Source organism: Emticicia agri, assembly GCF_004168285.1.
Classification (GTDB): domain Bacteria; phylum Bacteroidota; class Bacteroidia; order Cytophagales; family Spirosomataceae; genus Emticicia; species Emticicia agri.
The window spans coordinates 57,672-167,251 of the sequence record NZ_SEWF01000012.1; the positions used below are offsets into that span (position 1 = coordinate 57,672).

A 109,580-nucleotide genomic window follows, 5' to 3' on the forward strand; every position below is an offset into this window, starting at 1 on the left:
TTTTCAATTCAGCCCAGATACCACCACGCAAGTCAGTCATTAAATCATCCAGATTATAGTTAGCAGGGTTAGTACCACCTGTTTCCATCAATCTCACCGCACGGTCGCCCGCTAAAAGGTTATTCAATGTAGCCTCTTGAATAGATTTCACAGCCTCAACACCTGTTTCGATGTTGATTTTATTCAATACATTCTGGTCAAGCAACCAGGTTGGTGTAGCAAATACCTGACGATTCAGGAAGGCAACAGCCTCTTTTTGTGTAGCTTTTGGTACTACTGTAAACACGCCACCTTCCATATCATAGGTTTTAGGGTCATCATAGATACCACCTACGTTTTTGGTAACGTGACCAATATATCGGCGGAATTGTCCGGCTACGTTTCCATATAATTCGGCTAATTCTTTGTAAAACTCACCGTCTTCCTTGCTCCATTCAGTCAGGTTAGGCAATATTTTCTGTAAGTTTTTGATACCATATTCAGAAGCCTTCATGGCATTATCGCTCAAATCTTCTGTCTGGTAACGAGGGTCGTAAGGGCTGATTTCAGTACCGAAACGCTTGCGTGGGTCTTTATAAGCCTCTTTTGTCCATTCGTTCAGTGTTTTCTTTTCTTCTTTGGCATCTTTTGCATCAGCAAAGTATGAGTAACCCCATTTGATAGCCCAGTTATCATAATCACCAATACGAGGGAAGAAATCGGTTACCCCGTCTTCCGGTTGTGCTACATAGTTGAAACGGGCGTAGTCCATGATAGAAGACGTATGTCCGTTTTGTGCCACCCAGTTTTTATCACGTAGTTTTTCTACCGGAGTAGCCGAACTTGCACCCATATTGTGGCGTAAACCTAAAGTATGACCTACCTCATGTGATGATACGAAACGGATTAACTCGCCCATTAATTCATCACTGAAGTTTTTGTTTCTTGAACGAGTGTCAGCAGCGGCAGTCTGAATCATGTACCAGTTGCGTAACAAACGCATAACATTATGGTACCAGCCAATATGACTTTCTAAAATCTCACCACTGCGAGGGTCGTGTACGTTAGGGCCATAAGCATTCTGAATATCGGCAGCAAAATAACGGATAGCCGAGAAACGGGCATCTTCCAGACTAAGGCTATCGCTTTCTTTCATATATTCGCCACGAATAGCATTTTTCCAACCTGCTTTTTCAAAAGCTGCCTGCCAGTCATCAACACCTAATTTAAGGTATTTCTGCCATTTCACAGGCGTTGCAGGGTCTATATAATAGATAATTGGTTTCTTAGGCTCAATAGCTTCACCACGTTTCTGACGTTCTGCATCTTCTTTGCTCTTAGGCTCTAATCTCCATCTTACAGCAAATACATCCTGGTCTGATTTCTGAGATTCTTCACCAAAAACCGAATACTGGTTAGCAAAGTATCCCACACGTTGGTCGAAGAAACGTTTACGCATAGGTACTTTTGGCAACAATATCATAGAAGTATTAAATTCCATGGTTACTACCCCGGCATCACGAGAAGCAGGTAAATACTGCCCGATTTGTGGAATGGGAGTTAAAGTAACCATTGGTGGGGTTACACTGAAGGTCTTTACTGTACGAATCTCGGTATTGATGGGATACGAACGGATGTGTTGAATATACGAACGATCAGCTTGTAAAGCAGCTATTTTCAGGAATTGTTTGTTCACAGGGTCAAGCGAGAAAACCTGATTGTCGCCTTTGAAGAAATCTGTTACTTCAATTACTGATACAGTATCTTTTTTCAAGGCTTTGATATCAAACGAACCAATGATTGGGTCAGCACTTGAATTTCTTACTGCCTGAAAAATAGGCTTGGTACTATCGGCAGAAGTCATGATAATTGAGATTGAACGCAGGAAAATTTTGTTATCCGGCCCTTTCTCCCATCTTATCATCTGACGATTTACTTCTTCACCACCAAAAATACCACCACCGGCAGCAGTTTTAGAATAACGTGTAACTGTCATAATATCACGCCCCAACAGGGTGTCGGCAATTTCGAAGAAATACTTCTCGTCAATTTTATGAACAGTAATTAATCCTTTGCTGGTTTTTGCTTTGTCTGTGATTACCTCTTTGTAAGGTTTCGGGCCTGTTTTGGGTGCTTCAGCAGGTTTGGCAGCGGTTGTAGGCGGAGGGGTAGTTTTTACTGGTTCTTCAGGTTTTTTTTTGTCGTCTTTCTTTTGAGCATATCCCGTAAGGGTCATTCCCAAAAGTACACAGGGAATTAGTGATAGGCGTAATAATTTCATAATTAAAATTTAATAGTTTGATGAAAAAACTTCGTAAAAGTAAGGTAAACAGTAGAATACTTGTTAGTTTATTGATGAATTAATTTGTAATTGAGACCAAACCACAAATTTCTACTTTTTATTGGCTGGGGACATCACCTAATTTGGGGGATATACACAAAATAGTAGTTCAAAAAACTTCTTCTCTTGTAACAATCTCCGTACGCAATCGTCTATGCTAATAGAACTACGAAATGGCGTCTAAAAATGGCTTTTAAAAAAATAAATACATTTTTTAAAATTATTTGTAACCTTTTGTTTTTCCTCAAGTAATCATTGTCAGAAACCTAAAACGAAAAAGCTTTTATATGACTGATGAGGCAGCTATGCAATTTGTAGCCGGTGGCGACCTGGACAAAGCTGCGATTTTGTACGAACGCTACAAACGCCCATTATACAATTTTTATTTAAGGTTTGGTGTAGAGCGAGACTCCAGTCAGGACTTAACGCAACAGGTTTTCTACCGTATCATTCATTACAGAAGCAGTTTCAGAGAAGGATACGAATTCAGAACGTGGATTTACCGGATAGCCCGAAATATTTACCACGATTACCTGAAAGACCATTCGCACAACCATAAAGATTTACACGAAAACATTGAATTAGCAGAAGAAGAAAATTATGATGATGAGCAATACCTTTTAATTCAGAAAGCCTTAAAAAAACTACCACAGGAGTATCAGGAAGTACTGACCATGAGTAGATATGATGAACTGAAATATGAAGAAATAGCCGACATACTTAATATTTCGGTGTCGTTAGTCAAAGTCAGAGTACATCGTGGGTTAAAACAGTTAAAAGAAGAATATTTAAAACTTAATTAGTAATCCGGAATGATATGGGGACGCCCAGTCTCCGGGATATTGAAGAGCGAAAGTTAAATAAGTAAAACTCAATTAATAAAACAGGAGGATTGTGGTTATGGAACAATTATTTGCCGATTATTTAGAAGATAAACTAAACGCCAGACAAAGAACAGAATTAGAAACTTTACTGGCTAATGACGAAGCATTGAGAGATGAATTTGAGGATTTGAAGGCTTTTTATGCCGATATGCAAAAACCCGCAGAACTTGACCCGACAGCGACCTTAGATTTAGGCTTCTATATGATGCTCGAAAAAGAAAAAGGGGCTGAACAGAAAAAGAAGGCAAAAGAGCAGAAGAGCCAAATGAGGGTAAGCTGGATTAACTCCCCTATTTTGAAATATGCGGCAGGAATAGTATTACTTTTAGGCATCTTCTGGATAGGTAGAAAAACATCAGATAAGGATTTAAATGATTTATCGGAAATCGCAAAGATTAAGAACGATGTTGAAGAAACCAAGCAGTTAGTCATGCTATCCATGCTTAAGCGAGAATCAGCTTCTGAAAGAATCCAGGCAGTAAATTATAGTTATGACATTAATAAGCCCGACGATGAAGTATTAAAAGCATTGATAAAAACAATGAATACTGATGAGAATATCAATGTAAGAACATCAGCGGCAGAGGCACTATCACATTTCGGAAATGAAAAAATAGCAAGAGATGCGCTGATTCAGACATTGCTGACACAAAAAGAACCAACCTTGCAGATTACCGTGATTGATATACTTGCAAATCTGGGCGATAAGAGAGCCGTAAAACCCATGCAGAAGCTATTACAGAATACAGACACAGAAGAAGTTGTTAAACGCAAAGCTATGGAGAGTGTAAAGGTCTTGAGTTTGTAATCCTAAGCCTGACTACAACCCTTTGATAACATCATTTGGAAACATTTTTCCATCGACTCATCACAAATGAGTTTCCACCAACGAGATTACCAATAGTTTTGAGGAGAGTTGCAAGCAGTTAGCCCAGTATCAAAAATATTTTTTTTACTAAAAACTGCAACGTTCGGGAACTGACCGGAGACTCTTTAAAAAGGCTATCACATTTTAAACTATAATTATGAAAAAGCTATTACTACTAACCTTACTCCTGGGAGTAAACGGAATCTTATTGGCTCAAAAAAGCAAAATTACCGGATTTGTACTTGATTCAACAGCTAACAAACCTGTTGAGTTTGCCACGGTCTCACTCCTGAAAGACAGTAAACCTGTAGAAGGTACTACTGCTGACGACAGAGGAAAATTTACCTTGACAAAGGCAAGTCAGGGCGTTTATCAAATCAAAATTACATTTGTTGGCTTCAAAGACAAACTCATTGATAATGTCAGCGTAACTGACGGAGACCTTGATTTAGGTGTCATTAAGATTTCGCAATCAGTACAACAATTGCAGGAGGTAACAGTAGTAGAGCAAAAAGCCTTATTTGAAGAAAGACCCGACAAGCTGGTGTATAATGCCGAAAAAGACATCACTATCAAGGGTGGGAATGCAGGCGATGTATTAAGAAAAATTCCTTCAATAGCAGTTGACCTCGACGGAAACGTAGAATTAAGAGGAAGTTCTAATATCAAGGTTCTGATTAATAACAAACCTTCAAACCTGATGGCTCGCAGCATTGCCGATGTATTGAAGCAGATTCCGGCCGATGATATTAAGCAGATAGAAGTGATTACCTCACCATCGGCTAAATACGATGCCGAAGGTACAGCAGGTATCATCAATATTATTACCAAGAAGAATAGCATACAGGGTGTTAACGGAAATGCTGATTTATCACTTGGTAGATGGAACGACCGATTGAATGGTTCTTTGAATTATCGTAGAAAATCTATCGGATTTTCGGCCAGAGGAGGCTTCAACCGCTGGCGCAACCAGGGTAGCAACGAAACCAATCGTATTACCAATGTTGAGGGTATTTCAAGTGCTTTGTTACAAACTACCTCTTTCAGAGGAAACGGAGAAAATGGCTATGGCACTATCACAGCCGATTGGGATATTGACTCATTAAACCGTATGAGTGCAAGCCTGAACCTCTACGATGGTAAAAACGGCATGTATTTCGATTATCTGAACGATTACTCCACACAAGGCATCACCAACCTTTTCTTTACCCGTAACCTGTATCGTATTTACGACTGGGACGGAAATACTTTAAACCTTGATTATACCAGAACTTTTAAAAAGCCAAGAAGAGAATTTAATGTACTGACCATGTTTTCGAAAGAAGGGGAAGACAGTTTTTACACGCTCGACCAGGCCAACGAAAGCAACGTAATTAATTACCGGGAGAAAAGCACTAATTACAGTGCCAATTATGAAGGAACTGTTCAGGTAGATTTTACCAACCCTTTAGACAGTGTAAGCATAATGGAAGTAGGTGTGAAATCGATTTTCCGCAATGTAAAAAGCGATTATCAGGTGGCCAATGCCGTTGATGGCTCTACCAATTTTGTCGATGTTCCGGCATTAGCCAATGTGTTTGAATATGCCCAACAGGTTGCCAGCACTTACCTGACTTATTCACGCACTTCAAAAAACAAATGGGGTATCAATGCCGGATTGAGATATGAACACACGTTTATTCAGGCTGAGTTTTTGGCAGGTACAGTTCCGTTCTCAAATAATTACGGCAACCTGATTCCGAATGTAAGTTTATCAAGAAATCTGCCTAAAAATCAGAAGTTGAAACTGAGTTATACGCAACGTATCCAACGCCCGATGTTATGGTTTCTGAATCCGTACGTCAATGCCAGTGAGCCTCTGATGACTTATTCAGGAAACCCTTATCTGAAACCGGAATTGACCCATAGTGCCGAAATCAATTATAATGTATATATCAAAGAGTCGTCAATTAATACCTCGCTTTTCATGCGTCAGACCAACAATGCCATTGAGCGTATCAGAACTTTTGATGCAGAAGGGGTAGCGTCTATAAATTTTCAGAACATTGCCCAGAACACGTCTTATGGTATGTCGATAAGCGGTAACACGAAAATTAAAAAGAAATTTACAGCCAACGGAGCCATTAATGTGTATTACAACATTCTGAATAGCCCTGCTTTACAGGCCAAAAACGAAAACTGGATGTACCGTATCAATATGAACTCAAGCTATGATTTTGGCAAAGGCTTTAAAGCACAGTTCTTTGGTTTCTTTAACTCACCACGTGTGATGTTGCAAGGAAAAATCAGTGGCTTTGCTTACTACAACATTGCTTTCCAGAAAGAAATCATGAAGAAAAAAGCAACCATAGGCTTAGGTTTCGACAATTTCCTTGCCCCATATTTTACACAGAAAATGGAGTTTTCGGGACCAACTTTTACACAAACAGGTAAATCAAGATATTATAACCAGGGCTGGAGAGTCAGTTTCTCTTATCAGTTCGGAAAAATGAGCAGTCAGCCACAACGTCAGAAGAAAAGCATTAGCAATGACGACAAAAAAGGCGGAGATAACTAAAAGGGTGATGTTTCTGCCCGATAGTATCTGCAACAGGCCTCATTTTTACTAATCAATCCCGTCAACCAGTAAGCACTTAATTTAAAATATAATACATAAACCAATAAAAAACATGAAAAAAGTAGTTGTAATTGTTTTAGCGTGCATGGCCTATGCAGCGTCTTTCGGGCAGACCAAGCCTTATAAAGTGGCATTCAGTGGACAAGGAAAAAAAGTACAGGTAGTTATTCAGCAGGCATCTATCAATATTCAGGGTGTTGATGGTAACGAAGTTACGATTGAACAAACCGGAGAAAACCGCAAAGAATTGCCTAAAGAAGCCGAAGGCCTAAGATTGGTTACAGGTGGCGTAGTGGATAACACGGGGGTTGGTGCCAGTGCCGAAGTAGAAGGGAATGTTCTGAAAATTATGATTCCGAAAAACCGCTACACAGGTGTATTAACTATTAAAATTCCTAAATCTCTTGATTTAACCGTAATTGAAAGCCAGAACTGGAACGAGCAAAAAATCATCATCAGCGATATTGCCGGAGAAATTGAATTGAAAACCAATAATTCAAGAGCTTATCTGAATGATATTACAGGCCCATTGGTAGCTAATACCGGACATGGAAAGATTTTTGTTACCTACTCAAAACTTTCACAAAGTTCACCAAGCTCTATCAGTGCGTCAGGGGCTATTGACATTACTTTACCGACTGATGCCAAAGCTAATCTGAAAGTTCGCAGCTATTATGGCGACTTGTTTACCGACTGGGACATTGCAGCTACCAAAAAAGAAAATAAAAGTGTAGCCAGTTCGGGCACCAAAACCATTACAGGACAAGGAGAATCAGCAGCAGAGCCGGGTATGGCCAAAGCAAAAGTTTATACCCGAAGCGATGATAATTCTGACGAAAGAGACATCTTTAAAAGAGACCAGTTTGTATATGTAGCTGCTACAGGTAAAGGTGGTGATGCCTTTGAAGGTACTATCAACGGCGGTGGCGTGGTAATTGACCTGAAATCGAGCAATGGTAATATCTATATAAGAAAGAAAAAATAAGGGATGTTTCACCTCATCCCAACCCTTCCGCGCGGCGTCCGCTCCTGGAGGAGAAGGGCTTGAAGTCTCCCTCTCCTTTTTCAGGAGAGGGAGATTTAGAGCGGTCGCCGCGCGGGGTGAGGAAAAATTATGAAACTTTTACACCACATCCTTACTTGATTATGAAAAAACTATTGACTTTACTACTCTTATGCGTTGGGTGGCAAATAACCTTCAGTCAAAACCAGATGAGGTTTGCTACCCCTCTCAAGAGTACCTCCCGACAGGCTATTGTCTTAATAGAGCGCAACAATATCAATATACAGGGCTACGAAGGTAATGAAATCAGAATTGAGATTAATGAGCCTATCAAACCTCCGAAACAAGCCGATGGGCTGACACGAGTAACCATTAAAGGTTTTGAAGACAATACGCAATTAGGTATCAATATTTCACAAGAAGATACCACCTTGCTTATACGTGATATATGTAATTGCTATAATGGCACCTATACCATTTACCTGCCTAATAAACTCAACCTGACACTCTATGAAAACTATCCGCAACACGGGCAGCGCTGGGCAGTAAAAGACATGACAGGTAGCTTTGAAGCCAGTAGTGAGTTCGGGCATATCTATTTACAGAATCTGACAGGGAATATTAAGGCCTATAGTCGTCATGGCTCTGTCAATGCTTATTTAATTCAGGCAAGCAGTATTTATCTGTCCTGCCTTTATGGGAAAGTGTTTTTAGAAGTACCTGCCACCGTAAAAGCTGACTTAAAAATAAAAGTTTCAGAGTGGAACGATGTATTTACAGATTTTCAGTTACCTGTGTATGAAAACAAACAGAATATTCTGACTGCGGCATTGAATGGCGGTGGTATGCCCATTGAATTGAAATCAGAACATGGGAATATTTATCTGCGGAAGAAGAAATAACTGTAAATTATTGGCATTTGATGCAACATACTTCATCTCATAAGTGTCTTTTATGTAGTAGTTTATCATATCAATTCTACCAATAATTAAAAAAAGAGATTTATAAGTACCTGTTTATAAACAGGATATTGATTAGGAGGCTAATGATAAAGTTTAATCTAATTTCAGGTAAACCAAGCATTGGTCTCGTACTGGTCGACCCCACTCAGGGCAAGTGTTTCGGTAATATGATGGGTAATGGGTGGGTTCGGCTTTTTGAAGAAGCTATTAACATGAAGAGTATGTAAGGTTAATGAAACGATTTTAATCATACAATTTAGTTTAGGGAGTATAAGGGCGAGACTTTGTCTTGCCCTCATCTTTTATGGCTATACCAGATTGGTTTTAATAAGTTTAATAGCAATTGCTAGTAATATCATCCCAAATACTTTTCTCAGAATATCTGCCCCAGTTTGCCCCAGTTTATTTTCAATCCATACCGAGCTTCGTAAAACCAGATAGACAATCAGGAGATTCAGCAAAATACCAACAATAATATTTTCCTGCTGATAAGCAGCTTTTAGAGAGATAATGGTGGTCATGGTACCCGCACCGGCAATAATCGGAAAAGCCAGCGGCACAATAGAGGTAGCCTTGCTCGAAGAGGTTTCATGTTTGAAGATATTTCTGCCCAGAATCATTTCCATGCCTATCAGAAAGATAATGATGGCACCTGCTACGGCAAACGACTTTACGTCCACGCCAAACAGGTTCAGAATACTGATACCTAAAAACAGATATACAATCATGAGCGAACCTGCCACCATAGTAGCTTGCTCGGCATGAATATCTCCGGCTTTTTTTCTTAAATCTATAATTACCGGAATAGACCCGAGAATATCAATGACAGAAAATAAAATAATGGTAACAGAAATAATTTCCTTAAAACTAAAGTTCATTCGAATAGTATATTTAGTGAATGAGTGAGTTAGCGATTGAGTGATTAATCTTGAATGAGGAATTAGAGGATGAAAGGTAATCTATAATTGGTTTATTCGCTAATTCGCGATTTTACAAATCACTCATTCACCGCGCGACGGCCGCTAAATTACTCAATGATTATACAAGACATGTCTTCAATGCCTCAAATTCCCAATCTTCAATAGCCGGGAAATTGGCTATACGAAAGGTGGTTTCTTTCCAGTTGCCGTAACCATTGCCCAATGTTATTCCGGCTTCTTTGGCTTTTTGTTTAATATCTTTAATGGCCTCACTTACTCCTTCAATGGCAATCACAGTATCAGACCTCACTGATTCATTGTCAATCAAGAGTTTCCAGATGGTTTTTTCTTCGATAAACCGACAAAAATCCAGATTTCTTGCTTTCAGTTTTGCACTGATTACATCAATATCAGCCACTTGTTCCATTACTCTTTTGAGCAGATAAATAGCCAATACGTTGGGTGTATAAGGTGTCTGAAATTTTTCAAAGTTTTCGTGAATAAACAAAAAACTGTTATAATGCTTCCTCTCTCCTACCGTACGGGCATGTTGCAAAGCTCTTGGTGAGCAAACCATTACACCTAATCCTGCCGGTAAACCCAAGCATTTCTGCACTGATGCCAGCCATATATCACCTTTTGTCCAGTTTAATTCAATACCTCCGATAGAAGAAGTAACATCAAAAGCAATTAAGGCATCTTCTGCCATTGGTATCTGATTTACATCTACCTGTGTGGCATTAGAGGTTTCGTTTTGGGTGATACACAATATATCATACTTGGATGTATCTGTTTCTAAAATGGGAATAGTATCTTCATAATCAAAGGAGATATCAAAGGCACTATCGCCTGCCATTTTCCGGTTATAATCAAACCATTTCTGCCCGAAAGCCCCGTTATAAATATGTAAACTCCCTTTAGCAGTAAAAGACTGTGCGACGATTTCCCAACACTCGGTAGCGGATGAGGTAAAATAAACCTGATAATCGGTTGGGATATTGAGTTTTTGTTTAAACAGGCTGATACACTCTTTGAGCATATCCATAAATGCCTGACTTCTATGATTCTGGCTAAGAATACCCTCCTTTACTGCATCTTGCAAATATTCGGCTACCTGAGGATAAATTTTTGACGGGCCGGGATAAAAGGTAATCATACGTTATCATTGAGTGAATGAGTGAATTGGTGATTTAGTGGCCGCCGCTGCGGTGATTTAGTGATTATACTGGAGATACTATTTCCTAATAATTAAAACTTCTAAAGAGTACCTAAAGTAAATAAATAAATCACTCAATCACTAAATTTTCTTTATTGGATTTCGTTCAGAAAATATCTTCTTAATTCTCTTTCTAACTCAACAGCCGTTAAGATTTTAATGTTCCCATCTATCGCTAATGAAATCTTACCATTCTCTTCCGAAATACAGATAGCCACGGCATCCGTAGCTTCTGAAATCCCTAATGCTGCCCTGTGACGGAAACCATAATTAGAAGGCAAATCGTCGCCACTCGCAATGGGTAAGATACAATGAGCCGCCTTGATACGCCCTTTATTAATAATGACTGCACCATCGTTCAACAGACTATACTGGCTAAAAATAGTAATGAGCATTTTTTTAGATAAAATGGCGTCAACTACATCGCCTGACTCAACAAATTTGCTTAAATCGTCTTCTTTTTGCAGCACTATAATTCCTCCGGTAAACTCGCTCGACATAGTTTTGGAAGCCTCTGCTACTATTTTTAACGGAGAAGTATTCTCGGTTTCTAACTGATTGCCAAATAATCTGGCTACAAATTTATTATTGGTCAGAGAAGTAGATTTGCCTATCAACAATAGAAACCGCCGGATTTCCTGCTGAAAGAGTACAATCAAAGCAATGGCGCCAACCCCCATAAAATATTCGAGTATGCGGGTGAGTAATTCTAAACCAATGGCTTTTACAATTAAGTAAAAAAGATAAATGAGCAAATACCCCATAAATACCCTGCTCGCAACACTTCCTCTGACCAAATTATAAATATAATACAACAGAAAGGCCACTAATACAACGTCTAATATATCTGTCCACTTAATTTCAAGGAAGCTGATCTGCATGGTTGGGATTTTTAATGTGTGATTTGCGAAAGTACAAAAAAAACGAAAAAGCCACACTTTTCGGTATGGCTTTTCATCAGAAATCTTTATTTATTAACAATTTATACTAACTGATAAATGAATCGATTAACGAGGTCGGCCACCGCCACCACCGGCTGGTGCTTGCGGTTGCCCTTGTCCACCACCTTCACTTTCGCCAGCTTTCACATCATCGTTATTCACTTTCTTTTTGTTGCGGAAAAGGCTACCACCACCATTGAAATCCATTTTACCAAATGAATAATTGATAGAGAAGCGTAAACCTCTGTTATACATATGGCGTACCGAATTAGACGTAAACGTAGGGTCTTTGGCAAAACTCTTGATAGTCATGAATTTTGTAAACGGATTATCTAAACCGAAGTTAAAGCTACCTTTTTTGTTTTTGAAATCTTTCTTTATACCAATATTATAATTTCTCCACGCTCCTTGGTACCCTTGTAACTGTATCTGACGACTTCCGAAAAACCCGAACGCCTGCGCACCCCAACCCTTGGTAAAGGTATAAGAAGCATTGAAGTTAAAGTTGGAATTCCAGCCTTTGTTTTCGATTCCTACTACTGTGTTTTTATAAGTATTATCGTTTTGTAATACCGGAATCACAATTGAGCCGTTCAGCATATTATAAGTAAAGTTGGCACCACCGCCTAATCTGAAACTCTTGGTTGGTTGAATATTGACAAACAGGTTAGCCCCATAGAAATTGGTTTTACCGATATTATCAAAAGTTGTGGTAATTACCCCGGCTTCGTCAATAGACCTTACAGAAGTAATATTGTTGTTGGTTAATCTTCTGAAAACCGATACGTTGATTGAGTTGGCTTTGAAGTAAGTATTATAATTCAATTCAAAATTATGGCTCAATTCTGGTCTTAACAACGGATTACCATACGAAATATTCAAGGGGTCTGCGTAGTTTACAAACGGATTCAGGAAGTCAAGATTAGGACGTTGAATACGTTGCCCATAGCTGAATCTGACTTTGTGGTTCTTTGGAAAATCTTTCGATATAGCCACTGTAGGCACAATGTTTTCGTAAGGGTCAATGGTAGTTGGTTTGTCTGAACTCTGGAATTTGGCAGTAATTTGTGTATTTTCATAACGAACTCCTGCTTTTAAGCCCCATTTTTTAGGTAATGCTAAGGTAAATGAAGCATAAGCTGAAGCTACATTCTGCTCATAATTAAAGTTATTGGTTCTGCCCGGAACAATCACATAATCGTTTGCCTGTTCGTTGAACTGGAAGAAATCATAACCACTGGTTACATCACGTATCACATATTTTGCTCCTGTCTCAAAAATGTGTTTTTTCAATGGCAGGTTATAATCGGCCTGAAAAGTAGTTTCAGCGTTTTTGCCATCATTGTTACTTTTGTTGAAAGGCAGGTTATTCTGGTCGGTTGTGAAGTCGGTATTACGCAGATTTCTACCATGCTGAATCAAAAACTGAAAATCGTGCCCCTGCTCTTTGAAGGTTCTGGTATAGTTGAAGTCAAAATCAATGCTGCGGTTACTACGCAATTGTTTCACATACCGAGAAAACTCTGTCAGAACCACATTATCAGCCCCGGTTAATAGCGAAGTCTGTGTGCCTCTGGTATTAAAATTACCAACACCCAGACGACCCGTCAGACTCAATGAGTTTTTAGAATTAATGTCATAATCTACACTCAACTGAGTATTTCCGAATAAACGTCTTACCCTGCTGGCATCTGTTTGGGCAAGTGTGGTACTTACCCCTCTTACAGAGCTCACACGTGTAGTTGAGCCATCACTTGGCGTATTATAACCCGAGTTACCTCCAAAGTTTAAAGAAGTTCCAACTTTCTTCTTGCGCAGATTCAAGTTACCAAAAGCATTGGCACCACGCACCCCGGCTCCCGCATTCACAAAACCTGTCAGCCCTTGTAAAGTATTCTTTTTTGTAATGATATTAATGATACCTGCGGTTCCTTCTGCATCGTATTTAGCCGATGGCGAAGTAATTACCTCTACCGACTTAATCATATCAGAAGGAATCTGCTTGATGGCATCTGCAATGTTCGAAGCCAAAATGCTTGAAGGCTTATTGTTTATCAATACCTTAATATTACTGCTTCCGCGCATCTGCACATTGCCGTCCATATCAACTGTCAGCATGGGTACTTTTCTCAATACGTCTTCTGCGGTACCTCCCCTACTGGTAATGTCTTTTTCAGCATTATATACCAGGCGGTCAACTTTGTCTTCAATCAAAGCGGCCTGACCTACCACTGTTACTTCATTTAAAATTTTAGTATCAGTAGCAATCATCAGGTTACCGATATTCACATCAGATTTATTGTTGGCAATGTCCACTTTGTTGACCGTTGCATTTTTGTAACCAATAAAAGAAGCCACTACTTTATAGCTGCCTTTGGCAAGGTTTTTAATAGTGAATGCACCGTTCATATCGGTCATTGAGCCCTCTACGACTTTATTGTTTTTGTCATATACGGCAATAGAGGCAAATTCTACCGGTTTGTTGGTAGTTGAGTCGATTAGTTTGCCACTGATTTTGGCTGAACCTCTCGGAATTTCGTCTTGTGGGATTTGTTGTTCCTGTTGTTGATTCGGTCTCTGAAAACCACCATTTGAGCGTCCACCCCCACCGAAGCCACCACCGCCGCCGCCACCTGGGAATTGGGCAAAAGTTGTGGTAAGTAAGCCCAGTGAAAGGACTGTAAGTAAAATTCTTTTTTTCATTTTCGTAAATAAATGTTAATCTATATCTGTGGTTGTAATAGCTAAATAATCTTGATTTTGTACAAAATTACCATCTAATCCTGCATTAAATACATCAATTCCCATTAAAAGATTTATAAAAAATATCAGTACCGCAAAATAGTAGATGAAAGGTAGATATAAGTAGATGAGAGAAAAACAAAAAACGGCCGATGCTGATAAACATCACCTATATACGTAGTAGATTAACACTTATAAATAGTATTTTCGTCTGATAGGATTTAAGTAGAATTTCTTGTGCATGGTAAAACTCTCGGGGTGCATCTGGTCGAATAACACCTTCCACTCTTTAAACATTTCCGGTTCGGCTTTGGCAAATTTTTCCTTGCTTATTTTCTTGCTGATTAAGTACTCTTCAAATGTCATGGGTTCACGTTTTTGTACAAATTTATTAAAAATTTCTAAATAGCTATCAAAAGAAATTTATTGCCCTGCAATACCCTTCTTCTTCGGTTCTCTTTGCACCCTGTAAGGAAGGTGGAAAAAGAACAAAATCCCAAATTTGTTATTAGCCGTAAATAGTGTAAATTGACATATATTCCATCTATTTATCTGTTCAGATGAAAGAAATTGAAAAAAAGCATCCGCTCGCTATCCGGTGGTTTCATTGGATAAATTTTCCTATACTGCTTATTATGATATGGAGTGGTATGCTTATTTATTGGGCTAACAGCGTGTATAAAATTCAGTTGGGCGATTGGGTACTATTCAAGTTTTTTCCGCCGGGCTTTTATAAAGCACTTAAAGTACCTTATCGGTTGGCAGAGGGTATGGCTACGCATTTTGTCTTTATGTGGATATTCTTTCTGAATGGTTTTCTGTATGTCTTGTATACCCTCATTTCGGGCGAGTGGCGGTATTTAATACCCAACAAACACTCTTTTAAAGAAGCCTGGCAGGTACTTCTGCACGATTTATATATCAGCAAATACCATCCTCCTGTAAAAAAATATAATGGTGCCCAACAGATAGCCTATACTGCAATCATTATCATGGGGTTTGGCTCTATCATAACAGGTATAGCTATTTACAAACCCGTGCAGGCTTATTGGCTCACATGGCTGTTGGGTGGTTATGGGTTTGCCCGTTTTTTACATTTTATTTTAACTATCGGTTATGTTTTATTCTTCCTGGTTCATATCATACAGGTTATCAGGGCAGGCTGGAAAAACTTTCAGTCGATGATTACGGGTTTTGAGGTAAAGAAAACAGTAGAAACGCCAAAGCCCGAAAAAGAACCCACACCAGTTATTGAACCTTAAAAAAACTTTATCATGGAAAAGAAAACCGAACAATGGTCGGATAAAAAAATACAGCGAAGAACATTTTTTTCTTTTGCAGGCTTCCTGCTGGCCAGCGTCGGCGGATGGTTTTCATGGAAATGGTTCAGCGGGTTACCACCCACCAATAACCGATTACCTGAACTTACCAGAGATGTGTTGAGTTTTAATGAGCGCATAAAGGATAAATTTTTCAGTCATAAGCATTTAGCTAAAACCTATCCAAAAGCCAGAGCCGCCCGAAAACCCAGACTGAATGGATTTATTGGCATTAAAGATGATATCGACACAGAAAAATGGCGGTTAGAAGTAGTAAGCCCTACGGGTAAGCCTTCTATCTATTTTCAGTTAAAAGACATACAGGCATTACCCAAAGAAGAAATTATTTTTGATTTCAAATGTATTGAGGGCTGGGACCAGATTGTGCACTATAGCGGTATTAAGTTTTCAGACTTTCTGAACAAATACAAGTTAGGCAAAAAAGAAGGTACCAACGAATGGTATAAATATGTAGGACTGGAAACACCGGATGCCAAATACTATGTGGGTCTGGACATTGAAAGTGTTTTACACCCACAAACCTTGCTATGTTTTGAAGTAAATAACCAACCATTGCCTAAATTGCATGGTGCCCCCTTGAGGTTGATTATTCCGGTAAAATATGGCGTTAAAAATCTGAAACGCATTGGCAAAATGTATTTTTCAGACACTCCACCCCGTGACTACTGGCATGAGTACGGGTATGATTATGATGTTACGCTGTAGAGCATGTTTAAACATTATGATTCGACCTACAAAGCTTATCTTTTTAAGCTACACTGCGTTGCATTTTTTCGATGTAGCTCCTGGCTACATCTGCAAAATGCGCCTTGTTTAGCTTAAAAATCTGAACTTTTCGGTCAGAATAACAATATTTAAATATGCTCTTAGTCAATATTGCGCAACCAGCCTGTCAGGCTTCTACGTTCACGATTGGCAGGTAACACCTCATGTTCAATTTTGTCACTTTCAAAAACCACTAATCTGCCCCCTATGGGTAATACAATTTCTTCTTTATCAGGCAAATATAAGACTAACTCGCCTCCATTATCTGCCTGCCAGTTCTGGTTAAGGTAACAGATGAATGAGAGTTTCCGACCTGAGTCGTTTCTGAATTTATCTAAATGGCGTTTGTAAAAAGTACCCACCGGATAAGAGGCGTAATGAATTTCGTAAGAACGCAACCCAAGAAAACAGGTATAATTGACATAACTCATAAACGCTTCTAAACGCTCTAAAAATTTAATCTCAATAGCATTAGCTTGTTCTTTTTCTAACCACAGGATTTCATCTCCACGAATATTTTTTACTACTTCATGTTCCTTACTGATACCTGCCTGCCTGAATTCCTGTGCCTGATAGTGGGCTAAAAAACTTTCATTCAGTTCAGTAATTTCTTCTTCCGTCAAAAAGTTATCTAAAATGCCGTATCCGTGTTCAATTATTTGAGAAATTATAGATTCAAATGAAAATGCCAGTGTTTCTTCCATATTTTATGCGTATTTTTGCACCCGTTTTATGAATTTAGTGATTGAGAGAATGAGTGATTGAGTGATCAAAATCCCACTAAATTCTCTGAAATTTAACTATACTTTTGAATACAAATCATATTAAGTTGAACGCAAGGGTTCACAAAATTAGATAAAAATGTCATTTCTTCAAGAATTACACAAACGTCGTACTTTCGCTATCATTGCTCACCCCGATGCCGGAAAAACTACACTGACTGAAAAACTCCTGCTTTTCGGAGGTGCCATTCAGACTGCCGGAGCGGTGAAATCTAATAAAATCAAGAAATCTACTACTTCCGATTTCATGGAAATTGAGAAGCAAAGAGGTATTTCGGTAGCAACCTCGGTGATGACGTTTGAATACCGTAACCTGAAAATCAATATCCTTGATACGCCCGGCCACAAAGACTTTGCGGAAGATACTTACAGAACCCTGACGGCGGTTGACAGTGTAATTCTGGTAATTGACTGTGTGAAAGGCGTGGAGGAACAAACAGAGCGATTAATGGAGGTGTGCCGTATGCGCAATACTCCGGTCATTATCTTTGTGAATAAACTCGACCGTGAAGGCCAAAACCCGTTCGATTTGTTAGATGAATTAGAACAAAAACTCAATATCAAAGTTCGTCCGATAACCTGGCCTGTTAACGGTGGTTCTAATTTCAAGGGGGTGTATCACCTGCTTGAAAAGAAAATGAACCATTTTGCCGTCAATAAAACACGTCTGGAAGATGATATTGAAGTAATAGCCTTAGATTCAGCAGTATTAGATAAAAAGGTAGGCGAAAAAGATGCCAACCAACTGCGTGAAGATGTAGAACTGATTGAAGGCGTATATACTGATTTCAATCAGGCAGATTATTTAGCCGGAAATCTGGCACCTGTGTTTTTTGGCAGTGCAGTAAGTAATTTCGGGGTAATGGAATTGCTGAACACCTTTTGTGATGTGTCGCCCATTCCTGTACATCGCATGACCGACAAACGTATGGTTGAGCCGGAAGAAAAGAAATTCAGTGGATTTGTATTTAAAATCCATGCCAATATTGACCCCCGCCACCGTGATAGAATTGCCTTTTTAAGAATTTGTAGCGGGCAGTTTGAACGTGGAAAATTTTACAAACACGTGCGTTTAAGCAAAGAAATGCGCTTCTCAAGTCCCTTTGCCTTTCTCGCTGATAGAAAAGATGTGGTAGAAGATGCCTACCCGGGCGATGTGATTGGTTTGTATGATACAGGCACTTTTAAAATCGGCGATACTTTGACAGAAGGTGAAGAATTACAGTTTACGGGTATTCCGAGTTTCTCGCCTGAGATTTTCAAAGAGGTAATTAATAATGACCCGATGAAATCGAAGCAGTTGGAAAAAGGTGTACAACAATTAACTGATGAGGGTGTAGCGCAGTTGTTTACGATTCAGCCGGGTAACAGAAAGATTATCGGTACCGTAGGTGAGTTACAGTTTGAGGTAATTCAATACCGATTATTAAATGAGTATGGGGCAAGTTGTCGGTTTGATGCCCGCCCCTATTCAAAGGCCTGCTGGATTACGGCAGAAGACAAAATTAAACTGGCCGAGTTTATCCGCTTGAAAAGCAATTTTATTGCCTACGACAAAGACCAGAACCCAGTTTTTCTGGCAGAAACCGACTGGATTCTGCGAATGAATATTCAGAATAACCCTGATATTCAGTTTCATACTACCTCCGAGTTTAAGACCGTAATGGCTTATTAGACTGATTATATAAATGCCCCTTTTCGGAGGGGCATTATTTTTAATATTTCACTTTGATACCGTGGTATCTTTCCTGCTCCTGATAGTCTTTTCTTAATGGGTGCCCTTCCCAATCGGCAGGCAACAAAATTCTTCTTAAATCCGGATGTCCTACAAAATCAATTCCTACCAAATCGTAGGCTTCACGCTCATGCCAGTCGGCTGTGCGCCAGATAGGTGTTACAGAAGGCACTTTGGGTAAAGGTTCGCCTTCGGCATTTCGAGGCACTTCTACTTTCAACACAAAATTATGGCCGTATGGAATAGAGGTAAGGTGGTAAATCACTTCTATGGTACCTACCTCGGCACCGTTATCAATGCCCGTAATACAAGTTAGGTAATCGAAATACAATTTAGGTTGTACATGCAAAAACTGGCAGATTTCTAATATCTTATCAGCTGGTACGGTCAGGCTTGGCTGTGGAGACGTTTTATCTTCTTTCAGAACTACGTCATCGCCAAACATACTTATAATTAACAGTCTTATCAGGTCAAAATCCATAGTAATAATTGAGTGAATGAGCCTACGCGGCCCGGTGATTTAGTGATTTAGTGATTTTAAATATCAAGTACAAGTTTTTCAGAAACTTATTCTTACTAATCACTTTAATTTCTAAAAATCAATGATTTATTCAAAAAAACATTATCGATAGTAAAGGTAAAACATATTCTGTTATCTTTGAAAACAAATAAGTTTATTTAGGGTTTTAAACCTTTTGCCTACATTTCGTTCTAAGAACCACAACGTTGTAGAAATATTCACAGTTAATACAATCAATCTTATTAAAACAATGAAAAAAATCCTTTTAGTGTGTACGCTTGTAGGTGGGTTGATTTCCGGAGCTTTTGCCCAGAATGATAAAGCAACTCGTGGAGAGAGGACAGAAAGAACACCTGAACAACGCGCCGAATTAAGAACCAAACGCATGCAGGAATCGCTTGCTTTGAGTAATGACCAGTATCAGAAAATATTAGCCATCAACCTTGACCAGGAGAAAAAGAGAGAGGAAGCCAGAAAAGAGCAAAAAGAAAAAATGGCAGCTAACCGTGAGCAACTAAAAGCAAATCGTGCAGCCATAATTAAAAGCTACGAAAGTGTACTTACACCAGAGCAAATGAATAAGCTGCATGAGGACACCAAGAAAAGAAGAGAAGAAATGCGAGACAAGATGAGAGGTAGAAAGAAATAATTTGCATGTGTCTGTCTATAAAAACGAGAGCCATCCACAAAGTAGGAATGGCTCTCGTTTTTTTGTAGCATTTTAATACCTGATAGCCGACTCATACTTTTTACCTGCCGCATAAATCGTCAGGTCATAGCCCAATTTTTCGCCTTGCTGATTTCTGACTGGGTTAATAAAATAATTATACTTCCCTGCCTCTTGTCTGGCTATTTCGTATGCTTGCTCCTTGCTATTGCTGGCATTGTAATGGTTTACTAATGCCTCCTGATTTTTGTTGGTTTTTACTTCGCTTTTTTGTTCATTCAGGATTTTAAGTTCGTTTTTTAACTGTTGCTCTTTATCTATTAACACTCTGCTGTCTTCAAGATATTTTGCCCATATCTGTCTTAAATCGCTGTTATTTCCTTTGGTTATAAAATCATCAATGCTCGGGGCATCCTGCATATCTTGTATATATTCTTCTGTTCGGTTATCTGTTTTTTGTGTAGTGGTATTATCTGCATTTCCCGTTAGTGGAGCATTGTTACCACAGCCCTCAAGCAATGTCTGAAAAACTGCGCCATCGTTGGTACTAAAACCGGGTTGCAATAAAACATAATTGGCCGCATCATAAGTAATGTTTGCCGTACCATCAATGGTGTTGGCTTCTGCCCCAACAATAATTTTACTTGCCTGATATTTTTCAGTACCAGTCAAAGCACTATTGATGTAAAGACTATCAGCACAAGGGGTAAGGCTCCACAATTCAATGCCATGTATGCCATCGTTGGCTGTAAAATACAATACATCATTGAAGGCAAAGAATTTTGATGGGTATGAACTGGAAGTGCCCTTAAAAATATCTTTTACCATACTTGTTCCGGCAACCGTTCCATCGCTTTTCCATAATTCATAACCTTGTGGATCATTATAATCTACCCCTCTGAAATACAACTGATTGTTAAACTTAATCATGGCTTCGGGGTCTATAGCCCTATTAAACATAGAAACAGTATTACCGTCAGTCCAGTAAAGCCTGAAACCAAAGTTTCCGTATGCCTCAAAGTAAACTTTGTTATTGAGTATAGCAAACTCTCCCATTTCATAAGATGATGGATACGAACCTGAACTTCCACTGTTAATATCTGCCACCATGTAAGTACCTGCCTCTGTGCCATCGCTTCTCCACAGCTCGCTACCATACGAATTATTATAGGCTGAAAATATCAGTAAGTTATCATTCAGGTTGGTTAAATTATAAGGCGACGAACTATTAAACCCCGGATTAATATCTTTTACCAGATAAGTACCTCCCTCGGTACCATCAGTTACCCATAGTTCTGTCCCGAAATTCACATCGCTATATACTGTAAAAAATAACTTATTCCCTACTTTTTTGAAAATGCCAAAACTGGTTGGGCTACTACCATAGTTAATATCTCTTACCATCCAGGTGCCCCCGGCAGTACCATCTGTTCGCCATAATTCAGTACCATTACTATACGTACTGTATAAAAAATAGGTAATTCCGTTTATATCGGCCGCAAGATAACTACTGTAATAATTATAGTCGTTGAGCGAAGCAATCAGTTTTATATCATCACCATCGCTTTCGTACAACTGATTAGTGGTTACCCAACGGATTTTGTTATTTGACAAAATCATTGAATAGATGTAGCTACTGCTACCGGCAAAAATTTCCATATTCTGCCCATTTGTACGCCAGATTGAACCATTTGATAGAAAATAGGAATAATTTTTAAAGGTAACAAGGCTACTGATGCTGCTCGAATTTGAATAATAAGAAGACCCAATCGTAGGGTATTTGGTCATTTCTTTGATAATACCTGTATTGCTCGCACCATCGGTTTTCCAGAGTTCTAACCCATGCAGGTTGTCGTTATAGGTAAATAAAAGGTTATCACCTAAACCTATTTTTGTGCTGAAGTCGGCACTATTGCTATAAAAATTTGGCTCAATGTCTTTTATCAGACTGATGGTAGTGCCGTTGGTTCTGAATAACTCATAGCCCACCTCTTTGTTATAGGCAGCAAAGTATAAATAGGTATTTGAGAGATTTAACAAAGGGAACACACTTTCAACAGGCAAACCCGGGTTCATATCAGAAACCGATACTGTTCCGGCATTGGTACCGTCGGTTTTATAATAAACATATTTCCCTGCATTATCAGTAGCAGAAAAATACAGATTTGAACCGAAAGCCTGGAGATTATATAATTCAGAACTTACCGGCCCCGGTACAAACTCTTTCACCATTGATGTACCTGCGGTAGTACCATCGCTTTTCCATAACTCAAAACCGTCAGGGCCATTATTGGCAATAAAAAACAGTTTCCCGTTAGCATCTACAAATTTTCTGCGAGTACTATTACTACTGAACGTATAACTCTCGTCTAAACTGCTGGTAAGGTTAATGTCTTTTACCAGACTTGTACCTGCGATTGTACCGTTGGTTTTCCAAAGTTCTCTACCGTTTACTCCATCTGTTGCACTAAAAAAAATATTATTACCAGACTTAATAAAATCCTGCGGGGAAGAAGAGGCATAACCCGGATAAATGTCTTTCAGTAAGGTTGTACCTGCGTTGGTTCCGTTTGATACAAATAATTCATAGCCAGTGCCACCATTATCAGCCCTGAAAATGAGTTTCCCGTTTAATTCCATAATATTAGATATATAACTGGAATTTGGCCCGGAATAAATGTCTTTAAATACTGTAGTGCCATAATCTGTACCGTCGCTCACCCATAGTTCAGTACCATTAGTCCCATCATTGGCTGAAAAATAGAATTTATTGCCAAGAAGTGTAAAATAGCCTGGACTTGACGAATTGCTACCGGGATAAATATCCTTAATCATGTATGTTCCCCACGGATTTCCATCACTCACATAAAGTTCATAGCCATTATTCGGAGAATAAGAACTGAAATATAATTTAGAATTAAGGATTACTACATCTGCCGGATTATTAACAAACGAACTACTGGAACCTGGATTCAGGTCATTTAATAAAAATGTACCCTCTGGTGTACCATCAGTTACCCAGGGTTCGGTTCCGTTTACTCCATCATTCGCCCAGAAAATCGCTTTACTGCCTAATTTAATAAAAGAGCCCGGATAAGAGCTACTATTACTATTAGTATTAATCTCTTTCAGCAGTTTTGTACCGGCTACTGTTCCGTCGCTAATCCAGAGTTCACTCCCCTGATAGTTATTGTTCAAATAATAATAAGCACTGAATAAGATTTTATCACCAAAACTAAAAAGGGCTCCGTCCAGATAAGGACCTGAATTAGAACTTGAATTGGTTAATTGTACTGTTCCGGCATTGGTGCCATCCGTTACAAAAAGCTCAGAATTTGACTGAGCTCCCTTGGCTATAAAAAAATACTTACCATTGGCATTCACCATCGCTCTCGGATGAGAACTTGCATTGCTGGTAACAATGTCTTTGAGGAGTTTCTGAGCAGGAGAAACAAAAGAAATAACTGTAAACAGAATCACATAGAGTTGCTTCATATAATAGCAATTAAAGGTTTAGATATATAGAACCTGTTTAAACTTATTACTTTTGGCTGCAAATGAATCTTTTCCGATTAGAAGGGAAGAAAAAATTCGTCCGTAGTTCTACTACGAACTCAATTTTTCTTCCCCTCTAATCAAAAAATTTTTCATTTTCGCTATAAAATTAAAAGTTTAAACAGGTTCATAGTAACACAGCGCCGGATATACCTATATCCGGATTTCTTTTGTTTTCAGGCTTCAATAAATACTGGTGGTTTTGATACAGAGAAGTTTTAGCAACAGCAATATCTCATATCAAAAAAATTATAATTTGGCTATCATAACGTGAAGCATACGAGGACAAACTCAGTCACAGCGAATTTATTCCGGTTATCACGGGTTTGTTTTCTTGACTACAATATTACGTAAAATATTTGAATCACAACAAATATCTGAGATACTTTAGAGTCAATTCTTCTATATTTACCTATTTACATACCTATATTTGCTGCGATAAGAGGTAAAGCACTGCCATTCTTACGGCCACGCCATTTTCAACCTGGTCGAGAATAATTGAGTGGTGTGAGTCTGCGGCATCGCTCGACAATTCCACTCCCCTGTTGATAGGGCCAGGGTGCATCAATACAATTTCTTTATCCAATTCGTCAAGCATCTGTTTGTTGATACCAAAATACAGCGAGTACTCTCTCAATGAGGGGAAATACTTAATTTGCTGACGTTCTAACTGGATTCTTAATACGTTAGCTACATCGCACCATTGCAAGGTATCTTTTACACTATGCGAAATCTTTACGCCAATCTCACTTATGTATTTCGGCAGAAGGGTATTAGGGCCGCAAATGGTAATTTCGGCACCTAATTTCTGTAAACAGAATATATTTGAAAGGGCTACTCTTGAATGAAGAATATCGCCGATAATGGCAATTTTTTTACCTGCCAAATCGCCTAATTTTTCCTGCATCGAAAACGAATCTAACAAGGCTTGCGTTGGGTGTTCGTGCGTACCGTCTCCTGCATTGACAATATTGGCTTTGATTTTTTTAGACAGGTAATGAGGAGCACCTGGACTTGCGTGCCGCATCACAATCATATCTACTTTCATGGCCAGAATATTATTGACCGTATCAAGCAGGGTTTCTCCTTTCTTTACTGAACTACCAGAAGCAGAGAAATTAACAACATCGGCCGAAAGTCTCTTTTCTGCCAATTCAAATGACAAGCGGGTACGGGTAGAGTTTTCAAAAAAAACATTGGCAATCGTTACATCTCTCAATGAGGGGACTTTCTTAATCGGTCGGTTAATTACCTCTTTAAACTCCTTGGCTGTTTCTAAAATAAGTTGAATATCGTTTGTAGAAAGGTCTTTTATACCGAGTAGATGTTTGGTACTCAATGATTGCATCTTAATTTGAGAAGTATGTTTGGCAAAATTATAAAAAAAAGCCCCAATACACAAAAGGGGCTGGAAGAAACTGTTTAAATTAATCTTGTTTCGTTCAAAATGACTATTTTTCACAAATACTGCGTTACTACAATCCTCATTTAGCTCTGCTAAACTGCGGTTGTAGAGCCTTGTCTTTGTAAAAAATATTTCATTTTGAATCGTAAAATTTAATTTAAACAGTTTCTGAAAATCATTTGGGCTGTTGTTCTATTTGAACAACTTTTTTCAAATCCTCCCAGAAACTCGGATAAGATTTTACTACTACATGTGGCTCTTCAATGGTTACATCGGTCAGCATAGCTAATGGGGCAAACGCCATAGCCATCCGGTGGTCGTCGTAGGTAGCAATGCTGATGGGTGCACTCCCAAATTCAAAACCTGAACCTGCAACTTTATATTCGGTGTTGGTTACTACTTCGGTCAGGCTACCTCCAAACTTCCTCAGTTCATTCTGCAAAGCTAATATACGGTCTGTTTCTTTAATTTTAAGGCTTTCAATACCCGTAAAAGTAGCCTCTATTCCTTTAGCAACGCAGGTAACAGCTACTGTTTGAGCCAGGTCTGGGCAATTGGTAAAATCCCAGTTAAGTGATGCCTGCGCAGGAATTTTTGTTAATAATACCCCCTCTTTGGTAAAAGTACTTTTCACACCCAATTGCGTCATGATGTCAACAATGGCACTATCACCTTGCAGCGAGTTTTCTTTTAGGCCCAATAGCTCAACTTTGGTCGCTTCATCAGTAGCCAATGCTACTATACTATACCAGTAGCTCGCACCAGACCAGTCAGATTCTATCTGATAGGCTGTTGGCGCATAGCTTTGCGGAGCAACACTGATTACTTTTTTATCCCATTCGGCTTTTGCTTCTACGCCAAAGGCTTTCATCTGGGCAAGTGTCATTTTAATATAAGGTATTGAACCTAAATCTCCTGTCAGATGAATGGTTAATCCTTGTGGCAGTGTCGGGGCTATCATCACAAGGGCAGAAATATACTGGCTGCTTACATCGCCTCTGATGGTTACTTCATTGCTTTTCTGTTCACTAAGTCCATGAATCTGCAGGGGCGGATAACCCTCTTTTTGCAGATAATCAATTTCTGCTCCGATAGTTTTCAGTGCCTCTACGAGAATCCCGATTGGGCGCTCACACATACGGGCAGTGCCTGTCATGGTTTTGCTTTGTCCGGTTGCTGTAAAATAAGCCGTAAGAAAACGCATGGTTGTTCCGGCATCAATTACATCAGCTATCGGTTCGTTCGATTGCAACAGGCGAATCATGGTTTGTGTATCACGGGCAGAAGAAAGATTCTGTAAATCTCCTTTAAAACCTGATAAAGCGTTGATAATTAAAGCTCTGTTACTTTCTGATTTAGAGGAGGCTAACTGGATTTTAACGTCAAATACCTGAGAGTTTTTGTAGAGGGTAACTTTTTCCAAAATATATGCTGATTTGTCTTCTAATCTGATTTCACTGCAAAAGTAGGGTTTTCTATTAAATGTCAGAAGCATAATTGTGAAATTATCTCTTATGCTTTATTCTCGACTCATTTTATGGTAATCACACAATTTTCGGGGAAAATTTTCCTCAATTATTTGAAAATTTTTATTTATTGCTTTCAGATTATATATTGGAATAAATTTTTAAATACTACTGTTAGAATCACTTACACACAATTACAATAACTTTATGAAAAATCTCATATATGCCTGCTCAATCATCATCTCTGTGTTATTCAGTTCATGCGAGGTGATAGAAGACTTGAAACCCTCATCAGGAGACAAGACACAAACCGATAGTACTACTACCGGTACTACCAATCCGACAACCCCGACTACTCCCACGAATCCGACTACACCAACCGAGTCAGATTATATTGAAGCGACCGCACAGGATCTAAATCATCAGTCGTATGGACCTGATGAATTACAGAAGTTTGACATTCATATTCCAGCCAGACGGTCGCTAACCAAAACCAAAGTGGTAATTATTCTGCATGGTGGCTCGTGGAAAGAGTTAGACAAAGGGTTCATGAATAATTATGTAAGCCAGATTAAATCTAAAGGGGATAACTGGGTCATTGTGAATGCCAATTATCGTCTGACTTTCCAGAATGGTATCAGATACGACCAGCAGATACAGGACTTAGGTTCGCTTATCACCAAAGTTCTTTCAATGCGTCAGCAATATAACTTCTCAGATAAAATTTACTTTATAGGTGCCAGTGCAGGCGGACATTTAGCCCTTGCTTATTCTTATACCGTTGATAAATCTAAAAATGTAAAAGGAGTTTCGGTAATTGCCGCACCAACCGATTTAACTTCGGATAAAATACGTGTAGGTGAATTCGGGCAAGATATAGAAAACTTAATCGGTCAACCATATAGCAGCAATCCTGATGCCTTTAAAAGAGCCAGTCCACGCTATCAGGTTACAAGAGTAGCCCCTCCTACTATACTTTTCTATGGTGGTAAAGATGAGTTTATTCCATCAGACCAGGGCGAAGTACTCAGACAACAGTTACAAGCCAATGCGGTGATTAACTCTTACAATTTCTATCCGGAGCAGGGTCATGAATGGATGATATTAAGCGAAACCATTGACAAAACCCTTGTTTTCTTCGGAGACGATAATACAAGAAAATAACTATCGATATATATATATAAAAGCATAAAAGCCTCTCTGATTGATTTCGGGGAGGCTTTTGGGTATTTAGTGATGAAAAATTAGTATGGAGTGAAAGAAGGTTTTTCGTTAATCTGACAGTCTTCAACAATGGTATAAGAAGCTAGTACACCCTTGGTGTTGTAACGTTTCATTAAATACATATTACCATTCTTATCAAAATATTCTTCTGTATGATTTCCTTCTATAGGTAACCCTGGCTGAATACCCTCATAAAAATAATACGTTTTGTTGCGGGCTGCAAATATGAAAGTCATATAACTCACTACCCGGCCTTTAGTATCATATATTTTCTCACTCCTTACTACACCACCATCATAGGTAACCTCTTTTTCTATTCTACCTGAGGCATCACGAAAAATAACTCCCGAATATTTTTCGCTGAGCACTTTGGTATAAAAATCATTACCGGAGTATTTTTTTTCTATAAATGTATCATCCCGTTTATACACTACTGATGTCTCAACAAATAACTGACCTTCACTCGAAATAAATCGGTCATTAATCTTTCTTTTTAAACTATCATATTGAAATAAAAAGGTATAATTTGGTACACCTTTAGGCCCACCAATAGTCTTTGTCTTATTCAAATGCTTATCGTAGAAGAAAAGTTCTTCATCTTCTCTTATCCGAATTGTTCCATTGTCGTTTACTTGTTGGCTGTATTTTATTTTCATAGCCAAGCCATCTTTGTTCAGATAAGTAGTATTGAACACCGTAGAAATAAACGATTTATTTGGCTGTCTCTCAAATAAAGAAGTATATCTGAGGTTAGTGATTGTAGTATCTGTTTTAACAAGTGGAACAGCTGTATCTACAGCAAATTCAACCGGAATAATATTAGTCAAGAACTCCTTTTCATCTATATTCAAGTAGCTGATAATAAATAAAAAGTTCTCTTTGATAAAGAAAAAATAAGTCTCCTGCTGATTGAGTTGTTGATTAATTCCGTTGATAATCAGGAATTTCGTAGTTCTTATAATAGTATCTCTCCTGCTTGTTGCATTAAAAATGCTTTTATGAATAAAACGATAAGTAGTTGAGTCAGACCAGGGATTAATAAAAAAGGGAGCAATACCTCTTAAAACACCACGGTTAAAACTTCCGGCATTGGCATCATGCTTTACTTCTTCGCTAATAGGGCTTTTAGGGTTGGTGAAAATACCAATGTCAAAGGCACGCACCGTAATTGCTTTTTTATTTTTCTCGTCTATATTCCTGAATATTACCTCTGATTCCTTTACTTCTTTTGCAATAGTAAATTGCTTCATTTTCAATTCAAAAAGCTCACTTTTAAAAATCAGTGTATCTTCATTCGGCTTGGTAATATTAAATGTATACCGTTCAGGTATATAGGGCTGAGCTAAAGCTTCAGCTTGCTTTTTGGTTTGAGAACAGCCAGTAAGAGATATGGAAAAAACAAAAAATATGACGGTAATATACTTGGACATTGTAAAGTGCACACTAATAAATTGACGAGTGATTTGTTGATTGAAATTATTCTGGAATTAGCCATTCTTATGTACCTCTGTCATAATAAAATTTACTGTAAAAGAATTGATAATACCGTAAACAGGAAGCGTTCGTCCTCCGTTTGCGGCATAAATAATTCAATTATATATTAATCTTTTATTAACTAATTGGCTTTACAAAATTTCAAGAAATAAATTTTGGCTAAAGCCAAATATGGATGATTGACTGACTGTTAACCCCATTTGAAAATGGGCGGACGCCGCGCGGGGCTATTGATTCAATTGCCGCCAGCTTTAGCTGGTGGAATATTAAATTGTATAATCCTAATTGGCTTTAGCCAAAATGTATTTGCAAATTTTAAAGGACGCTTATTGTTGAATCTTAATCAAAGCAATTATCATCCGATAGAATAAGCAGTAAACTTCTATTCACTCATTCACAATTACTACACCAGATAGCTACTGATACTCATAATATCGGCGAAAACGCCTGAGGCAGTTACTTCTGCTCCGGCACCCGGGCCTTTAATCACTAATGGATTATGCTTGTAGCGCTCGGTAGTAAACGAAACAATGTTTTCTGAACCTGCCAGATTGAAGAACGGATGTTTACGACCCACAGTTTTCAGTTCTATGGTTACTTTATCGTCATCTAAAGTGGCAATATATCTCAATACTTCATCTTTAGCCTCTGCATCTGCCAGTAGTCTTTCAAACCTCTCATTGTCTTTTTCCAGTTCCACAAAAAACTCATCTACTGTTTTTGCTTGCAAACAAGCATCGTTCAATAGATTGATAATTTTTACATCATCCGGTTCCAGTTTCAAGCCACATTCTCTCGACAGAATCAAGATTTTACGGGCTACATCTTGTCCGCTTAAATCGTCTCTTGGGTCTGGTTCAGTATATCCTTTGGCTTTTGCCTCTCTCACCACATCCACAAATCTATCTCCGGCTTTAAAATTATTGAAGATGTAAGCCAGTGTACCCGATAAAACGGCTTCAATGCTATGTATTTTGTCGCCACTGGTTATCAGCCCTTGCAGAGTATTAATAATCGGCAAACCTGCCCCTACGTTGGTTTCATACAAAAATTTTACCCCATGCTTTTGTGCCGCTTTCTGCAACATAAAATACTGGTCAAACTTACCCGAATTGGCTACCTTATTAGGTGTAACAATAGATACACTCGCACTCAGTAACGAATAGTAGTACTGCACTATATTCTTATCAGCAGTACAATCAACAAACACGCTGTAAGGCATATTTAAGTCCTGCACATCAGATACAAACGAACCGATATTGGCTATCTCGCCGTTTTCTAACAATTCTTCTTTCCAGTTTTCAAGGCTGATACCGCCTTCCTCTAACAACATTTTTCGGGTATTGGTAATACCAACCAGCCTGATATTCAGATTTTTGCGTGATTTGAGGTAATCTCTCTGCTCACGAATCTGACGCAGCAATGTACTGCCGATCAAACCTGTTGCGCCTACTAAAAAAAGATTAAGCGTAAGACCATCTACCTGAAAGAAAGTCTCATGAATAGCATTCAAGGCTTTACCAATGTCTTTTTTGTAGATAACTACCGAAATATTCAGTTCGGAAGAACCCTGCGCAGTAGCCACTACATTGATACCGTTTTTACCTAAGACTGAAAACAATTTGCCTGATATACCCGAGCTTGATTTCATGCCCTCTCCTACTACCGCCAATACCGACAGATTTTGCTCTATGGAAATATTATCTAATAAACCCTGAGAAATTTCGGTAGCAAAGCCTTCTTCTAAAATCTCTTTTACGCCATAAGCCGATTTAGGGTCAACCGCAAAACAGATTGAATGTTCAGAAGATGCCTGAGAGATAAGTATCACACTGATTTTATTCTTCGCCAGTATAGAGAACAATTTGGCTGAAATCCCTGCCACACCAATCATTCCTCCTCCTTGAAGGTTCACCAACGCAATGTCGTCAATAGACGAAATACCCGTAATTGAATACTCTTTGGTTTCGGCAGTTTTACTGATAAAAGTACCCGGATGCTTATGGTTAAAGGTATTTAAAACCCTGATTGGGATACTTTTATAAAAAGCAGGTGTAAGACTTGGCGGGTAAATGACTTTTGCCCCGAAGTGCGACAACTCCATCGCTTCAGCATATGTAATGGTCGGAATCGTAAAGGCGTTTTTTACCTTGCGGGGGTCGGCGGTCATCATCCCATTTACATCTGTCCATATTTCAATGACAGCGGCATTCAACGCTGCGCCAAAGATAGAGCCTGAATAATCAGAACCTCCACGCCCGAGGGTAGTAGTAACCCCATCAATGGTAGAGCCGATAAAACCTGTAATACACTGTAATTTATTGGTCTGCGCAAAATGCTTGCGAATCAGTTCATTGGTCAGTTCAAAATTTACATCGGCATAACCAAATACATCGTTAGTTTTAACCACCTTACGGGCATCCAGAAATTCAGCATCAATACCTCTGTTTTTCAAGGTTTCGGTTATTACAATGGTTGATAATCTTTCGCCGAAACTCACAATCAAATCAAGGGTACGCAGCGACAATTCTTTAATCAGATAAACCCCTCTTAACAGGTCTTCTAATTCATTGAATAAACCTTTTACTTTGGCAATAGCCCCACTCTGGTTTTTTATATCTATCAGGCCCCTTATGGCATTGAAATGACGTTCTTCTACAGTTTTTAACTGTTCCAGGTACTCAGAGTCAGACTGCGAGGCCATTTTACCAATTTCAATCAGGCGGTTGGTTACACCTCCCATTGCCGAATACACTACTGCAATTTTACGACCTTCGTCAAGGTTTTCTTTGATAATCTGAATGACCTGATTTATACTTTCTACTGTACCAACTGAAGTACCTCCAAATTTTAAAACTTTCATTATTCTTAAATTATTGAGCGATTGAACGTTCGCCGAAGTGACGAATTAGTTGTTAGAAAATAGAATCACTCTTTGTATAGAATTGTAGAATATATTATCCCTACGGGATACCAGACTTTAAAATTGCTAAATTTCTACTGATATATCGTCCCTACGGGACTTCAAGTCGATGATAAAAGTATCCCGTAGGGATAATATATCGGTAGAAAAAGCAATTAAAATCAGTGTAAAGTCCCGTAGGGACGATATATTAAGAAAATCTATTTCACCAAAGAATAATTAACTACTATTTCTTTATTTCTTAAAAAAATACCCCACTTCTGTTAAGAATGGGGTTGTATATCAATGAAGTGTCTGCAAATATAATGATTTATATACGAATCCAACAGATATTGCGATAAAATTGTGTTTTTCAAAGATTGAGGTTTCTAACATTTCATCATTTAGAAGATTATCTAAATATTTAATCAAGAAAATTTGGCTATCCGATTTTTTTTTTCATTACTTCGTACTTACAACAATTGTTCAATAAACTTATTTACTTTTTCAGGTAATGAATAATTTATTTAAAGCTTTAAACGACTCTACTCGTCGCGAAATATTAGAGATGCTGAAAGATGGCGATATGACTGCAGGCGACATTGCCGACCGCTTTGACATGACCAAACCAAGTATTTCGCACCATCTTGATTTATTGAAACAGGCCGACCTGGTAGCTTCTGTAAAAAAAGGACAGTTTATCTATTATTCATTGAATATGACTGTGATGGATGAAATTCTGGCGTGGTTTATCCAGTTTAAACCAACTCCTGCCGAAAAACCAAGAATACGTCTTCAAGTAAATCCTCGTACGATTGATTGAAAAACCAAAATTTAAGTGTTGTCTGTCATGAAACGCAAATTATTATTCGAAATGCTAATTATTGGCGTTGCATTAGCTCCTTTTATTTATTTGTTTGTCAGTTGGAATCCTGAAACATTATCCGGCCAAACGAGAGTGATTCTTTTGTATTGCTTTGCGGCACTGCTTTTCTACTTTTTGCCTTTAATTATGCAATATTTAGACAGCAAGAAACCTAATGCCGAATTTCTGGTACGGAGCGACAAACGCATCAGGCTTATCTGGTCTTCTTATTTATCAGCACTGGGTTTTATTCTCTTTTATTATATCCTGCATTTTTCCGAAGGTGAGAGTATTCCGCCACGCTATTTAGGGGTAGCTTTATCTTTATTCTTGTTTGCCAGTGGTAATTTTCAGTCTAATCTGCACCCAAGCAGTGCATTTGCCGGAAATGGGTGGTTTTCGAGAGGTTTTGAGGAGAAAAATTACAAACGGTTACAGCGTTTCACGGCTCGTTTGTTCTTTTGGGTAGGCATTGCAGGTACTGTATTTTTCTTGTCATTCACCGAAAGCCGACTTGTGTCGTGGGGGCTTGTCTTTATCGGGGCTGTTATTTTCTACGGCATTGTGATACGCCTTATCAGGAATATTGTGGCAAGTAGGTAGCTTCAAACAACTTCACGGTTTCTACGGCTTCTTTTACATCGTGCACTCTTAATATACTGGCTCCTTGCATCAGTGCCATCATATTCAGGGCTGTAGTGCCGTTTAAAGCTTCATTGGCCGAAATACCGAGCGTTTTATAAATCATTGATTTTCTTGAAATACCCACCAGTAAAGGCAGGTCTAATACCTGAAAGGCTGTCAGCTTACGCATCATTTCAAAGCCTTGTTTCGGGCCTTTGGCAAAACCAAAACCGGGGTCTATGATAATATCTTTTACGCCTGCCTGCCTAAGTTCAAAAACTTTCTTTTGCAATTCACTGATAATGTCAATCATCAGGTCGTTATACTGATTCAGGTTGGTCATGGTTTCCGGGTTTCCTCGGCTGTGCATCAATATATAAGGTACATCTAAATCCGCAACAGTCTGAAACATATCAGCATCAAGATTTCCTCCGGCAATGTCGTTAATGATAGTTGCGCCTGCCTTCACCGCTTCTTTACCCACCTTACTGCGGAAAGTATCGATAGAAATAACCGCATCAGAGAAATGCTTCCTGATTGTTTCAATAACCGGCAAAACCCTGTCAATCTCTTCTTCAATACTGATTTCTTTAGCCTGTGGACGGGTTGAATACCCCCCTACATCTATCATTTTGGCACCATCTTTCAGCATTTCTCCTGCTATGTCTGCAATGGTTTGTGTATCGGCTTTGTAGCGGCTTGCTGCATAAAAAGAATCCGGTGTGATATTCAGTATTCCCATCACAACAGGTCTCGATAAATCCATGAGTTTTCCGCCTGGTAGCTTCAATTGACAGGCTTTTATTGGGGTAATCTGAAATGTCATTTGCTTATAGTGCCGAAGTTTTATAGTTTTGCAATAATAGAATATAATATTCAGAATTCCTTAAAATTATCCTTTTTTGGATTGCGTGCATGAACCAAACTGAAATAGAATACCGAAAGATTATACAGATTTGCCAGGACCTTTTTGAGAAGAAAAACAAAGACTACGGAACATCCTGGCGGATACTCCGGCTGCCCAGCATCACCGACCAGATTTTTATCAAAGCCCAGCGTATCAGAACCATTCAGGATAACGGATTCAGTAAAGTAGAAGAAGGAGAAGTGCCTGAATTTATAGGCATTATTAATTATTGTGTCATGGCTTTGATACAGCAAAAACTCATTGACGATACCAAAATTGAGATTCCGTTTAATGAGTTGCACGAGTTGTATAATCAGGAAATTGCAGAAGTAATGGCATTGCTCTTCAACAAAAACCATGATTACGGTGAAGCGTGGCGGGATATGCGTGTGAGTTCCATGACTGATATTATTCTGATGAAACTGTTCAGAATTAAACAGATAGAAGATAATCAGGGTAAAACCATTGTTTCAGAAGGAATCAAATCCGGTTATCAGGATATTATCAATTATGCTGTTTTTTGCTTAATCAAGCTCGGACAGGCACAAGCACAACAGTAATACCCGTTGCTTTAACAAGTAATTAACAAAAGGCGTTTGGGTCTGACACTATATTTGCAATATATACACAAATCCATTCCTGGTCTTTAAACATCACCTTATTATTTTATGAAACTCATTGCACAAATCTCACGCATCGTTGTAGGTGTCATATTCATTTTTTCCGGTTTTGTTAAAGTGGTAGACCCTGTCGGAACAGGCATTAAATTAGAAGAGTATTTTGAGGTTTTCTCGCAGGATATTCCTGCCTTGCAAGGCTTTTTTATGTTCTTTGCCCATAACTCCCTTACTCTTTCGCTTATTTTCTGTGCTTTAGAGGTTATTTTAGGGGTAGCTACTTTGTTGTCTTATCGCATGAAAATTACTTCATGGCTATTGTTAGGCATTATCGTATTTTTTACCTTTTTAACTTTCTATTCGGCTTATTTCAATAAAGTAACCGATTGCGGTTGTTTCGGTGATTTTTTGAAACTAAAGCCCTGGACGTCTTTTAATAAAGATATATTTCTGACGATTCTTATCATTGTTATTTTTATATTCAGAAAACAATACAAAGACTCAAACCTCCATGCGGTTATGGCTGTTGTGAGTCTGGTTTCGTTTGGTATTGGTATCTATGCTATCCGTTACCTGCCTCCTATCGACTTCTTGCCTTACGCAATTGGCAAGAGTATTCCCGAGCAAATGAAGCCTACCGGCATAAAACCAATCTTCGAATATACTTTTCTGAATAAGAAAACCAACAAAGAAGAAAAATCGAGCGAGTTTTTGTTAGATACCACCACTTATAAATATGTGTCATCTATCACGCTCAACGATGATAAGGTAAAACCCAAAATTACCGATTATTTTGTGAATGATGCGCAAGGTAATGTTTATACCGATTCTACTTTTATAGGCAATAAACTGTTGCTTATCTTTAAAAATATCAAAGATGTAGATGCCGATGAAATTGCCGAAATAAAGGCGTTGGCAAAAAGTGTAGAGGGTAGTAATATTGAGCCGATTATAATGACTTCGGCTATTCAAAGCGAATTTGAACAGTTTCGTCAGGCCAATGCCATCACAACTCCCTATTTTACGGCAGATGCCACAGTTTTAAAGACAATGGCACGAACAAATCCATGCGTGATTTTGTTACAAAATGGAGTAGTAAAAGGGAAATGGGGGAATCATAGCATACCGGATAAAGCAACACTCGCTGATACATTAAAATAGACACATATACTTAATTCAATTACGCCCAAACAGACAGAATGACTACGAATATTTTTTTAGTTGGTATGCCTTCTTCCGGTAAAAGCACTCTGGGGAGGCAGTTAGCCAAGAGTTTAGGATACGAATTTGTTGATTTAGATGCCCGTATTGAAATTGCAGAAGGGAAGAAAATTTCGGAAATTTTTGCCTTGAATGGTGAAGAGTATTTTCGGAAAGTTGAGAATCAACAGTTGAAAAAAATACAGAAAGATATGCGTTTGGTAGTAGCAACCGGAGGGGGCGTGCCTTGCTTTCTTGATGGATTAGAATACATCAAAAACAATGGTATCAGTATTTTTCTTGACGTAAAACCTGACAGGCTGCTTGAAAGAATGCAGGTGTCGAAGAAAAACGAGCGACCTTTGTATGACCTCGAAAATAAAGACTTATTAAGCACACTGTCAGACAAATACAACGAACGTCTGCCTTTCTACACGCAGGCTGATATTACCATTGAGGGCGATACCGACCCCGCTGCCATACTGTGGATTCTGGAGGCAGAATTTGCAAGAAAGATTCATTAGTCGTCTTGCCAAAGTATTTTAAGCCGTAAATTACTTTCTCAGGAAGTCTATAAAAAAAGAAATGACAACTCGATTGGGTTGTCATTTCACTTTCAATCTATTTGTATTTCATTAGTTAAGGCAAATCTTTGTGCAGGCCCCTTATCAGAAGAAAGTACCAATTGATACCACAAAGCTCGTGCCTTTGGTAGTCAGGTTGGCTGAACCATAATTCTGAGGGTTGCTTAACTGATAAGGCGTAAATGCGCCTTTAAACTGGTTGAAGACCCCTGCCAGATCGATAAAGAATTTCGCTGAACGATACCCTACACCACCTGTAAATAAGGTTTGCGAACGGCTCAGGTTATCAGATTTTTCCTTATAAGGGTCTGGCATATATTTGGCACCTGCTCTTACACGTATGCTCTGAATACGATACTCTGCTCCTACTTTTAAATTTACCACATCGTTATAGGTACTCTGAATACCTCTTTTCTGGTCTTCGCCCCAGGCATTATCTTCAGGGTCTTTTATACCCATGCCTCTGTAACCTACATATTCGGCATCTGCTGTAATAAACCCGGCTTTATTAGGGAAGAAAAATGTTGCTCCACCACTGGCTTTCAAAGGCGTGGTTAATGAATACGAAAAAAGGTTTTCATCGGTAGCAATATTGGTAATGGCCGAAGTCGGCACAACCGGATTACCTGCTTTAGGGTCAATAATAATATGAGAATTATAAAGCTCGGTTACACTTATCCACGAAGGTGTAGTTAAACTGGCACCTATGCTGATATTCTCGTTAGCTTTAAAAATAGTTCCCAATGAGAAATTCACTCCGCTTCCACGCACATATAAATCTTCGCCGTATTCAAATCCGTTAAAGACTACTCCATTGGCAAATCTTTCGTTATGGGTGTTTATATTTTCATAATTCAACCGAACAAACCCTATGCCTAAGCCAATATAGGTTCTGTCGTCAAAATTAATTCCATACCCTAAATTCCACTGGCTGGTTGAGCCCGTTGAAGAAATATCTCCTGTTTGTTCTACCGGCAATGCTTTTTCAATTTTGGTATAAGGCGCTCCACCACCCGACACAGGGTCAATCAGATAAGCCTGATAATACATAGCTGTGGCGGTAGCGGCGGTTCCAGAATTTGGGTCAAACTCCTCGTCAAGCATACCCGAGTCTGCGCCTCTCAGGGTAGCTCTTTCGGCAAAGAAATCGGCCATTGAACTACGCTGATTGACACCTGAGTAACGGTAGTCAGACAAAAAGCTGTTTTGTCTTGAATACGTAATGGCAAAAGCCGAACGTTTTTTGCGTGTTCCGGTGCCACTATTGCTGAATATCAAACCTAACTGGCCTATATTCGGGCTTGTAGTACTTCTGCTGAATTGGGAACCAGCATATACTGAAGAAGTATTAACTGAGTTCAGCACAGGCGTAATGCTCAATTCAGAACGGTTATAAAATCCTAAACCTGCGGGATTGGTATAGTTATTTGTAGCATCGGCACCTAAAGAAACATATCCGCCACCTAAACCCTGCATACGAGCAGAGCCGGAAATTTTTGTTTCAGAGAATCTGAAGGCATCTTCACCATAAAAGTGCCCACCTAAATTCAATTGCGCCTTAGCTCCGATTCCTCCCAACAGTAAAGAGGTGGTAATCAGAATGCGTGAGATTTTCATTTTTTTATTTAATCTTTATAATTGAAGAATTTGAAACCGGGATAAAATCCGAGTAGTTGTTTAATCATTCTTCCTGTTTAAAGGTACTGTAATTTTAATTGCTGAACTTCAAACTATTTCCTTATATGTCATCATGCCGGGCATTTTGCAGGATTAAAGTAATAGCGTAACCATTCATTGTACTTAATAGAAAACCTCGCCAAACAATGATGATTCAGCGAGGTTTCTGAATATTTTTGCAATAAATAACGTAATTACGTTTACTCTTATGAGCTTAACAAACCAGTGGCATCAATTGTTTCAGAATGCTGTTCTTATCTTGGTCCACGGCTACCACCGCCGCCACCGCTGCTGCTACCTCCACGAGAACCGCCACCACTGCTGCTTGAGCTACTACTGCTCGAACTACGGCTTGGGCTACTCCAGGTTGAGTTAGATGAAGATGACGAACCTCTTGACCAGCTATCAGAACCTCTTGAGTTACCACTACCTCTTGAATACTCACTGCTGCTACGGCTTGAGCTACTTGATGGGCGGCTGTAATCGTATGATCTTGATGAACCACCGTTGCTGTTACCGCTATCGTACCCACCATTTCTGCGTGGACGTGCATAGTAAGTATCGTTAGATGAACCTGAAGCACGAGAACTGTTTGGTGTGTTGTTGAAAGATGAGTTACTGCTCGAACCGTTTCTTCTTGGTGTAGCATAGTAGCCATCATTACCTGAATAGCTTCTGCCAGTACCTGTACCTGTAGTTCTTACATTTCCATCAGCACGACGGCCACCATCGTTAGTTCTGATAGCAGTATTGTTGAAGCGGTCGTTATAGAACGCTGAACCTCTGCCACCATCACGTGGGCCATACGTACGGGTTTTGCCCAAGCCATCTACACCAGAGGTTACATTGTAAACATAACCCGGATATCCGAATCTGCCATAACCGTAACCATAGTAATCGTATGGGCTATAGAATGAATTATAACCCCAAGGGCTATAGAATGAACTATAATAAGGGCTGTAGAAGCCACCACCCCAGAATGGGTCATAGAAACGATTGCCGAAACCACCGCCCCAGAATGGGTCATAGAAACGATTACCAAAACCACCGTAGCCCATTCCGTATCCTAAACCAAGGCCAATGCTGAAACCACTACCGAAACCGCCGAATGAATTAAACCCAAATGGTGAATAATAACCGAAACGGTTGAATGGACTTGCCCAACCCATTGGCTGGCTCCATGCGTAATCGTTCCAACCTGACTGATAGCCATCTGAGAAACCAGAAGAATAACCCGGGTCTGAAGAATAGCTACGTTGTACTTTACGTGAGTTCACATAGTTCTCGTCGTAATACTCGTCTGTCCCTTCAGTCTGAACAGGTGTTTCTTCTCTCTGATAACGAAGGTTATCGGTATAGTCAGGATTCTGATAAGTTGTTGAAGGCTGCGTAGATGTTTTGTAAGTTACCTGAGGCGCATCTTTCGACGAGCCGTAAAGGTCATCGTAATCACCTTTCGTAGCAACTTGCTTTTGACTACAACCCCAGGTACCTAAAAGCACTGCGACCGACAGGTACCTGAAAGATTTGAAAGTGTTCATTTTATCTCTGAATAATTAATTGTGAACTAAAAATACAATCATTTATGTAAATGATGCGTGAGCCTTGAAAAAGGTTGTATGAGTATTAAAAAAAAATAACAAATTTTTTACTGACCTCTTCTTACTACCCTTGCATTTGTTTGCTGATGGCCCTGCTACCGAAAAGTAACAGAATTATCTATGACAAACTTAATATAAAAACTTATCTTTGCAAGCCAATCTGAATGAAAGTTTGATTAAAATCAGACAGGATTGTGCTTTTCATAGATATTAACGAAAATAACATCTATTAGATTCATCGCAGGTCAAAAAGTTTAATATTATCAACAATTATGAGTAAAGGGCTTCCAAAACGTAGTGAGAATTATTCGGAGTGGTACAACGAATTAGTGAAACGAGCAGATTTAGCTGAAAATTCGGCGGTAAGAGGATGTATGGTTATCAAACCTTACGGGTATTCAATCTGGGAAAAAATGCAACGTGCTTTAGACGATATGTTTAAAGAAACCGGGCATACCAACGCCTATTTCCCACTTTTTGTACCCAAAAGTTTGTTTGAAGCAGAAGAGAAAAACGCCGAAGGATTTGCTAAAGAATGTGCGGTGGTAACACATTATCGTCTGAAAAACAACCCCGAAAAACCCGGTACACTGATGGTTGACCCGGATGCTAAACTTGAAGAAGAACTGGTAGTGAGACCTACAAGTGAGGCTATTATCTGGAGTACCTATAAAAACTGGATTCAATCTTACAGAGATTTACCTATACTGATTAACCAATGGGCCAATGTGGTTCGCTGGGAAATGCGTACCCGTATGTTTTTACGTACGGCGGAGTTCCTATGGCAGGAAGGACACACGGCTCATGCGTCAAGTGAGGAAGCCATTGCCGAAACCAAACAAATGCTTGAGGTATATGCCACTTTTGCCGAAGAGTTTATGGCTGTGCCGGTAGTGAAAGGTTTCAAATCGGCCAATGAGCGTTTTGCAGGAGCCGAAGAAACCATGTGTATTGAAGCGATGATGCAGGACGGCAAAGCATTGCAGGCGGGTACCTCCCACTTTTTAGGACAGAATTTTGCCAAGGCATTTGATGTAAAATTCCAGTCGAAAGAAGGGAAACTTGACCATGTATGGGGTACCTCATGGGGTGTAAGTACCCGTTTGATGGGTGCCTTGATAATGGCGCACTCTGACGATAACGGCCTTGTATTGCCTCCTAAATTAGCTCCTATCCATGTGGTAATTGTACCTATTTATAAAGGAGAAGAAGATCTGGCTACAATTAGCGAAACCATTAAGCCGATTATAAAAGAATTGAAGTCGTATGGCATTACCGTAAAATTTGATGACAGCGATGCGCAACGTCCGGGCTGGAAATTTGCTGAATACGAATTGAAAGGCGTCCCAGTACGTATGGCTATCGGGATGAGAGATTTACAGAATGGTGTAATTGAAGTAGCCCGCAGAGATACTTTAAGTAAAGAAACTCGTCCGATTGAAGGCATTGCTGCTTATGTAAAAGATTTGTTGGAAGAAATACAGGTAAATATCTATAACAAAGCTTTAAATTTCAGAAAAGAAAATTCGTTTGAGGTAAATACCTGGGATGAGTTTTTAGAGCAAATCGAGAAAGGTGGGTTCTTACATTGCCACTGGGATGGGACTTCTGAAACTGAAGAGAAAATAAAGGAATTGACCAAAGCAACTATCCGTTGTATTCCTTTAGATGCCAAAGAAGAAGAAGGAACTTGTATCCTGACTGGCAAACCATCTGGCAAGCGAGTAATATTTGCCAGAGCATATTAATACAAAGTTTGAATATTAAACAAAACACCCCTGAAAAGACTTTCGGGGGTGTTTTGTTTAAGGCTAAATAATATTTACGGTGGCAACTAAAGATTACTCTTTATTGAATACTTTAACTATTTCATACATTCCCATGTCAAATTTAGCAAATTGTAACGCTTCTTCAAGATAAGGCGAGGCACCTGTATTTTTTCTCATGTTCTCATAATCTTCTCTGCTACGCCATTGCGCATACATAGTCACTTTTGCTCCATCAATACTTTTATGAAGCGTTGAGGAGATAAAACCTTCAATGAATTTCACACTTTCATCTGTGGCTTTTGTTAGTAATTCTACTAGTCGCTGCTGATTTTCAGGTGCAACAGTAAATACATTAATTAAAATAAGGGGACTATTCATTTTAATAAAATTTAGAATGTTTTATCGAATACTATTCCGTTGAATTATCTGACGAGTATCACTCCGTTTTACGCATTTCCCTGCGAAACTCCTCATGTTGTTTAATCAGTAAATCTAGTTTTTTATGAAGGCTTCTGATTTCTTCTTCTGCCTTCTGATTAATTCTTAAATCTTCTTTGGCCCGTTCCCTGTCTTTTTCTTCCTGCCTGTTCTGACTCATCATAATCACAGGTGCCTGCAAAGCTGCTATGCAAGACAGAATAAGATTCAGCAGGATAAATGGATATGGGTCGAAGCCCTTGTTGCTTAACCAATAAATATTGAATAAAATCCAGATTAATAGGAAGCCCATAAAAGATAAAATGAAAGTCCAGCTACCACCGAAATCCGCAATTTTATCAGCCATTCTATCGCCAAAGCTAAGAGGTTTGCTATCCTCTATCAGTTGTTTTTTCATGTAGTGTCCAGTTTTTTGCTCTAAATTAAATGCTTTTTATTAATATTTTTTTAGAATGCGTGTGATAAGTTAGCTCATATTTGAAAACCTCAAAATTGACAAGACTTTATTAAACAGGCGTTAAATACAGCTTAACAGACAATTAAATAGAGCAATTTATAAATAACTGACAATCAACCCATTACACAATTCCCTTATAAATAAAACTGTATTTTTCCAGCGGCATACATTAAAAACAAAAACATTTATAGAACTTTGTCGCTTAATTTGGTGTACATATAATTCAGATTATTACGTAAGATATAAGCAAAAATACAACTATGGTAAAATCAGGCGATACAGTACAGGTACATTATAAAGGTACATTAAGCGACGGAACAGTTTTTGATAGTTCGGAAGGACGCCAGCCCTTACAATTCACTGTGGGTAGTGGAATGGTGATTCCCGGTTTCGATACAGGCGTAACAGGCATGAAAATCGGTGATAAAAAGACAGTTTTTATTCCGGCAGAAGAGGCGTACGGTCCGGTAAAAGAAGAAATGATTTTCACTTTCAACCGTCTGGATATTCCAGATAATATACCATTAGAAGTAGGTGGCACCCTGAATATGCACAACGGACATCAGGCCGTTCCGGTAATCATCAGAGAAATCTCTGCTACCAAAGTAAAATTAGACGCCAATCACGAATTAGCCGGAAAAGATTTAATTTTCGAAATCGAGTTAGTATCGGTTAAATAAAAGTCTGAAAGCAGGTTTCCTCTTTGCTCAGAAGAAGCCTGCCGCTCTTTCAAGTTAACATCTGCAATTACCAATCATTCAGAAAAATGGGAATGGGCTTAGGTCTTGTAAAGGAGACATACATCGGTTTGCTCCAGAATTATACTTCAGATACGCATTTGATAAATACGTACTGGAGTGAAATTGAGAAAGCCTATATGAATAAAGACCGCCATTACCATACACTGGCACATCTGGAAAATATGCTCAAAGAACTGACAGAAGTTCAAGACCAGATGAATGACTGGCACACAGTGCTGTTTTCGTTGTATTATCATGACATTGTGTATCATGTAATGAAGAGTAATAACGAAGAACAAAGTGCCGAACTGGCACAAAAAAGATTGCAGGCGCTGTCAGTTCCCACAACTGTAATTGAAAACTGTTACAAACAGATTATTGCTACTAAAAAACACATCCTCAGTCAGGAAAGTGATACCAACTTTTTTATTGATGCTGATTTATCAATATTAGGTAAGGATTGGTTGTATTATGAAGAATATACCCAAAGGGTAAGAAAAGAGTACAGTTTTTTCCCTGATATGGTTTATAAACCGGGCCGAAAAAAAGTATTACGCCATTTTCTGGACATGGAACAAATCTTCAAGACCCCCTATTTTTTTGATAAATATGAAGCCAAAGCCAGACAAAATATACAGAAAGAAATAGACCTGCTGTAATTTTGTTTTGCTCATAAACCCCTCAATTACACATCTTTATTAATTCATTTTCCCTTCTTTTCCTATTGCATTACACTTTTCTTTAGCTAAAGTGTGCAACCCTTCTATTGTTTTCATTCGTCATTCAGACAAAACACCGATAATTAAACACCAGATTGAATCAAGGATAATGATGAAAAAACCACAATTGGCACTGCTGCTGAAGACTTTCCTATTGTCATTAATTTTTATGGCTTGCAGCAAAAATACAGACCCATCTCCTACGGGTACAGATGAAGAAGAGAGTGCAGAAGTTCATGAAGCCGAAGGAGATTATACCTGGGCAAGTACAGATGTAGTTCCTATTACGCTCAATGGTAGTTCTATTATCGTAGGTGGCACAGGCGCAACCGTATCTGGTACTAAAGTAACCATTACAAAAGCCGGAAATTACAGCATCAGCGGTACTTTAAGCAATGGACAAATCATTGTCAATACAGAGGATAAAACCATTGTCCGACTGATTTTAAATGGTGTGGATATTACCACCTCCAACAGTTCGCCTATTTACATCAAAAAATCAGAAAAAACGCTGATTGTACTGGCAGAAAACACCCAGAACAAGCTAACCGACGGCACTTCTTACGTGTATGATGATGTGGCAGAAGAAGAACCCAATGCTACTATTTTCAGCAAAGACGACTTATCTTTTTATGGTTCGGGCTCATTAACCGTCAATGGAAATTTTGCCGATGGCATAGCCAGCAAAGACGGGTTGATTATTAAAAGTGGTAATATAACCGTAAATGCTGCCGATGATGGTATCAGAGGCAAAGATTACCTGATACTGAAAGATGGAAACATAACCATTAATTCGAAAGCAGATGGATTAAAATCTTCTAACGATACTGATACTGCCTTAGGCTATGTCATAATTGAAAAAGGTACTTACACCATAGCTGCCGGAGACGACGGGATTCACGCAGAAACCAAACTGACTATTGAGGGTGGAACCATCAATATTACAAAATCTTACGAAGGACTTGAAGGAAAACAAATAACCATTAATGATGGCACCATCCATCTTGTATCCAGTGATGACGGGGTCAATGTAGCTGATGGCACTGGCAATGAAGGCGGTTTTGGTGGTATGGGTGGTGGTGCCTCATCAAGTGGTTTGAATCTATTTATTAATGGCGGCTACTTATACCTGAATGCCGGAGGCGATGGCTTAGATGCCAATGGCTCTATTACCATGACAGGCGGTACTGTCATTGTAGATGGCCCTACTGCCAATAACAACGCTTCTTTAGATTATGATGGCTCGTTTAAAATTACCGGAGGCTTGCTGATAGCTGTTGGCAGTTCGGGCATGGCGCAGGTACCCGGTACTACTTCTACACAAAATTCTGTACTGGTTAATTTTACGGCCGCCCAGAATGCGGGTTCTTTAATCAATATTCAGAATGCAGATGGAAAATCAATAGTAACTTATAAACCTGCCAAGCGGTATCAGTCTATCGCTTTTTCGTCGAAAGAACTGGCAAATGGTACATATAATGTATTTTTAGGGGGTAGCTCAACAGGAGCAGAAAAAGATGGTTTGTACACCGAAGGCACCTATACATCAGGTACTAAAAACACCAGCTTTACGGTATCAGGAGTGGTTACCAAAGTCAATGCACGTTAGAAACTGTTTGAGTTAATCTTATTGAATTAAAAAAGGCGATTTTTGTTCAATCCTGCGCTTTAAAAATCCCGCGCGGCGTCCGCTCATTTAGCTCAGTTCCACTGCGGCTGCTAAACTCCGGTTTTTAAATCTTGTCTTGAAGCAAAAACCGCCGCGCGGCGGACCGCTCTTTTTTACCTTCAAAATTTAACTCAAACAGTTCTTAAATTTCTTATTTCATATTCGTTAGTTTGGAAAGGCTGCCCAGTTTGGGTAGCTTTTTTTATGGTGGTTAAACCACACTTTTTTTGCCACTAAAAAACATTTAGTAGATAAGTTTTGTGGTTCTTTTGAAAATAATTATTTTGCCACCGCAACAATGTGACACGGATAAATTCTTAGTATGAAGCTCGTCAAGCAGTCAAAGTTATTCTTCAAAGAAGGCAATTCTGATAAAGTTTATGAAATAGACTTATGTGAGGTTGGAAGTAATCAATACGTCGTAAATTTTCGATTTGGTAAGCGTGGCAGTACCCTGAAAGAAGGTACCAAGACAGATAAACCTGTTAGTCTGAATAGCGCCCAACAGGTTTTTGACACCCTGGAAGCTGAAAAACGCCGCAAGGGTTATCAGTCAGAACAGGAAATGTTTCAGGCATTGCCAACGCTCGCAGAATTAGCTTCTACAGCCAGTATTGAAAATGCCCTGCTGAAAAGATTACAGGGTTTTATTGATGGCAGAAACCCACTCAAATCTCAATGGAAGCCCTCAAGGGTTATCTGGAAAGTCGGGGAGTTAAAACTCAAAGAAGCAGTACCTTATATTATAAGACTGACCGACAGAGGCGACGAAATGCAAAGATATACCGCTTTGTGGGCTTTAGGTCGCATAAGCGATGCAGCGGCCATTCAAACCCTGAAATTCTACTTTTCTAATCCCAAATACTCTGATAAAGTCCGTCGCATTGCAGGTGCATCATTATTGCAGATGCTCACCGGCGATGAACGAAAAGAACATATTGCTTTTTATACCGAACGTTTACCGGAAGATTTAAAAACAGCGATTCAGAATCCGGCAATTTTACAGGAAATTCTTCCTCAGAAAGTCTTACAGCAAACACAAACCACTTATGATTTTCTGGAAGACCTCTATCTGATTTCGGTTGAGTATCCGGCTATTAAACCCATCCTAATAAACCTACTGAAAGAAATTCCATTGAAGCCAGGCTATTTCAGGGCTGTGAGGCATATTCTGAAAATAGCTGAACTTAGAGACGATTTTGAGGTATTGGGTCTGCTTTCCTACCGATTTGAAAGAACACTGCAGATGTTTGATAAGCCTGTGAGCTACGGGTATGACGATGAAGAAAGCCGTGAGAGCACCCTATACGTAACAGCAATTGGCAAATCTGTAAAGGTAAAATCGGAACTCAAAAAAAATGACAGCCGATTGGCTTATTCAGACAGAACAAGGGGCTATCTGATTCGCAAGTCCTTACGATTACTGAAAGAATCGGGGGCTAATCAACAAGACGAATATATAAAATTAGCCTTAGCGATTTTACTCTCTTATGATTCAGAAAAAGATTATAGAGACGGGTATTCAAGAGACAATTTCCGATATTTAAACAATTATCAGAACTGGGAAAATGTCCGTACTTTTTACCCGCCTTATGCCAATGCGGTTTTAATGAATCTCATTCTGTACGGTGGTGGCACTCGATTGACCTTTGCCGGAAATGCCTGGGCACTTTCAGAAAAACAGTTGATTGGTTCAAGCCAACCGAATTTAGTCAGAAATACAGTTCAGCCCAATCAGGAAAACAACCTGGTGAACAGGGTTTTTAACTCTATCTTCTCTTTATTTTCAAAGCCTGACCAACCCAATGACAGTTCCAATCGCCCGTCTATAGATCAACAATTGGAACCTATGAAAACTGAAGTTGCCAAAATACGTCGGGAAGAACTCTATCCTGAATTATGGGATAAATTTCCGCAGGCTTATATTCAGCTTTTGCTGAAAGCTAAGGTTGATAATATACACCTGTTTGCTTATAAAAACCTTACACAGCACCCCGATTACGAAAAAATAAAAGCTAAAATAGACTGGCGATTATTAGAACTGCTTCTTTCGTCAAAATATACACTTCCGGCTACCTATGGATTAGAGATTGTTAAGGAGAAACTGGAACAGAACGCCGAAAGAAGCATTATTCTTGCGTTACTGAACAGCCCTTTTCAGGCCGCAAGAGAATTGGGACAGGGATATATCAGTAAAGACTTAGCGGCTTATTTCAATGAAACAACTCTGTTGAGCAACCTGATTTTCTCTAAATATTCAGATGTAAGACAATGGGTAAATAAAACCCTAAGCACATATCCGCTTTCTGATAGCCAGAAACAGGTATTGGTTGGCAGAGGCTTAGGTCTGATAAATACCTTACAGGAAAATACGGAAGAGAACAATCTTATTATTAAAGATGGTACAGCAGTATTATTAAACGTTTGTGCAGATTTACTGAAAGGACTCAATGACTCCATGATAGTTGACCTGCTCAAAACTCCTGTAGAAGCTACACAGGTTTTTGCCGTAAAAATCATCACCCTAAAAAATACACAGCCACCTGCCGAAATTTTATCTTCATTGCTGATAAGCCCGTTTGAACAGGTACGCAAAGCCGGAGCCGAATTGTTGAGCAAATTAAAAGAAGTACTGGCTACAAATAAGGATTACGCTACCGGATTAGTCAACTTCCTTGTCCCTTTCATGACCCGCAAAGAGCCGTATGAGGGGCTGCATGAAGACATCAGAAAAATTCTGACTCATCAACTGGTGAATTACCTCCAGTCTGTTGATAGTACTACCATTATCCGGTTGATTCATGCCAATTACAGACCTGCGCAGGATTTGGGACTGGTGTTGCTCAGACAATATATAAACCCGGATATACTCACTATCAGACATATTATCGACATTGGCAATCATGAAATGATAGCCTACCGTGAATGGGTATGGAGCTTTTTTAACGAGTCTGTGGCTCGCATTAAATATGAAAGAGACGAGGCTATTCGCCTGTTAGACTCCAAATGGGACGATAACCGTGCTTTTGCCATTCATTTCTTCCGTACGAATTTCACACAGGACGATTGGAGCCCTGAAGTATTGGCAGGTATTGTTGATAGTGTGAAACCAGATATTGAAGCCTTTGGTCGGGAGTTAATCAGCAGATTTTTTGATGAAGAACAGGGAGAAGAATATCTGCTTAAACTCAGCCAGCACCCAAGTGTCAGTGTACAATTATTTGCCACTAATTACCTGCAAAGATTTGCCACAGGAGATGCCAGTAAATTAGCCGGCCTTGCCACCTATTTCCGTTCTGCCCTCACAAGGGTCAACAAAGGCAGAAGTGCTAAAGCAAGAATATTTGCTTTTTTACATCAGGAAGCCATGCAGTCAGCCGAAGCAGCAGAGATAGTTGCCGATATACTAAGGGATATTTCTGCAACCGTATCAATAGAAGACAAAGCCATTTGTATAACCATCATGCGAGATTTGCAGAAAAAATACAATAATTTATCTGTGCCGATTAAGGTACTTGATTTCCCGACAAAAGCAGTAAACGTTCATTAAATTCCACATAAACTATGACCAAAACCTATCTTGAATTATCGGAAGAGCAAGGCTCTGCCCATAAATTTTATGAAGTAACCATCGACGACGCCAATACTGTATCCGTCAGATTTGGCAGAATCGGCGATAGCGGACAATCGCAAAGCAGTTCGTTTGCTACCCTTACTGAAGCACAGGCTTTTGCCGACAAAAAAATAAAAGATAAACAGAAAAAAGGCTATGCGGTTGCTGTTCAGGGGCAAGGTCAGAAACGTTCCATTACCCGAAGAGCCGTGGAGAGTCGCCCTGCGCAAATCAAATATAGCTTACCTATTGTCTGGCGTTTTAAAACCGAATCATCGGCTTTTGGCGTGTATGTTGACGAAAGAAGTTGTTGGGTAGGTAATGAAAAAGGAGACGTGTTCAGGCTGAATCATACCGGAGAAGTAGATTTACACCACCGCCTGCCTGATGGGGTAAAATGTATTGTAGCCGATAACGACTGGATTTATATAGGTTGCGATGATGGCAATGTATATGACCTGACCGGAAAGAGGCCAAGGTTATCTTACGAAATTCAGGAGAAAATAGAAATCTACTGGTTAGATATTAACGATGGTTTGTTGGGAGTATCAAGTGCCAATGGTTCGGCCACTGTTATCAACTACGAAGACGAGGAGCAATGGAGCAACAAACAAGATGGCACAGCGGCCTGGATGATGCGTTGCGACGACCGTGGCAAAGTATTCTGTGGGGATTCGGTGGGAATTGTGTGCTATAATGGCCCTGACGGACGATTTGAATGGAAAACTCCTACTGAAGGGGCAGTATTATTCGGCTGGATTCAGAATAACAATATCTATGCTGCCACAGGGCGTAATATGGTGCAGGCTTTCTCAAAAGATGGAACTCATCTGAAAAACTATCGTACTGATGCAGTGGTATATTCCTGCGCTACATCGCCTGACGGTGCTTATATTTTTGCCGGAGACAATTATTCTTCTATCTATTGTTTTGATGAAGCAGGCAATCGTCTATGGAAATTAGCCTCGGGTTGCGGTTCGGCCTTATCTATGCAATATTTCAATGAGCATCTGTACATTGTAACTACCGACGGCTCTATTGCTTGTATTGATGCCAGACAGGAATCTATTACACAGGCACAGGCAGGTGTATTACCGCAAGTAAAAGATGTGAAAATTGCTGCCACACAATTGTCAGAAGCAATGGCTTTGAGCGATACGGCCATTGTAGAAACAGCTGCCGCCAATGCCACAGGTATATTGGTGAAATGTATAAAAGAAGGTAGCAGCCTTCGGGTGAAACCATTGAGTGATGGGTATCATAAAGACTGGTACGTACAGTTCCCTAAGAACCTTCGGGAAGAAAATGCCATTTACATTGTTGATGATTTAAGAGAAGCCACCCAGGGAGGATTCTATAGAGTTTTTGGGAATATCCTAAAATATAACCAGAATTAATTATGCTATTCAATTATAAATACGGCGGTACTACTTCGGTAGTAAGTAATGCAAATTCCGTCGGAATGTCTTTTGCGCCTGACACCTTAAGAGAACCTACTTTTTTTGTAGGCAAACTGAATAAAAAAATTGCATTCAGAGAAGCCATATCAGCATTGCACGATGTGGTGGTATCTGATATGCGGTTTAAGCCTAAAGATAAAACCGCCTATAAAGAATGGGCGGCTCAACAGGAAAAAATCTGGCTTTCGGAGTTTGTAGCCGATTTGCAGATAGAAAGTGTGAAAGAGCGCATGGCGGTAGTAAGAGAAGAACTGCAACAAATCTATAAAGAAAGAAGCAGAGTAACAGGCCCTTTTCAGACGGCTACCAGACAGTATTTCGATTTTCTTTATCAGAAAGACAGAGACCGCTGGTTTGTGTTAGACCCGGTAATTACGGTTCATCCTGACGAGGTTTTCTTCGAGTGTTTCAGTCAGGACGAATCGACTTATGGGAAGTTAGAAACCAATTATAATGTCTTTAAAGAAATCAATGAGTTTGAATGTGGCACAACCAATATTGATTATTCATCAGCCTTATATAACGAGTTTCAGAAGATAAGAGAATATAAAGAGACTGATTTCAAGATAGACCCTTCAGGGTTTACGGTAAAAACCACCAACGAAGAAGAATATAAAGAGGTAAAAATTGATTTGCCCGATAGTTGGGTACGTGGTTTTTTACAGGTAAGTTCGGCTATGACGTTACCCACTACCAGTTTTGAGCTTCATCCGATGGATGTTTATAATATCTGTCTTTTATTACGGCGGTTCAAAGAAAAAGTAGGGCCTCGCTCAATCAAATTTATTTTAAGACCAAACGAACCCGTAACCCTGCTTTTTGAACCCTTTAATAAAGAAATTATCTGTGCAAGGTCTGTTTATACCGGAAACGAAGTTAAAACTATCAGAATCTGGGGCAGACGACGCCTGTTGATTCTGGAAAGGCTGATTCCGGTTGCCAGAAAATTCACGGTGTATCTGGTAGGTTCGGGGCTCCCCTCTTTTTATATTGCAGATTTAGGCGATATGACCTATACATTGGGTTTATCGGGCTGGTCAGCCAACGACTGGTCAAGAGTCGGCAATTTTGACCTGATGGCTCCAAGAGCCGAGGTAGATGGTTTTACAGCACAGAATATCTATAATGCACTTAGGGAAAACTGGTTTGAAAAACCAAAGGCTCTGGCTAAAAGACTGAATACGGATACCAAAACTGTATTCGGAGCTTTGGGGACATTCACACAGGCAGGTAAAACCATTTATGACCTAAATCAAGGCGTGTATAGAATCCGAGAATTATCAAGAGAACCTCTGCCAATTCATCAGTTACGCTTTGATAACCCCAGAGAAGAGCAGGCGAATACGCTGGTAAAAGAAAAAAAAGTACAAATCAGTACAGAAAAGACCGCTCAAGGCTTATCTATTACCGGAAACATCAAAGGACATTACCGTAATTTCAATGCGTCGGTATTCATTGATAACGACGAGCGGATTGCCCAGGCTACCTGCAATTGTGAGTTTTATATCAAAAACAAACTTTACAAAGGACCCTGCGAGCATATTATTGCCTTGCGGATTGAGCAAAGGCAAAAGCAATAAATAAATTAGATTAATCTATTTGTAAACAAAAACAATTCAACTATTTTGCAACAGCAAAGTGAGAAGTACTGAATACCTTGCATTCCGAAAGGAAAGAACGATGTATCGTCGTTCATGACACAAGACTTCACACGCATCACTAAATACAATCTTTACTGTGAGGGGGGCTACTATAATACCTTTTACAGTAAAAGCTCCGGGAGCTTAAAAGGTATTATAGTAGCCCCCCTCTTGGAGTTGATTGATTTAGTCTGGAGTACCATCGAAGGTTTTCTCACTTTGCCAAATTAACCCTGCTATGACTGAACGTCTTACCCGCCAGGAAATCTACGACCGCATACGTGCGACCTCCAGAGATGAGTTTATCCTTTCAGAAATGAAAAAATTAGGATTCTGGCCTTCTGATGAAGAAAAGCCCAGCGTATCCGAACAGTTAATCAAACATGAAGGCGAACTCAGCCGTGAATTGCAGGAGCTTTCTCAGAAACAAAGAAAATTTGACAATCAACAGGCTATGCTTGCTGAAATGCGGAAGGCAAGAATGGCGGCTGCCAAGAAAAAGCGTGTAGAAACCAAAGAAAAAAACGAGCAGAAGCGGAAAGACAAAGCCGAGCAATGGAAACAGCAGAAGCAAAATGAGATTGTTTACCTGGGCGAAGATGTTTCACACGAATTAAACAACACCGAAGCAGATACCGCTAAACTGGCTCAATTCGGGCTACCTCATTTTGCAGATGCTTTAGCTTTGGCAACTGCCATGAATATCAGTTTAGGGAAACTCCGTTTTTTAGCCTACAACCGCAAAGTTTCTACTACTACCCATTACAAAAGATTTTATCTGGCAAAAAAAACGGGTGGCAAACGGTTGATTTCGGCACCTATGCCTAAGCTGAAAGAAGCTCAGTACTGGATATTGGATAACATTCTGTATAAACTCAAAAATACCGACTCGGCGCATGGGTTTGTGCCTCAGCGTTCAATCCTTACCAATGCCAGCAATCATATCGGGCAGGATGTAGTCATTAATATTGACCTGAAAGACTTTTTTCCATCAATAGATTACAAACGCATTAAAGGTCTTTTTGCTGCGTTAGGCTATTCAAAACAGATTGCCTCTATTCTAGCGCTTGTCTGTGCAGAGCCAGACGTGGACATGATTGACATAGACAAGAAAACCTATTATGTAGCCCATACCGAGCGAAAACTCCCACAGGGAGCACCCACAAGTCCGGCCATCACTAATCTTATCTGCTACAAATTAGACCATCGCTTTGAGGGTATTGCCCGTAAATTCAATTTCAACTATTCCCGCTATGCCGATGATATTACGTTTTCAGCCAAAGGAGACGGTAAAAAACTGGTAGGTCAGGTATTATGGGCTATCCGTCAGATTATTGAAAGCGAGGGTTTCCAGATTCACCCTGATAAACTGGCTGTGATGCGCAAAGGCAGACAGCAGGAAGTAACAGGTATAGTAGTAAATGATAAACCTGGTATAGACCGCAAAGAATTACGCAGATTCAGAGCATTACTACATCAGATTGAACTTAATGGTACAGAGGGAAAATCGTGGAGAAACGGGGTTGATTTAGAAAACTCCATGCGAGGTTATGCCAGCTTTGTAGGCATGGTAAAACCCGAACAAGGCATTCAATTCAAGGCGCAATTAGATCAGATTTTTGGAGTGAGGGCTAAAGTGAAACCAGTTCCTGCCCCTGAAATTAAGATAGTTCCTCCAACTATTCAGGATACCCCACCTAAGCCTGACAATGATGAAAAACCCTGGTGGGAAATCATTTAAGAGTATATTTTTGAAAAATCGTGTTTTTTTAGAGATATTTGTTAAAGAGTATATTTGAAGATACTCTATGATTATCTCTAATTAACGCTATTGTGTGAAAAACAACTACCTTAAAACACTCGTGCTGCTATTAATCAGCATCAATCTGTATGCACAGGATAAGACCGCCTTTGGTCTTTCGGCTATTTATAATTTCCCTTTGCAGACAGTCGGTGCAGGTTTCAGAATACAGATGCCTGTTGCCAACAGATTCGCTCTGGTTCCTCAAATCAAGTATATGCCCTCATTCAACAACATTCATGAGGCTTACGGCGGCATTAACCTGCATTACTTTATTCTGAACAATACTTTTTCTTTAGGACATAAAAAAGTGGTTAATCCTAAGCGCCCGGTGCTTTATCTGGCCGCAGGAGTAGAATATAACCGATGGATAAATTATGAAAGAACGGTGAATACAAAAGCCAACCGGAATAATGTATTACCCGAAGCAGGATTGGGTTTATCTGCCGGAGGTAACTTTATCCGCCTGTTTGCCGAAGCAAAGTATAATATACTCTGGAACGAAAGTTATGGGGAAGTAGGCGTATTGTTTTTCCCTTTTAACGACCGGTTATCACGCAAAAACGTTTGTCCTAAACCGTAACACCACTCTGTCATGAAAAAAATTACGATTGCTATATTATCCGTTATTCTGTTCGCTGCCTCCTGTTCTAAAGACAGGTCTATCCTGCTTGGCGACGGAAATCCTGAACCAGACCCTGTTGAGCAAAAAGATGGCTTTGTAGCACCCGACCCTACTACTTTTGATAAATTAGGTACACAACCCGAAAAGAAAACGATTAAAAGTGATAACGATTTGCCTTTTATCGGCAAACAGGGCACAAGAGTCTGGCTTTATACCAGAGACCTGAAATTACCTAACGGGGGTGCAGTTACTTATCCTTTTGAGATTGAGGTATTAGAGTTGTTCACGCCTAAAGATATGATTCTGCATCAGATGCCAACAGTGTCTAATGGCCGATTACTCACTACCGCCGGAGAGCTTCTGATTAAAGCCTATAAAGACGGCCAGGAATTATCTATTGCCAATAGAGTGAATAGTACCCAGATAAATGTACCTGCCAAAGGCGGCAGAGTGGATGGTTTCATGGGTCTTTTCTATGGGGAAGAATTGAAAAACGGAGTGGTAGACTGGGTTCCGGCTGATACTTCAAGAGATGGCCAGGGTGGTGTTATTTTTGGCGAACAAGATAAATATACTATTTTTCCAAGCCGCATTGGCTGGATAAACTGTGATAAGTTCTACGATTTTACAGAGGCTAAAACCACTATTTCATTTACATCTGAAACGCCATCCATCGATAAAATATTGGTATTTCTTTATTTCCCTGATTTAAAATCAGTGATGCAGGTATATAAAAGTGTTTCCGGACAGGTTCCGGTTGGCAGAAATGTAAAAATTGTAGCCTATGCCGTAACCGAAGATGAAAAATACCATTCGTTTCTACAGGAAGTGGTTGTAGCCGATAAGCATAAAGTCGAATTAAAACTCACACCTACTACCAAAGAGGCTCTGATGAAATACCTTGACGGTTTGTAATGCTTTTAAAGCCCAAAAAAGTAAGTTTGCTATCTATTAAAGTGTGACTAAAAGATGAAGGTTTTCTTCACTATCAGCCTATTGCTTGTTTGTGCCTGTCATGCAATGGCGCAAAAAAAATGCAGTTGTAAAGACTACATAGAAAAGGTATATGACTGTAACCCTATTAAGCTTAAAACGGGTAGTAAACTCTATTGGAATTACACTTGTGATTCAGTATGGTTTACCTTTGAGAACAAGTATAAAAAGAAGCGAATAATTTATAGTTCTACGCTAATAGACCCCAGAATAGGCTACACCCTTGAAGTTGAGTATGAACGTCTATTTCTGATTCGCCACGAAATTATTTCGGGTTGTTGCACCCCGCCTATATTTTTCGCCCATGATAGCCGAACAGGGAAATTGTTGAAAGACTATGGCAAGATTTTATATTTTTCTGAAAAAGCCAATGACCCGCTTATAGTGAAGTTTAAAGACTCTGATTATGAAAAAATGTATAGTGGCAAACCTTTAGATTTATCCATTCAGGTAATAAATCCTGTTACAGGTAAGACCGTTACCATTCCATCAAACCAGAAACAATTAAATGCAATAGGGGTTGCTATTAAAGCCTTGTCGCCTGAGCAAATTATCAGCCAGGTAATTGTAAATGCCAAAACCATTACAATTATTTATCCACTGAGTGAGAAGAAAGACGCAAAAACTCAGAAAATAATTATTAATCGTGGGAAATATGCGATTTAATGTGATTAGCGCATCTCGTTTATTATGATTGAAGAAGTAAAGTTCGTTTTGGCTAAAGCCAAATATGAAGATATAATTTAATATTCCACCAGCTAAAGCTGGCGGCTATTGAATCAGCAGGCTTTTTTCATTCAATAGCCCCCATTTTTAAATGGGGTAACAGTAAATTAATCATTATTTGGCTTTAGCCAAAACCATGCACAATTTCTAAAGAACTTAAAACATAATTAAGGCTAAACAATCATCCCACAAACCAAGGTTAAAACCCAAACAAACACGTGCCTGAAAAAATTTTGAAAAATATTTCAAAAAACACTTGACTCTTACCTTACGTCATAGCCTATGTTTGCATGGTCAATCAATAAAGACAGTAAATGATGAGTTATTCTGTGCAAAAAATGGCAAAAATAGCAGGGGTAAGCATACGCACCTTGCATCTTTATGACCAGATAGGATTACTGAAACCATCTATCCGTACCGAGGCCAGGTATAGAATGTATGGCGAAAAGGAGTTATTAAGATTACAGCAGATTCTGTTCTATAAGGAACTGGATTTTCCGCTCAAAGAAATACAGGGTATTCTTGATAACCCCGCTTTTGATTTAGTTGAAGCGCTGCTAAGTCATAAAGTATCCTTACAGGCACGTAAAGACAGAATAAGCACGCTGTTGGAAACGATTGACAAAACAGTTAATCATTTAAAAACAGGAACGATTATGTTAAAACCAGAAGAATTATATGCAGGCATGGCTAAAGAAACAGCCGAAGCCTACAGAGCAGAAGCCTCTGAAAAATATGGAAAGGAAGTGGTAGAACGCTCAGAAAAAGCATTGGGTAGTATGAGCAAAGAACAGTTTGAAGTTCTAAAAAGCGATTTAAAAGAAAACGCAAGCGCTTTAGCAGCACTGAAAAACGAAGACCCTGCCAATGAGTCTGTCCAGAAACTGATTGCCCGTCATTACGAAATCATCCGAATTTTCTGGGGCACATTTGGTTCGGCAGATAAACAGGCAGACGCCTATAAAGGGCTTGGACAGTTGTATGTAAATGACGAGCGATTTACCATGGTTGATGGCACACCGCAACCAGAATACGCTTTGTTTTTAAGTAAAGCAATGGCTCATTTTGCCGATACACAATTGAAATAGTGGTTTTTTATGAGAGAATACTCAAGGTGAGTATTCTCTCATTTCAAATACTAATCTCTAATTTTAAGCCAAATTTCACACATTGTCTTTAAGCAAATTTCTACTTTCTGTGTGTCGTAAATAGCCCTAAAAAACTTGTCGCAAATAACCCTTTTATTGGCGTATTTACCCTCTCTATATACGGTTTCTTTGCCGTAAATTTGTATTGTAATCAACCAGCAGATTTAAATAAGATGATTACTCAATCCATTAAACAACACATAAACAATCAACACAATGGCAGCTAAAATTTTTGTAAACCTACCGGTAAAAGACCTACAAAAGTCAATTGATTTTTTCACAAAATTAGGGTACACGTTCAATCCGCAATTTACTGATGAGAACGCAACCTGCATGATTATTGAAGAAGGGAGCATTTACGCCATGCTTCTGACCCATGCACATTTTAAAACATTTATTGATAAAGGCATCTCCGACGCCACCGAATCGACTGAGGTAATTCTTTCGCTCGAAATGCCAAGCAAAGAGAAAGTTGATGAGATAGTAAAAAATGCAGTAGAGGCAGGTGCTACCAAATACAGAGACCTGACAGATATGGGTTGGATGTATCAGGATAGCTACGCCGACTTAGATGGCCACAAATGGGAAGTCTTCTGGATGGATCCTAATGGTTTTCCGCAAGAATAGTAAAAAAAACGTGAATCAGCGAATGGTAAACTGACTGACGCCACAGGTATCAGTAAGGGAATCTATTGCCTTAAAGCACCGGAAATCCGCTGATTCACAATCATTTATTCACTTAATTTATCAAAACACATACCTTTTAATTTTTAAATTACTACAATCATGAAAAAGAACAAAATCATTTTTTGGGTAGCAACAACCATCATTTTTCTTTGGGAAGGTTTAATGCCCGCCTTGTTTTCGCAATCAGAATTAGGCAAAGAAGGTGTCAGACACTTGCAATATCCCGACTACTTTGCTGTTATGCTAACCATTTATAAAGTATTAGGCTCTGTTGCCATTATTTTACCGATAGTTCCGGCCCGTATCAAAGAATGGGCGTATGCCGGGTTGAGTTTTTCGCTGATTTCAGCTTTTATCAGCCACTGGGCTATTGATGGGTTCAATGAACAAACGGTATTCCCGCTTTTCATCTTGGCTATTTTAATGGTGTCTTATGTCTATTTCCACAAACTTCAAGAATCGGTAACACATGGAAGAGTATCAATTGCTTAACGACATTTCAGCGATGTATATAACCGCCAGTTCGTTTCCTGAGGGTGTGCTGGCGGCACATCAGAAACTGCACAGCCTTGTACCTATGAATGATAACCCGGAAAGAAAATACTTTGGTATCTCTTTTCCGATTGACGGTACAATTGTTTATAAAGCAGGTGCAGAAGAACTGACTGCAGGCGAGGCAGAGAAATTAGGCCTGGAGAAGTATCTTATCAGAAAAGGGACTTATACAAGCGTGGATATTCATGATTATATGAAAGATACATCAGCTATTGGAGATACCTTTAATGAGCTTTTAGAAAATCCACGTATAGACCCTAACGGTGCCTGTATTGAATGGTATATCAGCAACGATACCGTAAAATGTATGGTAAGATTGGCTGATTGATTTTAGCCATAATTTTATTCCACACACCCATACAAATTTATGAAACAAGAAAGGCGAACGTGATGTTCGCCTCTTCGTTTATACTAAGCTATTTTATACTAAACTTTTCCCTTTTTCAATGGCCTTATCCAGACCGCTTAAATCGCTTCCTCCGGCAGTAGCAAAGTAAGGTTGCCCACCGCCGCCGCCTTTCATTTCTTTGGCTAATTCTTTAACAATATTGCCTGCATGCAGGTTTTTGTCTTTCATAACCGCTTCATCAATAATTACGGCAATTTGTGGCTTCCCTCCTATTTCTGCACCTAATACTCCATAGAAACTGTTTACCTGATTTCTCAATTCAAAAGCTAATTGTTTCAAAGCATCAGCCGATGGTATCGTTACTCTCGCAGTCAATACATTGATGCCATTAATCGCTTCTACTTTTTCAAGCAATTGTTTTTTCAAATCCTGCAATTTCTCATTCTCTAAAACTTCTACTTTCTTCTGCAAAGATGCTTTTTCAGCAAGCAGGTTTTCGATAGCTTTTATTAAATCAGATGGATTTTTAAGCAGCGTAGCTATTTCATCTTTTACTCTTAAATCTTCCTTGATTTTCTCAATTGCTTTTTCGCCCGTCAATGCCTCTACTCTACGCACCCCTGCGGCTACCGAACCCTCTGAAACAAATTTGAAGATACCAATCTGGCCCGTTGATGGCACGTGTGTACCCCCACACAATTCAACCGAGAATTGTGGGTCAAAAATTACGACACGTACAAAATCGCCATATTTTTCGCCAAATGTAGCCGTAGCACCCAAAGCAATGGCCTCGTTAATGGGCATATTTACTTTAGTTTCTAAGGCAATATTCTGACGGATTTTTTCATTCACTATGTCTTCAATTTTTGCCAGTTCTTCGTCTGTTACTTTAGCAAAATGCGAGAAGTCAAAACGGGTTACGTTATCATCCTGATAAGAGCCTTTCTGTACAATATGGCTACCCAATACCTGACGCATAGCCGCCAGCATTAAGTGAGTGGCCGTATGGTTTGCCATAATTTTCCGATGGCGAGCTTCATCAACATGCGCCACTACCACATCGGCAGTATTCAGAATCTCCTCTAAATCTTTATCTCTTGAAATATGAATGAATAAATCGTTTTCTTTCTTGGTATCGGCAATGTTAATGGCATGGTTACCAATTACAATGGTTCCGGTATCACCTACCTGTCCACCCATTTCTGCATAGAAAGGGGTTTTGTCTAACACGATATGATACTCCTGTCCTGCTTTAGTTTTTACCTTGCGGTATTTTACAATCTGTGCTTCAGTTGATAGTTGGTCGTAACCTACAAACTCAAAATCCTCTCCCTCATTCAAATCAACCCAGTCGGTAGCTTCTTTGGCAGAATCCTTCTTCGACAGGTCTTTTTGCACCTGCAAGGCTTTAGTATAACCATCATTATCAACGCTAAAGCCTTTTTCTTTAGCAATCAGTGCCGTTAAATCTAACGGGAAACCGTAGGTATCACTCAGTTCAAATGCCTGGTCTCCTGCTATCACTTGGTCGCTTGCGCTGCTCATAATCATGTCCAGGCGTTTTAAACCTGTTTCAAGCGTACGTAAGAATGTTTTTTCTTCTTCCTCTATCACTTTACTCACAAAATCCTGCTGAGATTTCAACTCAGGGAAAACATCAGCAAACTGGTCGGCTAATACTGGCACCAGTTTATTCATAAATGGCTCTTTAAACCCTAAGTATGAATAGCCGTAACGTACTGCACGACGTAAAATACGACGGATAACATATCCGGCTTTATTGTTGGAAGGTAATTGACCGTCGGCAATGGTAAAAGCCACAGCACGGATATGGTCGGCAATCACACGCATGGCAACATCTACATAACTATCTGACGACAATGTGCCGTTTTCGCCGTATTTCTTGCCCGACATTTCTTCTAATACCTGAATAGTATTCTGGAAAATATCAGTATCGTAGTTTGACTGTTTGCCCTGAATAGCCATACATAGGCGTTCAAAGCCCATCCCAGTATCTACGTGTTTGGCAGGCAATAAAACCAACGATTTATCGGCTTTACGCTCAAACTGCATAAATACGTTATTCCAGATTTCGATTACCTGCGGATGGTCATTGTTCACCAATTCTTTTCCGCTTTTGGCGGCTACTTCCTCCTCACTGCGTAAATCTATATGAATTTCTGAGCAAGGGCCACATGGACCTGTATCGCCCATTTCCCAGAAATTGTCTTTTTTATTTCCTAAAATAATGCGGTTTTCATCACCTATCAATTCTTTCCAGATATCATAAGCCTCCTGATCGAAAGGGACGTTGTCCTCTTTGCTCCCTTCAAAAACCGATACATAGATTCTGTCTTTAGGCAATTTATAAACTTCTGTCAATAACTCCCACGACCATGTCAAGGCTTCTTTCTTGAAATAATCACCAAACGACCAGTTACCCAACATCTCAAACATGGTGTGGTGGTAGGTGTCAAACCCTACATCTTCCAAGTCGTTGTGTTTACCGCTTACACGAAGGCATTTCTGAGTATCCGCAATACGCTTGGCGGGTGGTGTACCATTGCCTAAGAAAAAATCCTTAAACTGTGCCATACCCGAGTTGTTGAACATCAGGGTTGGGTCATTTTTTGCCACCAATGGAGCCGAAGGGACAATCAGGTGCCCTTTACTACGGAAAAAATCTAAAAAAGCCTTACGAATTTCGTGCGAAGTCATATCTGTGATAAATTAGTGAATTAGCGAATGAGTGAATTAGTGATTAGATGGCTAAAGCCATATAGTAAAAATTCATTCATTCAACTTAAGAGTCTATGAGATTTGCCCATAAACTCCTTTTTTCGATAAATATTTTGCTTTATTTATTGAGGGTGCAAATTTAGTCTAAATTACAGACTATTTGAAGCGTTCTTTTAATAAAAACAGCACAGGAGTTTCAATTATTAATACTTACAGACAGAAGCCTAAACATTTGTATCAAAGACACGACCGAAATAGTCGCTTATTTCTTTTATCAGCATGTCCTTTTGTCGCTTTTTAATGCCTGCCAGTTCTTTGGCTAATTGTTTCTTAAAATCCAGTTGCATTTGCCGGGCTATCTGTATGCGTTGGGCTTGCGGACTACCTGCGCCGTGCATACTTTCGGTCAGGTATCCAACAGCATTTCTGCCTAATGTCATGTTTTCAATCAGTCGTAGAATTCTCATCCGGTGTTCTGTCGGCACATCTGCTCTGCCTTTCAGGTATTTCTCTAACAAATGCCCTACTGTTTCGCTTCTGAAATCCTGTTCAGATGGCAGCGTAACCATCAATCCACCTGCTAAATCCTGCGCCAGACGACTGATTTCATAAGGTAGTCTGGTTACATGGTGCTTGCACACATTGGCCAGCATATCATCGGCCAGATAAGTCCCTGATAGCGTAGGTTTTGACTGATAAGAGGCCGCTATACCTGTGGCATAAATAGTCTCGTTCAGATGCGTCATTTCCACTAATTTATCTTTAATATGGCTGGCCTTGTCTGCCCCGTTAAATTCGGCGATGGTAGCTGCTGCGCCAATCAGCACATCGCCTACTCCACTTTTGCAGACATAGCTCCGGCGATGGTAACAGGTAAAACGCTCTACCAGCATAGAGGCAAATTCATATTCGCCGTCCATAAAAATCAGTTCGTTGGGTATAAACACCTCTTCAAAAATCACCATTGCCTCTTGTCCGCCATAGTGTGCATTGCCAGAATCAATATCTCCGGTCTCCATACTACGTGTATCGCACGACTGCCTGCCATAAATATAGGTAATACCCTTAGCATCTACCGGAATTGCGCCTACAATAGCATAGTTCCGGTCATTATCTGTCAGGCGCATGGTTGGCATTACTAAAAGCCAATGAGAATTGAGACAGCCTGTCTGATGTGCTTTAGCTCCCGTGATATATACTCCTTCACTGGTTCGCCTCGTAATATGTACAAACAAATCAGGGTCTGCCTGTTGGTGTGGTGCAAGGCTTCTGTCTCCTTTTACATCAGTCATAGCTCCACCAATCACAAAATTATGGTTCTGGGTATAAGCAATAAACTTTCTGAAGCGTGTATGATAGTTGGTATGATAACAGGCATCTATTTCAAAAGTAGTCGAATATAAGGCATTGAAGGCGTCCATACCCACACAACGCTGAAAACAAGTACCTGTCAGTTGTCCTAAACGGCGTTGCATTTTGTTTTGTAAAACTACATCTTCACGTTTCTGGGCTATGTGCAGAAAACGATTGACCCGCTTGCCTGTAAACGGAGAAATAGCCGTAGCCAATTCAGGCTCCTGTAATGCCAACTGAAAAGTTTCGGCAACCGCATTGATAGAAGGGCGAATCATAGGATGTTCTACAATATCGGCTACCAACTCTCCAAAAAGATAGACTTTCAAAGCACGACCCCGAAGACTTTCGATATACGCTTCGGCTGTACTGATGCCTTCTGTTACTTCGTCAATGGTTTGCATAGCTATCAGGTTTTCAGTTAAATTTATTGGTTTGTAAGTGCGTAATAATGGCAGGCATCACCGTTTCTAACACAGGTTTAGGCAACTGGTGTCCCATGCCTTCTACCCAGAGCATTTTTGCATTTGGTATTTTAGGTGCATAAATGGTAGCATGTATAGGCGGAATAAGCGGGTCTTCAGTGCCATGAATCACCAGAGTGGGAGCTTTGATTTTTGGTAGCTCATGCAAGCGTGAACCAGACGCAGCAATGCCGCAGAATTGCTGAAATCTGGCTCTCGGGTTCTGCCCTTTTCTTTGTTCTATTCCTTCAATAAAAATAGTTCGTAAATGCTGATGGTTAAACGGGAATGTCTTGCCGTTGAGTCGGCGATAGGTTTTCACATAACCTTCAACCGTAATGGCCGGAAATGCCAGTTTACTTTTAATTGTAAAATTCCGCAGAAAAAACGGAATCAATCGCACAAATGGTTTTCCTCTGAAAAAAGGTACTGCAGCAGGGTCTAATATAAAACCTGACGACATAATAGAAACCAGACATAATACCCTTTCAGCATGAGAAATGGCGATACGCTGGGCTATCATGCCCCCCATGGATACCCCAATGATATGCGCCTTGCTGACAGACAGGTAATCTAATAATCCGATACTGTCTTTTGCCATATCTTCGAGCGTATAGGGCCGCTTCCGGTGCCAGGTATCGTTTAACCAGGTTGAAAGCCCAATATCCCGGTTATCAAAACGAATCACATAATACCCAGCTTCTACTAATGGTTCAATAAAATCGTTGGTAAACATGATGCTTTGCGCATCAAGCCCCATAATGAGCAGAATGGCCGGATTTTCCTGCTGTCCGAAAGTTTCAAAATAAATTTCAATAGTATTGCAGGGGGCTTTACCTGCTAAAGTCGGTTTCATGACATTTTTATAACAGCGAACGAGTAAATACAATCAATGTGCAATAATAAAAAGACATTCTTACCACGGAGTTGCACCGAGTTTTGCACGGAGATTCACGGAGGTTTCAACTCAGCGTAACTCTGTGCAAAACTTCGTGTTACTTCGTGGTTAAATAAAATAATTTACTCTACTTATTCTTCTCAAAATTCTTTAAAAACTCTGCCCTGTCGGTGATTTCGGTCAGGAACTCCTGTTCAATAGCTAAACCTTCTTCTAAAGTTTTAGAAAACCCTTCGTTATAAAGGTGCTTCATGGCAGCTATGGTCTGGGCTGAATTCTGTAAAATCTCATGGGCTAACTCAAAAGCGGTTTCTTCTAATTTTTCCAAAGGTACAGCCCTGTTTACTAATCCTATGCTCTCTGCCTCTTTGCCTGTAATGGGTTTAGCCGTAAACGAAAGTTCTTTGGCTTTCAATAAACCCACCAATTTTGGTAAACGTTGGGTCATTCCCCATTTGGGTAATATGCCCCATTTGGTATGTGTATCTCCGATTTTAGCATTTTCTGCGGCCACAATCAAGTCAAAAAATAGCATCAGTTCGGTTGCCCCTGTATAGCAATACCCATGCACCAATACAATACCCGGTTGGGGCATGGTACGTAAGATGTGTGCAATGTCGTTGCCATCTTGCAATATATCTGATGCCTTGAACTGCCCGCCCTGAATACCTTCATTCAATGCCTTTAAATCAACTCCTGCCGAAAAAGCCCTGCCTGCCCCTTTTACCACTACTACTTTTATATCGGCACGTTTTGCTATAGCGGTTAAAGCATGCTTTAATTCTACTATCATCAGCGGCGTAAGGGCATTGAGCGAAGCAGGTCTGTTTAAGGTAATGATACTTATTGCTTCTTTCTCTTCTACAATTATATCGTGGTACTCCATAGTATCGTATCTGATTTGTTAAACAAATGTAGTTAATTCTCTTATGCCTGCATACTGACTTTAGAGAAAATTAATCTTCCAAAATTACCGTTAAAAAATTTTCTTCCAGCAAATAAAATATACAACTAAAAACTTAGTTATATTTGTAAATAAAAAAACTAAATCTATGAAAAACCTATTCTGCCTCCTCTTATTTGTTTCTTTTTACTCGCTTGGGCAACAAAAAGTGTATCAGGCTAAAGATTTTGAAAGAGACATATTTCCACCAAAAATTATACAGGAGGGTAAAGCCACTATCCGTCAATCGACAACCCCCTATAAGCGTCTGAATATTACTACTGCCGATGATAAAAATAGAACGGTCATTTTAGATGTAGAAGTAAAAAAAATCTATACTGACCTTTACCGTTTCGCCAGCAAACGCAATGTAAAGTTTTATCAGTTTAACGAAGCGAAATCTTTTCCTGTTGAATTAATGGTTCAACCCAATGGCACAATTGATTATTTTGTGTATGGGTTTCAGGGTTCTGTTGTGATTAATAATAATAGACCGAGTATGTTTAATGACTCTCTCAATCCTGAAAACAGACAAAAATTCCATGCAGTCGTAGAAGAGTTCTGCAAAACTTATCGGTTACCTGATAATCTGAGTAAAGAGCCGTTTAGTATGTCTTTCTTAATAACTCTGGGCAGTCAGCCTAAAAAGCCAAGCAAAATGTATATTTACAACATGGAAATGGCACAAGCCTGTGATAAACCGGATACTGTCAAGACCTTGATGCTGAATAATCTGGCTCTTGAGTCGTTTCCGATGGTGGTATTCAGGTTTAAGAATCTCGAAAAATTAGATTTATCGGATAACTATATCGAAAAAATACCAAAGTCTGTATCTAAAATAAAGAATCTGAAATTTCTGAGTATCAGCAACAATCCCATTTATGATAACAAGCTGAAATTTAAGAAAAATACCCACATAAAAGACCTTAATTTACAATATACAGGTATCTCCTACCTACCAAGAAGCCTCGCTAAAAATCGGAACTTAGAAGTATTATTTTTAGGTAATAACCGCTATAAAGGTTTCAGAAAACGTGATTTCAGAAAGATGGCTCATCTGAAAGCCCTGAACTTATACAATGCCAATCTTTCAGCAGTACCTATTAATATAACCAAACTGCCTGCTTTAGAAGAGTTAGACCTCTACTATAATAATCTGAAACAATTACCCAACGAAATATGTAATATGCCCAAGCTGAAAACCCTGGCAGTATCTAATAACGAACTCTGGAATCTTCCGGCACACATAGCCAAAATCAGGACTTTAGAAACCCTTTATGCGCACCACAACCGACTGAATGATTTGCCTACGCTGCCTGATTTGAAGCTGCTGCATATCAGTTATAATATGTTTAAAAGAGTTCCTGAAGAAATCTATCAGTTAGAAAATCTCATTGAAATTGACATGAGCAAAAACCAGATTATGGAAGTACCTGTTCAGTTAAGAAAGTTTGAAAAATTACAAAGAGTCTTTTTTGTAGAGAATGATTTTAACAGAATTGCTGAGAAGAAAGAAGAATTAGCTAAATTGGTAACTGATTTAGAGAAAAAAGATATTTTAGTACGCTGATGAAACTTTTCTATACTACCAACGAAGTGTCCGAGATTTTAGGTGTTACGGCATCAAAGATCCGGTTTTATGAAAAAAAATTCAAACTAAGGTTTGAGCGTAATGGGCGTGACCGAAAACTGACACAAAAAGACATTGACAAACTTCGGGAGATTATAGAGGTAAAAAGCAAAGGTACGCTTACGCTGAAAGGTACCGAACGTAAGATTAATAAAAAGACCGATCTCAATAAAAGTAAAAATGCTCTGAAAACGAGGTTACTCACAATCAGAGCGTTTTTACAGCAAACTTTGAATGAGCTTTAAATCCGTTGCCTTACCACTTCATATAATATTACTCCGGTGGCTACCGACACATTCAATGAGCCTATTTTCCCTACCATCGGAATTTTAGTAGCGTGGTCGGCCTGTTCGAGCAGGTTTTCAGAAATACCATCTTCCTCTGAACCCATCAGAATGGCTGTCGGAACGGTAAAATCTATACTATATAATTGTTCGGTAGCTTTTTCGGTACAGGCTACTATCTGAATACCCGATTGTTTCAATTCATCTAAAACCTGTGAAAGGCTATTTTCCCGGCATACAGGCAGGTAATTCAATGCACCTGAAGAAGTTTTCATGGCATCGGCATTGATTTGTGCAGCACCCCTTGATGCCACAATAATGGCATGTACACCCGAACATTCGGCAGTACGGGCAATCGCACCAAAATTACGCACATCAGTAATACGGTCTAATACTAATAGCAGAGGCACTTCTCCTTTCTCAAAAATATCGGCGATAACATTCGATGTTTTGGCGTAATTAACGGCAGATACAAAGGCGATTACCCCCTGATGATTTTTCATCGTGATGCGGTTCAGTTTTTCGAGGGGTACTCGCTGAACGGGCAAATCACGTTCTTTGGCCAGTTTTTCCACCTCTGCATGACCGAATTCACGCTGAATTAATATTTTTTCAATTTCTTTGGGGCCTTTCAGTGTTTCTAATACCGATTGTACACCAAAAACTATATCTGGTTTCGAAGATTTTTCAAAATTTGGTTTGGCAAAATACTTTTGCTTTTTCTTGAAATCAGAACGGGCTCCGTCTGTGCGGCTACCTGATTCTGAACTTACTCCATAACGTTTCCTGTTCTCCATGCTTCTACGAACGGATACCAATATGCCTGATATTCGGGATACCGAACCAGTTCATAATAGTTATCTGTAAACTGATTTGGTTTTTTATTAAATGTAAAGATAATTTCTGAGAAATTCTGGCTTTGTGCATACATCCACACCTCCCTGTCACGGCTGCGCTGCACTTTATTAGGTGGCCCCAGAATAATATAAACCATGCCTTTATCGGTCTTCCAGCCCTCTTTGAATGAAGTAAACAAACGGTTTGCTTCTTCAATTCTTCTATAATAGGTCTTGATAATTTTCTTCGCCAAAGTCTGGTTACCGCCTGTAACTGCTAAAAAATAGCGGTCGAGGGCTTGTTTGGCATCAGGGTTTTCGTTTACCGTACGTGTTTCCTGACTGGTACTCATATAAATAAGTGGTTTTACCAGTTTTTCAGGCATTGTAAACTTCGGAAAACGATTATCCACAATCAAGAATCCAAAGCCTGTGCTTGTGTTCAGGGTATCTTCAACGGCAAAATACAAACCTTCGTTCTGCAACTGGATTGGTGTGCCTGATTGTACTTTGACAATTTCCTCAACTTTCAGCGATTTAATGGCCGGTCTGAGCGTAGTTGCCATAGGCGACTGAGCAGGGTCAAAATCGTTGGTATAGCGTATCAGGAACAAATCACGAACGTGGTTATCAATACTCCGAATCTGAAAAGAATCTTTCTTATTGATATAATTTCTGAAAAGCGGACGGGTAAAATCGCCCGCATACAAGCCGAATCTATCGCTTAAACGGGTAGCCGAAAAATCAACTACTAAATCGTTGTTAGACTTTTTGTTGGTTGCCAGTTCAAATATTTCAGTCAGTAACAAAGCCTTGCTGACGTTCTTGGGTCTTTGTACATCAAATACAATCTCCAGTTTATCGTCTCTCAAAAAGAAATTCTGCTCTGTAAATTCAATCCGGTTAAAAGCCAGCCTGTCTCTCACGCCATAGTCCGACTGCAACAACCAACTCATGCGGAACGCATCTTTCATTTGTTGCATGGCCTTGTCTCTGCTCAGGTTCTCGACATCCAACTCCATAAAAATCTTTGCAGTAGAAGAATCTTTTACAATGTATCGACTCTTAATAGCCACTACCATAGGTTTGGCTACCACTTCCGGCGTATTTACAGCAGTTCGTATCTCACGTGGAGCTTTAGTGCTTGTTTTTTTATTGGTAGCACACCCGGTGAGGCCCAATATTAAAGCATATAAAAGGATTTTTCTCATTATACCCGATTCTTGTTCCAAATGTAGAAATTTTCTTTTTAATAAAACTATTTAATGAAGAAAAACAAAATCAGAACGAGGAAGAAAGATTTTTTATTGCGATTCGTGGCAAGTATTGTGTGAGAGTTGCAGGCTATTTAATAAATGCGAATGGAATTTTACTTTCTGACTATACAAAGGTATTGAAAAACCAACGCTTGGATGAAGTCAAGGGCGTGAGTAAGGTAGAATATTATAATAATGTAATCTGCTTCAAGGTAAAACTAACCACAAACTACCCTCAAAAGGGTATTGCCGCTTCACCTGTTGGATTTGTAATTTTAATGCTGATTAAACCTACAAACCATGAATACCGCCAAGCCTATATTGCCCAACGAAATTGTTTATTTAGAGGCTGACCAGAATTATAGCATTCTGCATCTCAAAAACGGCCATAAAAGTCTGTCCGCCTTTACACTTAAACACTACCACAACAAGCTCGGAATTAACCATTTCCTCAGAATACACCGCTCATTTCTCCTCAATCCTGAATACATCAGCGATATTTACAAAGCAGGGGGAATATTTTTTATTAAAATGAGCAACGGAAAACACATACAAGTGTCCAGACGAAAAAAATTACTTGTGAAGAACTTATAGGATAACACCTTGCAAATCTTGCATTTTAGTTCCTCTTTTATTTTGCATAATGCCATGTATTTCAATACATTTGTCTGTACTACAACCAAACAAATTTCATGGAAATAGCTGTACAATACGCACACGAAAAAGACCTCGACTGGCAGGAATTTAATGATACCCTTATTGCATCTTCTTTAGGCGAAAGACGACCTGTGGACGATTTTGAGCGGATAAAAGCAATGGTTGAAAATGCCAATCTGATTATTACGGCAAGAATCAACAATAAACTGGTAGGTGTGGCAAGGTCAGTTACTGATTGGGTTTTCTGTACTTATTTATCTGATTTATTTGTTGATGAACAATATCAGAAATTAGGTATTGGTCGGGAATTGATTCGTCATACAAAAATTGCCAGTCCACAGGCTAAATTAATTCTGCTTTCGGCACCTAAAGCCATTAATTACTATCCTCGTATCGGTATGACACATCATACGCACGCCTATACCTTAGATGACCCCAACGATTTAGTATAAGCATACATAAATAAATCCTTTCTGATGATATAAATACACCCGTTTCCGGCTTATATTTGGTAATCTATTCAATATATATTTACCTGTCATTCAACCTTATTTACTATGACCACCCGTAGAAATTTTATTAAAACAACCGGAACACTGGCCGCTTTTTCTATTGTACCAAGAAATGTATTAGGCAGAGGATTTTTAGCACCAAGCGATGTAATTAATGTTGGTTTTATTGGTTTAGGCCGCCAGGCTCGTGGGCTTCAGGGGCGGTTTTTAGAAACCAAAGAAATTAACCTGCTTGCTGCCTGCGATGTGGACAAATCCAAATCTGACAGTTTTACACAAGATTTGTTTGTAAAAAATGCCAAACAGTTTTTGGGCGAAGAAAAAACACAGCCAAAGGTTTATGAAAACTATCTGGAATTATTAGATAGAAAAGATATTGATGCCGTAGTAATTGCCACGCCAGACCATTGGCACGCTTCTATAGCCATAAGAGCCGCAGAAAAAGGGAAAGACATCTATTTAGAAAAACCGCTTACTTTCACAGTAGCTGAAGGCAGAGCCTTGGTGAATGCCGTAAGAAAAAATAAAAGGGTATTACAAACAGGCAGCATGCAACGTTCGGCTGATGGTTTCAGAAGGGCCTGTGAGCTGGTAAGAAACGGATATATCGGAGAGATTACCGAAGTGAGAGTAACCATAGGCGGCCCGCCTAAACCAGTAGATTTTCAACCCGAACCAGTACCTGCTACCATGAACTGGGATATGTGGCTGGGACCCAATCAACCACACCCTTATCACCATTTTCTGGCACCACGTCTGGAAGATACGTTCTGGGGCAAATGGCGTTATTATAAAGGTTTTGGTGGTGGCGATGTAACCGATTGGGGTGCACACATGTTTGATATTGCCCAATGGGGCTTAGGTATGGACGAAAGTGGTCCGGTAGAACTATATCCTCCTACCTATCCCGAGGCAGACCAGGGAATGGTTTTTAAATATGCTAATGGCGTAAAAATGATACATCATGATTTTGGCAAAGGCAACGCTGTTCAGTTCAGAGGCAAAGATGGTATCATTGAAGTAAGCCGCTCGTTTCTGAATGTGCCTGACAAGCTAAAAGACGTGCAATTGAAAGAAACTGATATTAAACTGGTGTCTCCAGTTGGCGGCAATCATTATAAAGACTTTTTAAACTCAATACGTACCCGACAAAAACCACTATGCGATGTAGAAATCGGGCATCGTACCTGTACCGTCTGCAATATTGCCAATATCGGGTATGAATTGCGTCGCCCTTTGAAATGGAATCCTGTTACAGAGAAATTTGACGATGCAGAAGCTAATAAAAAACTCAGCAGAAAAATGCGTGAGCCTTTTGGCGTGAAAGTGTAAAACGTGTAAAAGAGATAAAAGAAATGCCTGTTCAAAAAACAGGCATTTCTTTTATCTCACTCTGCTCCAATTTCTGCGTTGTTTTCTTTTCTTGAAAATATCTCTGATGCCTTGCCCCCAGCCCTCTCTAATTTCAGAATAACAGGCATTAGGTGAGTCTGGCAGTTTGCGGTGAATAGGTACAAAAAGCCCGAAATAGGCATTCAATCCTTTCGGATTACCTATATTCAAAAGTCCTGGTAAATTATCAGTCCCTAAAAACAATGGACCCGCTCTGCCTGCCAGTCCCATTGTCAGATTCCGGTACCCATTCTGTAAAGCAAGCGGCACAGATACCTCTAACCATTTCGACTCCCAACGGGGAATAAAAGCAATCATAGAGGGCTGATTCATGCCAATTGATTTGGTACCTCTGATACTCTGAATCCAGGTAGCATTCAGGTATATTCTTTCCGAAAACGCATAATCAAAAGTAGTGGCAATTACGGCTGGCAGCGGCACGTTAAACTGATGTCGGTAATTAATGTCTGTCCAGCCAAAAGCAGTATTCATCTGATTATAAAGTTTATCAGGCGAATCTATTTTATTAAAAGTACCGGGACTTATCAGCACATTCGATTCAGCCACATCTGTCTGATAAACAAATGGTTCACTTTTATAGCGTATCTGGCCAAAATCAAGCAATGCCATACTGAGCTTATATTGGTACTTGTTTTTAGTACCATCCATCATCAACCCATCTTTGACACGTATATCGTACTTATTATAATCAGGCCTATATTCATACACAAAACCAATATCTAACCCATAGCCAATACCCGCAGGTGCATTGCCAAATAACCAGTTCGGGCTGAATCCGGCAATCTGTAATGCTCCGATTTTGGTCATGCCATAAGTTCCGACCGCATTTTCAAAGAAAAGATTCTGTTTTCTGGGTCGGTTCGCTATCTGGTCTATCGTAAAATCAACTTCTTGTCCAATATAATGTAGGTTCAGAACAGCATTTACCCGTTTAACAGTTAAGCCTGCTTTCAGAAAATGTTCCTCCTGCTCTCTGATAACTTTCCCGACAGTCAGCCCCATTTCAGCATATCCATTCAGGTTTGCCGCAAAATGGTTATCATTCTGCGGAATACCATAGGTAGTTGGCAGAACTGTACCATTCACAAAAACACGGGCAACAGGGGTAGTAGTATTATTAAGATTGGCAATGAGCCGCCCACGGGTAGTAAGACCGATAGCCATTTTGGCTTTTTCAAGCGTAAACATGAGCGAAGGGCCTCTGATATCGGCTCCAAAAAATGCAGTAGAATTGGTATTGTCAAGCGATTCTTTGGTATAGCTGTTCCGATATAGAATACTCCCGTTATCGGCACGGTGTCTGGCCGCAACAGTATTGGTTACAAGCCCTAAAACAGAATAAGGGGCACCCCAGGCCGCATAATTATTGATAACATCGATATTGGCTCCGGCAAGATTAAGAAAAATTTTATAGCGGGAATCGGCTACGTTTGCCGGATTGGTATAAATACCATAGGTACCTCCATAATTACTCGGCGAAATACCCAGCCACTGTTGTGAATAGGTTTGCAAATGGATAAATACCAAAAAAAAGCAAAAGGGTAGCCGCATCTATAATAGGATTATATTTCCTGAAACTGGATTCAATCAATAGCCATTTATCTAAGAAACTGTTTAAGTTAATCTTTTCCGTTCAAAATGATTCTTATTCGCAAATGCTGCGCCACCAAAATCCCGCGCGGCGTCCGCTCATTTAGCTCTGCTAAACTCCGGTTTTGTTGTCTTGCCTTTGCAAAAAATAATTCATTTTGATTCATAAAACTTAACTTAAACAGTTTCTAAAAGAACGACAAAAATAATTATTTATATACAAAATCGGTAGAAGATTTTGAATTAATGATTGCTTATGATATTTTAGTCCATTAGTTTATCCTAAAACCAAAGAAACTTATATGACCTACGACTTCAAAAACTACCAAACCGAGAGTTTTTTTGATGAGATGCTTACTGACGAAACTGCTGCAAGAGTAGGTAATCATTTTTTAAAAGAACGGATTGAAAAGCTTTCTATTGGTGAATTATTAATCAAACAAAAAGCCGCCGAACGGTCTATGATTTCGGCCGGGATTACTTTCAATGTATATTCAGAAGAAGGTGGAACCGAACGGATTATTCCTGTCGATATTATTCCGAGGGTGATTGACTCTTCAGAATGGAATCGTTTAGAGAAAGGCTTGCTTCAGCGTATTACCGCTCTGAACCTTTTTTTACAGGATATTTACAATGAACAGAAAATTCTGAAAGACAAAGTTATTCCCCGTGAAATCATTGAATCGAGCAAAGGCTTTCTGAAAGAATGTAAGGGACTCACCCCTCCTAAAAAAATCTGGATTCATATTACAGGTACCGACCTGATACGTGGAAATGACGGAGTTTTCAGGGTACTTGAAGATAACCTTCGCTGTCCGTCTGGTGTATCTTATATGCTCGAAAACCGTGAATTATCCAAACAGACTTTTCCCGATGTCCTTTCACAATCAAGTGTACGCTCCATTTCTGAATACCCTGCCAAACTATTAGAGGTATTACGTTATATATCCGGTCGCCCAGACCCAACGGTGGTAGTTTTAACCCCTGGTATTTATAATTCAGCCTATTTTGAACACTCTTATCTGGCACAACAAATGGGTGTTGAACTGGTAGATTACAGAGATTTGGTAGTATCAGGTGATTATGTAAAAATGCGGACAACGAAAGGCTTTAAAACTGTTGATGTAATTTACAGAAGAATTGATGATACGTTTATGGACCCCCTCACATTTAATCCTCACTCGCTGATAGGTATTCCGGGTCTGTTTGATGTATATAGAAAAGGAAATATTGCGCGTGCCAACGCACCGGGTACGGGCGTGGCCGATGATAAAGTAGTGTATGCGTATGTACCAAGAATTATAAAGTATTATTTAGGTGAAGAGGCCATTATTCCGAATGTGGATACCTATATCTGTGGAGAAGAGGGGTCAATGAAATATGTATTGGAAAACATTGCCGACTTAGTAGTAAAAGAAGCCAATGAAGCCGGAGGATATGGTATGCTGATTGGCCCTAAAGCCACCAAAAAAGAGCATGACCTGTTCAAGAAAAGAATTAAGGCTAATCCGAGAAACTATATTGCCCAACCTACTATCTCTTTATCACGTAGCCCTTGTGTATTAGAAGAAGGTCTGGAAGGTCGGCATGTGGATTTGCGCCCTTATATACTCTATGGCAATGGCATTCATGTAACACCCGGCGGGCTTACCCGTGTGGCTTTGCGTAAAGGTTCGTTAGTAGTTAATTCATCGCAGGGAGGTGGAAGCAAAGATACCTGGGTGCTGTATTAAGAAAACTGAAGGCATCATTTATTTTTGATTCTGCAATAAGGTTCGTATTTTTGCGGTAACTTAGGCTGGTGCATCATCAGCCAGTTACTGACACATCAATTTTATATGAATATTACTCGTTATTCGACAATTGCCGCCATTATTGTATTAGCTGCTTTGTCAAGATTTTTTCCGCATCCTTTCAATTTTACGCCTATGGCTGCCATAGCTTTATTTGGGGGTGCTTACTTCAGTAATCGCTGGCTGGCTTTTCTGGTTCCTTTTTCTGCCATGCTTATCAGCGATACCATGCACGAGCTACTAACAGGGCATGGGTTCCATTCAGGTATGCCTGTGGTTTATGGTTCATTTGCACTGGTTACATTAGTAGGCATTATGGTTCTGAAAAAAGTAAGCATATTGAAGGTAGTAAGTGCTGCAGTAGCAAGTTCGTTGATTTTCTTTTTAATCACCAATTTTGCTTTCTTATACCCTGAGGCTGCTGTGCCAAGCCCTTCATTAGGAAATTATCCGCATAACTGGACTGGTATCATAGCCTCGTATGAAGCAGGATTACCTTTTCTGAAAAATCAGATTTTAGGAGATTTATTTTATTCTGGCCTGTTATTTGGTAGCTTCTATCTGTTACAACGCCGCTTTGAAGTATTAAGAGTTGCCTGAGTATATTTTACTTACAATTTAATATTGAAAAAGAGGTTTTCCATTAGAAAACCTCTTTTTCATATAAGGTTTATCTGTTAAGTTTTACAGCTAAAAAACTGCCGTTTCAATCATTTTTAATCTAAATGTGACTATATCAGTGAAAAAAAACATCTTTTTTCTATTCTTGCTATGCTGTTTCTGCGGCACTACACAATTATTGGCACAAACCAATTATCAGAGAGGTTGGGAATATCTGAACAATGCCGATGTAAATAATGCCATCGCTTCTTTTGAAAAAGCCGTAAAAGACAAGCCCACCAAAGAAAAAGCGCAATTAACTCTTACCATGCTTTATTCGGTCTTGGGCAAATCAGAAAAAGCCTCTGAACTTTTTAATGATTTTTACGACCATAATCCCGACCCGGGTGACGAATTATTTGCCATGTGGTTTGATGAGGGTGTGGTAGGTTATCCTACCAAGCACAAACCTTTTCAGCTTAATATGATGAAAAAGGTCGAATCTGATGCCCGTTTAAAAACCAGATTTGAAGAAATTATCAAGTACCGTTTCATTACGCATTATACATTTGCCAATAATCTGGAAAAATATAAAGCGTATGACCAGCAAATGAATTCAGTTAAAAACTGGGCTTTGGTAGGACCATTTGATAATGTAATGAATAGCGGTTTTAATAAAGACTTTGGCGTATTACAGCATCCGAAGCCTGAAAAAACCTTTCAGTCAAGATATGGTGCCGATATTCAATGGTTTATACCCCAATTAGGCTTACAAGACGGCTACTACTATAAAACCTATAATTTTTATAGCGTCAATTCTATCATCTATGCGCAATCGTTTATAGAATCATCAGAGGAGCAAGATGTGCTGATGAAAATCGGTTATTCAGGTTCGTTAAAAGTATGGCTGAACGATTCGCTGGCTTATAGCGAACAGGAAAGAAGAAGAACCGAAATAGATTATTTTCAGATAAAATGCCATCTGAATAAAGGTTATAATAGGGTGCTGATTCAATTGGGCGAGTATGAAGAAACTTTCCCCAGTTTTTATGTGAGATTTACAGACTTAGCCGACAAGCATCTGCCACTCAATTCTCAGAATACCTATCAGCCTTATCAGAAAAACAAGGGTTCTTTTACGCATATCCCGTTTTTTGCCGTTGAGGGGTTAAAGAAAAAATTTGATAAAAATGATATTTTATCTCAATTGCTCTTAGCCAAAGCGTATATGAGAGCCAATGATTTATACGCTGCCGAAGAAATTCTGAGTGCATTGGCAGTGGCTTATCCTAAAAATTATCTGGTATTAAGACAATTGATTCTGTTTTATAAAGATTCGGAAAATACTACCGAACAGAATAAAACTTATGCCACCTTTAAAGAATTGTATCCGAATGACCTCGATATATTGGCCAATGAAATATCAGATATAGCTAATGATACCGATAAAAGTAAACTCAAAGGATTGATTAGCACATTTAAAGAAAATTATCCTTACGTTGAATTCAATAATCTTCTCTATGAGATTATCCTGCTGGGTATCGATGAAAATCTTGACAAGATGCTGGAAAAGATGGAGGAGATAACCAAAAAATATCCTGACAACAGCGAACTGGTTCTCATCAGACATAACCTTCAGAAAGCATTGAATGCTGATCCGCAAAAATCTAACGAACTTTTAGAAAATTTCCTGAAAGAAACCTACAGCTTTGCCGTTGCCGAAAGTTTACGTGAAAACTATATTGCGCAGGGAAGAATAGACGATGCCATTAAAACGCTCGAATGGGCAAGAAATTATTCTAAAGACCCTCTGTTAGATAAAAAGATAATAAACCTGCTTACCCGTAAAAGAGATTATGATGGAGCCATCAAGGCAGCTATGAGAATTCTGAAAAATGTACCGTCAGATTATTCAAACCTGGGAGACCTGGCTACTTTGTATAAAATGAAAAACGACAAGAAAAATGCGATGGTCTATTATGAAGAAGCCTTGCGTTATTTTCCTTTCTCGTTTGAGTACAATGAAAAAAAACGGGAATTGAAAGACCAGAAAGCCGTTTTTGATTTAGCCGGAAGCATTTCTCCTGCGGAGGTAATCGGTGCCTACGAAAAAGAATATGTAGCCAAAAGCAAACAGTCTTATGATATTGTGATAGACAAAAAAACGTTGGTTATATTTAAAACAAAAGCTACCGGATACCGTCGGTCTTACATTATCAAGATAAATCAGGAAAGTGCGATTGAAGACTGGCAGAAAATAGAACTGACTGCCGATGCCAATATGAGCCTACAAGTAAACGAGACAAAAACCATTAAAAAGAACGGCAATAAAATAGAAGCCGAACGCAATGGAGACGAGGCCGTATTTACAAACCTGGAAGTAGGCGACTATATTTATGTAGATTATACCCAGAAGCAAGTAGATGGCAGCAAATCTGCCTTGTTTATCTATGATAGTTTCCCACTTAGCTCTTATAAGCCCATTTATAAGAGAGAATACACCGTTTTTGCTGAAGAAGGTGTCAATCTAAAAGATTCTGTAGCCAATGGAACGCTTAAACCGGAGTTAAGTAAAAAAGATGGCTTTCATGTGCGTAGCTGGAAACTGACCTCGCCTGAGGTACTGAAAAGCGAGACCCATCCCCTACCATTCAGTGATATTGGTATGGTGGTTCACATTAATTTAGGTTATACCTGGTATGACATAGCCCAATGGTATAGCGATTTATCTGAAAAACAGGCACAACCTGATTTTACAATCCGTTCGATTACTAAAAGTCTGTTTGATGGGAAAAACTATACAGACGAGCAAAAGGCAAAAATCATTTATGATTTTGTCTGTAAAAACATTCAGTACAGTTCTGTCGATTTCAGACAAGGAAGCTATGTACCCCAAAAGGCATCAACTATTTATCATACCCGCCTGGGCGACTGTAAAGATGTATCAACCCTTTATGCTTCTATTGCCCGAACAGCCGGGCTTGATGTAAATCTGGTGCTGATTAATACCCGCGATAATGGCCAGAAAGATGTGTTTTTACCCTCGCTGAACTTTAACCACTGTATTGTAAAAGTCAATCTGAAAAGTGGCCCCAAGTATCTGGAACTAACCGATACCGATTTACCTTATGCACACTTGTACTATACCCATAATGAAGCGTCGATTCTGGAAATTCCAAACAAGAGTATTCCGAAAAACATTAGTTTAAGTACGTTGAAACTGAATGAGGGGTATGTGAACAAGATTATCAGAAATAGTACCATTAAAGTAAACTCAACCAATAGTATTGCCGTAAAAAATCAGGTATTAAAAACAGGAAATCAGGCAAGTGGAGCTACGAAAAGTTATTATTACGACGATGACGAGAAAAGAAAAGAGAATCTTAAAAAAGATTTAACAGCCAATTTTACTTCTACTATTAAAGTCAACAGTTTTACTTTTCAAAAACTGGAACCACGGGCAGATACAGCTTCTTATACGTATGAGTACACCGTTGATAATGAAGTAAAGAAAGTAGGCTCTTTTAAAACCTTAAAGATTCCGTTTTCTGATGTGGTTGCGAAACTGGATATTTTTGATGAAGGCCAACGGGTATTTGATTTTGATTATAACTACTACGAAACCGTAGAGTATTATGATGAAACGATTACCATTAATTTAGACAATCCGACCAAGTTCCTTGAAGTTCCAGAAAATGTACATCTGACATTCAAAGGGAATGTATATGATTTAGCCTTTACGAAAATAGACGACCAGCATCTGAAAGTAAAACGAACCTATCAGGCAGAAAGAAAGAATATCAGTGTGAAGGATTTTGAAGAGTTTAAAACATTCATTACCAAAGTAGTAGAAGCCGAAAACACTTCGGTGGTTTTGAAATAACAGGAAAATAACGGGCGTGGCACTAAAAATGCCACGCCCATTTTTAATAACAGATGCTGATGATACCCCTCAGACACCACAGCATTTTTTATATTTTTTACCGCTTCCACAGCTACATAAATCATTCCTTCCTATGGTTTCTGCACCAATAATCGGTGATTGAAGGGTAGGAGAAATTTTGTTTTTCTGCAAAAAATTATTGAAAAACTTAGTCATTCTTTCATGACGATTGCTTAAAGTTTTTCTGAACTTATCGACCTGCGTATATCTGATTTCTCTGATGATTTTCGTAACCGGTAATTTCTTGTCATCTAATTGACCCATCGACACCTCCTGATTGCTATAGTCGTACCACAACTCTAATGATGGCTGTTCGTCATAACTCAATGATAATAACAACAAAACACTGGTACAGGTACAAGAGGGTTGCACACAATAAAAATCACTAATCCAGTACTTGGTGCCTTCAATTTCTATATGCAAATCAAAAGACCAGGGCAGCACCTCATAGTAAGATACCATCTGAGATTCCTGCAATACCTTTCTGTAATTGGCAAAATTGGCTTCAATTTTATTGGCATCAGCCATTTCAGAAGCCATCCCTTTCAGGTCTTTAAAAAAGGTATTGAGTTCACCCCATTGCTCACCTGATATTTCATTTTCAAGCGATTTCAGATAAGTATCTTTCGTACTATCTATTACTTCCGAGTCGGTGTATTTTAAAACCTGATTATTGGCAACATCTAAGGCATAGAGTTGGTCGGCATCTGCAAAATAGATGTTTCCGCAGCTACAGGTTAACTCCATACAAGGCTGTAGTTCATCTGATTTCAATATTTTTCCGGCAAACTCTCCCTCTCCTATCTCAATATTGATAAAAGCCTCTTTCGGATTTTTGATTTGGTAGGTAAACATGGTTTGTTGTTTTCTGAAACCACAAAATTATGGCAAAAATGGGTAAGAAAAAAGGCAACCCACAAGAGTTGCCTTCCTATATCATTTTTTAACTAATCTCAATCATAATTCAAAACCGGGCTTAACCATTTTTCTACGTCTTCCACACTCATATCCTTCCGTTGCGCATAATCAATCACTTGGTCTTTGCTGATTTTACCTATGGTGAAATATTTGCTTTCGGGGTGAGAGAAATACCAGCCGCTTACTGAACTTGCCGGATACATGGCAAAACTTTCGGTGAGTTCAATGCCTATTTTCTCTGCCTCTAATAAATCAAATAAAGCACGCTTCTCGGTATGGTCAGGGCAGGCCGGATAACCCGGTGCCGGACGAATACCCTTGTATCTTTCTGAAATCAGTTCATCATTGCTCAGGTTTTCGTCAGTATCATAGCCCCAATACTCTTTACGTACTTTTTCGTGCATTAATTCGGTAAAGGCTTCTGCCAGACGATCGGCAATGGCTTTGAGCATGATTGAATTATAATCGTCATGGTCTTTTTCATATTGTTCCAATAATGGTTCAATGCCTAACCCTGCTGTTACCGCAAAAGCCCCGATATAATCTTCTTTATGCGAACTGACAGGCGCGATGAAGTCTGACAGACATAAATTTGGGAGATTCTGTGCTTTCTGGTTTTGCTGACGCAGGTTGTGTAAAACGGTTAGAGAAGTAGTATTTTCTACTAACTGCCCATCTTCGGCAACGGCAGTATTGCTTAATACTCTGTATCCTGTGCCTTTCAGGCTGCCTTGCCCGGCCAAATCATAATGATACTCTTCAAAATTGTGTAATACAATATCATCGCCTTCTGCATTGGCCGGATAAAACCCGATTACCGCCTTGGCTTGCAATGATTTATCTGCAATCACTTTCTTCAGCATTTTCTGGGCATCATCATACAGTTTCTTCGCCTCTGCGCCTACTACTTCATCATTAAAGATTTTCGGGTATTTACCATGCAATTGCCAGGTCTGGAAGAAAGGCGTCCAGTCGATGTATTTAGCGATTTCTGCCAAATCATAGTTTTCAAATACTTTCGTTCCTAAAAACTTGGGTTTCACAGGTTGGAAATTCGCCCAATCAATCGGCACACGGTTTTCACGTGCCTTTTCTATAGTAATAAAGTTTTTATCCTTTTGTCGGCTGGCGTGTTCTGTTCTCAGGTTGGCATATTGTGTTTTTATTTCATCATAAATTTCCTGATGGGTCTGCGCATTCTGCATCAAACGGCCAGCCACCGGAACACTCTTGGAAGCATCTAATACGTGAATAACCGGACCCGAATAGTGCGGGTCAATTTTAACAGCCGTATGAATACGAGAAGTAGTGGCTCCACCAATCAGCAAAGGCATTTTAAAACCCTGACGTTCCATTTCTTTAGCTACTCCCACCATTTCATCTAAACTTGGCGTAATCAGTCCTGAGAGACCGATAATGTCTACATTGTGCTTTTTCGCTTCTGCTAAAATCTTGTCGGTCGGCACCATCACGCCTAAGTCTATGATTTCATAGTTGTTACAACCCAATACTACCCCTACAATATTTTTACCGATGTCGTGCACATCGCCTTTTACGGTTGCCATCAGTATTTTTCCGGCACTCGAACTTTCGCCGCCCTCTTTTTCAGCCTCAATAAAAGGTAATAAATAGGCTACGGCTTTTTTCATGACACGAGCCGATTTTACTACCTGTGGCAGAAACATTTTCCCTGCACCAAACAAATCGCCCACTACATTCATACCGTCCATCAATGGGCCTTCAATAACATGCAAGGGCTTTTCTGCCTGCTGACGGGCCTCTTCAACGTCTGTATCAATATACTCAGTCAGTCCCTTTACAAGGGCATGTTCCAGACGCTTATTCACTGGTAATTCTCTCCACGCATTATCAATTACCTGCTCTTTGCCTTTCGATTTTACTGTCTCTGCAAACGTAACCAATCTTTCGGTAGCATCGGGGCGGCGATTCAGAATTACATCTTCACATAGCTCAAGCATATCTTTCGGAATATCGTCATACACACCCAACTGTCCTGCATTTACGATACCCATATCCATACCCGCCTGAATCGCGTAATATAAGAAAACTGTGTGCATCGCTTCACGTACAGGCTCATTTCCTCTGAAACTGAACGATATATTAGATACCCCACCTGATACTTTGGCATAAGGCAGGTTTTCTTTTATCCAGCGGGTAGCATTGATAAAATCTACTGCATAGTTATTATGTTCTTCAATACCTGTGGCAACAGTCAGAATATTAGGGTCAAAGATGATGTCCTGCGGAGGGAAGTTCACCTCGTTTACCAATATATCGTAGGCACGTTTACATATTTCAATCCGGCGTTCGTAGCTATCGGCTTGTCCTGTTTCATCAAATGCCATTACCACAGCTGAAGCACCATAGCGTTTTACTTTCTCTGCTGACTCCTTGAATTTCTCTACCCCTTCTTTCAAAGAAATAGAGTTTACGATTGATTTTCCCTGCACGCATTTCAGTCCTGCTTCAATCACTTCCCATTTCGACGAGTCAATCATGATAGGTAACCGGGCAATGTCAGGCTCTGCCATTAGCAGATTCAGGAATGTTTTCATGGCTTCTACCCCGTCAATCATCCCCTCATCAAGATTCACGTCAATTACTTGCGCACCACCTTCAACCTGCTCACGGGCCACCGAAATGGCTTCATCATATTTGCTTTCACGAATCAATCGGGCAAATTTCTTTGAGCCTGTTACATTACAACGCTCACCTATATTTACATAGTTGGTTTCTTTGGTAATCTTCAGAGGCTCTAATCCTGATAGTTTCTGAATCGGTTCAAAGTGAGGAATTTCTCTCGGTTTGTATTTTTGTGCCACCTCAGCAATGGCATGAATATGTGCCGGAGTTGTACCACAACAGCCCCCAATGATATTCATAAAGCCGTTCTGCAAAAAATCCTCTACAATATCGGCCATTTCTTCCGGCGACTGGTCATATTCTCCCATTTCGTTAGGCAAACCTGCGTTGGGGTGAGCCGACACCATAAAAGGAGCTTCATTGGCCAGTGTCTGTACGTATGGGCGCATCAAATCAGCCCCTAAAGCACAGTTTAAGCCCACCGACAACAAATCTATGTGAGAAACCGAAGTTAAAAAGGCTTCCGTAGTTTGTCCTGACAGGGTTCTGCCTGAGGCATCGGTAATCGTACCCGATACCATTACAGGAATTTTTACGTCTTTTCCGGCCAGAACCGCTTTCTCATGCGTTTGCTTTGGAATCGAATGGCTTTGTAGTGGGCGGATGGTTCCTTTTCTTTTATCTGACTGGTATAAATCTATGGCAAAAAGAGCCGCCTTGGCATTGAGTGTATCAAAAATGGTTTCAACTAACAATACATCTGCCCCCCCATCAACCAGGCCCTGTATCTGCTCATAGTAGGCATCTACCAGTTCATCAAAGGTAATGGCCCGAAAACCCGGGTCGTTTACATCAGGTGAAAGCGAGAGCGTACGGTTGGTAGGCCCAATAGAGCCTGCAACAAAACGTGGTTTATCAGGGTTTGCAGCAGTAAATTCATCAGCTACTTCACGGGCAATTTTAGCAGACTCGTAATTGAGTTCGTACACATAGTCTTCCATGTGATAATCGGCCATGGCAATAGAAGTACTCGAAAATGTATTGGTTTCGGCTATATCGGCCCCTGCTTCAAAATATTTGGCATGTATTTCCTTGATAACATCGGGACGGGTAATTGAAAGCATATCGTTGTTGCCCTTTACTTCATGCGGAAAATCACGGAATTTTGCTCCACGATAATCTTCATCGGTCAACTTGTATTGCTGAATCAATGAACCCATAGCTCCGTCAAGAACCAGAATTCTGTTTTTTAAAATTTCACGAATGTCGCTCACTTGAATCTATCTTTTAAGTTTTGCAGCACGATTTCTTTAATCGTGTGTACTAACAACAAAATTTATCTCACAAAAATACCATTTAAAGATTGATTTTTTGGAAACATTTAATAAAATAGATAAAATATCTAAATAAGATAAAAAACTTATCAGTTTTATTTTTAAATTTGAACTAAATATTTGCTTCAAACGAGATTTTATCTATGCAAAAACTGGATTCGACAGACAGAGAAATTTTAAAATACTTACAGGAGAATGCGCATCTGACAACGAAAGAACTGGCTTCCCGTCTGAACCTATCGCCTACACCTGTATATGAGCGTGTACGCCGTCTGGAAAATGACGGGGTCATCAAAAAATATGTAGCGGTAATTGACCGGGAAAAAATTGGCAAAGACCTGATGGTATTCTGTAATATCCGGCTGAAAGAACATGCACAGGAAGCAGGCAAAAAGTTTGTGGAAGAAATAGTAAAACTGACCGAGGTAATAGAATGTCACAACATTTCGGGCGAATATGATTTTATGATAAAAGTAGTAGTTGACGATATGCGGGAGTACCAAAGTTTCCTGATGAATAAATTAGCCTCCCTCGAAAACATCGGTAGTACGCACAGTATTTTTGTGATGAGCGAAGTGAAGAACGAAACGAAATTTGAGGTATAACTTTTGGAGAACGGAATATGGAGAAAGGTTAAAGGAGCAAACGAAAATACTTACTTATAGATTAAAAGAGCCAAACCAACTAATTATCAAAATAAAGGCATGGCTCTTTTGTTAATAAATCTTCTTCACATTTTTTGTTCCCCTTTAGGGGTTAGGGGTTCTTCGTTCTCCATCACTTCCTGTAATCCAGAGCCGGTTTACGGTCCCCTACCAATGATGTATATTTAAAGTTGGCACCTCTAACTTTCTGAAATTCTTCTTTGGCTTTTTTCACAGTTTCAGGGCTTTCAAATAATTGAGTAGCCGTAAGTGCTAATGTTTTAGCGGCTATCATCATACCTTTACGGCCAATGCTCATGCCTCCTGCGGCTACTGCCTGCCAGCTATGTGCCGGAGTACCCGGTACCCAGGTGGCTACACTCAGCCCAACAGTTGGCACAGCCCAGCTTACATCACCCACATCTGTTGAGCCACCAGCTCCGGTTTTTTCAACGTCCAATGGTTTAATGCCTGTGGCATCTTCATACCTTAAATGGTCTAAACCTAAGTTTTTTGATAGTTTTTCGGCATAGGACTTTTCTTCTGGTGTATAGGTAAGACCACCTACTTTAACCAGGTTATCCTGCATCACTTGTGTCAGTGTTTCATTGGCCAATAGTTCGTAAGTACCTCCTGTCAGTTCCCATTCTACACGTGTATCTGTACCTAAAGCTGCTCCTTTGGCCGCTTTTTCGATACGAGACCACACATCAATGACAATATCTCGGCGAGGATTACGGGCATAATAGTACACTTCGGCAAAATCAGGGACTACATTTGGTGCTTTACCTCCATTGGTAATTACATAATGGATACGTGAATCGGAAGGTACGTGTTCACGCAACATATTTACCATGTTATTCATGGCTTCTACGCCGTCTAATGCCGAACGTCCTTTTTCGGGAGAAGCCGAGGCATGAGCAGATACCCCGTAGAATCTGAATTTACCTGATTTATTGGCTAATGATGTACCGAAACTGGCAGTATTGAAAGAACTTGGATGCCAATGCAAAACAGCATCTACATCATTAAATAATCCGGCACGAACCATATAGACTTTACCCGAGCCACCCTCTTCAGCAGGGCAGCCATAAAAACGGATAGTACCTTTTATATTGTTGGCTTTCATGTATTCTTTTACAGCAATGGCAGCAGCGGCCGAAGCTGTACCGAACAAATGATGCCCACAGGCATGGCCTGCGCTACTACCAATAGATTTCTGGTCGAAAGTAGAATCCTGTGAAAAACCGGGTAAGGCATCGTATTCACCTAAAATACCAATCACGGGCTTACCCTCTCCAAAAGACGCCACAAAGGCCGTAGGAATTTCAGCAACGCCTTTCTGAATCGTAAAGCCCTCTTTAGCTAACGTTTCCTGCAATAAAGCCGAACTTTTAGTTTCCTGATACCCTACTTCGGCATAGTTCCAGATTTGTTTGGCAATACCGCCATAGTACATTTCTTTTTTCGAAATGCTTTGCAACATCTGATTTTTTTTATCTTGTGCGGATAAATGAACACTGAGCAGTAAAATGACAAAGAGTGATAAAAGGTGTTTCATGTGTATTGATGTAAGTAGTTTAGTGTAAGATAAGCACAAAAAAATAAAGATTCAGACAATAAAACAATACTGTCTGAATCTTTATGCAAATAAAATAGTAACTATATAACCCTAATTGGCTGATGCCTGTTGTTGAATAGTCTCTTTCAAATCTTCAAGACCACAGATTTCTTTTTTTACCAAATCAGGTCTTGAACTTGAAATCAAATGTCCTGATTCAGGGATAAAGATAAATCTGGCGTTTTTATTCCCCTGCAACATTTTTTTGGCAAAAGTAAAGTTGGTGGTGTCCACAATCCAATCCTGCCCGCCACACATCACGGTTACATCTGACTGAATTTTCGGCCATTCATTTTTTAATTTTCTCAATTCGGCCACATGGGCATATTTTTCGTCAGTAGCGGTATTCATGCGCTCAGGCAAAAACCATCTGACCATGAAAAACTTTCCGTATTTAGAGAACCACCAGAATTTTTCTGTGTCGGGGTCAATGGCAGGAGATAATAGAATTACTTTTTTCACCAGTTCAGGATACATAGCGGCAATTTCGGCAGCTACGGGTGCACCATAAGAACGCCCCACTATAATCGCTTTTTTGCCTGAATGGTTACTTTTCAATGCCATTACAATGGCTTGTGCCTGCTCAACAAGGCTATAAACCCGCTTTTTTGGTTTTTTCTGTGATTTACCATAACCGGGCCTGTCAACCGATATCAGGTGAAACTGATGTTGCAAAGCGCTATCATCAAGCATATTCAGGTAGCCGTCCCATGCACCCGGGGCGCCATGAATAAACAAGACAGGTTGTGCCGTATCAGCCCCGAAAGTTACATAATGCAATTTGAGGGAGTCGTTTTCAACCATGTGATACAAAGGCTTGGCAAATTTATCACGGTAGTGCTCTTTAATTTCTGATTCGGTCATAATCCATCTGCTGAAACAAGAGCCAAGAAGCATACTTAGAGCCACAAAAGCTACAAATCTTTTGCTTCTGCCGTTTAAGTGTTTAATTCGGTTCACTACAATTATTTTATTAATTACATTTTCAAAGGCTTACAGGTATAACGTAATAAGCCCTCTAATCGTTTACTTGCTTCTTTTAAAAATTATTAAATTTTCATAACTTAAGTCCAAATTTCTTGCCTGCCATTGCTTTGATAATCCCCTGAAACTCAAGATTCAGCAATAAAGAAGCCAGTCGGTTAATAGGTATCTGAGTCTGAAAACTCAGGTTATCAATCTGGGTTTCGCCATGTGTGCGCAAATAAGCAATAACCTGTCCTTCTTCCTGCGTAAATTGTGTCAGGTCAATCTCCGGTTCTCTGGGTTTGGTTCTGGCTGTACCTGTACTTTCCAAACCCCAGTTCATGGCTTCTATTATATCATTTACCTCAGTAAATATATTGGCTTTGTTTTCTTTAATCAGCTTATGACAACCCATTGAATATTTATTGGCAAGGCTCCCCGGCACTGCAAAAACTTCATGGTGGTAGTTATTGGCAAAATCGGCAGTTACCAGAGCTCCACCCTTATCAGCCGACTCTACCACGATGTTGACATCGCTTAGTCCGGCAATAATTCTGTTGCGGGCTATAAACAGGTTGCGGATGGGTTTCATTCCAAAGGGACTTTCTGATAATAGTCCGCCTTTATCAAGCATCTGTTCGGCATATTTCTTATGAGCCGCCGGATAAATAATATCCAGTCCGCTGGCCATTACCCCAATGGTTGGCACATCGTTGTCAATAGCAGCTTTGTGTGCGGCTATATCAATTCCATAGGCTAAACCACTGATGATACTTACCCCATAAGGCTTTAGCTGCTCCACTATTTCTTCGGTTACTTTTCTCCCATATTCGGTTGCCTGCCTTGTACCTACCATCCCCACAGTGCGTAAAGCACTTAAATCACCATTGCCTTTGAAATAGAGAATGGCAGGAGAATCATAGAGGCTTTTAAGTCGTGCAGGGTAATCTTTATCAATCGAAAAGTAGAGTTTTATCTGCTGTTTTTCCGCTTCTTTCAAAATATTCTCAGCTTTCGGCAGAAGTGCTTTGTCTCTCAATCCATCAATAATTTGTTTACCAACTCCAGGCGTTTTCAGCAGTTTATCGGTTTTTGCCTTAAATACATTTTCTGCCGAGCCTAAGCTACTGATTAATTGCCTGAACATAATACTTCCCACACCCTCAACCAATGTTAAAGCAAGCTGATATTGTTTTTCCATGTAGTGTTGTATTCTATACTTTTTAGTCTTTCTCTATTTATTTATATCGGACTTCAATCAATGGTGTTATGTCCATAATATCCATCAGAACCAGATACTGGCTGTTTCTGACTTTATCTATACTAAAAGCCACCGTTTTCTTGTTTATCTTTACGCTTTTTATCTGTTTATAGTCAGGCAAGAGTAGTTTAATAGCATAATTAGACGGGCTACCTGCTAACATCAGATTTATGGTTTTTGCTTTCATATCATGATTAAAAGTATAGCTGACATTTTTTTTAGTCGGCCCATACTCTACCCTTACTTCGGCTGTGTTTTTTCCGGCGGCCAGCCATCTTGGGGCAATTTCAACTTTATCAAACAATTGCCCTTTGTCTATCACTCCGGCCAGGCCTTCAATCATGGCACTCATAATGGCGGCCTGCCCCCAGTTATCAGGTATGCCAGCATCTACTTTTCCTTCCGGTGTGTATGATACAGGTAATTTATCACCATGTTTAGTATTCAATTCAATCATTCTTTCCAGAATATCTACACCATATTGCTCGTACCCATGCTGAAAAGCTGCTTTGGCCAGTTCTCCGCCTACAATGGTATTTACGCCACCATTCATATAAGACCCGGGTTTATAGCCTGCAAAATCGGGTTCAACAGGTGGATATACCCCAAACCATTCGGCAAAAGCATTTTCTACATTATTTCCTTTCAGTTTCTGATAGTTGGCAATAATCGATTGCGCCATTTCCTGGGTTGGTAGACCTCTGTTAATATCGTAAGGGTTCGATAAACTCAGAGTGTGTCTATGGTCTATTTTCAGATAGGCGGGCGAGGGGTCGTCTTCTATAAAATGTGCGTAGTATTCGCCATTCCAGCAAAGCTGATTTGCCCACTGTCTGATAGCTTCACCCTTTTCTTTCCAGAAATTTACCTTATCCTGATTGTTAGAAGCTGAATAAATAGCCGAGAGTTGCATACAAGCCGCATACAGGCCACTATTGTCGCCGTGCATGATGCCCATAGGTGTTTTTTCATCAATATTAAAAATACCATTCTGCACATCAAAACCCTGTTTTTTGTACTCCTCTCGTGAGGTGGGTAATTGCATAAAATCCCAGGTATCGAGTGTATAGCCACGCTTGGCTAACTGAAACCTGGCCGACCACCGTAAAGGGTCGGTCATAATATAATTCAGACCCTTTTCAAGATTCGGCAACCACTTTTTTATATAATTATCGTCTCCCGTAGACTGCCAGATATAATAAGCGCCCTCAACCATCAGGTATTCCAAATCAGCTTCAACAGGCAAGCGGTGCATCTGTATAGAGTCTCTTGAAAGAATTTTCCAGTATCTTTTTTCAAACAGATTCATCCGATGATTGACAGGTTCGGCTATGGGGTAATAGTAATCAAAATACAAGCCTTCCTTGGTTTGGTTCTCCATAAAAAACTCCCAGAAACTGCTTATTTCAGGCTCCATGTATTTCATGGCTTTCATTACATGCACATTGTCCCGAATCCATTGCACAAACTGGTTTCTTCTTTTTCCGCCAAAGTGAAGTGTTTTCCTATATTCAGATTCGGTTAATTGCTTTTTCAGGCTGTTCAGAAAAACGCCGTATTGGTCGGTGCCTTTACCAAAATGGGTTTGTCCGAAAACAAAATCTGAACAAAAGAACAGGAGTGTAATTAATACAATAACAGAGAGTCTCATAGGTTGAAAAGATAAAATAATAGATTGTACTCTGTCTGAATGCTTTTACTAACAATATATAGCATTAATTGAGCATGAGCCGGACACCCTTATTTTTTCAGGATATATTCTCCCCAGATAGGATAATGGTCTGAATAAGGGATTTCAGAAAAGGTTTCGAAACGTTTCAGTTCATAATACCTGTCGTCATAAAACTGGTTATCAATTCTTAAAAATCCCGGTGAGCGATGGTAGGTAAAACCAAACCCTCTCCCCTTTTCTTCAAACGCATTTTTCAGGTATTTAAGGGTGCGGCCATAAGTGTAGCCATAAGGAACCTCATTAAAATCTCCTACCAAGATAATCGGATAAGGGCTATTTTTTATCCAGAGTTCCAGTTCAATCATCTGAATAATTCTATCACTGAAACCTTCTTTCAACTGATGATAAATAGTTTTGGCTTCTTTCTTGGCTTTCTCTTTATCGTCTCCGGCATCTAAAACCCGATTGACACGCACACCCATTGAACGTAACTGTACATTTATTACCCTGATGGTATCTTTTCCAACCACTATATCGGCTGATAAAAGTCCGTTATGATTAATCGCCCAGTGCTTTTCTTCTTTTCTGATGATGGGGTATTTTGAAAAAATAGCCAAGCCGATAGAACCTTGCCCTTCATCGTTACCTGGTGTAGAATGTACATAAGTATAATAAGGATGAGTAACCCTAAATTTCTGAATCATGCGGTACTGAGGAATATAATCAACGTTGAATAACTCCTGTACACATTTAATATCTGCCTCTAAGGCTACCGCAGTTCTGATTAATTTAATAGCATTAACAGTATCACGTTTTAAGCTATAGCTATCAATATCGCACCACATCAGGTTGTAGGATAATACAGAAATTCCTTTTCGTTTATCTGATTCATCAATCGGGTGCCAGGTAAGCGTGCGGAGAATAAGGGGAAAACCAATTAACAGAATACCTATGGAAATAAATGCCCTGCGGGATTTTCTGAAAGTCCAGAGTATAATAAAAAGAATATTTCCGGCAAAGGCAATGGGTAGTGAGAGCATCAGAAAGCCCCCGAGCCAATGCTTTACACTTACCGAATAACTCAGTTGGTACACTAATAAAGTATATAGCGCCAGCATCATATTCAGAAAGAATAAGAATCGTTTCAGGAAAAGTCTGATAAGTTCTATCATTCGATTTTATACATAAAATCAGGATGAAACCCTGATGCTGTCTAAACCAATGGTTTTGGCTTTGGGTGTTATGGTAACGGTTCAAACAGTTTCCTAAAAATAGTTGCTTCTGATGAAAACGAAAAACGATAGATTGAATTAAATATTGATTTATAAAAAATATTCCTCACTTGCGCTTGACAATATTATTATTTTTCCAATTTTTAGGACTATTCTCATAATTCAACAAACTCACACAAAACTTTTTCTCATTTACTGATAGGAACAACACCAAATTCGCTTTTTACCGATTCCTACGAATAGTCTTATTTCTTCGGATACCTCAACCCAAATATCTATAAAAAATACAAATTCTGGGAATTAGTAAAACCAGTAAAGAAATTTGTTCAGTTTTATCAATTAGCAGACACATAAGGTATATACGATAGAGGCAAAGAATTATACTATCCGATTAAGAATAAATTATGAATTGGATTTATAAAACAAAAACCCTTGCTTATTCAGCAAGGGCATTGGCTGGGCTTTTTCATAATTTTGTATATTAAATCAATGGGTGTAAAACATTGATAAAACTGCGTGGATTCAGAATATTAGTTGATTATTAGTCATTTTCATCTAATTCAAATATTTCTTCAACAGTTTTTCCGAATATCCTGGCAATTTTCATGGCCAGCACTGCCGATGGCACATATTTATTGCTCTCGATAGCGTTGATGGTCTGGCGGCTCACGTGGATGCGTTCGGCTAAGTCAGCTTGCGTAATGTCAAGAATAGCCCGTTCGATTCTGATTCTGTTTCTCATAGCTTCAACTGTTCTGTAATTTACCATTTGCCTCAAACGAAGGCTTCATGAATAAAATGTAGTGGAATCTGATAATAAACAATAGTAACGGGGTGAACATATTATAAACTATCACACTGAAAAAGGCCATTCCATGAATAAAAATGGTAGCAAGAATCAGAAGTGCGAAATTGAGATAAATAGCCCATTGTAATGATTCAAGGCGAATTTTAGATACATATTCATCTTCTATTCTCACTCTTGAAAAAGCCACTAAAAGTAAACCAACTATGGTACCTATAGCCGCAATTTCATCGGTAAAGTTCAAATAAGAAATGGTATCAGTGGCACTACCACTACCGTTTGCTGTATGAAAAGTATCTGTAAAAATGTATTCAAAGGGCAACTTCACCGTAAGGAAATCGAAAGAGAAATCACCAATCAGCACACAAAGTCCTAAAATTAAAGATGGGATAGCCATCAGCCATCCGATGAGCTTGTAACGATGGGGAAATAAGAATCTTGGTTCCATAATTTTGTATTGTTTTGTTTATGTAAAATATAACGCACCAAAAGTAAAATAAACTTTACATTTTGACAAATTTATTTGATATTATTTTATCACAAATTTTATTCAAAGCCGAATATGATTTTTATCAGCTTTTCATAAAGCCTTCTTCTTTATCTTTGTAAAAATTTCAATAGTGATGAATGATATTCAGAACAGAGCAGATATAGAACTGCTGGTAAATAGTTTTTACGAGAAAGTACATAAAGATTTTGACCTTGCTCCTGTTTTTGTAATGCCTGAGACCGAATGGGACAGACATATCACAAGGGTTGTGAATTTCTGGGAAAACTGGCTTTTTCAGACAGGAAGCTATAATGGGGGTATGATGTGGGTACACCTGCAAGCCAATCAGAAACATGGGCTTACCACCGAACGATTTGAGCGTTGGCTTTCTTTATGGTTTATTACGGCTGATACCTTGTTTGAAGGACCAAGGGCAGAGTTTGTCAAAAGCAAAGCATTAGAAATCGGTCAGATTATGAATGCCAAAATGAACAATAATAGCTAACTATTCAGAAACTTTTCAATTTCTCTATTATAAACTTCCGGTTCTTCAACAGAAGAAGTATGTCCTCCTCCCTCAAAAATAATGAGTTTTGAGTTTTTGATGAGTGAATGAATCTTTTGCGCTTTTTCGGGTTTGGTAGCTACGTCCTGGTCGCCTACCATGATCAGCGTCGGGCAGTTAATCTGATGAATCTCCTCAGCAATACCTTTTCTGTAAATCACGCCATCTACTGCTTTGGTGATACCTTTGCGGTTATTCGATTTTAACTGGTTAACCCAGTATTTTTTCTCTTCTGCCCTATTCGGGTCAGTCAGAAACTTCTTCCCGAACATAATCTGCATCACTTTAGTAATCACTGGAAAAAAGCCAATGTATTTCACAATGGTATTCAGCATTTTATATTTAGGCACATTTTCGGCAGGTTCGGGGTCGGCAGTTGTTTCAAGCAGTATGAGTTTTTTAATCAGGTCAGGTTTTCTGGCTGCCAACCGCATCCCAACGAATCCACCCATCGAAAGTCCGGCAAAAATCACAGGTTTCCCTACTAATTTTTCTATCAACACGGCGGCATCTTCATACAAAGTATCCATGTCATAACCCTCTGTCGGAGCATCTGTTTTTCCTTGTCCACGATGGTCGTAAGTGATAACTCTGTATTTGTTTTTAAAATACGCTACCTGCTTATGAAACATCTGTCCGCTCCAAAGAAGGCCATGAGAAAAGATAATAGTTTCATCACCGCTTCCGGTTTCTTCATAATAATAGTTTACTCCGTTAATTAGTGTTTTAGGCATAGTGGTGTCTTAATAAATGATAGCATATTGTTAAACTATTCCAAGATTAATCCTATTTCATAGTCCCGGGTTGTTACTTTTTTTACCTGAAAAAAAGTAACGCAAAAAAGCAGGTGTCATTTAAACTCACACAATTAAAAATTCGATATATCTTCCCTTCATAGTTATTTTCTGTCTCAATTTTTAATCGTAGACTGGCCGTCCGCCTCAATAGGAAATGACATTACAAGGATACAATTTTTAGTTTTTATTTTCTCTTCAAATACAACTTACTATAGAATTGGTTAATAATTCTAAAAACGATTTGAAAAATCGTGATACATTTATAGTTCTACCATCAGTTTAATCATTTCTTCAAGGTATCTTCTTGCTTTGCGGTCGGCACCGTCTGAATAGCGGTTGATGATGAAAGCAAACGACATCAGTTCTCCGTTAGCCGCCGTATAATAGCCTGAAAAAGCCCTTGTATTGGCAATAGAACCACTCTTGGCTCTTACATTACCCACAGCCTTCGACCCTTTTGCCAGATTCTGTACGGTTCCGGTAATACCAACTACAGGAATAGACGCATAAAAATCATTAAATGCACTATCCCGTCGCATCGCAAACAGAATATCTACTAAATTATTAGCTGTGAGTACACCTGACGGAGACAATCCGCTTCCATCACGTATCATGAATCCTTGCAAATCTACTCCTTTCTGCGACCATACAAATTTCTCTGCTTTTACACCTGCATCAAAACCCGCATCTTTCGAGAGCGTGTGGCCGACCGTTTTCAGAAAAGCATCGGCATAAAGGTTAATACTCTGAAAGTTGCAGTGCTGGGCAAGTGTAGAAAGAGAGGGTGAATCGTAACTGAGAATCAGGTTTCTCGGCTTTCTGGTATCCTGAAACCCTGGTTTAAAATTCTGATAGCTTATTACTTCATTACTTGTCTGTCCTTGCATTTCCTGAAACTTTCGTTGCACATGGTAAGCGAGAAAATAGGCCGGGTCTGGCAAAGAACCTTTTACTACAAAATCGGCAGGCCCAATCGGAACAGTCCCTTCTGAAATGATTGTATTACTGAAAGGCGTATTATAAACCAACACATTATCGCCTGAGCCTCGTTCAGCCGTTGTTACTTTATTGATATAGTTGATATTCGGAACTAATGGTGAAAGTCTTGATACAGGAGCATCTTCACCTAACGATTTACCTGGTTTAAAATGAATTTCATATAGGTTTTCATTAATGTTCAGTCCACTTACACCAGCCCCGTAATAATTGCCAATATCACCCCATACCCACGAATCAGCAAGGGTATTATCCGGGAAAATACTTCCATCACCAATAATATTCCCCTCAATTTTCTTAATCCCATACTCTTTGATTTTCAATGCAAAAAGATTGACTATCTGCTGAAAATCCATTCCAACTCTTGAAGAGCCCAACGAGGGGTCTCCCGTACCTCTGATATAAATATTCCCTTTCAGCACGCTGTCTGCTATGGTACCATCATATTCAAGAAAGGTCTGATATCGATAATTGGGGCCTAAAACCGATAAAGCGGTAGCTGTGGAAACCAATTTGAGTGTCGAGGCAGAGTTGACCGATTTACGGGCATTGAACTGAATTTTATATTCGCCTGTCTGTGTTGACCTGATAGAAGCCGCCACCACTCCGGTACTGATTTCTTTGTCGTTCTGAATACTATCTAATAGTTGCTGAAACTTTTGGAGGGGAGAACTTAGTTGTAGTATAACAAATAAAAATAGCTTCATAGAGACAATACAGGTTTAGGCAAGGGATTATGGCAAAAACGAATTTAAAGGAAATGGTTAGCAAAAAAAAGATTTCTTTCCTTAATTTGTGACTGAATATGAAGCAGAACTTATTCTGCATTAATATTTTTTAATTTTTTGATAGCATTTTCGTATGAAAATAACTTTTTGGGGAGCGGCAAGACAGGTATCAGGTAGTATGGTACTACTTGAGTTTGATGATGAATATAAGGTTTTAATTGATTGTGGTACTGATTTAGAAAGAGAAAACAACCCCGAAAAACCTAAGTTAGCATATGGCATTTTTCCATTCGACCCCTCATTAATAAACTTAGTAATCCTTACTCACGCCCATATCGACCATTCGGGTCAGATTCCTAATTTATACAAAGAGGGCTTTGAAGGGCAGGTTTTATGTACCAAACCTACGATGGATTTAAGCGAATTGCTTTTACTTGACTCAGCATCGCTGAACCAGCGGAAGTTTAAGCTGATACATGACAGCAAGAAAAGGTCGAAAAAGAGAAAAGATGTCGATTCGAGAGAATTATACCTTGAAAGACAAGTGAAAGAAGCAATGGACAATTTTGTACCGATTGCTTTCGACCAGCGTTTTAAGTTTAAAGATGACGGCTACGTTACTTTTATTCCGGCAGGGCATTTATTAGGGGCAGCCCACGTGTATATTGAGTTTTGGGAAGAGGGTCAGAAAAAAACATTAGGTTTTTCGGGCGATATAGGTCGTAAAAACTACCCCTTGTTAATTGACCCGCAACCACTACCACCCGTTGATTACCTGATAACAGAAACTACCTACGGCGACCGCCACCATATTGACCAGGATGAAGCTGAAAATATTTTAGCCGGAATCATCCAGAAAGCCTGTATTGATGTGCCTGGGCGGCTCATTATTCCTTCTTTCAGTGTTGGGCGTACGCAGGCTATGCTATACACACTCAATAAATTATATACCGAAAAAGGCTTTACGCCTATCAAGGTTTTCACTGATAGCCCGTTGGCAAAGGCCAGTTCAAGAGTGTATGAAAAGAGTGTAAAACTGCTCAATAAACACGCCCGTACGTTTCATGAAGAAAATGAATCTTTGTTTGATTTCGAGAATCTGATATATTTGGAGTCGAATCAGGCAAGTAAAGCCGTTTCCAATCATTCAGAGCCTTGTATTATTATATCGGCTTCGGGCATGGTACAGGGGGGTAGAGTTGAACACCATATTGAGGCTAATATCAGTAATCCTTATGCTACAATTCTGATGGTAGGCTATGCCAGCGAAGGCACGCTTGGTTGGAAATTACTGAATGGCGAACGCAAAGAACTGAGCATTAGAGGGCAGAAATTTCCGGTAAATGCCACTATTTTAAGAATTGATGTATTCAGCGGGCATGGAGATTTCAAAGATTTGACTAATTTCGTGGCCGCTCAGGATATAAATAAAGTAAAAAAGGTATTTCTGGTTCATGGCGAGCATCTGACCATGCAGAATTTTAAACTTACACTTGAACAAAAGGGGTATCAGCAGATTGAGATACCTGACAAAGGACAAACTTACGAAATTTAACAAAGCCTATATAGGTAATTCGTTTTATGAGAACTCTTCTTGATTTTGAAAAACCCATTGCAGAGCTTGAAGCCAAACTTGATGATATGCAACGCCTGGCCGATGAAAATAATGTGGACGTGAGAGAGGCTGTGAGAAGTCTTTCGGAAAATATTCTTAATTTAAAGAAAGAAACTTTTTCGAATCTGACACGCTGGCAGAGAGTGCAATTATCTCGCCACCCCGACCGTCCTTATACCTTAGACTATATTGAAAAAATATGTCAGGAGTTTCATGAACTGCATGGCGACCGAACTGTAAGAGACGATCCGGCTATTGTAGGAGGTTTTGCAGACATTGATGGTAAAACCGTAATGCTGATTGGTCAGCAGAAAGGGCGCAAAACCAAGGAAAGACAATACAGAAACTTTGGCATGCCCAACCCTGAGGGCTATAGAAAAGCCCTGAGATTGATGAAAATGGCTGAAAAATTCAATAAGCCCATTGTTACCTTAATCGATACTCCGGGTGCATTTCCGGGACTGGAAGCCGAAGAACGTGGGCAAGCCGAAGCCATTGCCAAAAACCTGCGTGAAATGTGTGTGCTAAAAGTACCTGTTATTTGCATCATTATTGGCGAAGGTGCCTCCGGTGGCGCTTTAGGCATTGCCATTGGCGATAAAGTGCTGATGTTGGAAAACTCATGGTATTCGGTTATTTCTCCTGAAAACTGTTCGACCATCTTGTGGCGTAGCTGGGATTATAAAGAACAAGCCGCCGAAGCACTAAAACCAACGGCAACCGATATGCTTCAGAATAAATTAATTGATGGCATTATTGAAGAACCCCTCGGTGGTGCTCATCTTGATTGGGACGATATGTCAGATCGTTTAAAAACAAGAATCCTATCTGAAATTGAAGCCTTGGAAAAACAATCTCCACAAGAGAGAATTGATGCCCGCATCGAAAAATTCTGCTCAATGGGATTCTTTGAAGAAGCGTAAGAATCAAATAATAAAATATCAAAAGCGAGTAATGGTTTGGGCTGTTACTCGCTTTTTTTGTCTACTCACAATATCCCTATTGTAGCTGCATAAAGCATCGTTAAATCAATGTGGTATAATTGTGCAATTTTAAGAGCGATTTGAAGTTTTGGTTGCACCTTGTCGCTCTCAAGGCGGCAATACGAACTTTGGTCAACACCAATAAAGTCTGCAACATGGGCTTGTGAATAACCCCTTTCTAATCTAAGTTTACGAAGTTTAGTTCCAAATGTCATAGCAAAAAATTGTTTATAAAGAGGTATTATGTAAATGTCGAAAAGATATTACAAAAAAGCAATTTTTACATTGATTTTTGATTATAAAAAAGTTATGCTAAAACGCATAACGATTATGCGTTTTAGCATAGAGTTTCATAGGAGCTTTACTTATACTTGCATAGAATTTAATTAATAATGGTTGTCAAAAAGAGTTGAATGTTCCAACACAAACTGTTACTACACTAAAACAAGTTGAAGAATCCCAAAATCTGAATTTTTAAAAAGAAAGTCAGACTAATACAAATTTACTTGAAATTGAAAAAGTTGAGGCCTATCCTTTAAATGATAATTTCAAGAATAAAATAAAACTTAATGAAATTGAAAAGGAGTTTGGAAAACTAAATACTAATCACTCGCAACGAACCATATTAAAGAACAGAAAAGATATAAGCTACGTTATTATACCGTTCCAAAATTCAAGTAACTCGCTATTTATATACTTAAACGATAATGAAAAAATTACTCTTTTCATTTTTGAGTCAAATTTCAAAGACGCTAAAAACGGAACTTTTTATATTAAAGATGTTGAAAAGACTGTAATAATCCATGAAGTTTACTCTGATGGAAAACTCTTTTTAAATAATAAAAATGGTCGAATAAGGAAGGAAAATGAATGTTATGCTTGTGTTACCACAGGATACAATATTATGAAGAATGCTTGCGAAAGTGATCCAATTTGTGATATCGCTTGCGATTTAGCTTCTGTAACGTGTAAAGCCACTTTTTTAACAACTGCTTTAGCTACTTGTACCAGTGGATCTTGCAGCCCTGCTTGTCCATGTAACCCTTTTGATTGATTTTTCTATGAAGCCAAAGTTAATTATTATATTATTTTTATCCGGTTATGTTGTTCTAACTATTGGGATTGCATTATTTTCTATCAATCATAGAGATATAGGAAGAATATTTATGGTAGCAGGCTTTGCAGTTTTTACTATTTGTATTTTTGGTCTTATATCTTTGCTTTATAAAAAATATTTCAAGAAGTAATCTTTATTGGTTAGGATTTATAGTACTCATGGTTCAATGCTTAAAAGTGAACTATAAATTCTAACCAAACTCCTTCAATAAACTGAAAATGGCTATTCATGTTTTAGATTAGCCTATGTTAATAATAGATTAATCAGATTATTATGAAAAATATATTGGCTTTTTATCGGTTGACATCAACCCGACCTTATATTATTACAATAATCTTTGTTTTTCTGTACCTGTTAATTGACATATTAGTAAGTAATCTTATTTTAAGATTTCAAATACGAGTATCATTGATTTTTTTATTGTTGCTTATCGCCATTTTCAATTACATAGGTACCTATCTATTCAATGATAACGAATTACGCACCAGAAGGTTAATTACTTGTATAGTTGGTATTGCTTTTATTATATTTTATATTATTTATTTTGAGCCTTAAAATATATCGTGAAATGTCCCTTTTAGTATTGCATATCAAAAAAAGTAGTTTCAGACTCCATGGCCTTGATTGATGTGTAGTCATTTTTTTTATTTCCGAAGTCTTGTTCTGCAAAATATTTCGAAAGTGTCAGACGTTTAACAACAGTTTGACACTTTTTTAATGCTCAATCTCTACCAAAATCTGTATGAAAGTAAAAGCCGTTATTTTTGACTTCGGAAACGTTATCATCAACATCGACATCCCTCGTACCTTCCAGGCCTTTGCCAGTCTTACAGGCAAACGACAAGCAGTTATTGAAAAACTCGTTTTAGAAAATCAGCTATTCAGACGTTATGAAACCGGGCAGTTTACTGATATTGAGTTCAGAGAGATTGTCAGACAAACCGTTGGCTTTCCGCTAAGTGACCATGAAGTGGATAGAGCATGGAACTCTCTTCTGCTGGATATTCCGCAGGAAAGAATTGATTTTTTGATAGAACTCCGTAAGAAATATCCAATTTACTTATTGAGTAATACTAACAATATTCATATTGAGGCTTCAAACTCATACCTAAAAAAAACATTTGGCTACCGACACCTCGACGAATTATTCGACCAGTTGTTTCTGTCTTACGAAATCGGCATGTGGAAACCCGATGCCGAAATCTACCATTATGTCCTGGAAACCATTAACCTGAAACCTCACGAAGTATTGTTCTTAGACGATAATCCTCATAATATTCAGTCAGCAAGTGCTTTAGGTATGCAAACAATTTTGGTAGAACCACCAACTTGTATTACTGAATATTGTAAAACGATTTTTTAAATCGTTTCTTTGCACTTCAATTATACTTAGCTAATGAAGCAAAACCGAACGTTACTGATACAAATTACCCTATTTATCGTTACGCTTATTACCACAACAATTACCGGGGCTGAATGGATTTTTGGCAATTCATTCTTTTTTGGTTCAAATCCGATGGGGTGGGATGAATTAAAGGAAGGCCTTAACTATTCGATTCCTTTTTTGGGGGTTCTCACCATTCATGAATTCGGGCACTACTACGTGGCAAGAAAGCATAAAACAGAGGTAACACTCCCATTCTATATCCCTTTATGGTTAGGTGGTCTTAGTTCTACCTTTGGCACTTTAGGTGCATTTATCCGTATCAAAGAGCGTATCCAATCACGAGTAAAATATTTTGATATTGGCATTGCAGGCCCTTTGGCAGGTTTTGTAGCCGCTTTGGTTGTGCTTTGGTATGGATTTACCCACCTGCCAAGTCTTGATTATGTTTTCAACCTGTTTCCGCAACTCAACCAGTACGGCATGGAGTACGGAAAGTTTCTGGAAACCACACCTGATTATATTTCCATCAAACTTGGAGATAGCCTGTTGTTCAGATTTTTTCAGGATTATATAGCGGTCGGCGACCTTCCTCACCCCTATCTTTATACCAACTATCCGATTATTTTTGCAGGCTATTTATCACTTTTCTTTACGGCTCTCAACCTTTTTCCTATCGGGCAGTTAGACGGCGGGCATATTCTTTATGGTTTAATTGGCGACAGAGCTTTTAATATCGTGTCTCCTATCCTGTTTACAGCCTTTGTATTTTATGCAGGTTTAGGCTTGTTTAAAGTAGATGAGTTCTTCATGCCCAATACAGATATTATCTGGAAATTTGCCCTCTATATTGGCTTTACCTACCTATGTTTTTCGAGAATTTCGGAAAATCTTATCACAAATCTTCTGATAACCCTGAGTGTTATTGCGATTCAGTTAATAATCACGTATTTTTACCCCACAGTTGAGGGGTACTCAGGATTTTTAGCTTTTGGTTTAATGATTGGCCGCTTCTTAGGAATCTATCACCCTCCAACCCACGACAAGAAACCGCTCACCTTAGAAAGGCAGATTTTAGGTTGGCTTGCGCTGTTGATTTTTATTTTGTGCTTTACACCAAAGCCATTTATTATTATACAAAATGCTTAGTTGGCTATCAAAATCCATTTTCAGGCTTGCCGGATGGAAAACAATTGATAATCTACCGCCTGACCTGAAAAAGGGTATGTTTGCCGTAGCACCGCATGCCACCTGGTATGATTTTCTGGTTGGTGTAGGAGCACGCTCTGATTTAGGGAAATCTATCAAGTATCTGGGCAAAGCCGAACTGTTTCGTCCGCCTTTTGGTTGGCTATTCAAGGCTTTGGGTGGTACACCCGTGATACGCTCGCATAGTACAAACTTTGTACAACAGGTTGCCGAAACCTTTAACAGGCATGAAAGGCTTCTGGTGGCTATTGCTCCCGAGGGTACACGCAAAAACGTAGCAAGGTTGAAAACAGGCTTTTATTATATGGCTCATGCAGCCAAAGTCCCTATCGTTATGGTGGGTTTCGACTATCCCAAAAAAACCGTTTTTGTTGAGAAGCCATTTTATACGAGCGGAGACTTTGAAGCAGATATGAAAAAATATTTTATTCCTTTTTTCAATCAGATTGAGGGTACAAAAAAAGATTGGTTAGCCAATTACGAAAAAGGGGAGTTTTAAATAAATTGATTAATTAATGAGCAGGTTCATCCGGGTGCAATGAAAAAACAAACACAATCCATAAGAATTCAGACCAAACGTTCACAATATAGAGAACATTCTACACCACTATTTCTGACCAGTAGTTTTTGCTTTGAAGATGCCGAACAGGGAAAGGCCTTGTTTGACGAAACACTGGAGGGCAATATCTACTCCCGTTTTTCAAATCCATCAGTACAGGAGTTTGTTGACAAAGTTTGTATGCTCGAAAACTGTGAGGAAGGACTGGCTACTGCTACGGGTATGGCAGCCGTATTTGCGGGATTTGCCGCACATCTTAAATCAGGCGACCATGTGGTTTCGTCAAGAGCATTATTCGGTTCTGCGCATCAGATTCTTACACAAATATTGTCTAAGTGGGGGGTTACCCATACTTACTTAGATGCAACTGCACCAGAAAGCGAATGGGAAGCGGCAGTTCAGCCTAATACCCGAATGATATACTTGGAAACACCATCGAATCCGGGATTGGAACTGGTTGATATGGCTATGGTTGGGCGTATTGCTAAAAAACACAACCTGATTTATTATGTGGACAACTGTTTTGCGACACCTATTATACATACCCCAACCGACTACGGTGCCAACCTGATTGTACATTCGGCCACCAAGTTTATGGATGGCCAGGGGCGTGTATTAGGGGGGGTTATTACCGGAACAAAAGAACTGATAGCACCTGTACGTTTCTTTTGCAGACATACGGGGCCATCAATGTCGCCATTCAATGCCTGGGTATTGTCTAAGAGCCTGGAAACACTCGAAATCAGAATGCAGAGACATTGTGAGAATGCCATTAAATTGGCAAAGGCATTGGAGAAAATGGAGGGCGTTATAAATGTAAAATATCCTCACCTGCCTTCTCATCCACAATATGAACTGGCGAAAAAACAAATGAAAGCTGGTGGAGCGATTGTTACTTTTGAATTAGAGGGTGGATTTGAGCGGGTAACCCGTTTTACGCAAAAACTGAAAATTGTTTCGTTATCGTCAAACTTAGGCGATTCCCGTACCATTATTACCAACCCTAATACAACTACCCATAGCAAATTACCGAAAGAAGATAAAGTAAAATTAGGTATTACCGAAGGTTTAATCCGCCTTTCAGTAGGCTTAGAAGATGTCAGTGATTTAATTGCCGATTTTAAACAAGCAGCTAAAAAGAGTATGTAAAAAGCCCTATGACTGTTGAACAACAATATATTGCAGAGATAGTTAAAGCTGAAAACATCAGAACTTTTACAGTTTTTAATAAACTGACCAATACGCTTTTTTTTGAGAAGGCACAGGCTCAGGAAGAAATACTTTTGCTGAAAGCGAATATAGAATCGCTCAATAAAATCATAAAAAGCAAGGACGAGGAGATAAAAAAATTAAAAATAAAGCAAAAAAATCAAGATTTTATTGAAAAAAAACAAGAAATTAAAAAAGAAAGTGTTAAAATTGTAGCTAATAAAGTACGACAGTCTGAAGAAAAGGCTCAATTGAAGAAAATAATAGAAGATTTAATACAAGAGATTGATGTGTGCGTTGAGTTGCTGAACGAAGAATAGTTTAACCTAAAACAGCCCTTGAAGGTGAATCAACAATGGCAGATAGTGAAAAAATAGAAATCAATTTAAGGGTACTACAAAGGGTAGTTACGCTTAAAATTCAGCCTGAGTTAGAACCTTATTTTCGTAATGCGGGTAACTTCGTTAATCAACGCCTTAATTTTTATATGAAAAAAAATGAAGAGGGTGATATGGATTTTTTAGACTTTCTAATCATTGTCGCCATTGAAGGAGTAGTTGAAAACCAAAAAAATCAGGATAAATACCTTTTGTTGCAACAAGACCTCGACAAACGGTTAGAAGACCTCAGTAATCGCCTTACTCTCAATTAATATTCTACGTTTCTTCATCAAAGCTGTTCTGCTTATCTGTCAATCAAATCATTTTTGATAGGGTTTTGTTTGGGCTGTTGTCCCATCATAGCCGGACTCTATGCAACAAAAATGGTTTTTGTATCATTCTTAATTTTTTAAAACATATAAATTGATGTCAGAAATCATGACTATGCTCTTCTCAGACCTATTGGCTTTGGTAATAGGATTCTTTGTTGGCAGGGCATTCATTAAGAAAACTTTCCAAACCAAAGAGGCCGAAGCCGAAGTACGTGCCAATGAATTGCTAAAAAACGCTCAGTTAACAGCCGAAAACGTAAAAAAAGACAAAATTTTAGAAGCCAAAGAACACTTTTTGAAGTTGAAAGCCGAGTTTGATGAAGATGCCAACAAGCGCAAAAACTTTATCATTCAGAATGAGCAGAAAGTAAAACAGATGCAACAACAGGCTGCCCAGATGTTAGAGCAAAACAAACGTAGAGAAACCGAATTAGATACTTTACAAAACAAGCTCAACGAACAGATTGAGGTAGCAAATAAGCGTAAGGAAGAAGCCGAGCGAATGCTTGGCCAACAGGTAGAGCAATTAGAAAAAATTGCCAACCTGACTGCCGACCAGGCCAAACAACAATTGATTGACGCCCTGAAAGGCGAAGCCGAAACAAAAGCCTCTTCGTATATCAAACAAACGATTGAAGAAGCTAAATTATCAGCAACTAAAGAGTCTAAAAAGATTATTATCGAGACTATTCAGCGTACTGCTTCTGAACAGGCCATTGAAAACTGCGTATCGGTATTTAATATTGAAAGCGATGAGGTAAAAGGTAAAATCATTGGTCGTGAAGGACGTAATATCCGTGCATTAGAAGCCGCTACGGGTGTTGAAGTAATTGTGGACGATACCCCTGAAGCCATTGTCATTTCGAGCTTTGACCCGGTTCGCCGTGAGATTGCCCGCTTGTCTTTACACCGTTTAGTACAAGACGGTCGTATCCACCCTGCCCGTATCGAAGAGGTAGTAGGTAAAACCAAAAAAGACATAGAAAACGAAATTGTTGAAATTGGCGAACGTACCGTTATCGACTTAGGTATTCATGGCCTGCATCCTGAACTTATCAGAATGATTGGCAGAATGCGCTTCCGTTCGTCGTACGGACAAAACCTTTTGCAACACTCTCGTGAAGTAGCTAAAATGTGTGCCACTATGGCGGCTGAACTGGGTTTGAATGCGAAACTGGCCAAGCGTGCAGGTTTATTGCATGATATTGGTAAAGTATGGCACGAAGAACAAGAGTTGCCACACGCTTTGTTGGGTATGGAACTGGCTAAGAAATACAAAGAACATCCTGAGGTTATTAATGCCATTGGTGCTCACCACGATGAGATTGAAATGACTTCCATGATTTCGCCTATCATTCAGGTTTGTGATGCTATTTCGGGTTCTCGCCCGGGTGCAAGACGTGAAATGATGGAATCTTATGTACAACGTCTGCGTGATTTGGAAGACCTGGCACTATCGTTCAATGGAGTTGAGAAATGCTATGCCATTCAGGCCGGACGTGAGTTACGTGTGATTGTAGACTCTGAAAATGTAACAGATGAAATTGCAAGCAAAATGTCGTTTGATATTTCACAACGCATCGAAAAAGAAATGCAGTATCCTGGACAAATAAAGGTAACTGTGATTCGTGAAATGCGTAGTGTGGCTTATGCGAAATAAGTTTTTTTTGCGATACACTAAACCTCTCTCCTATTGATTTGGAGAGGGGCTTTTTTGTGGTTTTGGTATTTTATTTTCACTCCATATTACTTTCGGTGGCTGAGCGAAGTCGAAGCCACTTGCCAATAAATTTTGGATTAGTTACCAATAAAAAAAGGTTTAAAAACCAAGAACATACGAACCCCGGGCTTCGACTACGCTCAGCCACCGAAAGATGTTTACTACTTCATAATAAATTTTTCAAATATCCCCCTTCTCCATGAATCATAAAGATTTTACATTTGTTGCACTAAAAAGCAACAACAAAGAATTATGTCCATCACCAAAGAATCAGAATTAGTGGGTATGAGAAAAGTGAGCGAAGCTGTAGCGCTCACGTTGAAAGAAATGCGTAATTATGCCAAACCGGGCATGACTACTAAAGAATTAGATGATTTCGGTGCTCAGTTATTAGCTGATTTAGGTGCTAAACCTGCTCCCTCGCTTACGTATGGCTTTCCGGGTGCCACTTGTATCAGTGTCAATAATGAAGTAGCACATGGCATTCCATCCACAAAAACCATTTTAAAAGCAGGAGATTTAATTAATATTGATGTATCGGCCGAATTAGATGGGTATTGGTCTGATAACGGAGGTTCTTTTGTATTAGGTGAAGACACCCATCAACATCAGGCTTTAGTTGCAACCTCTAAACGCATACTTAAAAAAGCCATCAGCCAGATTAAAGGCGGTGTAAGAATAGCTGACATAGGCAGACTGATTGAAACTGAAGCTAAAAAATCAGGCTATAAAGTTATCAGAAATCTGACCGGACATGGCATTGGCAGAAGTCTGCATGAAGAACCCCATGAAATTGCCAATTTCTACGACAGATATAATACAACCCGATTCAGAAAAAACTCGGTAGTAGCCGTAGAAACCTTTATTTCCACCCATTCCACAATGGCAGATACCCAAAGCGATGGATGGACGTTACTGGGCAACAAAGGCGGCTACGTAGCCCAACATGAGCACACTATTGTAGTAACAGCCGACCAACCCATTATATTGACTGAAATGAATGGGGGTAATCCTAATAATGTAATGCTTTTATTTCAAGATTGTAATTGCAAATAAAATACTTTATTGCTCCTATATGGTTTTCTAAAGATTTAGAAAAACTTAATGATTTTCTAACTAATCTGGCTACCCTTTGTCTTAATGTTCCATTAAAACGTTCAATATATGCCGTCAAACCACTATCCTTTCCTACTCCAAAATGATTCTCTTTTTCAAAAGTAGTTATGTATGCTTGCCAGTAGTCAGAGAAAAAACCAGTATTACCCTTGAAAACAGCAGGTATTTTTTCATAGAAAACTTGTGCATCTTTGCTTGAACGACTGCCTATATGAAAGGCAATAATTTGTCTATTAATAGGGTTTAGTGCTAACCATAACCATTGTTTATTGGCTCTCTTACCTACAAAAGTCCACATCTCATCTAATTGAATACCATAATACTCAACCCTTACCCCTCTCTGTTTACTATATAATTCATTGACTAATAAATCGTTATTTTCTATGTCAGATAAGTAATAATTAGTAACTACATCTTCTATAACTACCTCATTATCTGATACTTGAATGTACTCTTGTAATGCAATCGAATTTTTTTTATAACCTCTATCCTTCCGATTTCTTCATCCATTCTATCTCCTAAATAAGATTCAATATCCGGCAAAGTCAAATCAGCGTTTAAATCATCGGGTAGGGATTTATATAAGTCTTTGATGTAAGATAATAGCCACTGCTGACTCA

The 109,580-nt window shown here is 39.2% G+C and carries 91 protein-coding genes (1 of these 91 only partly in view); 51 read left to right on the plus strand and 40 right to left on the minus strand.

Annotation, left to right across the window (positions count from 1 at the left end; all coding sequences use genetic code 11):
• A protein-coding gene (locus EWM59_RS10220; RefSeq protein WP_130020869.1) for a zinc-dependent metalloprotease crosses the window boundary here: on the minus strand, positions 1-2,260 show its 5' portion. 299 nt of this gene lie to the left of the window's left edge; the window shows 2,260 of its 2,559 coding nt (coding positions 1-2,260); the start codon lies at positions 2,258-2,260; the stop codon falls past the left edge of the window.
• A gap of 347 nt (positions 2,261-2,607) precedes the next feature.
• On the opposite strand from EWM59_RS10220, the gene EWM59_RS10225 reads away from it, so the two are divergent.
• The 5 genes from EWM59_RS10225 to EWM59_RS10245 all read left to right on the plus strand — a co-directional run bounded on the left by EWM59_RS10225 (position 2,608) and on the right by EWM59_RS10245 (position 8,594).
• Positions 2,608-3,123 carry an RNA polymerase sigma factor gene (locus tag EWM59_RS10225; protein ID WP_130020870.1) on the plus strand — a complete coding sequence of 172 codons (516 nt, stop codon included), beginning with the start codon at positions 2,608-2,610 and terminating at the stop codon, positions 3,121-3,123.
• A gap of 97 nt (positions 3,124-3,220) precedes the next feature.
• Positions 3,221-4,012 (plus strand): HEAT repeat domain-containing protein, encoded by a 792-nt coding sequence (locus EWM59_RS10230; RefSeq protein ID WP_130020871.1) that lies wholly within the window; start codon positions 3,221-3,223, stop codon positions 4,010-4,012.
• Positions 4,013-4,229: 217 nt separating this feature from the next.
• Positions 4,230-6,629, plus strand: coding sequence for a TonB-dependent receptor (locus EWM59_RS10235; protein WP_130020872.1), 2,400 nt, complete (start codon positions 4,230-4,232; stop codon positions 6,627-6,629).
• A gap of 112 nt (positions 6,630-6,741) precedes the next feature.
• On the plus strand, positions 6,742-7,674 hold the full coding sequence (locus tag EWM59_RS10240) for a DUF4097 family beta strand repeat-containing protein (protein WP_130020873.1): 933 nt from the start codon (positions 6,742-6,744) through the stop codon (positions 7,672-7,674).
• Positions 7,675-7,835: 161 nt separating this feature from the next.
• Positions 7,836-8,594, plus strand: coding sequence for a DUF4097 family beta strand repeat-containing protein (locus EWM59_RS10245; protein WP_130020874.1), 759 nt, complete (start codon positions 7,836-7,838; stop codon positions 8,592-8,594).
• Between the two features lie 164 nt (positions 8,595-8,758).
• Here EWM59_RS10245 and EWM59_RS27605 read toward each other — a convergent pair whose 3' ends face one another.
• From EWM59_RS27605 to EWM59_RS27610, 6 genes are all read right to left on the minus strand, one after another.
• Positions 8,759-8,905: a hypothetical protein gene (locus EWM59_RS27605; protein ID WP_165372152.1), complete on the minus strand. Its 147-nt coding sequence runs from the start codon at positions 8,903-8,905 to the stop codon at positions 8,759-8,761.
• A gap of 57 nt (positions 8,906-8,962) precedes the next feature.
• Positions 8,963-9,532, minus strand: coding sequence for a MarC family protein (locus EWM59_RS10250; RefSeq protein ID WP_130020875.1), 570 nt, complete (start codon positions 9,530-9,532; stop codon positions 8,963-8,965).
• 160 nt (positions 9,533-9,692) lie between these two features.
• Positions 9,693-10,730: an aminotransferase class V-fold PLP-dependent enzyme gene (locus EWM59_RS10255; protein WP_130020876.1), complete on the minus strand. Its 1,038-nt coding sequence runs from the start codon at positions 10,728-10,730 to the stop codon at positions 9,693-9,695.
• 152 nt (positions 10,731-10,882) lie between these two features.
• Positions 10,883-11,671: a diadenylate cyclase CdaA gene (gene cdaA, locus EWM59_RS10260; RefSeq protein WP_130020877.1), complete on the minus strand. Its 789-nt coding sequence runs from the start codon at positions 11,669-11,671 to the stop codon at positions 10,883-10,885.
• 126 nt (positions 11,672-11,797) lie between these two features.
• Positions 11,798-14,434 carry a TonB-dependent receptor gene (locus tag EWM59_RS10265; RefSeq protein WP_130020878.1) on the minus strand — a complete coding sequence of 879 codons (2,637 nt, stop codon included), beginning with the start codon at positions 14,432-14,434 and terminating at the stop codon, positions 11,798-11,800.
• A gap of 231 nt (positions 14,435-14,665) precedes the next feature.
• Entirely contained in the window at positions 14,666-14,839 is a 174-nt protein-coding gene (locus EWM59_RS27610; protein ID WP_165372153.1) for a hypothetical protein, read from the minus strand.
• Positions 14,840-15,033: 194 nt separating this feature from the next.
• Between EWM59_RS27610 and EWM59_RS10270 the strand changes: the two genes are divergently transcribed.
• Together EWM59_RS10270 and EWM59_RS10275 are read left to right on the plus strand one after the other, a co-directional pair.
• The gene (locus EWM59_RS10270; RefSeq protein ID WP_130020879.1) at positions 15,034-15,735 is read left to right on the plus strand and encodes a cytochrome b/b6 domain-containing protein; all 702 of its coding nucleotides are present in this window, start codon (positions 15,034-15,036) and stop codon (positions 15,733-15,735) included.
• Positions 15,736-15,747: 12 nt separating this feature from the next.
• A complete protein-coding gene (locus EWM59_RS10275) occupies positions 15,748-16,518 on the plus strand; it encodes a molybdopterin-dependent oxidoreductase (RefSeq protein ID WP_130020880.1) in 771 nt (256 codons plus the stop codon).
• Between the two features lie 161 nt (positions 16,519-16,679).
• On the opposite strand, the gene EWM59_RS10280 is transcribed toward EWM59_RS10275, so the two are convergent.
• Positions 16,680-17,282, minus strand: coding sequence for a 2OG-Fe(II) oxygenase (locus EWM59_RS10280; protein WP_130020881.1), 603 nt, complete (start codon positions 17,280-17,282; stop codon positions 16,680-16,682).
• 157 nt (positions 17,283-17,439) lie between these two features.
• Between EWM59_RS10280 and EWM59_RS10285 the strand changes: the two genes are divergently transcribed.
• Complete coding sequence (locus tag EWM59_RS10285; protein WP_130020882.1) at positions 17,440-19,035, plus strand: peptide chain release factor 3; 1,596 nt, start codon at positions 17,440-17,442, stop codon at positions 19,033-19,035.
• Positions 19,036-19,075: 40 nt separating this feature from the next.
• Here EWM59_RS10285 and EWM59_RS10290 read toward each other — a convergent pair whose 3' ends face one another.
• On the minus strand, positions 19,076-19,576 hold the full coding sequence (locus tag EWM59_RS10290) for an NADH-quinone oxidoreductase subunit C (protein ID WP_130020883.1): 501 nt from the start codon (positions 19,574-19,576) through the stop codon (positions 19,076-19,078).
• A gap of 289 nt (positions 19,577-19,865) precedes the next feature.
• Between EWM59_RS10290 and EWM59_RS10295 the strand changes: the two genes are divergently transcribed.
• Positions 19,866-20,264: a DUF4890 domain-containing protein gene (locus tag EWM59_RS10295; protein WP_130020884.1), complete on the plus strand. Its 399-nt coding sequence runs from the start codon at positions 19,866-19,868 to the stop codon at positions 20,262-20,264.
• A 72-nt stretch (positions 20,265-20,336) separates the two neighbouring features.
• Here EWM59_RS10295 and EWM59_RS10300 read toward each other — a convergent pair whose 3' ends face one another.
• The 3 genes from EWM59_RS10300 to EWM59_RS10310 form a co-directional block, all read right to left on the minus strand.
• Entirely contained in the window at positions 20,337-23,777 is a 3,441-nt protein-coding gene (locus tag EWM59_RS10300; protein ID WP_130020885.1) for an ELWxxDGT repeat protein, read from the minus strand.
• Positions 23,778-24,261: 484 nt separating this feature from the next.
• Positions 24,262-25,185, minus strand: a complete 924-nt coding sequence (locus EWM59_RS10305) for an aspartate carbamoyltransferase catalytic subunit (protein WP_130020886.1) — start codon at positions 25,183-25,185, stop codon at positions 24,262-24,264.
• Positions 25,186-25,417: 232 nt separating this feature from the next.
• Positions 25,418-26,665 carry a 3-phosphoshikimate 1-carboxyvinyltransferase gene (locus EWM59_RS10310; protein WP_229239331.1) on the minus strand — a complete coding sequence of 416 codons (1,248 nt, stop codon included), beginning with the start codon at positions 26,663-26,665 and terminating at the stop codon, positions 25,418-25,420.
• 250 nt (positions 26,666-26,915) lie between these two features.
• On the opposite strand from EWM59_RS10310, the gene EWM59_RS10315 reads away from it, so the two are divergent.
• A complete protein-coding gene (locus tag EWM59_RS10315; protein WP_130020888.1) occupies positions 26,916-27,872 on the plus strand; it encodes an alpha/beta hydrolase in 957 nt (318 codons plus the stop codon).
• An 80-nt stretch (positions 27,873-27,952) separates the two neighbouring features.
• Here the strand turns inward: EWM59_RS10315 and EWM59_RS10320 are convergent, their stop codons facing one another.
• Together EWM59_RS10320 and thrA are read right to left on the minus strand one after the other, a co-directional pair.
• Positions 27,953-29,182 (minus strand): hypothetical protein, encoded by a 1,230-nt coding sequence (locus tag EWM59_RS10320; RefSeq protein ID WP_130020889.1) that lies wholly within the window; start codon positions 29,180-29,182, stop codon positions 27,953-27,955.
• A 647-nt stretch (positions 29,183-29,829) separates the two neighbouring features.
• Entirely contained in the window at positions 29,830-32,289 is a 2,460-nt protein-coding gene (gene thrA, locus EWM59_RS10325; RefSeq protein ID WP_130020890.1) for a bifunctional aspartate kinase/homoserine dehydrogenase I, read from the minus strand.
• Positions 32,290-32,842: 553 nt separating this feature from the next.
• On the opposite strand from thrA, the gene EWM59_RS10330 reads away from it, so the two are divergent.
• A complete protein-coding gene (locus tag EWM59_RS10330; RefSeq protein ID WP_130020891.1) occupies positions 32,843-33,151 on the plus strand; it encodes an autorepressor SdpR family transcription factor in 309 nt (102 codons plus the stop codon).
• 27 nt (positions 33,152-33,178) lie between these two features.
• The gene (locus EWM59_RS10335; RefSeq protein WP_130020892.1) at positions 33,179-33,796 is read left to right on the plus strand and encodes a hypothetical protein; all 618 of its coding nucleotides are present in this window, start codon (positions 33,179-33,181) and stop codon (positions 33,794-33,796) included.
• Here the strand turns inward: EWM59_RS10335 and folP are convergent.
• On the minus strand, positions 33,771-34,643 hold the full coding sequence (gene folP, locus EWM59_RS10340) for a dihydropteroate synthase (RefSeq protein ID WP_130020893.1): 873 nt from the start codon (positions 34,641-34,643) through the stop codon (positions 33,771-33,773). The genes EWM59_RS10335 and folP overlap by 26 nt on opposite strands.
• An 89-nt stretch (positions 34,644-34,732) precedes the next feature.
• Here folP and EWM59_RS10345 point away from each other — a divergent pair, with 89 nt between their 5' ends.
• From EWM59_RS10345 to EWM59_RS10355, 3 genes are all read left to right on the plus strand, one after another.
• On the plus strand, positions 34,733-35,284 hold the full coding sequence (locus EWM59_RS10345) for a DUF1599 domain-containing protein (protein WP_130020894.1): 552 nt from the start codon (positions 34,733-34,735) through the stop codon (positions 35,282-35,284).
• Between the two features lie 108 nt (positions 35,285-35,392).
• Positions 35,393-36,502, plus strand: coding sequence for a BT_3928 family protein (locus EWM59_RS10350; protein WP_130020895.1), 1,110 nt, complete (start codon positions 35,393-35,395; stop codon positions 36,500-36,502).
• 38 nt (positions 36,503-36,540) lie between these two features.
• Complete coding sequence (locus EWM59_RS10355; protein WP_130020896.1) at positions 36,541-37,065, plus strand: shikimate kinase; 525 nt, start codon at positions 36,541-36,543, stop codon at positions 37,063-37,065.
• Between the two features lie 144 nt (positions 37,066-37,209).
• Here EWM59_RS10355 and EWM59_RS10360 read toward each other — a convergent pair whose 3' ends face one another.
• The gene (locus EWM59_RS10360) at positions 37,210-38,742 is read right to left on the minus strand and encodes a hypothetical protein (RefSeq protein ID WP_130020897.1); all 1,533 of its coding nucleotides are present in this window, start codon (positions 38,740-38,742) and stop codon (positions 37,210-37,212) included.
• Positions 38,743-39,056: 314 nt separating this feature from the next.
• Entirely contained in the window at positions 39,057-40,343 is a 1,287-nt protein-coding gene (locus EWM59_RS10365) for a hypothetical protein (RefSeq protein ID WP_130020898.1), read from the minus strand.
• Positions 40,344-40,675: 332 nt separating this feature from the next.
• Between EWM59_RS10365 and proS the strand changes: the two genes are divergently transcribed.
• A complete protein-coding gene (proS, locus tag EWM59_RS10370; RefSeq protein WP_130020899.1) occupies positions 40,676-42,151 on the plus strand; it encodes a proline--tRNA ligase in 1,476 nt (491 codons plus the stop codon).
• A 93-nt stretch (positions 42,152-42,244) separates the two neighbouring features.
• On the opposite strand, the gene EWM59_RS10375 is transcribed toward proS, so the two are convergent.
• Both EWM59_RS10375 and EWM59_RS10380 read right to left on the minus strand, forming a co-directional pair.
• A complete protein-coding gene (locus EWM59_RS10375; protein WP_130020900.1) occupies positions 42,245-42,550 on the minus strand; it encodes an antibiotic biosynthesis monooxygenase family protein in 306 nt (101 codons plus the stop codon).
• A gap of 58 nt (positions 42,551-42,608) precedes the next feature.
• Positions 42,609-43,007 carry a DUF1003 domain-containing protein gene (locus tag EWM59_RS10380; protein ID WP_130020901.1) on the minus strand — a complete coding sequence of 133 codons (399 nt, stop codon included), beginning with the start codon at positions 43,005-43,007 and terminating at the stop codon, positions 42,609-42,611.
• Positions 43,008-43,327: 320 nt separating this feature from the next.
• Between EWM59_RS10380 and EWM59_RS10385 the strand changes: the two genes are divergently transcribed.
• The 14 genes from EWM59_RS10385 to EWM59_RS10450 all read left to right on the plus strand — a co-directional run bounded on the left by EWM59_RS10385 (position 43,328) and on the right by EWM59_RS10450 (position 59,771).
• Complete coding sequence (locus EWM59_RS10385) at positions 43,328-43,747, plus strand: FKBP-type peptidyl-prolyl cis-trans isomerase (protein ID WP_130020902.1); 420 nt, start codon at positions 43,328-43,330, stop codon at positions 43,745-43,747.
• Positions 43,748-43,833: 86 nt separating this feature from the next.
• Entirely contained in the window at positions 43,834-44,466 is a 633-nt protein-coding gene (locus EWM59_RS10390) for an HD domain-containing protein (protein ID WP_229239332.1), read from the plus strand.
• 169 nt (positions 44,467-44,635) lie between these two features.
• Positions 44,636-46,135 (plus strand): carbohydrate-binding domain-containing protein, encoded by a 1,500-nt coding sequence (locus EWM59_RS10395; protein ID WP_130020903.1) that lies wholly within the window; start codon positions 44,636-44,638, stop codon positions 46,133-46,135.
• A gap of 382 nt (positions 46,136-46,517) precedes the next feature.
• Entirely contained in the window at positions 46,518-49,745 is a 3,228-nt protein-coding gene (locus EWM59_RS10400) for a HEAT repeat domain-containing protein (protein ID WP_130020904.1), read from the plus strand.
• Positions 49,746-49,759: 14 nt separating this feature from the next.
• Positions 49,760-51,205: a WGR domain-containing protein gene (locus EWM59_RS10405; RefSeq protein WP_130020905.1), complete on the plus strand. Its 1,446-nt coding sequence runs from the start codon at positions 49,760-49,762 to the stop codon at positions 51,203-51,205.
• A gap of 2 nt (positions 51,206-51,207) precedes the next feature.
• Entirely contained in the window at positions 51,208-52,848 is a 1,641-nt protein-coding gene (locus EWM59_RS10410; RefSeq protein ID WP_130020906.1) for an SWIM zinc finger family protein, read from the plus strand.
• A gap of 298 nt (positions 52,849-53,146) precedes the next feature.
• The gene (locus tag EWM59_RS10415) at positions 53,147-54,649 is read left to right on the plus strand and encodes a reverse transcriptase family protein (protein WP_130020907.1); all 1,503 of its coding nucleotides are present in this window, start codon (positions 53,147-53,149) and stop codon (positions 54,647-54,649) included.
• Positions 54,650-54,743: 94 nt separating this feature from the next.
• Positions 54,744-55,292 carry a hypothetical protein gene (locus EWM59_RS10420; protein WP_130020908.1) on the plus strand — a complete coding sequence of 183 codons (549 nt, stop codon included), beginning with the start codon at positions 54,744-54,746 and terminating at the stop codon, positions 55,290-55,292.
• Positions 55,293-55,304: 12 nt separating this feature from the next.
• The gene (locus tag EWM59_RS10425; protein WP_130020909.1) at positions 55,305-56,249 is read left to right on the plus strand and encodes a hypothetical protein; all 945 of its coding nucleotides are present in this window, start codon (positions 55,305-55,307) and stop codon (positions 56,247-56,249) included.
• 54 nt (positions 56,250-56,303) lie between these two features.
• Positions 56,304-56,993, plus strand: a complete 690-nt coding sequence (locus tag EWM59_RS10430) for a hypothetical protein (RefSeq protein ID WP_130020910.1) — start codon at positions 56,304-56,306, stop codon at positions 56,991-56,993.
• A gap of 377 nt (positions 56,994-57,370) precedes the next feature.
• Positions 57,371-58,141, plus strand: coding sequence for a MerR family transcriptional regulator (locus EWM59_RS10435; RefSeq protein WP_310587847.1), 771 nt, complete (start codon positions 57,371-57,373; stop codon positions 58,139-58,141).
• A 276-nt stretch (positions 58,142-58,417) separates the two neighbouring features.
• Entirely contained in the window at positions 58,418-58,828 is a 411-nt protein-coding gene (locus tag EWM59_RS10440; RefSeq protein WP_130020912.1) for a VOC family protein, read from the plus strand.
• A gap of 159 nt (positions 58,829-58,987) precedes the next feature.
• Positions 58,988-59,380, plus strand: coding sequence for a DoxX family protein (locus EWM59_RS10445; RefSeq protein WP_130020913.1), 393 nt, complete (start codon positions 58,988-58,990; stop codon positions 59,378-59,380).
• On the plus strand, positions 59,358-59,771 hold the full coding sequence (locus tag EWM59_RS10450; RefSeq protein WP_130020914.1) for a transcriptional regulator: 414 nt from the start codon (positions 59,358-59,360) through the stop codon (positions 59,769-59,771). The genes EWM59_RS10445 and EWM59_RS10450 overlap by 23 nt, the downstream gene beginning before the upstream one ends.
• A gap of 93 nt (positions 59,772-59,864) precedes the next feature.
• On the opposite strand, the gene alaS is transcribed toward EWM59_RS10450, so the two are convergent.
• The 4 genes from alaS to EWM59_RS10470 form a co-directional block, all read right to left on the minus strand.
• On the minus strand, positions 59,865-62,510 hold the full coding sequence (gene alaS / locus EWM59_RS10455) for an alanine--tRNA ligase (protein ID WP_130020915.1): 2,646 nt from the start codon (positions 62,508-62,510) through the stop codon (positions 59,865-59,867).
• Between the two features lie 245 nt (positions 62,511-62,755).
• A complete protein-coding gene (locus EWM59_RS10460; RefSeq protein WP_207219968.1) occupies positions 62,756-64,288 on the minus strand; it encodes a 4-hydroxyphenylacetate 3-hydroxylase family protein in 1,533 nt (510 codons plus the stop codon).
• Positions 64,289-64,301: 13 nt separating this feature from the next.
• Complete coding sequence (locus EWM59_RS10465; protein WP_130020916.1) at positions 64,302-65,204, minus strand: alpha/beta fold hydrolase; 903 nt, start codon at positions 65,202-65,204, stop codon at positions 64,302-64,304.
• A 169-nt stretch (positions 65,205-65,373) separates the two neighbouring features.
• Positions 65,374-66,132, minus strand: coding sequence for an enoyl-CoA hydratase/isomerase family protein (locus EWM59_RS10470; RefSeq protein WP_130020917.1), 759 nt, complete (start codon positions 66,130-66,132; stop codon positions 65,374-65,376).
• Between the two features lie 166 nt (positions 66,133-66,298).
• Here EWM59_RS10470 and EWM59_RS10475 point away from each other — a divergent pair, with 166 nt between their 5' ends.
• Together EWM59_RS10475 and EWM59_RS10480 are read left to right on the plus strand one after the other, a co-directional pair.
• A complete protein-coding gene (locus tag EWM59_RS10475) occupies positions 66,299-67,759 on the plus strand; it encodes a leucine-rich repeat domain-containing protein (protein WP_130020918.1) in 1,461 nt (486 codons plus the stop codon).
• Positions 67,759-68,064 carry a helix-turn-helix domain-containing protein gene (locus tag EWM59_RS10480; protein WP_130020919.1) on the plus strand — a complete coding sequence of 102 codons (306 nt, stop codon included), beginning with the start codon at positions 67,759-67,761 and terminating at the stop codon, positions 68,062-68,064. The genes EWM59_RS10475 and EWM59_RS10480 overlap by 1 nt, the downstream gene beginning before the upstream one ends.
• Here the strand turns inward: EWM59_RS10480 and rlmB are convergent.
• Together rlmB and EWM59_RS10490 are read right to left on the minus strand one after the other, a co-directional pair.
• Positions 68,061-68,900, minus strand: coding sequence for a 23S rRNA (guanosine(2251)-2'-O)-methyltransferase RlmB (gene rlmB, locus EWM59_RS10485; RefSeq protein ID WP_130020920.1), 840 nt, complete (start codon positions 68,898-68,900; stop codon positions 68,061-68,063). The genes EWM59_RS10480 and rlmB overlap by 4 nt on opposite strands.
• Positions 68,873-70,150: a GWxTD domain-containing protein gene (locus tag EWM59_RS10490; RefSeq protein WP_130020921.1), complete on the minus strand. Its 1,278-nt coding sequence runs from the start codon at positions 70,148-70,150 to the stop codon at positions 68,873-68,875. Before EWM59_RS10490 ends, rlmB begins: the two co-directional genes overlap by 28 nt.
• A 345-nt stretch (positions 70,151-70,495) precedes the next feature.
• On the opposite strand from EWM59_RS10490, the gene EWM59_RS10495 reads away from it, so the two are divergent.
• The 3 genes from EWM59_RS10495 to EWM59_RS10505 all read left to right on the plus strand — a co-directional run bounded on the left by EWM59_RS10495 (position 70,496) and on the right by EWM59_RS10505 (position 72,696).
• A complete protein-coding gene (locus EWM59_RS10495) occupies positions 70,496-70,789 on the plus strand; it encodes a LytR/AlgR family response regulator transcription factor (protein ID WP_130020922.1) in 294 nt (97 codons plus the stop codon).
• A gap of 98 nt (positions 70,790-70,887) precedes the next feature.
• The gene (locus tag EWM59_RS10500; RefSeq protein WP_130020923.1) at positions 70,888-71,304 is read left to right on the plus strand and encodes a GNAT family N-acetyltransferase; all 417 of its coding nucleotides are present in this window, start codon (positions 70,888-70,890) and stop codon (positions 71,302-71,304) included.
• Between the two features lie 105 nt (positions 71,305-71,409).
• Positions 71,410-72,696, plus strand: coding sequence for a Gfo/Idh/MocA family protein (locus EWM59_RS10505; protein ID WP_130020924.1), 1,287 nt, complete (start codon positions 71,410-71,412; stop codon positions 72,694-72,696).
• 51 nt (positions 72,697-72,747) lie between these two features.
• On the opposite strand, the gene EWM59_RS10510 is transcribed toward EWM59_RS10505, so the two are convergent.
• Entirely contained in the window at positions 72,748-74,328 is a 1,581-nt protein-coding gene (locus EWM59_RS10510) for a DUF5723 family protein (protein WP_130020925.1), read from the minus strand.
• Between the two features lie 341 nt (positions 74,329-74,669).
• On the opposite strand from EWM59_RS10510, the gene EWM59_RS10515 reads away from it, so the two are divergent.
• From EWM59_RS10515 to EWM59_RS10525, 3 genes are all read left to right on the plus strand, one after another.
• Positions 74,670-76,100, plus strand: a complete 1,431-nt coding sequence (locus EWM59_RS10515; protein ID WP_130020926.1) for a circularly permuted type 2 ATP-grasp protein — start codon at positions 74,670-74,672, stop codon at positions 76,098-76,100.
• Positions 76,101-76,205: 105 nt separating this feature from the next.
• A complete protein-coding gene (locus tag EWM59_RS10520; RefSeq protein WP_130020927.1) occupies positions 76,206-76,760 on the plus strand; it encodes a DUF6580 family putative transport protein in 555 nt (184 codons plus the stop codon).
• 139 nt (positions 76,761-76,899) lie between these two features.
• Positions 76,900-80,643 (plus strand): transglutaminase domain-containing protein, encoded by a 3,744-nt coding sequence (locus EWM59_RS10525; protein WP_130020928.1) that lies wholly within the window; start codon positions 76,900-76,902, stop codon positions 80,641-80,643.
• Positions 80,644-80,712: 69 nt separating this feature from the next.
• Here EWM59_RS10525 and EWM59_RS28225 read toward each other — a convergent pair whose 3' ends face one another.
• The gene (locus tag EWM59_RS28225) at positions 80,713-81,558 is read right to left on the minus strand and encodes a YecA family protein (protein WP_207219969.1); all 846 of its coding nucleotides are present in this window, start codon (positions 81,556-81,558) and stop codon (positions 80,713-80,715) included.
• Positions 81,559-81,656: 98 nt separating this feature from the next.
• Complete coding sequence (gene metH, locus EWM59_RS10535; RefSeq protein WP_374755943.1) at positions 81,657-85,445, minus strand: methionine synthase; 3,789 nt, start codon at positions 85,443-85,445, stop codon at positions 81,657-81,659.
• A gap of 257 nt (positions 85,446-85,702) precedes the next feature.
• Here metH and EWM59_RS10540 point away from each other — a divergent pair, with 257 nt between their 5' ends.
• A complete protein-coding gene (locus EWM59_RS10540) occupies positions 85,703-86,164 on the plus strand; it encodes an Lrp/AsnC family transcriptional regulator (RefSeq protein WP_130020930.1) in 462 nt (153 codons plus the stop codon).
• Positions 86,165-86,336: 172 nt separating this feature from the next.
• On the opposite strand, the gene EWM59_RS10545 is transcribed toward EWM59_RS10540, so the two are convergent.
• The 7 genes from EWM59_RS10545 to EWM59_RS10575 all read right to left on the minus strand — a co-directional run bounded on the left by EWM59_RS10545 (position 86,337) and on the right by EWM59_RS10575 (position 94,208).
• Positions 86,337-87,764, minus strand: coding sequence for an amidohydrolase (locus EWM59_RS10545; protein WP_130020931.1), 1,428 nt, complete (start codon positions 87,762-87,764; stop codon positions 86,337-86,339).
• A gap of 111 nt (positions 87,765-87,875) precedes the next feature.
• On the minus strand, positions 87,876-88,784 hold the full coding sequence (locus EWM59_RS10550) for an alpha/beta fold hydrolase (RefSeq protein ID WP_229239334.1): 909 nt from the start codon (positions 88,782-88,784) through the stop codon (positions 87,876-87,878).
• A gap of 97 nt (positions 88,785-88,881) precedes the next feature.
• Positions 88,882-89,991 (minus strand): DNA-processing protein DprA, encoded by a 1,110-nt coding sequence (gene dprA / locus EWM59_RS10555; protein ID WP_130020932.1) that lies wholly within the window; start codon positions 89,989-89,991, stop codon positions 88,882-88,884.
• 37 nt (positions 89,992-90,028) lie between these two features.
• Positions 90,029-91,702: a glucosidase family protein gene (locus EWM59_RS10560; protein ID WP_130020933.1), complete on the minus strand. Its 1,674-nt coding sequence runs from the start codon at positions 91,700-91,702 to the stop codon at positions 90,029-90,031.
• A gap of 89 nt (positions 91,703-91,791) precedes the next feature.
• Positions 91,792-92,895, minus strand: a complete 1,104-nt coding sequence (locus tag EWM59_RS10565; protein WP_130020934.1) for an endonuclease/exonuclease/phosphatase family protein — start codon at positions 92,893-92,895, stop codon at positions 91,792-91,794.
• A 601-nt stretch (positions 92,896-93,496) separates the two neighbouring features.
• Positions 93,497-93,697, minus strand: coding sequence for a helix-turn-helix transcriptional regulator (locus EWM59_RS10570; RefSeq protein WP_130020935.1), 201 nt, complete (start codon positions 93,695-93,697; stop codon positions 93,497-93,499).
• Between the two features lie 4 nt (positions 93,698-93,701).
• The gene (locus EWM59_RS10575; RefSeq protein WP_130020936.1) at positions 93,702-94,208 is read right to left on the minus strand and encodes a hypothetical protein; all 507 of its coding nucleotides are present in this window, start codon (positions 94,206-94,208) and stop codon (positions 93,702-93,704) included.
• A gap of 175 nt (positions 94,209-94,383) precedes the next feature.
• On the opposite strand from EWM59_RS10575, the gene EWM59_RS10580 reads away from it, so the two are divergent.
• A complete protein-coding gene (locus tag EWM59_RS10580) occupies positions 94,384-94,755 on the plus strand; it encodes a group III truncated hemoglobin (protein WP_130020937.1) in 372 nt (123 codons plus the stop codon).
• On the opposite strand, the gene EWM59_RS10585 is transcribed toward EWM59_RS10580, so the two are convergent.
• Together EWM59_RS10585 and dacB are read right to left on the minus strand one after the other, a co-directional pair.
• Positions 94,752-95,549, minus strand: coding sequence for an alpha/beta fold hydrolase (locus EWM59_RS10585; RefSeq protein ID WP_130020938.1), 798 nt, complete (start codon positions 95,547-95,549; stop codon positions 94,752-94,754). The genes EWM59_RS10580 and EWM59_RS10585 overlap by 4 nt on opposite strands.
• Before the next feature lie 323 nt (positions 95,550-95,872).
• Entirely contained in the window at positions 95,873-97,315 is a 1,443-nt protein-coding gene (gene dacB / locus EWM59_RS10590; RefSeq protein ID WP_130020939.1) for a D-alanyl-D-alanine carboxypeptidase/D-alanyl-D-alanine endopeptidase, read from the minus strand.
• Between the two features lie 154 nt (positions 97,316-97,469).
• Here dacB and EWM59_RS10595 point away from each other — a divergent pair, with 154 nt between their 5' ends.
• Entirely contained in the window at positions 97,470-98,891 is a 1,422-nt protein-coding gene (locus tag EWM59_RS10595; RefSeq protein ID WP_130020940.1) for an MBL fold metallo-hydrolase, read from the plus strand.
• A gap of 26 nt (positions 98,892-98,917) precedes the next feature.
• Entirely contained in the window at positions 98,918-99,874 is a 957-nt protein-coding gene (locus EWM59_RS10600) for an acetyl-CoA carboxylase carboxyltransferase subunit alpha (protein ID WP_130020941.1), read from the plus strand.
• Positions 99,875-99,939: 65 nt separating this feature from the next.
• On the opposite strand, the gene EWM59_RS10605 is transcribed toward EWM59_RS10600, so the two are convergent.
• Positions 99,940-100,149: a helix-turn-helix transcriptional regulator gene (locus EWM59_RS10605; protein ID WP_130020942.1), complete on the minus strand. Its 210-nt coding sequence runs from the start codon at positions 100,147-100,149 to the stop codon at positions 99,940-99,942.
• A 795-nt stretch (positions 100,150-100,944) separates the two neighbouring features.
• On the opposite strand from EWM59_RS10605, the gene EWM59_RS10610 reads away from it, so the two are divergent.
• The 9 genes from EWM59_RS10610 to map all read left to right on the plus strand — a co-directional run bounded on the left by EWM59_RS10610 (position 100,945) and on the right by map (position 108,900).
• A complete protein-coding gene (locus EWM59_RS10610) occupies positions 100,945-101,181 on the plus strand; it encodes a hypothetical protein (protein WP_130020943.1) in 237 nt (78 codons plus the stop codon).
• A 612-nt stretch (positions 101,182-101,793) separates the two neighbouring features.
• Positions 101,794-102,414: an HAD family hydrolase gene (locus tag EWM59_RS10615; protein WP_130020944.1), complete on the plus strand. Its 621-nt coding sequence runs from the start codon at positions 101,794-101,796 to the stop codon at positions 102,412-102,414.
• 33 nt (positions 102,415-102,447) lie between these two features.
• Positions 102,448-103,584, plus strand: a complete 1,137-nt coding sequence (locus EWM59_RS10620) for a site-2 protease family protein (protein ID WP_130020945.1) — start codon at positions 102,448-102,450, stop codon at positions 103,582-103,584.
• The gene (locus EWM59_RS10625; protein WP_130020946.1) at positions 103,577-104,143 is read left to right on the plus strand and encodes a 1-acyl-sn-glycerol-3-phosphate acyltransferase; all 567 of its coding nucleotides are present in this window, start codon (positions 103,577-103,579) and stop codon (positions 104,141-104,143) included. The genes EWM59_RS10620 and EWM59_RS10625 overlap by 8 nt, the downstream gene beginning before the upstream one ends.
• 39 nt (positions 104,144-104,182) lie before the next feature.
• A complete protein-coding gene (locus EWM59_RS10630; protein ID WP_130020947.1) occupies positions 104,183-105,352 on the plus strand; it encodes a trans-sulfuration enzyme family protein in 1,170 nt (389 codons plus the stop codon).
• Positions 105,353-105,360: 8 nt separating this feature from the next.
• Positions 105,361-105,732: a hypothetical protein gene (locus tag EWM59_RS10635; protein WP_130020948.1), complete on the plus strand. Its 372-nt coding sequence runs from the start codon at positions 105,361-105,363 to the stop codon at positions 105,730-105,732.
• Between the two features lie 35 nt (positions 105,733-105,767).
• The gene (zapA, locus tag EWM59_RS10640) at positions 105,768-106,064 is read left to right on the plus strand and encodes a cell division protein ZapA (RefSeq protein ID WP_130020949.1); all 297 of its coding nucleotides are present in this window, start codon (positions 105,768-105,770) and stop codon (positions 106,062-106,064) included.
• A 154-nt stretch (positions 106,065-106,218) separates the two neighbouring features.
• Entirely contained in the window at positions 106,219-107,784 is a 1,566-nt protein-coding gene (rny, locus tag EWM59_RS10645) for a ribonuclease Y (RefSeq protein ID WP_130020950.1), read from the plus strand.
• A 312-nt stretch (positions 107,785-108,096) separates the two neighbouring features.
• The gene (gene map, locus EWM59_RS10650) at positions 108,097-108,900 is read left to right on the plus strand and encodes a type I methionyl aminopeptidase (protein WP_130020951.1); all 804 of its coding nucleotides are present in this window, start codon (positions 108,097-108,099) and stop codon (positions 108,898-108,900) included.
• On the opposite strand, the gene EWM59_RS10655 is transcribed toward map, so the two are convergent.
• Together EWM59_RS10655 and EWM59_RS28230 are read right to left on the minus strand one after the other, a co-directional pair.
• The gene (locus tag EWM59_RS10655; RefSeq protein ID WP_310587907.1) at positions 108,857-109,426 is read right to left on the minus strand and encodes an IS1 family transposase; all 570 of its coding nucleotides are present in this window, start codon (positions 109,424-109,426) and stop codon (positions 108,857-108,859) included. The two genes, map and EWM59_RS10655, sit on opposite strands and share 44 nt — an antisense overlap.
• Positions 109,384-109,580 (minus strand): hypothetical protein (locus tag EWM59_RS28230; RefSeq protein ID WP_207219970.1); only part of this gene is annotated, 197 nt, incomplete at its 5' end. The genes EWM59_RS10655 and EWM59_RS28230, both read right to left, overlap by 43 nt.

Coding starts and splice junctions, on each gene's coding strand:
- EWM59_RS10245 (WP_130020874.1), top strand. CDS start 7,836: ATGAAAAAACTATTGACTTTACTACTCTTATGCGTTGGGTGGCAAATA.
- EWM59_RS10230 (WP_130020871.1), top strand. CDS start 3,221: ATGGAACAATTATTTGCCGATTATTTAGAAGATAAACTAAACGCCAGA.
- dacB (WP_130020939.1), bottom strand. CDS start 97,315: ATGAAGCTATTTTTATTTGTTATACTACAACTAAGTTCTCCCCTCCAA.
- EWM59_RS10235 (WP_130020872.1), top strand. CDS start 4,230: ATGAAAAAGCTATTACTACTAACCTTACTCCTGGGAGTAAACGGAATC.
- EWM59_RS10410 (WP_130020906.1), top strand. CDS start 51,208: ATGCTATTCAATTATAAATACGGCGGTACTACTTCGGTAGTAAGTAAT.
- EWM59_RS10285 (WP_130020882.1), top strand. CDS start 17,440: ATGTCATTTCTTCAAGAATTACACAAACGTCGTACTTTCGCTATCATT.
- EWM59_RS10330 (WP_130020891.1), top strand. CDS start 32,843: ATGAATAATTTATTTAAAGCTTTAAACGACTCTACTCGTCGCGAAATA.
- EWM59_RS10360 (WP_130020897.1), bottom strand. CDS start 38,742: ATGAAAATCTCACGCATTCTGATTACCACCTCTTTACTGTTGGGAGGA.
- proS (WP_130020899.1), top strand. CDS start 40,676: ATGAGTAAAGGGCTTCCAAAACGTAGTGAGAATTATTCGGAGTGGTAC.
- EWM59_RS10600 (WP_130020941.1), top strand. CDS start 98,918: ATGAGAACTCTTCTTGATTTTGAAAAACCCATTGCAGAGCTTGAAGCC.
- EWM59_RS10460 (WP_207219968.1), bottom strand. CDS start 64,288: ATGCAAACCATTGACGAAGTAACAGAAGGCATCAGTACAGCCGAAGCG.
- EWM59_RS10425 (WP_130020909.1), top strand. CDS start 55,305: ATGAAAAAAATTACGATTGCTATATTATCCGTTATTCTGTTCGCTGCC.
- EWM59_RS10620 (WP_130020945.1), top strand. CDS start 102,448: ATGAAGCAAAACCGAACGTTACTGATACAAATTACCCTATTTATCGTT.
- EWM59_RS10440 (WP_130020912.1), top strand. CDS start 58,418: ATGGCAGCTAAAATTTTTGTAAACCTACCGGTAAAAGACCTACAAAAG.
- EWM59_RS10575 (WP_130020936.1), bottom strand. CDS start 94,208: ATGGAACCAAGATTCTTATTTCCCCATCGTTACAAGCTCATCGGATGG.
- EWM59_RS10570 (WP_130020935.1), bottom strand. CDS start 93,697: ATGAGAAACAGAATCAGAATCGAACGGGCTATTCTTGACATTACGCAA.
- EWM59_RS27610 (WP_165372153.1), bottom strand. CDS start 14,839: ATGACATTTGAAGAGTACTTAATCAGCAAGAAAATAAGCAAGGAAAAA.
- EWM59_RS10495 (WP_130020922.1), top strand. CDS start 70,496: ATGAATACCGCCAAGCCTATATTGCCCAACGAAATTGTTTATTTAGAG.
- EWM59_RS10615 (WP_130020944.1), top strand. CDS start 101,794: ATGAAAGTAAAAGCCGTTATTTTTGACTTCGGAAACGTTATCATCAAC.
- EWM59_RS10275 (WP_130020880.1), top strand. CDS start 15,748: ATGGAAAAGAAAACCGAACAATGGTCGGATAAAAAAATACAGCGAAGA.
- EWM59_RS10320 (WP_130020889.1), bottom strand. CDS start 29,182: ATGAAGCAATTTACTATTGCAAAAGAAGTAAAGGAATCAGAGGTAATA.
- EWM59_RS10560 (WP_130020933.1), bottom strand. CDS start 91,702: ATGAGACTCTCTGTTATTGTATTAATTACACTCCTGTTCTTTTGTTCA.
- rlmB (WP_130020920.1), bottom strand. CDS start 68,900: ATGGAGAACAGGAAACGTTATGGAGTAAGTTCAGAATCAGGTAGCCGC.
- EWM59_RS10280 (WP_130020881.1), bottom strand. CDS start 17,282: ATGGAAGAAACACTGGCATTTTCATTTGAATCTATAATTTCTCAAATA.
- EWM59_RS10505 (WP_130020924.1), top strand. CDS start 71,410: ATGACCACCCGTAGAAATTTTATTAAAACAACCGGAACACTGGCCGCT.
- EWM59_RS10435 (WP_310587847.1), top strand. CDS start 57,371: ATGAGTTATTCTGTGCAAAAAATGGCAAAAATAGCAGGGGTAAGCATA.
- EWM59_RS10630 (WP_130020947.1), top strand. CDS start 104,183: ATGAAAAAACAAACACAATCCATAAGAATTCAGACCAAACGTTCACAA.
- EWM59_RS10225 (WP_130020870.1), top strand. CDS start 2,608: ATGACTGATGAGGCAGCTATGCAATTTGTAGCCGGTGGCGACCTGGAC.
- EWM59_RS10465 (WP_130020916.1), bottom strand. CDS start 65,204: ATGAAACCGACTTTAGCAGGTAAAGCCCCCTGCAATACTATTGAAATT.
- EWM59_RS10540 (WP_130020930.1), top strand. CDS start 85,703: ATGCAAAAACTGGATTCGACAGACAGAGAAATTTTAAAATACTTACAG.
- EWM59_RS10490 (WP_130020921.1), bottom strand. CDS start 70,150: ATGAGAAAAATCCTTTTATATGCTTTAATATTGGGCCTCACCGGGTGT.
- EWM59_RS10405 (WP_130020905.1), top strand. CDS start 49,760: ATGACCAAAACCTATCTTGAATTATCGGAAGAGCAAGGCTCTGCCCAT.
- EWM59_RS10255 (WP_130020876.1), bottom strand. CDS start 10,730: ATGATTACCTTTTATCCCGGCCCGTCAAAAATTTATCCTCAGGTAGCC.
- EWM59_RS10365 (WP_130020898.1), bottom strand. CDS start 40,343: ATGAACACTTTCAAATCTTTCAGGTACCTGTCGGTCGCAGTGCTTTTA.
- EWM59_RS10635 (WP_130020948.1), top strand. CDS start 105,361: ATGACTGTTGAACAACAATATATTGCAGAGATAGTTAAAGCTGAAAAC.
- EWM59_RS10315 (WP_130020888.1), top strand. CDS start 26,916: ATGAAAAATCTCATATATGCCTGCTCAATCATCATCTCTGTGTTATTC.
- EWM59_RS10270 (WP_130020879.1), top strand. CDS start 15,034: ATGAAAGAAATTGAAAAAAAGCATCCGCTCGCTATCCGGTGGTTTCAT.
- EWM59_RS10430 (WP_130020910.1), top strand. CDS start 56,304: ATGAAGGTTTTCTTCACTATCAGCCTATTGCTTGTTTGTGCCTGTCAT.
- EWM59_RS27605 (WP_165372152.1), bottom strand. CDS start 8,905: ATGATTAAAATCGTTTCATTAACCTTACATACTCTTCATGTTAATAGC.
- EWM59_RS10375 (WP_130020900.1), bottom strand. CDS start 42,550: ATGAATAGTCCCCTTATTTTAATTAATGTATTTACTGTTGCACCTGAA.
- EWM59_RS10545 (WP_130020931.1), bottom strand. CDS start 87,764: ATGAAACACCTTTTATCACTCTTTGTCATTTTACTGCTCAGTGTTCAT.
- EWM59_RS10585 (WP_130020938.1), bottom strand. CDS start 95,549: ATGCCTAAAACACTAATTAACGGAGTAAACTATTATTATGAAGAAACC.
- EWM59_RS10510 (WP_130020925.1), bottom strand. CDS start 74,328: ATGCGGCTACCCTTTTGCTTTTTTTTGGTATTTATCCATTTGCAAACC.
- EWM59_RS10595 (WP_130020940.1), top strand. CDS start 97,470: ATGAAAATAACTTTTTGGGGAGCGGCAAGACAGGTATCAGGTAGTATG.
- EWM59_RS10565 (WP_130020934.1), bottom strand. CDS start 92,895: ATGATAGAACTTATCAGACTTTTCCTGAAACGATTCTTATTCTTTCTG.
- EWM59_RS10450 (WP_130020914.1), top strand. CDS start 59,358: ATGGAAGAGTATCAATTGCTTAACGACATTTCAGCGATGTATATAACC.
- EWM59_RS10380 (WP_130020901.1), bottom strand. CDS start 43,007: ATGAAAAAACAACTGATAGAGGATAGCAAACCTCTTAGCTTTGGCGAT.
- thrA (WP_130020890.1), bottom strand. CDS start 32,289: ATGAAAGTTTTAAAATTTGGAGGTACTTCAGTTGGTACAGTAGAAAGT.
- EWM59_RS10345 (WP_130020894.1), top strand. CDS start 34,733: ATGAACCAAACTGAAATAGAATACCGAAAGATTATACAGATTTGCCAG.
- EWM59_RS10625 (WP_130020946.1), top strand. CDS start 103,577: ATGCTTAGTTGGCTATCAAAATCCATTTTCAGGCTTGCCGGATGGAAA.
- EWM59_RS10390 (WP_229239332.1), top strand. CDS start 43,834: ATGGGAATGGGCTTAGGTCTTGTAAAGGAGACATACATCGGTTTGCTC.
- EWM59_RS10350 (WP_130020895.1), top strand. CDS start 35,393: ATGAAACTCATTGCACAAATCTCACGCATCGTTGTAGGTGTCATATTC.
- EWM59_RS10265 (WP_130020878.1), bottom strand. CDS start 14,434: ATGAAAAAAAGAATTTTACTTACAGTCCTTTCACTGGGCTTACTTACC.
- EWM59_RS10475 (WP_130020918.1), top strand. CDS start 66,299: ATGAAAAACCTATTCTGCCTCCTCTTATTTGTTTCTTTTTACTCGCTT.
- EWM59_RS28225 (WP_207219969.1), bottom strand. CDS start 81,558: ATGTTTACCTACCAAATCAAAAATCCGAAAGAGGCTTTTATCAATATT.
- folP (WP_130020893.1), bottom strand. CDS start 34,643: ATGACATTTCAGATTACCCCAATAAAAGCCTGTCAATTGAAGCTACCA.
- EWM59_RS10355 (WP_130020896.1), top strand. CDS start 36,541: ATGACTACGAATATTTTTTTAGTTGGTATGCCTTCTTCCGGTAAAAGC.
- EWM59_RS10300 (WP_130020885.1), bottom strand. CDS start 23,777: ATGAAGCAACTCTATGTGATTCTGTTTACAGTTATTTCTTTTGTTTCT.
- EWM59_RS10445 (WP_130020913.1), top strand. CDS start 58,988: ATGAAAAAGAACAAAATCATTTTTTGGGTAGCAACAACCATCATTTTT.
- EWM59_RS10240 (WP_130020873.1), top strand. CDS start 6,742: ATGAAAAAAGTAGTTGTAATTGTTTTAGCGTGCATGGCCTATGCAGCG.
- zapA (WP_130020949.1), top strand. CDS start 105,768: ATGGCAGATAGTGAAAAAATAGAAATCAATTTAAGGGTACTACAAAGG.
- EWM59_RS10385 (WP_130020902.1), top strand. CDS start 43,328: ATGGTAAAATCAGGCGATACAGTACAGGTACATTATAAAGGTACATTA.
- dprA (WP_130020932.1), bottom strand. CDS start 89,991: ATGGAAAAACAATATCAGCTTGCTTTAACATTGGTTGAGGGTGTGGGA.
- EWM59_RS10335 (WP_130020892.1), top strand. CDS start 33,179: ATGAAACGCAAATTATTATTCGAAATGCTAATTATTGGCGTTGCATTA.
- EWM59_RS10515 (WP_130020926.1), top strand. CDS start 74,670: ATGACCTACGACTTCAAAAACTACCAAACCGAGAGTTTTTTTGATGAG.
- rny (WP_130020950.1), top strand. CDS start 106,219: ATGTCAGAAATCATGACTATGCTCTTCTCAGACCTATTGGCTTTGGTA.
- EWM59_RS10605 (WP_130020942.1), bottom strand. CDS start 100,149: ATGACATTTGGAACTAAACTTCGTAAACTTAGATTAGAAAGGGGTTAT.
- EWM59_RS10295 (WP_130020884.1), top strand. CDS start 19,866: ATGAAAAAAATCCTTTTAGTGTGTACGCTTGTAGGTGGGTTGATTTCC.
- EWM59_RS10395 (WP_130020903.1), top strand. CDS start 44,636: ATGATGAAAAAACCACAATTGGCACTGCTGCTGAAGACTTTCCTATTG.
- metH (WP_374755943.1), bottom strand. CDS start 85,445: ATGGGTTCATTGATTCAGCAATACAAGTTGACCGATGAAGATTATCGT.
- EWM59_RS10400 (WP_130020904.1), top strand. CDS start 46,518: ATGAAGCTCGTCAAGCAGTCAAAGTTATTCTTCAAAGAAGGCAATTCT.
- EWM59_RS10470 (WP_130020917.1), bottom strand. CDS start 66,132: ATGGAGTACCACGATATAATTGTAGAAGAGAAAGAAGCAATAAGTATC.
- EWM59_RS10480 (WP_130020919.1), top strand. CDS start 67,759: ATGAAACTTTTCTATACTACCAACGAAGTGTCCGAGATTTTAGGTGTT.
- map (WP_130020951.1), top strand. CDS start 108,097: ATGTCCATCACCAAAGAATCAGAATTAGTGGGTATGAGAAAAGTGAGC.
- EWM59_RS10250 (WP_130020875.1), bottom strand. CDS start 9,532: ATGAACTTTAGTTTTAAGGAAATTATTTCTGTTACCATTATTTTATTT.
- EWM59_RS10305 (WP_130020886.1), bottom strand. CDS start 25,185: ATGCAATCATTGAGTACCAAACATCTACTCGGTATAAAAGACCTTTCT.
- EWM59_RS10580 (WP_130020937.1), top strand. CDS start 94,384: ATGAATGATATTCAGAACAGAGCAGATATAGAACTGCTGGTAAATAGT.
- EWM59_RS10520 (WP_130020927.1), top strand. CDS start 76,206: ATGAATATTACTCGTTATTCGACAATTGCCGCCATTATTGTATTAGCT.
- alaS (WP_130020915.1), bottom strand. CDS start 62,510: ATGACTTCGCACGAAATTCGTAAGGCTTTTTTAGATTTTTTCCGTAGT.
- EWM59_RS10290 (WP_130020883.1), bottom strand. CDS start 19,576: ATGGATTTTGACCTGATAAGACTGTTAATTATAAGTATGTTTGGCGAT.
- cdaA (WP_130020877.1), bottom strand. CDS start 11,671: ATGCAGATCAGCTTCCTTGAAATTAAGTGGACAGATATATTAGACGTT.
- EWM59_RS10415 (WP_130020907.1), top strand. CDS start 53,147: ATGACTGAACGTCTTACCCGCCAGGAAATCTACGACCGCATACGTGCG.
- EWM59_RS10500 (WP_130020923.1), top strand. CDS start 70,888: ATGGAAATAGCTGTACAATACGCACACGAAAAAGACCTCGACTGGCAG.